Origin of the sequence: Nesterenkonia sandarakina, from assembly GCF_003003175.1 — a bacterium.
Lineage (GTDB): Bacteria > Actinomycetota > Actinomycetes > Actinomycetales > Micrococcaceae > Nesterenkonia > Nesterenkonia sandarakina_A.
Map to the genome: position 1 here is coordinate 1 of NZ_PVTY01000008.1, position 112,191 is coordinate 112,191.

At 67.3% G+C, this 112,191-nt stretch carries 112 protein-coding genes; 32 read left to right on the top strand and 80 right to left on the bottom strand.

Annotation, left to right across the window (positions count from 1 at the left end):
- Window positions 1-51 precede the first annotated feature (51 nt).
- A complete protein-coding gene (locus BCL67_RS07600; RefSeq protein WP_308737982.1) occupies window positions 52-2,079 on the bottom strand; it encodes an ATP-dependent DNA helicase in 2,028 nt (675 codons plus the stop codon).
- A 2-nt stretch (window positions 2,080-2,081) separates the two neighbouring features.
- Window positions 2,082-3,707: a GTPase HflX gene (gene hflX / locus BCL67_RS07605; protein WP_106122857.1), complete on the bottom strand. Its 1,626-nt coding sequence runs from the start codon at window positions 3,705-3,707 to the stop codon at window positions 2,082-2,084.
- A gap of 325 nt (window positions 3,708-4,032) precedes the next feature.
- On the opposite strand from hflX, the gene BCL67_RS07610 reads away from it, so the two are divergent.
- Window positions 4,033-4,650 carry a class I SAM-dependent methyltransferase gene (locus BCL67_RS07610; RefSeq protein WP_106122858.1) on the top strand — a complete coding sequence of 206 codons (618 nt, stop codon included), beginning with the start codon at window positions 4,033-4,035 and terminating at the stop codon, window positions 4,648-4,650.
- 44 nt (window positions 4,651-4,694) lie between these two features.
- On the opposite strand, the gene dapF is transcribed toward BCL67_RS07610, so the two are convergent.
- From dapF to BCL67_RS07695, 17 genes are all read right to left on the bottom strand, one after another.
- Window positions 4,695-5,669 (bottom strand): diaminopimelate epimerase, encoded by a 975-nt coding sequence (gene dapF / locus BCL67_RS07615; RefSeq protein ID WP_258174871.1) that lies wholly within the window; start codon window positions 5,667-5,669, stop codon window positions 4,695-4,697.
- A 109-nt stretch (window positions 5,670-5,778) separates the two neighbouring features.
- Entirely contained in the window at window positions 5,779-6,768 is a 990-nt protein-coding gene (miaA, locus tag BCL67_RS07620) for a tRNA (adenosine(37)-N6)-dimethylallyltransferase MiaA (RefSeq protein ID WP_106122859.1), read from the bottom strand.
- Complete coding sequence (gene miaB, locus BCL67_RS07625; RefSeq protein WP_106122860.1) at window positions 6,768-8,345, bottom strand: tRNA (N6-isopentenyl adenosine(37)-C2)-methylthiotransferase MiaB; 1,578 nt, start codon at window positions 8,343-8,345, stop codon at window positions 6,768-6,770. The genes miaA and miaB overlap by 1 nt, the downstream gene beginning before the upstream one ends.
- A gap of 11 nt (window positions 8,346-8,356) precedes the next feature.
- A complete protein-coding gene (locus BCL67_RS15795; RefSeq protein ID WP_258174873.1) occupies window positions 8,357-9,454 on the bottom strand; it encodes a regulatory protein RecX in 1,098 nt (365 codons plus the stop codon).
- A gap of 12 nt (window positions 9,455-9,466) precedes the next feature.
- On the bottom strand, window positions 9,467-10,510 hold the full coding sequence (gene recA, locus BCL67_RS07635) for a recombinase RecA (protein WP_106122861.1): 1,044 nt from the start codon (window positions 10,508-10,510) through the stop codon (window positions 9,467-9,469).
- A 345-nt stretch (window positions 10,511-10,855) separates the two neighbouring features.
- Window positions 10,856-11,074 (bottom strand): DUF3046 domain-containing protein, encoded by a 219-nt coding sequence (locus BCL67_RS07640; protein ID WP_106122862.1) that lies wholly within the window; start codon window positions 11,072-11,074, stop codon window positions 10,856-10,858.
- Entirely contained in the window at window positions 11,071-11,601 is a 531-nt protein-coding gene (locus BCL67_RS07645) for a MarR family winged helix-turn-helix transcriptional regulator (protein ID WP_106122863.1), read from the bottom strand. Before BCL67_RS07645 ends, BCL67_RS07640 begins: the two co-directional genes overlap by 4 nt.
- 183 nt (window positions 11,602-11,784) lie before the next feature.
- Window positions 11,785-12,231, bottom strand: coding sequence for a helix-turn-helix domain-containing protein (locus BCL67_RS07650; protein WP_036475055.1), 447 nt, complete (start codon window positions 12,229-12,231; stop codon window positions 11,785-11,787).
- 80 nt (window positions 12,232-12,311) lie between these two features.
- Window positions 12,312-12,980: a CinA family protein gene (locus BCL67_RS07655; protein WP_258174875.1), complete on the bottom strand. Its 669-nt coding sequence runs from the start codon at window positions 12,978-12,980 to the stop codon at window positions 12,312-12,314.
- The gene (gene pgsA, locus BCL67_RS07660; protein ID WP_106122864.1) at window positions 12,973-13,662 is read right to left on the bottom strand and encodes a CDP-diacylglycerol--glycerol-3-phosphate 3-phosphatidyltransferase; all 690 of its coding nucleotides are present in this window, start codon (window positions 13,660-13,662) and stop codon (window positions 12,973-12,975) included. The genes BCL67_RS07655 and pgsA overlap by 8 nt, the downstream gene beginning before the upstream one ends.
- A gap of 7 nt (window positions 13,663-13,669) precedes the next feature.
- On the bottom strand, window positions 13,670-17,038 hold the full coding sequence (locus BCL67_RS07665; protein WP_258174877.1) for an FtsK/SpoIIIE family DNA translocase: 3,369 nt from the start codon (window positions 17,036-17,038) through the stop codon (window positions 13,670-13,672).
- Between the two features lie 149 nt (window positions 17,039-17,187).
- On the bottom strand, window positions 17,188-18,870 hold the full coding sequence (locus BCL67_RS07670) for a ribonuclease J (protein ID WP_106122865.1): 1,683 nt from the start codon (window positions 18,868-18,870) through the stop codon (window positions 17,188-17,190).
- A 95-nt stretch (window positions 18,871-18,965) separates the two neighbouring features.
- Complete coding sequence (gene dapA, locus BCL67_RS07675; protein WP_106122866.1) at window positions 18,966-19,928, bottom strand: 4-hydroxy-tetrahydrodipicolinate synthase; 963 nt, start codon at window positions 19,926-19,928, stop codon at window positions 18,966-18,968.
- A gap of 87 nt (window positions 19,929-20,015) precedes the next feature.
- A complete protein-coding gene (locus BCL67_RS07680; protein ID WP_106122867.1) occupies window positions 20,016-20,963 on the bottom strand; it encodes an anti-sigma factor in 948 nt (315 codons plus the stop codon).
- Window positions 20,956-21,603 carry an RNA polymerase sigma factor gene (locus BCL67_RS07685; RefSeq protein ID WP_258174879.1) on the bottom strand — a complete coding sequence of 216 codons (648 nt, stop codon included), beginning with the start codon at window positions 21,601-21,603 and terminating at the stop codon, window positions 20,956-20,958. The genes BCL67_RS07680 and BCL67_RS07685 overlap by 8 nt, the downstream gene beginning before the upstream one ends.
- A complete protein-coding gene (locus BCL67_RS07690; RefSeq protein WP_106122868.1) occupies window positions 21,548-22,267 on the bottom strand; it encodes a sortase domain-containing protein in 720 nt (239 codons plus the stop codon). The genes BCL67_RS07685 and BCL67_RS07690 overlap by 56 nt, the downstream gene beginning before the upstream one ends.
- A 1-nt stretch (window position 22,268) precedes the next feature.
- Window positions 22,269-23,090, bottom strand: a complete 822-nt coding sequence (locus BCL67_RS07695; RefSeq protein WP_106122869.1) for a DUF4397 domain-containing protein — start codon at window positions 23,088-23,090, stop codon at window positions 22,269-22,271.
- Window positions 23,091-23,309: 219 nt separating this feature from the next.
- Here BCL67_RS07695 and BCL67_RS07700 point away from each other — a divergent pair, with 219 nt between their 5' ends.
- Window positions 23,310-24,524: a heparan-alpha-glucosaminide N-acetyltransferase domain-containing protein gene (locus BCL67_RS07700; protein ID WP_106122870.1), complete on the top strand. Its 1,215-nt coding sequence runs from the start codon at window positions 23,310-23,312 to the stop codon at window positions 24,522-24,524.
- Between the two features lie 72 nt (window positions 24,525-24,596).
- On the opposite strand, the gene galK is transcribed toward BCL67_RS07700, so the two are convergent.
- The 4 genes from galK to BCL67_RS07720 are packed head-to-tail and all read right to left on the bottom strand — an operon-like array spanning window position 24,597 to window position 28,811.
- Window positions 24,597-25,778 carry a galactokinase gene (gene galK / locus BCL67_RS07705; protein WP_106122871.1) on the bottom strand — a complete coding sequence of 394 codons (1,182 nt, stop codon included), beginning with the start codon at window positions 25,776-25,778 and terminating at the stop codon, window positions 24,597-24,599.
- Window positions 25,775-26,752: a UDP-glucose 4-epimerase GalE gene (galE, locus tag BCL67_RS07710; RefSeq protein WP_106122872.1), complete on the bottom strand. Its 978-nt coding sequence runs from the start codon at window positions 26,750-26,752 to the stop codon at window positions 25,775-25,777. The genes galK and galE overlap by 4 nt, the downstream gene beginning before the upstream one ends.
- Entirely contained in the window at window positions 26,749-27,981 is a 1,233-nt protein-coding gene (gene galT / locus BCL67_RS07715; RefSeq protein ID WP_106122873.1) for a galactose-1-phosphate uridylyltransferase, read from the bottom strand. Before galT ends, galE begins: the two co-directional genes overlap by 4 nt.
- On the bottom strand, window positions 27,978-28,811 hold the full coding sequence (locus tag BCL67_RS07720; RefSeq protein WP_106122874.1) for a DeoR/GlpR family DNA-binding transcription regulator: 834 nt from the start codon (window positions 28,809-28,811) through the stop codon (window positions 27,978-27,980). The genes galT and BCL67_RS07720 overlap by 4 nt, the downstream gene beginning before the upstream one ends.
- Before the next feature lie 102 nt (window positions 28,812-28,913).
- Between BCL67_RS07720 and dapB the strand changes: the two genes are divergently transcribed.
- Both dapB and BCL67_RS07730 read left to right on the top strand, forming a co-directional pair.
- A complete protein-coding gene (gene dapB, locus BCL67_RS07725) occupies window positions 28,914-29,675 on the top strand; it encodes a 4-hydroxy-tetrahydrodipicolinate reductase (RefSeq protein ID WP_106122875.1) in 762 nt (253 codons plus the stop codon).
- A 5-nt stretch (window positions 29,676-29,680) separates the two neighbouring features.
- On the top strand, window positions 29,681-30,133 hold the full coding sequence (locus BCL67_RS07730) for a hypothetical protein (protein WP_106122876.1): 453 nt from the start codon (window positions 29,681-29,683) through the stop codon (window positions 30,131-30,133).
- Window positions 30,134-30,199: 66 nt separating this feature from the next.
- On the opposite strand, the gene BCL67_RS07735 is transcribed toward BCL67_RS07730, so the two are convergent.
- The 9 genes from BCL67_RS07735 to BCL67_RS15205 form a co-directional block, all read right to left on the bottom strand.
- Entirely contained in the window at window positions 30,200-31,726 is a 1,527-nt protein-coding gene (locus tag BCL67_RS07735) for a tripartite tricarboxylate transporter permease (RefSeq protein WP_219886451.1), read from the bottom strand.
- A 19-nt stretch (window positions 31,727-31,745) separates the two neighbouring features.
- Window positions 31,746-32,078, bottom strand: coding sequence for a tripartite tricarboxylate transporter TctB family protein (locus BCL67_RS07740; RefSeq protein ID WP_181255929.1), 333 nt, complete (start codon window positions 32,076-32,078; stop codon window positions 31,746-31,748).
- Window positions 32,075-32,197, bottom strand: coding sequence for a hypothetical protein (locus BCL67_RS15800; RefSeq protein ID WP_258174880.1), 123 nt, complete (start codon window positions 32,195-32,197; stop codon window positions 32,075-32,077). Before BCL67_RS15800 ends, BCL67_RS07740 begins: the two co-directional genes overlap by 4 nt.
- A gap of 33 nt (window positions 32,198-32,230) precedes the next feature.
- Window positions 32,231-33,106 (bottom strand): Bug family tripartite tricarboxylate transporter substrate binding protein, encoded by an 876-nt coding sequence (locus BCL67_RS07745; RefSeq protein ID WP_106122878.1) that lies wholly within the window; start codon window positions 33,104-33,106, stop codon window positions 32,231-32,233.
- Window positions 33,107-33,328: 222 nt separating this feature from the next.
- Window positions 33,329-34,063: a GntR family transcriptional regulator gene (locus BCL67_RS07750; protein ID WP_106122879.1), complete on the bottom strand. Its 735-nt coding sequence runs from the start codon at window positions 34,061-34,063 to the stop codon at window positions 33,329-33,331.
- 97 nt (window positions 34,064-34,160) lie between these two features.
- Entirely contained in the window at window positions 34,161-34,649 is a 489-nt protein-coding gene (locus BCL67_RS07755; protein ID WP_106122880.1) for a molybdenum cofactor biosynthesis protein MoaE, read from the bottom strand.
- Window positions 34,646-35,272, bottom strand: a complete 627-nt coding sequence (locus BCL67_RS07760) for a MogA/MoaB family molybdenum cofactor biosynthesis protein (RefSeq protein ID WP_258174882.1) — start codon at window positions 35,270-35,272, stop codon at window positions 34,646-34,648. Before BCL67_RS07760 ends, BCL67_RS07755 begins: the two co-directional genes overlap by 4 nt.
- Window positions 35,269-35,805 carry a cyclic pyranopterin monophosphate synthase MoaC gene (gene moaC / locus BCL67_RS07765; RefSeq protein WP_106122881.1) on the bottom strand — a complete coding sequence of 179 codons (537 nt, stop codon included), beginning with the start codon at window positions 35,803-35,805 and terminating at the stop codon, window positions 35,269-35,271. The genes BCL67_RS07760 and moaC overlap by 4 nt, the downstream gene beginning before the upstream one ends.
- Window positions 35,802-37,145 carry a molybdopterin molybdotransferase MoeA gene (locus tag BCL67_RS15205; protein WP_181255930.1) on the bottom strand — a complete coding sequence of 448 codons (1,344 nt, stop codon included), beginning with the start codon at window positions 37,143-37,145 and terminating at the stop codon, window positions 35,802-35,804. Before BCL67_RS15205 ends, moaC begins: the two co-directional genes overlap by 4 nt.
- A gap of 173 nt (window positions 37,146-37,318) precedes the next feature.
- Here BCL67_RS15205 and moaA point away from each other — a divergent pair, with 173 nt between their 5' ends.
- The 3 genes from moaA (at window position 37,319) to BCL67_RS07790 (ending at window position 39,260) form a co-directional block, all read left to right on the top strand.
- On the top strand, window positions 37,319-38,449 hold the full coding sequence (gene moaA / locus BCL67_RS07780) for a GTP 3',8-cyclase MoaA (protein WP_106122998.1): 1,131 nt from the start codon (window positions 37,319-37,321) through the stop codon (window positions 38,447-38,449).
- Between the two features lie 5 nt (window positions 38,450-38,454).
- Window positions 38,455-38,823, top strand: coding sequence for a MoaD/ThiS family protein (locus BCL67_RS07785; protein ID WP_106122882.1), 369 nt, complete (start codon window positions 38,455-38,457; stop codon window positions 38,821-38,823).
- Window positions 38,824-38,885: 62 nt separating this feature from the next.
- Window positions 38,886-39,260 (top strand): hypothetical protein, encoded by a 375-nt coding sequence (locus BCL67_RS07790; RefSeq protein ID WP_106122883.1) that lies wholly within the window; start codon window positions 38,886-38,888, stop codon window positions 39,258-39,260.
- A gap of 28 nt (window positions 39,261-39,288) precedes the next feature.
- Here BCL67_RS07790 and BCL67_RS15445 read toward each other — a convergent pair whose 3' ends face one another.
- The 3 genes from BCL67_RS15445 to BCL67_RS07805 all read right to left on the bottom strand — a co-directional run bounded on the left by BCL67_RS15445 (window position 39,289) and on the right by BCL67_RS07805 (window position 41,836).
- The gene (locus BCL67_RS15445) at window positions 39,289-39,906 is read right to left on the bottom strand and encodes a hypothetical protein (protein WP_181255931.1); all 618 of its coding nucleotides are present in this window, start codon (window positions 39,904-39,906) and stop codon (window positions 39,289-39,291) included.
- Window positions 39,907-39,944: 38 nt separating this feature from the next.
- Window positions 39,945-41,246: a M16 family metallopeptidase gene (locus tag BCL67_RS07800; RefSeq protein WP_106122885.1), complete on the bottom strand. Its 1,302-nt coding sequence runs from the start codon at window positions 41,244-41,246 to the stop codon at window positions 39,945-39,947.
- A 158-nt stretch (window positions 41,247-41,404) separates the two neighbouring features.
- Window positions 41,405-41,836: an Lrp/AsnC family transcriptional regulator gene (locus BCL67_RS07805; protein WP_106122999.1), complete on the bottom strand. Its 432-nt coding sequence runs from the start codon at window positions 41,834-41,836 to the stop codon at window positions 41,405-41,407.
- 149 nt (window positions 41,837-41,985) lie between these two features.
- On the opposite strand from BCL67_RS07805, the gene BCL67_RS07810 reads away from it, so the two are divergent.
- Together BCL67_RS07810 and ctlX are read left to right on the top strand one after the other, a co-directional pair.
- The gene (locus BCL67_RS07810) at window positions 41,986-43,014 is read left to right on the top strand and encodes an ornithine cyclodeaminase (protein WP_106122886.1); all 1,029 of its coding nucleotides are present in this window, start codon (window positions 41,986-41,988) and stop codon (window positions 43,012-43,014) included.
- Between the two features lie 5 nt (window positions 43,015-43,019).
- A complete protein-coding gene (ctlX, locus tag BCL67_RS07815; RefSeq protein WP_106123000.1) occupies window positions 43,020-44,042 on the top strand; it encodes a citrulline utilization hydrolase CtlX in 1,023 nt (340 codons plus the stop codon).
- Window positions 44,043-44,177: 135 nt separating this feature from the next.
- On the opposite strand, the gene BCL67_RS07820 is transcribed toward ctlX, so the two are convergent.
- From BCL67_RS07820 to poxB, 3 genes are all read right to left on the bottom strand, one after another.
- Window positions 44,178-44,897 carry a hypothetical protein gene (locus tag BCL67_RS07820; protein WP_258174884.1) on the bottom strand — a complete coding sequence of 240 codons (720 nt, stop codon included), beginning with the start codon at window positions 44,895-44,897 and terminating at the stop codon, window positions 44,178-44,180.
- Window positions 44,898-45,319: 422 nt separating this feature from the next.
- Complete coding sequence (locus BCL67_RS07825; protein WP_106122887.1) at window positions 45,320-46,021, bottom strand: DUF6318 family protein; 702 nt, start codon at window positions 46,019-46,021, stop codon at window positions 45,320-45,322.
- Between the two features lie 102 nt (window positions 46,022-46,123).
- Window positions 46,124-47,839: a ubiquinone-dependent pyruvate dehydrogenase gene (gene poxB / locus BCL67_RS07830; protein WP_106122888.1), complete on the bottom strand. Its 1,716-nt coding sequence runs from the start codon at window positions 47,837-47,839 to the stop codon at window positions 46,124-46,126.
- A gap of 170 nt (window positions 47,840-48,009) precedes the next feature.
- Here poxB and BCL67_RS07835 point away from each other — a divergent pair, with 170 nt between their 5' ends.
- Window positions 48,010-48,642 (top strand): NUDIX domain-containing protein, encoded by a 633-nt coding sequence (locus BCL67_RS07835; protein ID WP_106122889.1) that lies wholly within the window; start codon window positions 48,010-48,012, stop codon window positions 48,640-48,642.
- 17 nt (window positions 48,643-48,659) lie between these two features.
- On the opposite strand, the gene BCL67_RS07840 is transcribed toward BCL67_RS07835, so the two are convergent.
- On the bottom strand, window positions 48,660-49,601 hold the full coding sequence (locus tag BCL67_RS07840; protein ID WP_106122890.1) for a helix-turn-helix transcriptional regulator: 942 nt from the start codon (window positions 49,599-49,601) through the stop codon (window positions 48,660-48,662).
- A 110-nt stretch (window positions 49,602-49,711) separates the two neighbouring features.
- On the opposite strand from BCL67_RS07840, the gene BCL67_RS07845 reads away from it, so the two are divergent.
- The 4 genes from BCL67_RS07845 to BCL67_RS07860 all read left to right on the top strand — a co-directional run bounded on the left by BCL67_RS07845 (window position 49,712) and on the right by BCL67_RS07860 (window position 54,110).
- Window positions 49,712-50,179, top strand: coding sequence for a VOC family protein (locus BCL67_RS07845; RefSeq protein WP_106122891.1), 468 nt, complete (start codon window positions 49,712-49,714; stop codon window positions 50,177-50,179).
- A 183-nt stretch (window positions 50,180-50,362) separates the two neighbouring features.
- On the top strand, window positions 50,363-50,755 hold the full coding sequence (locus BCL67_RS07850) for an ArsR/SmtB family transcription factor (protein WP_258174886.1): 393 nt from the start codon (window positions 50,363-50,365) through the stop codon (window positions 50,753-50,755).
- Window positions 50,752-51,204, top strand: a complete 453-nt coding sequence (locus BCL67_RS07855) for an SRPBCC family protein (protein WP_106122892.1) — start codon at window positions 50,752-50,754, stop codon at window positions 51,202-51,204. Before BCL67_RS07850 ends, BCL67_RS07855 begins: the two co-directional genes overlap by 4 nt.
- Window positions 51,205-51,743: 539 nt before the next feature.
- A complete protein-coding gene (locus BCL67_RS07860) occupies window positions 51,744-54,110 on the top strand; it encodes a HelD family protein (protein WP_106122893.1) in 2,367 nt (788 codons plus the stop codon).
- Window positions 54,111-54,265: 155 nt separating this feature from the next.
- Here the strand turns inward: BCL67_RS07860 and ku are convergent, their stop codons facing one another.
- The 11 genes from ku to BCL67_RS07915 form a co-directional block, all read right to left on the bottom strand.
- Window positions 54,266-55,180 (bottom strand): non-homologous end joining protein Ku, encoded by a 915-nt coding sequence (gene ku, locus BCL67_RS07865; protein WP_106122894.1) that lies wholly within the window; start codon window positions 55,178-55,180, stop codon window positions 54,266-54,268.
- Between the two features lie 60 nt (window positions 55,181-55,240).
- Window positions 55,241-56,062, bottom strand: a complete 822-nt coding sequence (locus BCL67_RS07870) for an ABC transporter permease (protein ID WP_106122895.1) — start codon at window positions 56,060-56,062, stop codon at window positions 55,241-55,243.
- On the bottom strand, window positions 56,059-56,898 hold the full coding sequence (locus BCL67_RS07875) for an ABC transporter ATP-binding protein (RefSeq protein ID WP_106122896.1): 840 nt from the start codon (window positions 56,896-56,898) through the stop codon (window positions 56,059-56,061). The genes BCL67_RS07870 and BCL67_RS07875 overlap by 4 nt, the downstream gene beginning before the upstream one ends.
- Window positions 56,895-57,296 carry a DUF1048 domain-containing protein gene (locus BCL67_RS07880; RefSeq protein ID WP_106122897.1) on the bottom strand — a complete coding sequence of 134 codons (402 nt, stop codon included), beginning with the start codon at window positions 57,294-57,296 and terminating at the stop codon, window positions 56,895-56,897. Before BCL67_RS07880 ends, BCL67_RS07875 begins: the two co-directional genes overlap by 4 nt.
- A gap of 2 nt (window positions 57,297-57,298) precedes the next feature.
- On the bottom strand, window positions 57,299-57,628 hold the full coding sequence (locus BCL67_RS07885) for a PadR family transcriptional regulator (protein WP_106122898.1): 330 nt from the start codon (window positions 57,626-57,628) through the stop codon (window positions 57,299-57,301).
- A 361-nt stretch (window positions 57,629-57,989) separates the two neighbouring features.
- The gene (locus BCL67_RS07890; RefSeq protein WP_181255932.1) at window positions 57,990-58,697 is read right to left on the bottom strand and encodes a M23 family metallopeptidase; all 708 of its coding nucleotides are present in this window, start codon (window positions 58,695-58,697) and stop codon (window positions 57,990-57,992) included.
- Between the two features lie 158 nt (window positions 58,698-58,855).
- Window positions 58,856-59,371 (bottom strand): ArsR/SmtB family transcription factor, encoded by a 516-nt coding sequence (locus BCL67_RS07895; RefSeq protein WP_106122900.1) that lies wholly within the window; start codon window positions 59,369-59,371, stop codon window positions 58,856-58,858.
- A 165-nt stretch (window positions 59,372-59,536) separates the two neighbouring features.
- A complete protein-coding gene (locus tag BCL67_RS07900) occupies window positions 59,537-59,764 on the bottom strand; it encodes a hypothetical protein (RefSeq protein ID WP_058888562.1) in 228 nt (75 codons plus the stop codon).
- A gap of 640 nt (window positions 59,765-60,404) precedes the next feature.
- Complete coding sequence (locus BCL67_RS07905; protein WP_181255934.1) at window positions 60,405-61,271, bottom strand: serine hydrolase; 867 nt, start codon at window positions 61,269-61,271, stop codon at window positions 60,405-60,407.
- A gap of 28 nt (window positions 61,272-61,299) precedes the next feature.
- Window positions 61,300-62,178: a serine hydrolase gene (locus BCL67_RS07910; protein ID WP_181255935.1), complete on the bottom strand. Its 879-nt coding sequence runs from the start codon at window positions 62,176-62,178 to the stop codon at window positions 61,300-61,302.
- 106 nt (window positions 62,179-62,284) lie between these two features.
- Window positions 62,285-63,109 (bottom strand): variant leucine-rich repeat-containing protein, encoded by an 825-nt coding sequence (locus tag BCL67_RS07915; protein ID WP_106122903.1) that lies wholly within the window; start codon window positions 63,107-63,109, stop codon window positions 62,285-62,287.
- A 482-nt stretch (window positions 63,110-63,591) separates the two neighbouring features.
- Here BCL67_RS07915 and BCL67_RS07920 point away from each other — a divergent pair, with 482 nt between their 5' ends.
- Complete coding sequence (locus BCL67_RS07920; RefSeq protein WP_106122904.1) at window positions 63,592-64,125, top strand: hypothetical protein; 534 nt, start codon at window positions 63,592-63,594, stop codon at window positions 64,123-64,125.
- A gap of 32 nt (window positions 64,126-64,157) precedes the next feature.
- On the opposite strand, the gene BCL67_RS07925 is transcribed toward BCL67_RS07920, so the two are convergent.
- On the bottom strand, window positions 64,158-65,051 hold the full coding sequence (locus BCL67_RS07925) for a dihydrodipicolinate synthase family protein (RefSeq protein ID WP_106122905.1): 894 nt from the start codon (window positions 65,049-65,051) through the stop codon (window positions 64,158-64,160).
- 63 nt (window positions 65,052-65,114) lie between these two features.
- Entirely contained in the window at window positions 65,115-65,432 is a 318-nt protein-coding gene (locus BCL67_RS07930) for a hypothetical protein (RefSeq protein WP_106122906.1), read from the bottom strand.
- Between the two features lie 100 nt (window positions 65,433-65,532).
- Between BCL67_RS07930 and BCL67_RS07935 the strand changes: the two genes are divergently transcribed.
- Together BCL67_RS07935 and BCL67_RS07940 are read left to right on the top strand one after the other, a co-directional pair.
- Window positions 65,533-65,850 carry a cupin domain-containing protein gene (locus BCL67_RS07935; protein ID WP_445641285.1) on the top strand — a complete coding sequence of 106 codons (318 nt, stop codon included), beginning with the start codon at window positions 65,533-65,535 and terminating at the stop codon, window positions 65,848-65,850.
- Between the two features lie 81 nt (window positions 65,851-65,931).
- A complete protein-coding gene (locus tag BCL67_RS07940) occupies window positions 65,932-66,630 on the top strand; it encodes an 8-oxoguanine DNA glycosylase OGG fold protein (protein ID WP_106122908.1) in 699 nt (232 codons plus the stop codon).
- A gap of 66 nt (window positions 66,631-66,696) precedes the next feature.
- On the opposite strand, the gene BCL67_RS07945 is transcribed toward BCL67_RS07940, so the two are convergent.
- Window positions 66,697-67,809, bottom strand: coding sequence for a 5-methylcytosine restriction system specificity protein McrC (locus BCL67_RS07945; protein ID WP_106122909.1), 1,113 nt, complete (start codon window positions 67,807-67,809; stop codon window positions 66,697-66,699).
- A 4-nt stretch (window positions 67,810-67,813) separates the two neighbouring features.
- Window positions 67,814-69,709 (bottom strand): AAA family ATPase, encoded by a 1,896-nt coding sequence (locus tag BCL67_RS07950; protein ID WP_181255936.1) that lies wholly within the window; start codon window positions 69,707-69,709, stop codon window positions 67,814-67,816.
- Window positions 69,710-69,983: 274 nt separating this feature from the next.
- Here BCL67_RS07950 and BCL67_RS15215 point away from each other — a divergent pair, with 274 nt between their 5' ends.
- From BCL67_RS15215 to BCL67_RS07960, 3 genes are all read left to right on the top strand, one after another.
- Window positions 69,984-70,682 carry an 8-oxoguanine DNA glycosylase OGG fold protein gene (locus BCL67_RS15215; protein ID WP_146131110.1) on the top strand — a complete coding sequence of 233 codons (699 nt, stop codon included), beginning with the start codon at window positions 69,984-69,986 and terminating at the stop codon, window positions 70,680-70,682.
- A 126-nt stretch (window positions 70,683-70,808) separates the two neighbouring features.
- Window positions 70,809-73,271 (top strand): ATP-dependent DNA ligase, encoded by a 2,463-nt coding sequence (locus BCL67_RS07955; RefSeq protein WP_106122911.1) that lies wholly within the window; start codon window positions 70,809-70,811, stop codon window positions 73,269-73,271.
- An 87-nt stretch (window positions 73,272-73,358) separates the two neighbouring features.
- Window positions 73,359-73,835, top strand: coding sequence for a pyridoxamine 5'-phosphate oxidase family protein (locus BCL67_RS07960; protein ID WP_106122912.1), 477 nt, complete (start codon window positions 73,359-73,361; stop codon window positions 73,833-73,835).
- Between the two features lie 49 nt (window positions 73,836-73,884).
- On the opposite strand, the gene BCL67_RS07965 is transcribed toward BCL67_RS07960, so the two are convergent.
- Entirely contained in the window at window positions 73,885-75,732 is a 1,848-nt protein-coding gene (locus tag BCL67_RS07965; RefSeq protein ID WP_106122913.1) for a DUF2075 domain-containing protein, read from the bottom strand.
- Complete coding sequence (locus BCL67_RS07970) at window positions 75,719-76,039, bottom strand: nucleotide pyrophosphohydrolase (RefSeq protein WP_106122914.1); 321 nt, start codon at window positions 76,037-76,039, stop codon at window positions 75,719-75,721. Before BCL67_RS07970 ends, BCL67_RS07965 begins: the two co-directional genes overlap by 14 nt.
- 219 nt (window positions 76,040-76,258) lie before the next feature.
- On the opposite strand from BCL67_RS07970, the gene BCL67_RS07975 reads away from it, so the two are divergent.
- The 4 genes from BCL67_RS07975 to BCL67_RS07990 all read left to right on the top strand — a co-directional run bounded on the left by BCL67_RS07975 (window position 76,259) and on the right by BCL67_RS07990 (window position 78,546).
- On the top strand, window positions 76,259-76,738 hold the full coding sequence (locus tag BCL67_RS07975; protein WP_106122915.1) for a DUF2975 domain-containing protein: 480 nt from the start codon (window positions 76,259-76,261) through the stop codon (window positions 76,736-76,738).
- A complete protein-coding gene (locus BCL67_RS07980) occupies window positions 76,738-76,944 on the top strand; it encodes a helix-turn-helix domain-containing protein (protein WP_106122916.1) in 207 nt (68 codons plus the stop codon). The genes BCL67_RS07975 and BCL67_RS07980 overlap by 1 nt, the downstream gene beginning before the upstream one ends.
- 8 nt (window positions 76,945-76,952) lie before the next feature.
- A complete protein-coding gene (locus BCL67_RS07985) occupies window positions 76,953-78,125 on the top strand; it encodes an NAD(P)/FAD-dependent oxidoreductase (RefSeq protein WP_258174888.1) in 1,173 nt (390 codons plus the stop codon).
- A 112-nt stretch (window positions 78,126-78,237) separates the two neighbouring features.
- Entirely contained in the window at window positions 78,238-78,546 is a 309-nt protein-coding gene (locus tag BCL67_RS07990; RefSeq protein ID WP_106122918.1) for a DUF805 domain-containing protein, read from the top strand.
- A 15-nt stretch (window positions 78,547-78,561) separates the two neighbouring features.
- Here the strand turns inward: BCL67_RS07990 and BCL67_RS07995 are convergent, their stop codons facing one another.
- Window positions 78,562-79,638, bottom strand: coding sequence for a helix-turn-helix transcriptional regulator (locus tag BCL67_RS07995; protein ID WP_106122919.1), 1,077 nt, complete (start codon window positions 79,636-79,638; stop codon window positions 78,562-78,564).
- Between the two features lie 89 nt (window positions 79,639-79,727).
- Here BCL67_RS07995 and BCL67_RS08000 point away from each other — a divergent pair, with 89 nt between their 5' ends.
- On the top strand, window positions 79,728-80,183 hold the full coding sequence (locus BCL67_RS08000) for a cupin domain-containing protein (protein WP_181255937.1): 456 nt from the start codon (window positions 79,728-79,730) through the stop codon (window positions 80,181-80,183).
- Window positions 80,180-80,581, top strand: coding sequence for a DUF1304 domain-containing protein (locus BCL67_RS08005; RefSeq protein ID WP_106122920.1), 402 nt, complete (start codon window positions 80,180-80,182; stop codon window positions 80,579-80,581). The genes BCL67_RS08000 and BCL67_RS08005 overlap by 4 nt, the downstream gene beginning before the upstream one ends.
- Before the next feature lie 22 nt (window positions 80,582-80,603).
- On the opposite strand, the gene BCL67_RS08010 is transcribed toward BCL67_RS08005, so the two are convergent.
- The 3 genes from BCL67_RS08010 to BCL67_RS08020 all read right to left on the bottom strand — a co-directional run bounded on the left by BCL67_RS08010 (window position 80,604) and on the right by BCL67_RS08020 (window position 83,694).
- A complete protein-coding gene (locus BCL67_RS08010; protein ID WP_106122921.1) occupies window positions 80,604-81,662 on the bottom strand; it encodes a PPK2 family polyphosphate kinase in 1,059 nt (352 codons plus the stop codon).
- Between the two features lie 53 nt (window positions 81,663-81,715).
- Complete coding sequence (locus BCL67_RS08015) at window positions 81,716-82,606, bottom strand: polysaccharide deacetylase family protein (protein ID WP_106122922.1); 891 nt, start codon at window positions 82,604-82,606, stop codon at window positions 81,716-81,718.
- Window positions 82,607-82,671: 65 nt separating this feature from the next.
- Entirely contained in the window at window positions 82,672-83,694 is a 1,023-nt protein-coding gene (locus BCL67_RS08020; protein WP_106122923.1) for an asparaginase, read from the bottom strand.
- A 240-nt stretch (window positions 83,695-83,934) separates the two neighbouring features.
- Here BCL67_RS08020 and BCL67_RS08025 point away from each other — a divergent pair, with 240 nt between their 5' ends.
- Window positions 83,935-85,419: a benzaldehyde dehydrogenase gene (locus BCL67_RS08025; protein WP_106122924.1), complete on the top strand. Its 1,485-nt coding sequence runs from the start codon at window positions 83,935-83,937 to the stop codon at window positions 85,417-85,419.
- Between the two features lie 129 nt (window positions 85,420-85,548).
- On the opposite strand, the gene BCL67_RS08030 is transcribed toward BCL67_RS08025, so the two are convergent.
- The gene (locus BCL67_RS08030) at window positions 85,549-86,151 is read right to left on the bottom strand and encodes a TIGR03085 family metal-binding protein (RefSeq protein ID WP_181255938.1); all 603 of its coding nucleotides are present in this window, start codon (window positions 86,149-86,151) and stop codon (window positions 85,549-85,551) included.
- Between the two features lie 52 nt (window positions 86,152-86,203).
- On the opposite strand from BCL67_RS08030, the gene BCL67_RS08035 reads away from it, so the two are divergent.
- Entirely contained in the window at window positions 86,204-86,746 is a 543-nt protein-coding gene (locus BCL67_RS08035; protein ID WP_181255939.1) for a TspO/MBR family protein, read from the top strand.
- A 30-nt stretch (window positions 86,747-86,776) separates the two neighbouring features.
- On the opposite strand, the gene BCL67_RS08040 is transcribed toward BCL67_RS08035, so the two are convergent.
- Both BCL67_RS08040 and BCL67_RS08045 read right to left on the bottom strand, forming a co-directional pair.
- Window positions 86,777-87,052 (bottom strand): glutaredoxin domain-containing protein, encoded by a 276-nt coding sequence (locus BCL67_RS08040; RefSeq protein ID WP_106122926.1) that lies wholly within the window; start codon window positions 87,050-87,052, stop codon window positions 86,777-86,779.
- 14 nt (window positions 87,053-87,066) lie between these two features.
- Window positions 87,067-88,593 (bottom strand): TIGR01777 family oxidoreductase, encoded by a 1,527-nt coding sequence (locus BCL67_RS08045; protein ID WP_106122927.1) that lies wholly within the window; start codon window positions 88,591-88,593, stop codon window positions 87,067-87,069.
- 107 nt (window positions 88,594-88,700) lie between these two features.
- On the opposite strand from BCL67_RS08045, the gene BCL67_RS08050 reads away from it, so the two are divergent.
- From BCL67_RS08050 to BCL67_RS15450, 3 genes are all read left to right on the top strand, one after another.
- On the top strand, window positions 88,701-89,093 hold the full coding sequence (locus BCL67_RS08050) for an HNH endonuclease (RefSeq protein ID WP_106122928.1): 393 nt from the start codon (window positions 88,701-88,703) through the stop codon (window positions 89,091-89,093).
- Window positions 89,094-89,165: 72 nt separating this feature from the next.
- Complete coding sequence (locus BCL67_RS08055) at window positions 89,166-91,367, top strand: RecQ family ATP-dependent DNA helicase (protein ID WP_106122929.1); 2,202 nt, start codon at window positions 89,166-89,168, stop codon at window positions 91,365-91,367.
- A 194-nt stretch (window positions 91,368-91,561) separates the two neighbouring features.
- Window positions 91,562-93,307: an FAD-dependent oxidoreductase gene (locus tag BCL67_RS15450; protein ID WP_258174890.1), complete on the top strand. Its 1,746-nt coding sequence runs from the start codon at window positions 91,562-91,564 to the stop codon at window positions 93,305-93,307.
- Here the strand turns inward: BCL67_RS15450 and BCL67_RS08065 are convergent.
- From BCL67_RS08065 to BCL67_RS08085, 5 genes are read right to left on the bottom strand one after another with little or no spacing between them, the layout of a single operon-like run.
- Complete coding sequence (locus BCL67_RS08065; RefSeq protein WP_106122931.1) at window positions 93,285-94,238, bottom strand: ribokinase; 954 nt, start codon at window positions 94,236-94,238, stop codon at window positions 93,285-93,287. The genes BCL67_RS15450 and BCL67_RS08065 overlap by 23 nt on opposite strands.
- Window positions 94,239-94,294: 56 nt before the next feature.
- A complete protein-coding gene (locus tag BCL67_RS08070) occupies window positions 94,295-94,573 on the bottom strand; it encodes a metal-sensitive transcriptional regulator (protein WP_106122932.1) in 279 nt (92 codons plus the stop codon).
- A 33-nt stretch (window positions 94,574-94,606) separates the two neighbouring features.
- A complete protein-coding gene (locus BCL67_RS08075; protein ID WP_106122933.1) occupies window positions 94,607-95,449 on the bottom strand; it encodes a sulfite exporter TauE/SafE family protein in 843 nt (280 codons plus the stop codon).
- A complete protein-coding gene (locus BCL67_RS08080; RefSeq protein ID WP_106122934.1) occupies window positions 95,446-96,174 on the bottom strand; it encodes a rhodanese-like domain-containing protein in 729 nt (242 codons plus the stop codon). The genes BCL67_RS08075 and BCL67_RS08080 overlap by 4 nt, the downstream gene beginning before the upstream one ends.
- 57 nt (window positions 96,175-96,231) lie before the next feature.
- Window positions 96,232-97,623, bottom strand: a complete 1,392-nt coding sequence (locus tag BCL67_RS08085) for an MBL fold metallo-hydrolase (RefSeq protein WP_106122935.1) — start codon at window positions 97,621-97,623, stop codon at window positions 96,232-96,234.
- 337 nt (window positions 97,624-97,960) lie between these two features.
- Between BCL67_RS08085 and BCL67_RS08090 the strand changes: the two genes are divergently transcribed.
- A complete protein-coding gene (locus BCL67_RS08090; RefSeq protein ID WP_106122936.1) occupies window positions 97,961-99,334 on the top strand; it encodes an MFS transporter in 1,374 nt (457 codons plus the stop codon).
- Here BCL67_RS08090 and BCL67_RS08095 read toward each other — a convergent pair.
- The 12 genes from BCL67_RS08095 to infB form a co-directional block, all read right to left on the bottom strand.
- Window positions 99,319-99,687: a hypothetical protein gene (locus BCL67_RS08095; protein ID WP_146131111.1), complete on the bottom strand. Its 369-nt coding sequence runs from the start codon at window positions 99,685-99,687 to the stop codon at window positions 99,319-99,321. The genes BCL67_RS08090 and BCL67_RS08095 overlap by 16 nt on opposite strands.
- Window positions 99,688-100,022: 335 nt before the next feature.
- Window positions 100,023-101,222, bottom strand: coding sequence for a low temperature requirement protein A (locus BCL67_RS08100; protein ID WP_258174892.1), 1,200 nt, complete (start codon window positions 101,220-101,222; stop codon window positions 100,023-100,025).
- Between the two features lie 5 nt (window positions 101,223-101,227).
- Complete coding sequence (locus tag BCL67_RS15455; RefSeq protein WP_181255940.1) at window positions 101,228-101,395, bottom strand: hypothetical protein; 168 nt, start codon at window positions 101,393-101,395, stop codon at window positions 101,228-101,230.
- A 420-nt stretch (window positions 101,396-101,815) separates the two neighbouring features.
- A complete protein-coding gene (locus BCL67_RS08105) occupies window positions 101,816-104,053 on the bottom strand; it encodes a polyribonucleotide nucleotidyltransferase (protein WP_106122938.1) in 2,238 nt (745 codons plus the stop codon).
- Between the two features lie 281 nt (window positions 104,054-104,334).
- Window positions 104,335-104,604 (bottom strand): 30S ribosomal protein S15, encoded by a 270-nt coding sequence (gene rpsO, locus BCL67_RS08110; RefSeq protein WP_106122939.1) that lies wholly within the window; start codon window positions 104,602-104,604, stop codon window positions 104,335-104,337.
- A gap of 115 nt (window positions 104,605-104,719) precedes the next feature.
- Window positions 104,720-105,619, bottom strand: a complete 900-nt coding sequence (locus BCL67_RS08115; protein WP_258174893.1) for a class I SAM-dependent methyltransferase — start codon at window positions 105,617-105,619, stop codon at window positions 104,720-104,722.
- Between the two features lie 14 nt (window positions 105,620-105,633).
- Window positions 105,634-106,644, bottom strand: a complete 1,011-nt coding sequence (locus BCL67_RS08120) for a bifunctional riboflavin kinase/FAD synthetase (protein ID WP_106122940.1) — start codon at window positions 106,642-106,644, stop codon at window positions 105,634-105,636.
- Window positions 106,641-107,111 carry a hypothetical protein gene (locus tag BCL67_RS08125; RefSeq protein WP_308737986.1) on the bottom strand — a complete coding sequence of 157 codons (471 nt, stop codon included), beginning with the start codon at window positions 107,109-107,111 and terminating at the stop codon, window positions 106,641-106,643. The genes BCL67_RS08120 and BCL67_RS08125 overlap by 4 nt, the downstream gene beginning before the upstream one ends.
- A complete protein-coding gene (locus BCL67_RS08130; RefSeq protein ID WP_106122942.1) occupies window positions 107,093-107,458 on the bottom strand; it encodes a hypothetical protein in 366 nt (121 codons plus the stop codon). Before BCL67_RS08130 ends, BCL67_RS08125 begins: the two co-directional genes overlap by 19 nt.
- Complete coding sequence (gene truB, locus BCL67_RS08135; protein WP_219886453.1) at window positions 107,455-108,606, bottom strand: tRNA pseudouridine(55) synthase TruB; 1,152 nt, start codon at window positions 108,604-108,606, stop codon at window positions 107,455-107,457. The genes BCL67_RS08130 and truB overlap by 4 nt, the downstream gene beginning before the upstream one ends.
- A gap of 27 nt (window positions 108,607-108,633) precedes the next feature.
- On the bottom strand, window positions 108,634-109,137 hold the full coding sequence (gene rbfA / locus BCL67_RS08140; protein WP_106122943.1) for a 30S ribosome-binding factor RbfA: 504 nt from the start codon (window positions 109,135-109,137) through the stop codon (window positions 108,634-108,636).
- A gap of 142 nt (window positions 109,138-109,279) precedes the next feature.
- Window positions 109,280-112,153, bottom strand: coding sequence for a translation initiation factor IF-2 (gene infB / locus BCL67_RS08145; RefSeq protein ID WP_106122944.1), 2,874 nt, complete (start codon window positions 112,151-112,153; stop codon window positions 109,280-109,282).
- Between the last annotated feature and the right edge of the window lie 38 nt (window positions 112,154-112,191).

Here is a 112,191-nt window from a genome sequence, read left to right on the forward strand (position 1 = left end):
TCCACGGGGACGGGCGCCTCATCCTGCCTCTTGACAAACTGCAACTACATATCAGCTGTCCTTGTCGGCCAGCCGTGCCAGCGCCCCGCGAGCGAGATCCCCGTTGACGGTCGGCCAGAAGTCCGGCATCGACTGCTTCAGGAACCCGCCGTAGCGCGCCGTGGCCAGGCGTGAGTCCAGGATGGCCAGCACACCCTTGTCCTCCGCGGTCCGGATCAGCCGGCCCGCGCCCTGAGCGAGCCGGGTGGCGGCGTGGGTCGCGGCGACCTGCATGAACCCGTTGCCGCCGTGCTTGGTGACCTCTTGGCTGCGGGCACTCACCAGCGGGTCATCCGGACGGGGGAACGGAATCCGGTCGATCGCGACCAGCCGGCAGGACCGCCCGGGGACGTCCACGCCCTGCCAGAGGCTCATGGTCCCGAACAAGCAGGTCTCCTCATCCTCGGCGAAGGCGCGGACCAGCGAGGACATGGTCGAGTCGCCCTGGCAGAGGATCGGAATGTCCAGGCGCTGCCGCAGATCCTCAGCAGCCTCCTCGGCGGCGCGCCGGGAGGAGAACAGCGCCAGGGTGGCGCCCTTGGACGCCTCGATGAGCCCGGCCAGCTCATCACGCTGGGCCTGGGCGGTCTTCATCGACGGCGGCGGCAGGTGCTTGGCCACGTAGAGCACCCCCTGCTTGGGGTAGTCGAAGGGGCTGCCCACGTCCACGGCGTCCCAGGCCGGGGCCTTCTCCCCCGCCAGGCCCAGGGACCCGGCGACGGGGTCGAAGCTGTCGCCGATGGTCAGCGTCGCGGAGGTCAGCACCACCGTCCGATCGCCGAAGAGCCCCTCGCGCAGCCGTCCGGCCACCGAGGTCGGGGCGACGTAGATGAGCGGAGATTCGTCCAGGTCCGCTTCCTGATAGCCGCGTCCCGGCACGAAGGCACCGGGCCGGTTCAGCCAGACCACGTCGGGAGTGTCCGGGGACTCCAGGATCCGGTTGGCCGTGTCGAGCACAGCCTGCATCCGTGACCTGGCGGTGCTGCGCCCGGCGTCGGCCTCGGCGTCGCCGGTGGGCTTGGAGTCCGAGAGCGCGGTCCGTGCGGCGTTGCGGGCCAGCTCGACGGCCTCGCGCTGCTGCGGGTTCAACCCTCGGGCGAGAAGCCCTGAGTCGACCCGGTGGAAGGCCGCCTCGACGGCGACGGCGGAGCTCTGCAGCGCCTCGACGTTGATAGCGGTGTGCCGCCGGGCCGAGGAGGCCGCGGCCTTGATCATCGGCGCGGAGAGCTGGGCGGTGACTGCAGAGGTCACGCGGTCAGCGAGCTCGTGGGCCTCATCGACGATCACGGCGTCGTGGTCAGGGAGCACGTCGAGGCCTTCGAAGGCGTCGATGGCGAGCATGGCGTGGTTGGTGATCACCAGGTCGGCGTCCTTGGCCTTCTCCCGGGCGCGTTCGGAGAAGCACTCTGCGGCCATCGGGCACTTGCGTGGGCCGATGCAGTCCACTGCGTTGACCGAGACCTGGCGCCAAGCCCGGTCGGTCACCCCGCTGGGAAGGTCGTCGCGGTCACCGGTCTCGGTGACCTGGGCCCATTCCCGCAGCGCCACGATCTCCTTGCCCAGCTGGGAGCCGGGTTCGAAGGCGGTGACCCCGCCGGTGGGCTCATCCGCGAAGGCGAAGAGCGCCTGTTCGTCGTCGTCTTCGGGGAAGCCGCCGTCCATCTTGTGCTTGCAGGCGTAGTTCGCGCGCCCCTTTACCAGGGCGACGTCCACCGGACGTTCGACGTGTTCGGCGATGTTCTCCAGCAGCCGGGGCAGGTCGCGACCCATGATCTGGGCCTGCAGCGCCAGCGTCGCGGTGGAGATCAGCACCGGCTTCTCGGCTTCCAGGGCGTGGACCACGGCGGGCACCAGGTAGGCGAGCGACTTGCCCGTACCGGTGCCCGCCTGGACCAGCAGGTGGCGGCGCTTGCGCAGCGCCATGGCCACATGCTCGGCCATGGTCACCTGCCCCTCGCGCTTGACCCCGCCCATGGCGGTGACGGCGCGCTCGAGCAGGTCGGTGGTCTCCCGGTATCCCGTGGACCGGTTGGTGCTCACGCTCAAGGCGTCGGCTCTGCCTGGACCTGGAACTCGGCGAGGTCTCCGGCGAGGTCCCGGCGGACCAGCACCTTCAACAGCGTGCCCTCCTCCAGGTACTCGGTGGAGAGGATCTCGGCGTCCTCGGCGTGGAGCCTCGAGACGATGTCGCCCTGCGCGTAGGGCACCATCAGGTCCAGCGGCACGCTCGGGCGCGGGATGGAGCTGCTGATCAGTTCACGCAGCTCCTCGATCCCCTCTCCCGAGTGGGCCGAGACCACGATGGTGTGCGGCTCACGACGGCGGATCCGTTCCACCACGTCCCAGTCGGCGACGTCGGCCTTGTTCAGCACGATGATCTCGTCCACCTCATGGGCGTCCACCTCGGCCAGCACGGTGCGGACCGCGCTGATCTGGCCCTCGGGCTCGGGGTGGGAGGCGTCGACCACGTGCAGGATGAGGTCGGCGTCGGCCACCTCTTCCAGGGTGGAGCGGAAGGCCTCGATCAGCTGCGTGGGCAGCTGGCGGACGAAGCCGACGGTGTCGGAGAGCGTGTAGCCGATCCCGTCCGGGGTGACCGCCTTGCGGGTGGTGGGGTCCAGGGTGGCGAACAGCGCGTTCTCCACCAGCACTCCGGCGTCGGTGAGCCGGTTGAGCAGCGAGGACTTGCCGGCGTTGGTATACCCGGCGATCGCCACCGAGGGCACGGCGTTGCGCTTGCGGTTGGCCCGCTTGGCGTCGCGGGCCGGCTTCATCGCCGCGATGTCCCTGCGCAGCTTGGCCATGCGGGCATTGATCCGTCGGCGATCCAGCTCGATCTTGGTCTCACCGGGTCCGCGCGAGCCGATGCCGGCACTCGCGCCGCCCACCTGGCCGCCGGCCTGGCGGGAGAGCGACTCGCCCCAGCCGCGCAGGCGCGGGAGCATGTATTCCATCTGGGCGAGCTCCACCTGGGCCTTGCCCTCGCGGGACTTCGCGTGCTGGGCGAAGATGTCAAGGATCAGGCCGGTGCGGTCGATGACCTTGACCTTCACGATGTCTTCGAGGCCACGGCGCTGGGAGGGCGCGAGTTCGGAGTCGACCACGACGGTGTCGGCGCCGAGCTCAGCCACGGCGATGCGGATCTCTTCGGCCTTGCCGGAGCCGAAGAAGGTGCCGGGGTCCGGCTTGGCGCGGCGCTGCAGGAAGCCGTCGAGCACCGTGGAACCGGCGGTCTCGGCCAGCGCGGAGAGCTCGCGCAGGGAATACTCGGCCTCCGCCACGGTGCCCTCGCCCCAGAGCCCGGCGAGGACGACGCGCTCGAGGCGCAGTTGTCGGTATTCGACCTCGGAGACGTCTTCGAGTTCGGTGGAGAGCCCATCGACGCGGCGCAGCGAACGGCGCTCCAAGCGTTCGAACTGGTCTCCGTCGGACTCGGAGTGCGCCGTCTCACCAGCGATCTCGCGAGCCTGTTCGCCCAGGATGCCGCTGCGTCTGAAGCTGGGTTCGGCCTCGAATCGGGTGGTCCGCGCTGGTGCGCCCTCGCGGGCGCGGTCAGCGGCGAGGATCCGCTCGATGGTCGCATCGACGGAGGACTGCTCTGCGGCTGACGCCGTGGAGTCCTCGGGGGTCTCGCCGGAAGCTTCGGGCGTGTGATTCTGCTTGGTCATGATCTCCTTAGGACCAGTTTTCGGCCTGGCCCTGCCCGCCGTGGATCTCCATCCTACGTTCGACCACGGACACGGTTAAGTGTGCAGGTCCGCTGTGGAGATCAGCCGGGGCTTGTTCGAGGGGTGTGGATGAAGGGTGTTCGACCGTCCCTGCGGATCCGCTGGAGGGTCGCGGCGGCGCGCTCCTCCGGGGAGGACGCCGGTCGCGGGCGAACGACACTGCCGGCTCAGAGGGCCGGCCAGGTGGTGCAGGGGTGACTCAACCGCGCGGGCGGGAGTACGTCAGGTGAATCCACATGGGGAGGAGTCTACTACGATTCACCCTGTGAACTCCCAGCATTATTTCTCCGCCTCCCCCGAGGGGCCCTTCACCCGCCGACGCGTCAGCGTCAGCCTGGACGGCCGCGAGGTCTCTGTGGCCACCGCTGGGGGGATCTTCTCCCCCGACGGCGTGGACAAGGGCACGGCGGTGCTGCTCAAGCACGCTCCGGATCCGGCGAGCCACGGCGATCTGCTCGACATCGGCTGCGGCTGGGGGCCCCTGGCGCTGACCCTGGCGATGCGCTCCCCCGAGGCCACGGTCTGGGCGGTGGACGTCAACGAACGCTCCCGCATCTTGTGTGCCGAGAACGCGGCGGCGCTGGGGCTGAGCAATGTGCGCGTGATGGCTCCGGAGGATGTGCCCGCGGAGATCGAGTTCGACACGATCTGGTCCAATCCTCCGATCCGTGTCGGCAAGGAGGTGCTGCATGGACTCCTGGAGCACTGGCTCCCCCGGCTCAGCCCGGAAGGCACCGCCTGGCTGGTCGTGCAGAAGAACCTCGGGGCCGACTCGCTGCTGGCCTGGATCACCACGATGCTCGCCGGCGCTGCGGGGACGTTCACCAGCGGCCGCGCCGAGACCGCGAAGGGGTTCCGGCTGCTGCGGATCAGCCGCGACTGACCAGAAATCTGCCGCGGGACCGCAGGCCGGCGACGCTCAGCGGCTCAGGCGAGCGTCCCGGTGAGCACCAGCTCTGCAGGACCCGACAGTTCCACGTCTTCGGCGCCGTCCTCGCGGGCGGTGAACCGCACGGTGACCTGTCCGCCGGGGACATCGACCCTCCAGAGGTTGACGCTGTCATCGGCGGCCCAGACGCGCACCGCGGCGGCGGCGGCGCAGGCGCCGGTCCCGCATGACATGGTCTCCCCGACGCCGCGTTCGTGCACGCGCATCCGCACCCGACCCACGGGCCGGCCGTCCTCATCCGATGTGACCAGCGGCTCGGCGGGCACGACGAACTCGACGTTCGTCCCTGCCGGCGGCTCCGGGTCCACCTTCGGTGCCTCGTGGAGGTTCAGGTCATGCAGCGTCGCCTCGTCCCCGAGGGCGACGACGGTATGCGGGTTGCCCATGGAGATGCTCAGCGCGGGACGCGGTTCATCGAGCCCGGCGGCGATGACCAGCGCGTCCGAGGCGTTGGAGGCCGCCTGTTCGGGGTCCAGGAAGGACCACACTCCCATGCCGATCGCGTAGCCCTCGGGGACCTTGCGCACCGTGCGCAGGCCGGCCCGGGTCAGGACGGGAAGCTCCTGCCCGTCGCTGAGCTGCACGAGATCCTCCGCGATCAGGAAGTGGGCGAAGGCGCGCACGCCGTTGCCGCACATCTCTGAGACCGAGCCGTCGGAGTTCCGGTAGTCCATGAACCACAGCGGGGCGTCGTCGGTGCTGCTCAGCTCCGGCGTCTCGGCGAGCAGCCGGGACACCACGGCGTCACCGATCACCAGATGCGCCGGGACCGCGCGGATGACTCCGTCGGCGCCGATCCCCAGGTGCCGGTCGCAGAGCGCGACCACCTGGTGCGCCTCGAGGGACTGCTCCCCCGTGGGGTCTGCAAGCATGACGAAGTCATTGCCGGTGGCGTGGGCCTTGGTGACTGCGGTGCCGGTGAGGGCCTCCAGGCCGGTGAGGTGATGGGCCACGCGGGTCTCCTTCGTTGGTGCTGGGGTTCGTTGCCGGGATTCGTCGGTCTGGATGCGGTGCTGCTGAGATCATCGCTCGTGTGGGCGGGTACATCATTCGTCGTGGTGTTCAACGCCGGACGCGGGTGATCGCTTCCTGCGCCTGCTGGACCAGGTCCTCTGCGGGTGCGGGAAGCCAGGTGACGCGCGGATCGGCGCGGAACCAGGTCTCTTGTCTGCGGGCGAACTTTCGGGTGGCCACCGTGGTGGCCTCGATCGCGTCCTTGCGGGTGAGTTCGCCGTCGAGGACCTGGAGGAACTGCTGGTACCCGATGGCGCGGGAGGCGGTGCGTCCGCGGCGCAGGCCGGCGGAGTCGAGGGTGCGCACCTCGTCGAGCAGGCCCCGGTCCTCCATGCGCGCCACGCGCTGCGCGATGCGCTGGTAGAGCAGGGAGCGGTCCACGTCGAGCCCGATCTGCACCACCGGTTCCAGGCTTGGTTCATGGACTCGCTGAGGCATATAGGAGGAGAACGTCCGGCCCGTGAGCAGCACGACTTCCAGGGCGCGGATCAGGCGTCGGTCATCCTTGATCACGGCTGCGGATTCGGGGTCCAGCTCGCGCAGCTCCTGGCGCAGCGGTGCGGCCCCCTCGTCGTCAAGCCGCAGGGTCAGTCGGCTGCGCAGCTCCGGGTTGGTGGGCGGGAACTCGATCACGTCGATCACGGCGCGGACGTAGAGCCCGGAGCCGCCGACCATGATGGGGGTCTTGCCGCGGTCTCTGATCTCGCCGATGATCCGGCGGGCCTGGTCCTGGAAATCCGCGACCGAGGACTCTTCGGTGACGTCGAGGACGTCGAGAAGGTGGTGCGGGATGCCGCGGGCCTCTGCCGCGCTGACTTTGGCCGTGCCGATGTCCATCCCGCGGTAGAGCTGCATGGAGTCGGCGTTGATGATCTCCCCGTCGAGGCGCTGGGCGAGGTCGATGCCCAGCGACGATTTGCCCGAGGCGGTGGGGCCCACCAGCACGATCAGCGGCGTCGGCGACGATGACGATGACGATGATGACGACGAGCTCAGCTCCGCGGCCGAGACCTGGCCTGCGTCTGGATCGGGGCGCATCAGACGACGGGGCGTCGTGTGGGCATGCCGAGCGAGACTGCGGTCGGGCTGGAGCCGGTCACCTGGGTGGTGCCCACGCCACAGGAGTCTGCCTGCCAGCGGTCCCAGGCGTCCCCTGCCGGAGAGCGGCGAAGCTGGTACTCGGCTGGTTCGCGCGGGTCCGCCAGCAGGTGGAATCCTGCTGCCTGGGTGATGGAGACGGTCACGAAGTCCCCGGGGCGTGGGGTGGGGGCTCCGGGGGGCACGGCGAAGTGCACGAGTCGGTTGTCCCGGGCCCGCCCGCTGAGCCGACCGGTCTCGGAGGATTTGGCGCCGGAGCTCGCGGTGACCAGAAGCTCCTGGGAGGTGCCCACGAGCTTGGCATTCTCCTCGGCGCCGATGCGATCCTGCAGCGCGCACAGGCGTTCGAAGCGTTCCTGGACGATCGCCTTGGGGACCTGTTGCTCCATGGTCGCGGCCGGGGTGCCGGGACGGGGTGAATATTGGAAGGTGAAGGCGGAGGAGAAGCGCGACGCTTCGACGACCCGCATGGTGTCCGCGAAGTCTTCCTCGGTCTCTCCGGGGAACCCCACGATGATGTCGGTCGTGACGGCGGCGTGTGGCATCGCCTCGCGGACCTTCTCCAGGATCCCGAGGAACTTCTTGGAGCGGTAGGACCGGCGCATGTCTTTGAGCACCTTGTCGGATCCGGACTGCAGCGGCATGTGCAGCTGCGGCATGACATTGGGGGTCTCGGCCATTGCGTGGATGACGTCGTCGGTGAAAGACGCCGGGTGGGGGCTGGTGAACCGGACGCGTTCGAGTCCGTCGATCTGTCCGCAGGCGCGCAGCAGCTTGGCGAACGCTCCGCGGTCGCCGAACTCCACGCCGTAGGTGTTCACGTTCTGCCCCAGCAGGGTGACCTCCACGGCGCCGTCGGCGACCAGGGCTCGGACTTCGGCGAGGATCTCTCCCGGGCGGCGGTCGCGTTCCTTGCCGCGCAGCGAGGACACGATGCAGAAGGTGCAGGTGTTGTTGCAGCCCACCGAGATGGAGACCCACCCGGAGTGCATGGACTCGCGTTTGGTCGGCAGCGTCGAGGGGAAGGTCTCCAGGGCTTCGAGAATCTCGATCTCGGCCTCGGCGTTATGGCGGGAGCGCTCGAGCAAGGTGGGCAGGGACCCGATGTTGTGGGTGCCGAAGACGACGTCCACCCAAGGGGCCTTCTTCTGAACCGTCTCCTGGTCCTTCTGCGCCAGACAGCCGCCGACGGCGATCTGCATGCCCTCGTGCTCGGCCTTGGTCTGTCGAAGCATTCCCAGGTGACCGTAGAGCTTGTTGTCGGCGTTCTCCCGGACGGCGCAGGTGTTGAAGACCACGAGATCGGGGGTGGTGCCCGCCTCGGCAGGTCCGTAGCCGGCCTCTTCGAGGAGCCCGGACATCCGCTCGGAGTCGTGGACGTTCATCTGGCAGCCGAAGGTCCGCACCTCGTAGGTGCGCGCACGCGCGCTCGACGGGTCGACGACGGCGTCACCGTCCTCCGCTCGCGGGCGGTCCGGTGCGGTGGTCTCGGCGCGGTCCATCAATGCATCACTCATTGCAGAGGATTCTACGCGTCCGCGTGATCCTCGATCACTTCGCGCACGATCTGAAAAGCCGCGCCCGGGGAGTGACCGCGGCGGGCCAGCATCGAGACCAGCCGACGGGTGGCCTTGTCCCGCTCGGCACGCTCTTCGGGGCTGGGACCGGTGGGCACGGTCTTGCCCTGCAGCTTCCGGCGCACCAGCTCGCGCGCCGCCTCGCTCTCGTCTTCGGCGCTGATCTGCTCCAGCGCATCCGCTGCCACCTGCTCGCTGATGCCCTTCTCGCGGAGCTCCCGGCGCAGAGCGGACTTGCCCAGGTTCTTGAGCTCGTGCCGGCCCCTCACCCAGGTCTCGGCGAACTCGACGTCGTTGATCAGGTGGACCTCCTCCATCCGATCAAGCACCCGGGTGATGACCTCGGGGTTGAAGTCCTTCTCCTTCAACGCCACGGCGAGCTGATGCCGGGACTTCGGGGAGCCGGTGAGTCTGCGCAGCACCACGGCTCGGGCCTTCTCATACTGCTCCTCGGGGCTTACGCCGGCCATCGCACCCGCAGGGACATCGTCCTCCTCGTCATCGTCCTCGATCTCACGACGAGCGGACGCGGCCCGCTGGGAGGTGTCCTGGCCGGGAGTCTCGAGGTCCGCGGTGAGGTCGACAGTGGCGACGGGGTCGACAGTGGCGACGGGGTCGGCGTCGACGGTGTCCGCGCCGACCGGGCTGACGCCGGCGGTGTCGACGTCGGCGGGGTCGGGAACCAGGTTCGGGTCCACCAGGGGGCGCGCCTCGGGAGAGTTGCCGAACCGCAGAGGTCCGTCGTCGAGCTCCTCGGACCCCGGCTCGCCGAATCCGATGTCACCTGGCGCGGACATCTCGACCTCGGAAGCTTCCGGGTCTTCCCCCTCAGCATCCTCCTCTGCGTCGTCCTCCTCCTCGTGACCCGAGGAGGAGGATTTGCTGGCGCCGGCGGCAGCTGCCGGGCCTGTTGCGGTGGTCTCGAGTGGCTTCTCGGGCACCGAGGTATCGACGACCAGGAAGTCAGGAACCGGTGCATCCGGGTCCCGCTCCTGGATGCTCGTCATGGCGGCCCGCAGAGCTTCGATCTTCTGCTGCTGATCACCCATGGCGACCTCCTATCAGCCGTCGACGGCCTTGAGTGCCGGTCCGCCTTCTTCTTCCATCGGTGCGATCAGGCCGAGCTTCTCCCGGATGCGCCGCTCGATCTCATCGGCAAGGTCGGGGTTGTCCTTGAGGAAGGTGCGGGCCTTCTCCTTGCCCTGGCCGAGCTGGTCCCCGTCATAGGTGAACCAGGCGCCGGACTTCTTCACGAGTCCGTTCTCGACTCCAACGTCGATGAGGCCGCCCTCGCGGGAGATGCCTTCGCCGTAGATGATGTCGAACTCGGCCTGCTTGAACGGCGGGGCCATCTTGTTCTTCACGATCTTGGCACGGGTCCGGTTGCCCACCGCGTTGGTGCCCTCCTTGAGGGTCTCGATGCGACGCACGTCGACGCGGACCGAGGCGTAGAACTTCAGCGCCTTGCCGCCGGAGGTGGTCTCCGGGGAGCCGAAGAAGACACCGATCTTCTCGCGCAGCTGGTTGATGAAGATCGCGGTGGTCTTGGTCTGGGAGAGCCGACCGGCGATCTTGCGCAGCGCCTGTGACATCAGGCGTGCCTGGAGTCCGACGTGGGAATCGCCCATCTCGCCTTCGATCTCGGCGCGGGGCACCAGGGCTGCGACGGAGTCGATCACGACGATGTCGATGGAGCCGGAGGAGACCAGCATGTCCATGATCTCCAGCGCCTGCTCACCGGTGTCCGGCTGGGAGACCAGCAGGGCGTCGGTATCGACGCCCAGCTTCTGGGCGTACACGGGATCCAGGGCGTGCTCGGCGTCGATGAAGGCGGCGATGCCGCCCATCTTCTGCGCGTTGGCCACGGCGTGCAGCGCCACGGTGGTCTTGCCGGAGGACTCCGGGCCGTAGATCTCCACGACGCGGCCGCGCGGGAAGCCGCCGATGCCAAGTGCGGCGTCCATGGCGATCGACGACGTGGGGATGGTCTCGATCGGCGCCCGGGTCTCATCACCCAGGCGCATGACCGAACCTTTGCCGTACTGCTTGTCGATCTGTGCAAGCGCTGCTTCAAGCGCCTTCTCACGATCTTTGCTGACTGCCATGATTCACCTCGATGACTCGTTGTATGTATGTGGTGCCAGACTAGGCGGACCCTCTGACATGCCCACGTGCACGGGCAGACGATGTGCATCTGATCGAATCCACTCCGCGGTACGGGCCTTCTGGGGAAAACTCTAGCGCATCGAGTCGAACATATCTTCGACTGCCGCCCTCGGCGTGTCTACCTTCTCCACCCGCCGCGCGGGAGCATCAGCTGCGGGAGGCCGGGGTACGAACCAGGAGCATGAGGCGCAGCCACGAGCGGCTCAGCGAGGGACTGCCTGGGCTGGCGAGCGACCGCCTGGGCCAGCACGCGACGGTCAGGCGGCGACGCCAGCCGAAGCGGCTCAGGCCTTGGGCGCGATGTCTCGGCCGAGCCGACGGTCTGCGGGAACGTCCTGCTGCTCGCAGACGGCATCCCAGACGTCGCGCGGACTCACCCCGGCTTCCAGGGAGGACTTCACGGTGAGCTGGTACTGGCTGAGCACCAGCGAATCGGCCAGCACGTGGGCATAGTTCGGTCCGAACTCGCCCTCCATGAGGAACCAGAAACGGCTTTCTCTCACGAAACCCTCTTGTCTTCTGCGACGTTCACAGCTCCGGGGACGGTGGACCCCTGAGCGAGCGCTGGATCGTGCTCGGCGTCGAATTCGGTATAGGACTGGTTGAGCTTGGCCAGGAGCTGGGACAGCGTCTCGATCTCCTGCTCCTGCCATGGGGTGAGCATCTGCAGGTACCGCTCGGCGCGATCCCCCTGGGCGGATTCCAATCGGGCGCGGCCCTCCTCGGTGAGCGAGACCATCTGCGCGCGGCCGTCGGCCGGATCTGTGGCCTTCTCGATGAATCCGCGGTTCTCCAGGGTGCTGAGCTGACGCGACAGGGTGGGCTTGCCGATCCCGAGGTGTCGAGCGATCGCGGTCATCCGCTGTGGGCCCATCTGCTGCAGCGTGGCGAGCACGGAGTAGGACGCCGGTTCGATCTCCGAGTCGATCTGACGCGCCAGCTGCAGGGCGTTGAATCGACGCCGGACGAAGAGTCGGTTGAATTCCTGCTCCAGCTCGTGGACTTTGGCGCGTCGATCGAAACTTTCCATGGGCAACAGTCTAGAACAGCAAAGGAGGGCCGCCCATAGGGCGCCCTCCCAAGCTGAATCTATGACTTCTCAGGCACAGGTTGTGGTGCTGGTCTCCGGCCGAGATCTCTGCTGTTTCGGCGGACGACCCGGCGGTGCCTCCAGGTCCGACCTTGCGGGTCCAAGCCTGCGGACCCTGCGACTTCAGGACCCGCTGCGGGCCAGCTCTTCGCGGGTCAGCGCGTCGGGCACGCGGTCCGGAACGACCCCGCCGCCGAATTCGCGCTGGAACTCGGTGGGTACGGTGTCGGGGACGTGGAGTCCCTCGGCAGTCGCGATCCGCTCCGCGACCTGGGACAGCATCGTGGAGAGCGGCACTTCCAGGGCCGAGCAGATCGAGGCCAGCAGCTCCGAAGAGGCTTCCTTCTGACCGCGTTCGACCTCGGAGAGGTAGCCCAGGGACACTCGCGCGTCGTGGGAGACGTCTCGGAGGGTGCGGCCCTCCGCCTGGCGGATGCTGCGCAAAACGTCACCGATCTCCTGGCGCAGGACCACTCCCTTGGACTCTCGGGGCTGGGTCGTGGCAACGCCGTCGACGTCCATATCTTTCCATCGGGTCACGCCGTTGACGGTGACTGGTTGTCTCACCATGGACTCACTCCTCTTTCGGTATGTTCCACCTGTGGTCAACGGTCTTCGCAGGTGTTTTCTTCCCGGTGTGGCTGAAGGTCCTAATGTGTCTCTACTCTAGTCGCGATCCCGATGCCGTGAGGCTCGGTGAGCAAGAAGTCTTCGACGAGTTTCAAGGCGCCCTCCACCGAGGCGGCTCGGATCTCGGCGCGGTCCCCGGTCAGGTCCAGCAGCAGCGAGCCGGAGATCCAGGTCTCGGCGGTCTCTGGGCCAAGGCCGGCGGAGGCAGGCTCACAGCCGTCGGGAAGCCGCAGTCCGAGCCGCTCGGCCTCGCTCTTCCTGCAGGCCAGGCCCAGGTAGACGGTGCCGACGTCCTTGCCCTCGTGCGGCTCCGGTCCGGCCACGCCGGTCGTGGCGATGCCGATATCGGCTCCGGTGCAGAACGCCACGCCGCGGGCCATCGCGGCCGCGACGTCGGGATCCACGGCGCCGCGGTCGCTGAGCAGCTCCGCGTCCACGTCGAGAACATTACGTTTCACTGCGCTGGAATAGGCGACGACGCCGCCCAGCAGCGCCACCGAGGTGCCCGGGACCTCCGCGATCCGCGAGGAGAGTCCCCCGGCGGTCAGCGATTCGGCAGTGGCCAGGGTGAGTCCGCGGTGGCCCAGGCTCTGGATCAGGGTGCGCGGCTCGGTGTGAAGCTCGGCGGCGCGGGCGACCTCCCCGGCGTCGCCGGACATCGCGCCCAGCTCCCCGGAGATGTCAGTCATGGTCGGGATCCCTGCCAGGATCGGCTGAGCCCGCGCGCTCCTTCCGGACCCGGCGGCGCATCCTGATCGCGGAGAACAGGTAGTCGAATCCGGTGACCACGGTGACGACGAGCGCGAGGATCATGATCCAGAAGGCGACGTCGGCCAGCCAGCTGGCGAAGACCACCAGCGGCAGCAGCATCAGCAGCAGACCGGCGGACTGCAGCACGGTCTTGAGCTTGCCACCGCGGGAGGCCGGCATGACCCCGTAGCGGATCACCACCATGCGCAGCACGGTGACCCCGAGCTCGCGGGCCAGGATCACGATGGTCACCCACCAGGGCAGCTCGCCGAGCAGCGAGAGCATGACCAGCCCGGCGCCGATCAGCAGCTTGTCGGCGATCGGGTCGGCGATCTTGCCGAAGTCGGTGACCAGGTTGCGGGATCGGGCGAGATCGCCGTCGATCTTGTCGGTGAGCACCGCCAGGGCGAAGACCCCGGCTGCGGCCCAGCGCCACCCGCCGTTGCTGGCCTCGACCGAGCCTGGTCCGAACACCTGGCCCTGGGTGTCGAGCACCAGGAACCAGATGAAGACCGGGACCAGTGCGATGCGCACCATGGTCAGGACGTTGGCGATGTTGAGCAGCGGGGGTTCGGTCCGCTGCCCGGTCTCTGCGGCTCGTTCGCGCGGTGTATCAGTCATGAGCCTCTCAGCGTCCCGTCAGTTCCCACATGTCCTCGCCGGACGTGGAGTCGTGCCCGTCATGATAGTCCTTCGCCTGCGGCAGGGCCGCGGTGCGTTCGGCGAGATCACGGGCGATCAGGTCGGCGCTGGAGAGCGACGCCCGGCTGACCTGGCGCTGCCCGACAGCATGGGTGGGGGCGGTCTGGGTGGGCTCCTCCTCGCCGCGGGCGGCGTAGTCGCTGCCCTCGCGCGGCTGGAGCGGCTGGACCTGGGTGGGCTGGGTGCTCGGGTAGCCAGCGGGATCCGGGGCCGAGGCGGCCGAGACCGCTGAGCCCACCGAATGACCCGAGGGGGCCGAGTGTGCAGACACGGCAGAGGGCACCGAGGCCGCGGAGTGGCCCGAGGCTGCGGAGGCTGCCGAATAGGCAGACCCGGCGTAGCCCGCGGTCGGTGCTGGACGCTGCGCCGGCTCCCCCGCGCCGAGGACGCCGCTGGGGCCGGTCTGGACCGACTGGGCGGGCTCGTACTCGATCCCGGTGTCGTCGTACGCCTCCGGGGCGGCCTCGCTCGGCGCCGCGGCGCGCGGGCCCTCACCACGCATCATCGCCAGCAGTCCGGGAAGCTCCTCCGGGGTGACCAGCACGTCGCGGGCCTTGGAGCCCTCCGAGGCGCTGACCACGCCGCGAGACTCCATCAGGTCCATCAGGCGTCCGGCCTTGGCGAAGCCGACGCGCAGCTTGCGCTGCAGCATGGAGGTGGAGCCGAACTGGGTGGTGACCACCAGCTCGGTGGCCTGCAGGAGCACGTCGAGATCGTCGCCGATGTCCTCGTCGATCTTCTTGGAGACCTTCTCCGGCACCACGTCTTCGCGGTACTGCGCCTTGAGCTGGGACTTCACATGCTCGACCACGGCGTGGACCTCAGAGTCGTTGACCCAGGCGCCCTGCACGCGCATCGGGTTGGGCCGGCCGGCGGGCAGGAACAGGGCGTCGCCCTGACCGAGCAGCTTCTCGGCGCCCACGGAGTCCAGCACCACGCGGGAGTCGGTGGAGGACGAGGTCGCGAAAGCCATCCGGGAGGGGATGTTCGCCTTGATCAGGCCGGTGACGACATTGACCGAGGGGCGCTGGGTGGCCAGCACCAGGTGGATGCCGGCGGCGCGGGCGAGCTGGGTGATGCGCACGATCGAGTCCTCGACGTCGCGCGGGGCGACCATCATCAGGTCCGCGAGCTCATCGACGATGACCAGCAGGTACGGGTACGGGCGCAGGTCACGCTTGGAGTCCGGCGGGAGCTGGATCGCGCCGTTGCGCACGGCCTTGTTGAAGTCGTCCACGTGCTTATAGCCGAAGTGGGCGAGATCGTCGTAGCGGTTGTCCATCTCCTTGACCACCCACTGCAGCGCCTCCGCGGCCTTCTTGGCGTCGGTGATGATCGGGGTGACCAGGTGCGGGACGCCTTCGTAGGCGGTGAGCTCCACCCGTTTGGGGTCCACCATGACCAGGCGCACCTCGTCAGGGGTGGCGCGCATCAGGATCGAGGTGACCATGGAGTTCACGAACGCCGACTTGCCGGCGCCGGTCGCGCCGGCGACGAGCAGGTGCGGCATCTTCGCGAGGTTGGCGACGACGAATCCGCCCTCCACGTCCTTGCCCACGCCCATCACCATCGGGTGATCGGTCTTGCGTGCGGCGTTGGAGCGCAGCACGTCGCCCAGGGCGACGACTTCCTTGTCCTTGTTCGGGATCTCGATGCCGATGGCTGACTTGCCCGGGATCGGCGAGAGGATCCGGACCTCGTTGGAGGCCACGGCCAGGGAGATGTTCTTCTCCAGCCCGGTGACCTTCTCCACCTTGGTGCCGGGGACCAGCTCGACCTCGTAGCGGGTGACGGTGGGGCCCCGGGAGAACCCGGTGACCTGGGCGTCGACCTTGAACTGCTGGAAGGTCTGGTTCAGCGCGTGGACGATCTCGTCATTGGCGGCGGTGTGCTCCTTGGCCGGCGGGCCGGAGGGCAGCAGACCCTGTTCCGGAAGCGTGTAGGTGACGTCTCCGCCGAGGGTGAGCTGCTCGGAGCGCACCGGCATCGCCGCGGCCGGGGCGGGCGCCTCGGGGTTGGGGTTCCGCTTGAGACCGGCAGAGGACGGAACGCCCGACGGCGGCACGGCAGCCGCTGCCGCCGCGGCGGGTGCCGCCTGGGCTGCGGCGGAGTCGGCCTTGTCCCGGGCGCGCTGGATCGCGCGCTCCTGGGCGGTGGGGCGGCGCACTCCGGCAGGCACTGCCGGGGAGCCGAAGGAGTCCTCCTCGGACTCGTCGAAGACCGGATCCTCATAGGCGCCCTCGGTGGCGCGCCTGGCCTCGTGATCCTCGTGGCCGAAGGACTCGCTGTCCGAGGACTCAGCGTCGGAGTCTTCGCCGTCCTGCTTGGAGCCCATGATCTTGGACAGCAGAGACTTCTTCGGGTGGCTCTCATCGGAGGCCTCGGCGTGGCGTGCGGCACGGCGCGGGCGGGCCGGGGCGTCGTCGTCGTAGGACGCCGCTGGGGCTGCGGCGGCGGACTGGCGCTTCGGCTTCTGCGCCGGGGCCTGCCGCTGGGCGGCGCCGCCGGAGGGCAGGTTCGGGTCTTCGAGGGGTTCGCGGCGCTCTCCGACGATGAAGCCCTTGGCGACCGCCACGCGGTCGGGCACTCGGCGCAGCGGGGTGTCGGTGATGACCAGAAGTCCTGAGAGCAGCGCGATGATCAGCAGCGCCCAGACCGGATAGGGGGTCACCAGGGAGGCCAGCGGCACGCTGACCAGGTAGCCGATGACTCCTCCGGAGTTCAGCAGCGCCGTGAAGGTGCCGTCGTCGCCGATGGTGAAGGCCTCGTTGATCGTGGGCAGCCCGTTGGCCAGGTGCACGATGCCGGCGGAGGCGACCAGGATGATGGCGCTGCCCGCGGCGATCCGGGCGTTGCCGGCATGGTCCTGCGGGGCGCGGAAGTAGCGCACGGCGGCGATGAACAGGATCAGCGGCAGGATCACCGAGGCCCAGCCGAAGGTCCCCGCCGTGGAGGTGTGCACCAGGTTCAGCGCCCAGTGGTCCAGCGCGCGGGCTCCCCACCAGTCGACCACCGCGGTGAGCAGCGCGAGCAGGAAGAACACCAGTCCGGCGCCGTCGCGGCGATCGTCGGGGTGGACCTTCACCTGCCGCCCGATTCCGCGCACTGCGGAGGCCACCGGCGTGGCCAGGGCCAGCCAGAAGCCGCGCGCGGCGGAGGCCAGCAGGTTCCCGCGAGGGGCGTCTGCTGGTGGAACGGAGGGATTCTTCGACGTCGTCGCGCGACCGGCAGCACTCTTGGAGGTCTTGCTTCCTTTGGTGCTGGCGGCTCGCGAGGGGGAAGTACGTGTCGCCATACCGGCTAACCTACCCTCGATGCCGGGTCAGGTCACCGATCGGCACACCTTTGGGCTTCGTCACAGCCGTGTGGTCCAGCGGGTGCCGGATACGCCGCTGGGCCCCGCGCGATGCGAGGCCCAGCGGTGTGACGGTGTTCCGGCCGGGATCAGGTCTCGACGACCACCGGGACGATCATCGGCTTGCGGCGCAGCTTGCGCGCCACCCAGGAGCCCATGGTGCGGCGCACGATCTGCTGCAGCTGATGCGTGGTGTGCTCCTTGTTGTCCTGGATCGCCTCGGTCAGCGCGCGGGAGATCTTCGGCTTGATGTCCTTGAAGACCTGATCCTCCTCGGCGACGCCGCGGGCATGGATGTCGGGTCCGGAGATGATCTTGCCGGTCTGCCGGTTGACCACCACGACCACGGAGATGAAGCCCTCTTCGCCCAGCACGCGGCGGTCCTTGAGGTCGTTGTCGGTGATCTCACCGATGGAGGAGCCGTCCACGTAGACGTAGCCGCACTCGACCTGGCCCACGATCTGCGCGACGCCGTTGTGCAGATCGACCACGGTGCCGTCGTCGGCCAGGATGACGCGGTCGCTGGGGACCCCGGTCTCCTCGGCGAGCTTGCCGTTGGCGATCAGGTGGCGGGTCTCGCCGTGGACCGGCATCACGTTCTTGGGCTCGACGATGTTGTAGCAGTAGAGCAGCTCACCGGCGGAGGCGTGTCCGGAGACGTGGACCTTCGCGGTGCCCTTGTGGATCACGTCGGTGCCGAGCTTGAGCAGACCGTTGATCACGCGGAAGACCGCGTTCTCGTTGCCCGGGATCAGCGAGGAGGCCAGGATGACGGTGTCGCCCTCGCCCACCTGGATCGGGTGGTCGCCGTTGGCCATCCGCGAGAGCGCGGCCATCGGCTCGCCCTGGGAACCGGTGGACATCAGGACCACCTCGGAGTCGGGGTAGTTGTCCACCTTCTTCATGTCCACCAGGATGCCCTCGGGAACGTCGAGGAAGCCCAGCTTCGAGGCGATGCCCATGTTGCGCACCATTGAGCGGCCGACGAAGGCCACCTTGCGGTTGTGCGCGTGGGCCGCGTTGAGCACCTGCTGCACGCGGTGCACGTGGGAGGAGAAGGACGCGACGATGATCCGCCGGTTGGAGGTGCCGAAGAGCTGGTCCAGGGTCGGGCCGATCTCCTTCTCCGGGGTGGTGAAGCCGGGGACGTCGGCATTGGTGGAGTCGGTGAGGAACAGGTCCACGCCCTCTTCGCCGAGCTTGGCGAAGTGGCGCAGGTCGGTGATCCGGCCGTCCAGGGGGAGCTGGTCCATCTTGAAGTCGCCGGTGTGCAGCACGGTGCCGGCCTCGGTGCGGATGAACACTGCCAGCGCGTCCGGGATGGAGTGGTTGACCGCGACGAACTCGCACTGGAAGGGACCGAAGTCCTCGACGTCGCCCTCTTGGACCTCCAGGGTGTAGGGCTTGATCCGGTGCTCGGCGAGCTTGGCCTCGATGAAGGCCAGGGTCAGCGTGGAACCGATCAGGGGGATGTCGGGCTTCTTGCGCAACAGGTACGGGACGGCGCCGATGTGGTCCTCGTGACCGTGGGTGAGGACCAGGCCGACGACGTCGTCGAGCCGGTTCTCGATATAGCTGAAGTCAGGAAGGATCAGGTCCACGCCGGGCTGTTCCTCTTCGGGGAAGAGGACGCCGCAGTCGACGATCAGCAGCTTGCCGCCGATCTCGAAGACCGTCATGTTGCGCCCGACCTCCCCCAGGCCGCCCAGGGCGACGGTGCGCAGAGTGCCGCGGCGGAGTTTTGGTGGAGTGATGAGGCGCTGTGCTGCCAAGGTGAGTTTCCTCCTCGAGAGATCCCGGTGGGGACCTCCATTATGTTGTGGTTGCGATGTCTGCCCTGGCGCGGCGTCCGGTGCGGACGCCTCGCTCAGAGCTGCCAGCCTGCCTCGCGCAGGTCGGCGATGATCAGCTGTTTCTCGAGTTCGTTGGCCTGGACCAGGGGCAGGCGGACGCCGGGATGCATGCCGGTGCCGAGCCAGTTGAGCACCTGCTTGCAGGAGACCGCGCCCTGGACGCGGGTCATCATGGCGCGGATGACGGGGCCGAGCTCGCCGTGGGCGATGCGGGCCTCGCGCAGCTCGTAGTTGAGCACCGCGTCGATCATCCGGCGGAAGGTCGGGGATGCCACGTGGGCGGTGACCGAGACGACGCCGGCGGCGCCCATGGCCATCCAGGCGAGCACGTTCTGGTCATCACCGGAGTAGACCTCGAGGTCGGTCTTGGTGAGCACCTCGGTGGTGGCGGTGATGTCGTTCTTCGCATCCTTGAGCGACATGATGTGCGGGTGCTCGGCAAGCTTCAGGATCGTCTCGGTGGCGATCGGGATGCCGGTGCGGCCGGGGATGTCGTAGACCATCAGCGGCAGGTCCGCGGCATTGGCCACCGCGGTGAAGTGCGCGAACACGCCGTCCTGGCTGGGCTTGTTGTAATACGGGGTGACCACCAGCTGACCGTCGGCTCCGGCCCGCTCGGCGCGCTTGGCCATGAGCAGGTCGTGGTCGGTGTGGTTGGTGGCGGTGCCGGCGATGACCTTGGCCCGGTCCCCGACGGCGGACTTGGCGGCGCGGACCAGAGATTCCTTCTCGTGGTCCTCCAGCGTGGAGGTCTCACCGGTGGTGCCCGAGACCACCAGGGAGTCGTTGCCCTCCTCGACGAGACGCACGGCGAGTGCCTCGAAGGCGTCGAAGTCGATCTTGTCATCCGGGGTGAACGGGGTCACCATCGCCGTGATCAGATGCCCGAAGTACGGGTCGGTCTGATCCGGGTGCTGGACCTGCCCCTCCGTGAGGTGCGGATCGAATTCGTGTGTGGGCTCGTTGTCGCTTGCCATGGGCAACAGCCTACCGCCTGGGCCCCTCCGCCGGGCCAGCGACGGGCGGGAACCCGAGCCGGACCTGGCCGGGACCCCGCGGCAGGGTCAGCTCTCGAGGTCCTGCATCGGACCCGCGGCCAGGGTGGTGCCGCTGTGGCTGGGGTCGCCGTCGAAGTGTTCGTGCGAGACGTCGACCACCGGGTACTGGCTCAGGTCGATGCCCGCAGGGACGGTCAAGGTGGTGGACCCGGCGGTGGCGGCGCCGAGCGAGATCAGCTGGGTGCCGTCTTCGTCCCGCAGCCACACCTCGAAGTAGCCGGCCTCCGGATCCGGGGCGGCCGAGATCTCGATGGTCAGCTCCAGATCGCCCGCCTCGGTCTCGATCATCTCGGCGCGGCCGGTGAAGTCCTCGGCCGCCACCGGTTCCAGGGTGGCGTCGCCGAGCACCGTGGGCTCCGCGACCGGAGGCTCGGCCTGGGTTGCGTCCTCCTGGCCCAGCAGGGCCGCAACCGCAGCGCCGCCCAGCACCGCGCCGGCGGCGGCCGCCGCGAGCGGGATCCAGAGCCGACTGCGCGAACGTTGCTGGCCATGGGTGCTCCCCCGTCGCGAGTCGCTGCGGCGGTCCCGGCGGCGGTCCCGGCGGCGGTCCTGAGGGTTCAGCGATGTGACCGTTGCCTCGCCGCGGCGACGCTCGGATGTCTGATCTCGGGTCTGATCGGGGGCCTGGTCGGGGGACGCGGCGATCTCGGCGGCGATCCGGTCCCAGAGCTCCGCGGGTGGCTCGAGGATCTCGGCAGGATCTCGCAGGGCCTGAAGGGCGCGCTCGGTGGCTTCGAAGGCCGCGCGGCAGGGGGCGCAGAGCGCGAGGTGCTCACGCTGGGCGGTTCCCAGTGGATCAGTGGCGATCTCGGGGTGGGCAGGATCGGCGTCGGCAGGATCGGCGTCGGCACCACCCGGCGCGGAGAGTCGAGGGTCCGCGAGGATGGCGAGGTGCTCGTCTGTCAGGTGCCCATTGGCGGCGAAGCCGTCGCGTGGTGAAGGCTGTTCAGTCACTGTGCACCTCCAGACTCTGTCTCATGCGTGCCAAGCCCCGGTGGACATGGGATTTCACGGTGCCGAGCGGCATCTCCAGGCGTTCCGCGATGGTGCGGAGCGGAAGGTCCTCGGTGTAGGCCAGGCGAATTATCTCATCCTGCGGTGGTCCCAGCTGATTCAGGCTCTGTTGGACCACCACCCGGTCGACCACGGCGTCGGTGGGCTGCGGCGAACCGTTGCGCGCGGCAGCGTCGGCGCCGGCTTCGGCGGCCTGGTGGTCTCGTTCGCGTCGGGCGAAGACGTCCGCGATCACCCGGCGGGTGATCCCGGTGAGCCAGGCGCCGGTGGGCTGGGTGACGTCATAGGTGTCCCGCGAGCGCCAGGCACGCGTGAACACCTGCTGGGTGGCGTCTTCGGCATCCTGCCGATGCCGAAGCGCGGCCATGCACAGGGAGAACACGAATGCCGAATGCTGCCGGTAGAGGTCCTGCATCGCTGCGGGCTCCCCGGCCGCGAAGCGCATCGCAAGGTGCTGCTGATCCAGAGCGTCTCCTCGGTCGGGGGGCAGGGTCAGGGTCGGCGAGACCAGGGGCGTCGCCTGCTCAGTCGAGGGGCTCGGCGACCACGATGACGTTGTCCGCATAGCTGCCGCGTTCATCGATCCACTGACCCCCGCAGGTGATCAGCACGAGACGGTGCTGACCGGTCCGCTCGAAATACGGAGCGAAGTCCAGACCGTCCTTGCCGAGCTGTTCCACCTGTGTGACTTCATAGTGGTGGGCAGCACCGGCTTCGTCAAGGACGGTCACCTCCTCGCCGGGGCGGGAGTCTTTCAAGGCGTAAAGGGGACCGACCGGGGTCTCCACAGACCCGGCATGGGCCGAGATGACCGTGGTGCCGACCTCATCGGCCGGCGCCTTGCCGTATTCATACCAGGCAGCCTGCGCGGCGTCGTCGGGGATGTCCATCTGACCATCACTGGCGACGCCGCGCGGCTCGACCGGGATATCCGCATCGATCTCCGGATAGAGCACCTGGACCGGCTCAGGGGTGGGCTCCCGTTGCCCCTGATCGGCGGACTGCACCGGCACGGACCCCGGGCTCAGCGCGGAGGGGGCGGCCTCCGGAGATCCAGGGGCCTCCGGCGAAGGGGATGACGCCGAAGGCTCCTGGGGTTCTCCGGAGGCCGAGACCGTCGCCGCCGGACCCTCGGAGCTCTCCACAGATCCCATGGCGCACCCTGTTGCGGCCAGAGAAGCGGTGAGCACGAGGGCCAGGCCGAGGGAGTGACCCGCCGGCCGGCGACGACGGTGGTTGTTCATCTCAGGCGCGGCTCTTGGCGCGAGCGCCCATGGCCACGGCGCCGACCCCCATCAGGGCCAGCACGCCGATGCCGGCGACCCAGCCGGCGGTGGACTGGCCAGCCGCGACTTCGAAGTTGCCGGTGGGCACACCGTCCGGCGCCGAGTGGTGCGCGTCGACGGTCTGGGTGGCCAGGGCCAGGTTGCCGTCCTCCGCGGAGCCCCAGGCGTAGACGATCGTGTTGACGCCCTCGGCGACGTCGACGTCGGCCGGGCCGAGGACCGGATCAGACTCACCGGTCAGCGACACTGCGGCCTCCAGCGTGCCGGCGGGCAGATCCAAGGATGCCTCATCCGGGTTGGCCAGCGCCTCGACGGCGACCTCGCCGTTGGCCCAGATGTCGACCTCGGGCGCGGCGGCGACGTGGCGCACGGTCAGGCGACCCTCACCGGCTGCCAGCTCCGAGGTGTCGTTCACGAACGGGGTCACGGTCGGGTTTCCGTCAGCGTCCAGGTGAGCGGCTGCGGTGTAGTTGCCGCCAGCCTCGAGGGAGACATCGACCGGACCGAGCACCGGATCTGAATCATCTGCGGCGTCGGCGGCGGTGATGGCCACCGAGTAGTCACCGCCTGGCAGCTCGAGCGGACCGGCCAGGTCACCCGGGTTGAAGTCATCGAGAGTCAGCTCGCCGTTGACGTAGACGTCCACGGGGAGATCCGGCACGGCATGCAGCACGGAGAGGTGGGCCGAGGCATCGTGCTCGTCGGCGTAGGCGGGGGCCGCAGAGGCGGCGATGGCCATACCGACCAGAGCGGTGGTGGCGAGTGGAAGTGACTTGCGCATGGCGATGTCCTTTCAGGGTGCCTGAAGGCAGTGATGGTGATCACTTTTTGTGCTCACAACAGAACTACCGTCGGAGCGTCAAAAAGGTTGCACCGGGTGCGGAACTTTTTTCTCGCGAGCCCGTGTCAGGACTCCTCGACGCCCGCTGCGGGAGTCTGAGGCGCTCCCACGAGGAGTCTTCGCCTCGGCGGGCACCGCGGAGGCAGTAACGTACGTGCTGTGAACACAGCCGGCACCACCTCCGTCCGTACCCGGCGCATCTCCGGAGTCGACGCTGCTCGCGGCCTCGCACTTCTGGGCATGATGACCGTCCACGTGCTGCCCACGATCTCTGAGTCGGGTCAGGACGCCAGCTGGGCCGGACTGCTGTTCACCGGCCGGCCCTCGGCATTGTTCGCGATGCTGGCCGGCGTGGGACTCTCGCTGCTCAGCGGTGGTGCCGGTCGGGGCCATTCCGGCGCGCAGCTCGCTGGTGACCGCAAGGCGATCGCGATGCGCGCGGTGATCGTGGTGCTGATCGGTCTCGTCATCGCCTCCTTAAACTCCGGGGTGGCGATCATCCTGGTGCACTACGGGCTGCTCTTCCTGCTGGCGCTGCCCTTCCTGAGTCTGGGCGCGGTGCCGCTGTTCGCGCTGGCCGGCGCGTGGGTCGCCGCGACGCCCGTGGCGTACTGGTGGCTGCACAATGATCTGCGCAGCTCCTGGGAGGGTTTCCCTGACATGTGGCGGCTGTGGCACTCCCCCGGTGTCGCGGACCTCTTCACCCCATCCTTGCTCGGCATGGATCTCGCGCTGACCGGGTATTACCCGTTGCTGCTCTGGCCGGCGTACCTCTTCACCGGGATGGCCATCGGTCGGCTGCAGCTGCAGCGCACGGCCACGGCATTGAAGCTGGCCGGCGTCGGACTCGGACTGGCAGCGGTGAGCTACGGGGTGCACCTGTGGATGCTCTGGCAGTCCCCGCTGGTGCCTGAGCTGGCCGCCCGCTACGGCTGGTCCAACGCCGAGATGCGTGCCGAGCTGATGGTCGGGACCTTCCAGGTCCCGCTGGTCACCGAGGACCTCTGGTTCCTGCTGGCGACGCCGCATCAGGGCTCGACGATGGATCTGATCCACACGATCGGCACGTCGATGCTGGTGCTGGGACTGTGCCTGCTGATCGCGGAGAAGCTGCGCTGGGTGCTGGCTCCGCTGATCGGGGCGGGCGCGATGCCGCTGACCCTCTACGTGGCCCACCTGGTGGTGCTCCACTTCTGGCGCGGCACCCCGGTGCCGGACTTCCTGACCTTCCTCACCGAGTATTCGCCGATGCAGATGACGCTGATCCTGATCGTCGGCGCGCTCGGTGCGGGGCTGCTGCGCTTCGTGCTGCGCCGCCGCGGACCGTTGGAGGCGTTCACCCACGCCGCCGGCAACGCCGCCGCCGGCCGCTGATCACCTAACCGCTGACCCGCCGGTCGCTGATCCGGTCGCTGACCCCCGCCCGCTGACCCCTCGGCAGCCCGCTCAGGCGAGGCGGCGGGCGCCGGCGGAAGGATGCGCCAGGAACCCGGTGGGCTCGGTGAATCCGTGCCGGCGGGCGTTGTCCTGGACCGCGGCGAGCAGTCCGTCGAAGGAGTCGGCGTGGATCAGCGCGATCACGCAGCCGCCGAACCCGCCGCCGACCTGGCGCGCGCCCAGCGCGGGCTGCACCTCGACCGAGGGCGGAGCCGAGAGCAGGGTCTCCACCAGCGTGTCGGTCTCCGGCACGGTGATCTCGAAGTCGTCGCGCTGCGAGGCGTGGGAGGCGGTGAGGATCTCACCGAGCTGGGCGTAGGCGCCGGTGCGCAGGGCCTCTCGCGCGGCGAGCACCCGCGCGTTCTCGGTGAGCACGTGCCGGACCCGTCGCAGGGTGACCTCGTCGCTGAGCCGCGCGGGCAGGTCCTCGGGCGTGACGCCGTCGTCGTTGAGCTCGCGCAGGCTCGCCACCCGCAGCATCCGGGCACCGGCCTCACACTGGGCGCGGCGGGCGGCGTACTCGCCGTCGACCAGCCGGTGCTCGGCGAGGGAGTCGATGACCAGCAGCGCGAGGCCGTCCTCGACCAGGGTGAAGGGGACCTGTTCGGTGCTCATGCTTCGGGTGTCCAGCAGCAGCGCGTGCTCGGCCTCGGCGGCGACCGAGGCCATCTGGTCCATGATCCCGCAGGGCATCCCCACGAAGTCGTTCTCCGCGTGCTGGGCCAGCCGGGCCAGCTCCGCGGCGGGCAGCACGACGCCGGCCAGCTCGGTGGCGGCGAGCCCCACCGAGCACTCCAGGGCCGCCGAGGAGGAGAGTCCCGCACCGATGGGCACCGTGGAGTCGATGAGCAGATCGAATCCGGGGAGCATGTGCCCGGCCTGCTCCAGGGACCAGAGCATCCCGGCGGCATAGGCCGCCCAGCCCTCGACGACGCCGGGAGCCAGTCCGTCCAGGCTGAACTCCGCGGTCTCGCTGTTGAGCAGCGAGCGCACGTGGACCATCCGGTCCTCACGGGCCGCGGCGGCCACCTGGCTGACCTGGGGCAGGGCGAAGGGCAGCACGAAGCCACCGTTGTAGTCGGTGTGTTCCCCGATCAGGTTGACCCGGCCGGGCGCGGCCCAGATCCCGGTGCAGGGACGGCCGTACCCGGCCTGGAACTTCTCGGCCAGCGCGAGGTGCTCGGCGCTCATGCGGTGACTCCGGAGTTCGGGGTCTTGACCTCGTGGCCCAGCGCGGACCAGGCGTCGGCGACCATCTCGTGCACCTGACGGGTCGGGGCCCAGCCGAGCCGCTCCAGCGCGCGGGCTCCGGAGGCGACCAGCACCGCCGGGTCTCCCGCGCGGCGCGGTTCCTCCACGGCGGGCACTGCGGCTCCGGTGACCGCGCGGACGGCCTCGATGACCTGCCGCACCGAGGTGCCGGTGCCGGTGCCCAGGTTGTAGATCTCGTGGGTCGAGGGCTCGGCGGCGGCGAGGGCGCGCAGGTGCGCCTCGGCCAGGTCGAGCACGTGGATGTAGTCGCGCACCGCCGTGCCGTCCTCGGTGGGGTAGTCCGTGCCGAAGATGCTGGCGGACTCCTTCTCCCCCGCGGCGACCTTGAGCAGGTTCGGGATCAGGTGGGTCTCTGGGTCGTGCCGTTCGCGCAGCGTCCCGGATGCGCCGGCCACGTTGAAGTAGCGCAGGCTGATCGCGGCCAGCCCGTGGGCGTGCGCCTCGGCGGTGAGCATGTGATCGATGGCCAGCTTCGACGCCCCGTAGGGGTTGGTCGGCATGGTCGGGTCCGATTCGGCGATGCTGGACCCGGCGGGTTCGCCGTAGACCGCGGCGGTGGAGGAGAACACCAGCCTGCGGACCCCGGCGGAGCGCATCGCGTCGAGCAGGGCGAGGGTGGCGACGATGTTGCCGTGCCAGTAGCGCTCCGGGTGGCTCACCGACTCCCCCACGAGGGAGCGGGCGGCGAGGTGGATGACGCCGTCGAAGCTGGAGTCGAGGATCTCACCGACCTTCAGCAGCTCGGTCTGGTGCCAGCGCGCGCCCTCCAGGAGCGAGTCGGCATGGCCGGTGCTCAGGTTGTCCAGGACCTCCACGGTGTGACCCTCGGCGAGCAGCCGCTGCACCACCACTGATCCGATATACCCGGCACCGCCGGTGACCAGCAGCTTCATGGTGTCTCCTCTGAGTCGGTGGGTGTTGCTGTAGGTGTTGTGCTCGTCGATTGTGCCGTGTCTGATTCTGCCGCCTGCGGCCCGATCGCCACCAGTCGCCGTGCCGTCTCCTCCGGAGCGATGTCGTTGATGAACACGCCCATCCCGGATTCGGAGCCGGCCAGGTATTTCAGCTTGTTCTCCGCCCGGCGGATCGAGAACAGCTGCAGGTGCAGTCGCATCAGCCCGGGCTCCGCAGAGGCCGGCGCCTGCTGCCAGCCGGAGATGTAAGGCAGCGGCGCGTCGAAGAGCAGGTCGCCGCGGCGCAGCAGGTCCAGGTAGAGCGCGGAGAAGTCATCGCGTTCGGCGTCGGTGAGCTCAGGCAGCCGCTCCACCGCGCGGTGGGGGTAGATGTGCAGCTCCACCGGCCAGCGCGCCCAGGCGGGGATGAAGGCGGTCCAGTGCTCGGTGCGCGCGACGATCCGGCGTCCGTCGGCCACCTCGCTGGCCAGGATGTCGCTGAACACATCGGCGTCGCGGCGGGCGCGGTAGTCCGCGGCGGAGTCCAGCAGGGTGCGGGTGCGCGGGGTGATGAACGGGTAGCCGTAGATCTGCCCGTGCGGGTGGTTCAGGGTCACCCCGATCTCCTCACCGCGGTTCTCGAAGCAGTACACCTGTTCGACGCCGGGCTCGGCGAGCATCGCGGCCGTGCGGTCCGCCCAGGCGTCCACCACGGTGCGCATCCGCCGGAGGCTGACCGCTCCGAGCTGGGAGGTGTGCTGATCGGTGAAGCAGACCACCTCGCACCGGCCGGAGCCGGGCTGGCGCAGCCCGGCGGACTCCTGCGCCGCCGTCGTCGTGCTGAGCAGGTCTCCCGGGATCGGGACGTCGCCGCGGAAGGAGGGGAACCGGTTCTCGAAGACGACGACGTCATACTGGCCCTGCGGAACCTCGGTGGCGCGCTCGGGCGTGGAGGGGCACAGCGGACACTGGTCGGTGGAGGGCAGGTGGGTGCGGTTCTGCCGGGCGGCCGCGATGGCGACCCACTCGCGCAGCAGCGGGTCGTAGCGCATCTCGTTGCCGCCCACCGGTCGGGAGATCTCGCGTCGGTCCTGGACGGTGCGCCGGCGAGGCTCGTCGTCGAAGAAGATGATCTCGCGGCCGTCGGCGAGCTGGGCGCGGGTGCGCTGCGCGGCCGGCAGGCCCGGCTCCGGCGCGGATCGGGGGGAATCGCTGGCGGGCGTGGTCATCGGGGACTCCTGGTCTCGGTGGGTTCGGCGAGGACCAGTGAGTCCAGCCGTTCGCGCAGGGCGGCAGCGGCGGCGGCGTCGATCCCGGTGTCGGTGATCAGTGCGTGGATCTGCGCCAGCTCGGCGAAGGTGCCCAGGGCGGTGGTGTTCCATTTGCTGTGATCGGCCAGCACGACGGCGCGCGGCGCGGTGTCCAGCCAGCTCCGGTTGGTCTCGGCCTCCTGGAGGTTCGGGGTGGTCAACCCGGCGTCCAGGGCGAATCCGTGGGCTCCGAGGAACACCAGGTCCAGATGCAGCGAGCGCAGCGCCTGGTTCGCGATGGGTCCGACCAGCGCGTCGGAGGGCGTGCGCACTCCCCCGGTGAGGATCACGGTCCGTGGCGCGGCGTCGTGCCCGGCCGGCGCCGGCTCGGCGGAGCGATGGAAGATCTCAGCGATCCGCGGGGAGTTGGTGACCACAGTGAGCTCGGGGATCTCCAGCAGCCGGTGGGCCAGCGTCCAGGTGGTGGTGCCGGCGGAGAGCCCGACGGACATCCCCGGCTGCACCAGCGCCGCGGCCTCGGCGGCGATGGCCTGCTTCTCGGCGCGGCGCTGTGCGGACTTGGCCTGGAAGCCCGGCTCCTCGGTGCGTCGAGGGTGGGAGCCGGTCCTGGTCGGGGTGACCGCTCCCCCGTGGACCTTGTCGATGAGCCCCTGGGCGGCGAGGTTGTCGAGGTCCCTGCGGATGGTCATGTCCGAGACCTCGAAGTGTCCGGCGAGCTCGTTGACGCTCACGGCCCCGGCGGTGTCGAGCATCGAGACGATCCCGGCGCGACGCTGTGCTGCCAGCATGGGATCCCCTCTCCGCTCATGGTCGTGTCGATCACATTCAAACATAGTTCAACACTTTCCAACACCTCTCGGGCGGATCCGGGTGGGCGATAGGCTGGGGGGATGAGCACAGCACAGATTCGAGTCGCCGTCCTCGGCGCAGGCGGCCGCATGGGCACCGAGGCAGTGAAAGCCGTCCAGGACGCACCCGACATGGAGCTCGTCGCCGCACAGGGCCGGCACGACCAGCTCAGCGAGATCCTCTCCGCCGGCGCCACCCACGTGGTGGATCTGACCGTTCCGGAGTCCACCGAGGCCAACGTCCGCTTCGCCGTGGAGAACGGCCTCCACGCCGTGGTCGGCACCACCGGCTGGGACACCGCCAGGCTGCACGCGCTTGAGCAGCTGCTCGCCGAGCACAGCTCCGCCGGCGTGCTGATCGCCCCGAACTTCGCCCTGGGCTCGGTGCTTGCCACCGCCTTCGCCGCGAAGGCCGCGCAGTACTTCGAGTCAGCCGAGATCATCGAGCTGCACCACCCGAAGAAGGTCGACGCCCCCTCTGGAACCGCGGTGCGCACCGCAGAGCTGATGGGCCAGGCGCGCGATGCGGCCGGCGTCGACCCCTCCCCCGATGCCACCGAGACTGCTCTGGACGGCGCCCGCGGGGCTGAGGTGGCCGGGATCCACGTGCACTCGGTCCGGCTGCGCGGACTCGTCGCCCACCAGGAGGTCCTGCTGGGCTCCCCCGGGGAGCAGCTGACCATCCGGCATGACTCCTTCGACCGCGCCTCCTTCATGCCCGGCGTGCTGCTGGGCCTGCGCACCGTCGGTTCACGGCCCGGACTGACCCACGGACTCGACGGCTACCTGGACCTGGGACTGTAGCCCGCGTGAAGACTAAATTCTGGACCGGACTGGTCATCGTCCTGCTCGCCATCATGCTCGTCGGCGCCGGGGCCTCCGCCTGGCGCTTCCTGCGCGTGGATGACATCTATGCCCAGCTGATCGGGGTCGGCGCGATGGCCATCGTGATCCTCGGTGCCTGGGTGCTGGGCCGTGAGCTGCTCTTCGGCATCGGCACCGAGAAGCTGGGCCGTCAGCTCGAGACCGAGGGCGGCCTGCCCGAGGACACCGTGGAACGCTCCGCCGGGGGCCGGGCGAACCGCGCCCAGGCCGATGAGCAGTTCAAGATCTACGCCGCGGAGGCCGAGGCCGCACCCGAGGACTGGCGCTCCTGGTTCCGGCTCTCCATCGCGTATGACATCGCCGGGGACCGCACCCGCGCCCGGAAGAACATGCGCAAGGCGATCACCATGGAGAAGGCCGCCCGCTCGAAGAAGTAGTCACGGCAGACTCCCTGGGCCGGCTCCCGTCACGGAACCGGCCCAGGTCTCTGAGGTCGTGGTGGTCTAGACAGCTACCGACTCCCTGGGCGCGCTGGCGGTCTTCCGCGCCCGGTGAGCCTTGTAGAGGCTGAACCCGATCGAGCCGACCGCGAGGATCAGGAAGGTCAGCGAGATCGGTCGGGTGACGAAGGTGCTCAGCGTGTCGCTCAGCTGCAGCGCGCGCAGCAGCTCCTCCTCCAGGGTGGCGCCGAGGATCAGCCCCAGGATCATCGGACCCAGCGGCACACTCAGCTTCACGAGCAGGAACCCGATGATGCCGAAGGCGACGACGACCCAGATGTCGAAGATCCGATTGTTCATCGCGAAGGAGCCGACCGCGGTCAGCACCAGGATGCACGGCACCAGGATCGCCTTCGGGACCAGTGTGACGCGAGCCAGGAACGGCAGCAGCAGGGTCTGGACGACCAGCACGCACAGCGCCGCGACCACGATCGAGAGGTAGATCGAGTTCACCAGCACCGGTTGACGCTCGAAGAGCCCCGGGCCGGGTGCGATCCCGTGCAGGATCAGCGCACCCATCATCACGGCCTGCGCCACGTCTCCGGGGATGCCCAGGGTGATGGTGGGGATGAACGCACCGCCGGCCACGGCGTTGTTCGAAGTCTCGGAGGCGACGATCCCACCCGGGTGGCCCTTGCCGTAGTTCTCCGGGTCACGCTTCTCGGCCTTCTTGGCCCGGTCGTAGCTGATGAAGTCCGCCGATTCGGCGCCGGCGGCCGGGAGGGTGCCGATGAACGTGCCCACCATGGAGGACCGCAGGACGTTGCGCTTCTCGTGCCACATGTCGCGCATCACCTGGCGATAGGGGACGCGGATTTTCGGCGCCCCGGTGCCGCCGCTGGGCCGGGTGTCCAGCCGGGACTCTTCCACGTTGACCAGCAGCTGGGAGACCGCGAAGAGCCCGATCAACACCGGAATCGCGCTGAGTCCCCCAGAGAGCTGGGGATTGTCGAAGTTGAACCGCATCTGACCCGCCGGGGCGACCCCGATCGTGCTGATCAAGAGCCCCAGACAGGCGGCGATCAGTCCCTTCACCAGGTGTTTGCCGCTGAGTCCGGCCACGAGGGTCAGTGCGAAGAGCACCAGCGAGAAGATCTCCCAGGGACCGAAGTTCAGGGTGAAGCGCCCGATGATCGGTCCCACCAAAAACAGCACGGCGGCCCCGATCAGCGTGCCGATCACCGAGGAGGCGATGCCGATCCCCAGCGCCCGGGCGGGCTCCCCGGCCTTGGCCATGGGGTATCCGTCATAGATGGTCACCACCGAGGACGGGGTCCCGGGGATGCCGAGCAGGATTCCAGCGATCAGCCCTCCGGAGAGTCCACCGATATAGATGCCGATCATCAGGGCGAGGCCCTGGACCGGTCCCATGGCGAAGGTGAACGGGAACGCGAGCACCAGCGCCATGGTGAAGGTGAAGCCGGGGATGGCCCCGGCGATGATGCCGACGAAGACGCCGATCAGGATCGTGAGCAGAGTCAGTGGCGCGGCGACCTCGCCGGCGGCCGCGACCAGACCTAGTTCCATCATGTGAGTGAGTCCTGTTCCCCTACGGCAGCACTGTGCGCAGGACGTTCTCGAACACCCAGTTGAGGGTGAAGGGCAGCAGCGTGGCCAGCGCCAGGCTGGCGATGAGGACCGGCTTGGAGTACTCCCTGATCAAGAGGGCGAATCCGCCGAGCAGGAAGATCATGGAGCTGAGCACGAAGCCTGCGAGTCCCAGGAGCGCCACGTAGACGGAGAGCATCGCGACCATCGCGGGCACCCGCCAGTGCACCTTGAGGAAGGTGTCCAGTCCTTTGAAGCTCACCGCCTGGTCCGCGGCGACGAAGCTGCGGACCAGCAGGATCGCGGTGAGTCCGAAGATCAGTCCGAGGATCACCCGTGGGAAGAAGGCCGGACCAGCGCCGCGCCGCCGGTGGGGCCGGGCAGCTCGGTGGTCTGGGACCAGAAGGCGCCGGCGAGGACCACCAGGGCCAGGCAGAAGAGACGGTCAGCCATGAGGGCACCTCCGCAGAGCGGGAGACCTCATGCTCAGAAGTCCTGCATCTGGTCGGCCAGCTGCTCCATCGAGGAGTCCAGCTCGTCGATGTGGCTCTGGTAGTCCTCGGAGTTCATGAAGTTCGGGTAGGACCCGAGCTCCTCGACGCGCTCCTGGAACTCCTCATTCTCGAAGGCCGCCTCGAAGGCGTCCTGCAGGACCTCGATGTGCTCGGCGGGGGTGCCCTCCGGGGCCAGGAAGCCGCGGTCCACGGTGAGCGAGAAGTCGATGCCCTGCTCCGCGACGGTGGGGAGGTCCGGCAGCTGCGGGTCCCGTTCGTCGTTGACGACGCCGAGCGGGACCAGGGATCCGTCTTCGATGTAGCCCTCACCGGAGGCGTAGTCGCCGGTCATGCCGTCGACCTCACCGGAGATCAGCGCGGCGTACTGCGGGCCGGTGCCGTTGTAGTTCACGTAGTTCAGCGAGGTGGGGTCGATGCCGGCGGCGTCGAGGATCGCGGCGATCGTGTAGTGATCCTCGGAGCCGGTGGTGAAGGCCCAGGTCACCTCGCCCGGGTTGGCTTCGACATGATCGAGGAAGCCCGCGAGATCCTCGATCCCGTGCTCTTCGGCGAAGTCGGAGCTCACCGAGGGCAGGTGCGGGGTCGCGGTGCCCAGGGCGATGGGCTCGAAGGCGTCAAAGCCGTAGTCGACGATGTTGGTGTGGAACGCGGCGGCGGTCACCTGGTGGGTGCCCAGGATCGTGTAGCCGTCGGCCTGGGAGTCCTTGACCTGGCGGGAGCCCACGGTGGCCGAGGCGCCCTCGACGTTGACCGGAACGATGTTCTGTCCGAGCTCGTCCTCGGCATATTCGGCCATGAGCCGGAACAGGACGTCGGAACCGCCGCCCGGCGGGTAGGGAATGACCATTTCGACCGGGGCGGTGGGAATCCCTCTTCGGCGGCGCCGGCTTCGGCGGTGTCTCCGCAGGAGCTCAGCGCCAGGGTGCTGATGGCCAGGGTGCCGATGACAAGGTGCGCGTTCTTCTTCACGGTGTTCTCCTCAGGTGAGTGGTGGGGTGCGAGTGAGCAGGATTGGTCGGATGAGTGGAGTCAGGCGGGCGGGCTCAGGTCGGCCGGGTGGGTCGGGTGGTCAGCGGGTGAACGTGTCGGTCGGGACGGTGCCGGTGAATCCGTGGGCGGGCTTCTTGTGCAGGGCCCGGGCCAGCGCGGCGTGGCGGGAGCTGGTGATGTGGTCGGTCATGGCGGCCTCTGCGGCGTCGAAGTCCTGCAGGGCGAGCAGGTCCAGGATCGTCAGGTGCTGCTCGGCGGCGATGGCCAGCCGGTCGGAGGTCATGTAGCCGTACATGCGCAGGGCGCGGATCCGGTCGTTGACGTGGACCAGGACCGAGACCAGCGCGGGTTCTCCGGCGGCCTCCAGGACGCTGCAGTGGAAGGCTTCATCGAGGGCGACCATGTGGGGCGCGGGCTCGGGCATGTCGGCGCGCAGCTGCTCCCACTGCGTGGAGAGCGCGCAGAGCATGGCGGCGTCGTATTCCGCCGGGCCGTGGGCCACGCGTCGGATTCCCTGCAGCTCCAGGGCCAGTCGGGCCTCGTAGAGTCCGCCGAGCACATCCGGGGAGGGCAGCACGAGTCCGAAGCCGTTGGTGTGCTTCTGCAGCAGACCTTCAGCCACCAGGCGTGCGATGCTCTCGCGCACCGGGGTTCGAGACACCCCGAACTCCGAGGCGACGGATTTCTCGGTCAGCCGGTCCCACGGGGAAACGTGTCCGGCTCGGATCGCCGTCCGGAGGGCGGCATAGACCCGGTCGGTGGCCGGCAGCGCAGCGGCCTCCGTATTCGGGTCTGTCGACGCATCTGTATACATGCTGACAACGCTAGAAGGACAGTGTTTCCCTCTGGTTGCCGAGGGTTACAAGGCGATTACTGCGGTGATGCGTTTAGGTGACCGTCTCCGCACAGGGCTAGAGCCCGACCCACTCCTTGCTGCCGTCGGCGAAGAACTGCTCTTTCCAGATCGGCACCTGTTCCTTGGTCTGCTCGACCAGCTCCGCGCAGGCCTGGAACGCCTCCGCGCGGTGCGCGGAGGCGACTGCGGCGACCAGCGCATGGTCACCGATCGCCAGCTCTCCGACTCGGTGCGCCACCCAGACCCGCACGGTGGGGAATCGCGCGGCGACGTCGACGGCGACCTGGGCGATCGCCTCGGCCGCGGAGGGGTGCGCGGTATAGCTGAGCCGGTGCACCGGTTGGCCCTGGTCATGGTTGCGCACGATCCCGGAGAAGCCGACGACGGCGCCGGCCCGCTCCGCCCAGACCTCTGACTCTGCCTGGGCCGGGGCCAGCGGCTGGTCGCTGAGCTGAGCCAGGATCACCCGCTCCTGCGGGAACTCGAAGGGCTCGTCGGCGGCGAAGCCGGCCTGGTTCAGCTCCTGGGGTGCGTCGGAGCTCATTCCCCGTTGCCCCAGGCCTCGTGGTCGCGGATGTCGGCGACCTGGTCACAGAGGTGCGGGAGCAGCTCGATGAGCACCTCCATGCCCTCGCGGACGGCCTTCGGCGAGCCGGGAAGGTTCACGATGACGGTCTTGCCGGTGACCCCGGCGACTCCGCGGCTGAGCGAGGCCAGCGGGTTCTTGGTCCGGCCGTGCGCGCGCACAGCCTCCATGATGCCGGGGATCTCTTTGTCCAGGATCGGTTTGGTGAACTCCGGGGTCATGTCATCGGGGGTCAGTCCGGTGCCGCCGGAGGTGATGATCACGGCGGGTTCGATCTGGACCAGGAGCTCGGAGAGGGCGGCGAGGACTCCCTCGCCGTCGGGGATCAGCACCGGGGGCCGGGCGAAGAAGCCGATCTTCTCCGCGTACTCGGCGATGACCGGGGCCGAGCGGTCCTCGGTGACGCCGGTGGCGGCCCGGGTGGAGACGATCACCGGTGCGATCATCCGCGCGGTCTCGGCGTCGGAGTCGTCGGTCTCGCCCAGGTCCGGCACCTCGGCCTCGCCGGCGGCGCCGTTCTCGGGCGAGGTGTTCTCGGGCGGTGTCTGCTCGGGCGGGGTGGTGTGCGGGGTGTCGGTCATCGGGTCTCCGTCTCGGTCCTGGACCATTCTCCGCTGGCGCCGCCGGTCTTGAACAGGACCATCTGGTCGGTGATCACGGCACCCTTGTCCACGGCTTTGATCATGTCGTACAGAGTCAACGCCGCGACGGTGGCCGCCGTCAATGCCTCGATCTCCACGCCGGTGCGGGAGGTGGTCTTCACCTCGGTGGTGATGAGCACCGAGCCGGGAGCCGGCGCGTCGACCGCCAGGTCCACGGTGACCTTCGCGACGGGAAGCGGGTGGCAGAGCGGGATGAGCTCGGGGGTCTTCTTGGCGGCCATGATGCCGGCGATCCGTGCGGTGGCCAGGGCGTCGCCCTTGGGCAGTCCGTCGCCGGCGAGCAGGGCGGTGACCTCGGTGGTGGTGTTGACCACGGCCTGGGCCCGAGCCACCCGCTGGGTGACCTCCTTGCCGGAGACGTCGACCATGTGGGCGCTGCCGTCGCCGCGGACGTGGGTCAGCTTCGGCCGAGGAGCCGCCTCGGTCTGGTGATCAACAGGCTGTTCGCTCATCGGGTGCCCACCCCGCGACCGGTGATCAGCACGGCCTGCCGCTCGGAGCCGGCCGGGATCTCGACGTCGTCCTCGGGCAGCACCAGCAGCGCGTCGGCTCGGGCAAGGTGGCCCAGCAGATGGGAGCCGGGGCCGCCCTCCAGCGCCACGGTGGGCACGGCTCCGGCCTCGGCCGCGGCGTCGTCGAGGATCCGGACCCGGCGGAACTGCCGGACGCCCTGCGGGGAGCTGATCTCCTCGGCGGTGCGCACGGTGATCTGGCGCGGCGGGGCGCAGTTGGGATCCACCGCCGCCAGGGCGGGACGGACCAGGGTCTCCATGCTCACCGCGGAGGACACCGGATTGCCGGGAAGCGAGATGACGGCGATCGGGGCGCGGGCGTCCTCCTGCTGGGAGCGCCAGTGCAGCAGCCCTCGGCCCTCGAGGTCGCCTTCGAGCAGACCCCAGCCCTGCGGACCGCCGGGCTGCTGGGCGACGACGCCGAAGGAGATGCCGCGGCCTCCGAGGCCCTGGCGAACCACCTCGTAGGCGCCCTTGCTGATGCCGCCGGCGGTGATGATCAGGTGGGGGTGATGCACGGCGACCAGCGCGTCGAGCGCATCGAGGAACCAGGCCGGGTCATCGGTGCCGATGCGCGAGGTCTCCACCTGGTGCCCGAAGGTCTCCAGCACGGCGCCGAGCAGCGGGGTGTCGGCGTCGTAGAGCTGTCCGGGGCGCAGCTCGGAACCGGGGCGGCGGATCTCGTCACCGGTGGAGACCACCAGGGTCCGGATCGGTTCCAGGACGCTGATCTCGGCATACCCGCAGGCGGCGAGCACGGCGAGCTGGGCGGGGCTGATCACATCGCCGGGTTCGGCCAGCAGCGTGCCGGCGCTGATGTCGGAGCCGATCTCCCGGATGTAGCGGCCGCGGGCGACGTCTGCGGGGGTGAGGCCGCTGAAGTGCACCTCCTTGGCGCCGAAGCCCTGCGTGAACTCCACCGGGATGACCAGATCGGCGCCGGCCGGGATCGGGGCGCCGGTCATCACCTCGAAGGCGGCACCCAGCGGCAGCAGGGCCGGCTCCTGGCCAGCAGCGGTGGTGCCGGCCACCGGCAGGGTCGCGTCCCCGGCGGTCACCGTGAGGTCCGCGGCGCGCAGCGCGAAGCCGTCCATCTGGGAGTTGTCGAACCCGGGCAGGGGCACCTCGGAGACCAGCCGTTCCGCGACGATCCGGCCGGCGACCTTCCCGGAGGAGATCTCCACGGTTTCGCTGGCACGGGCGCCGAGAGCGGCGCCGAGCACCTCTTTCAGGCGGCTGATGTGCTCTTCAACGGGTACGCGCACGGAGGTCTCTGACATGGGCTCCAGTCTACGCAGTGGCTCTGACATCTCCTCGAGACAGGCCGCGGGGATACGATGGCCAGATGCAGCAGCTTCCAGCTGACCACGCCACCGCTCCAGGTCATCCGAGCACGGCCCCGGTGAGCCCGAGCGCCACCGGTCCGGTCGCACCCAGCCGGGTCCAGCTGGGCATGCCCACGCTGCCCTCGCAGATCCCTTCCCGATCCAGCGTTGCGGGCGGGCCCGACACCACGGGCCCTGACCCATCCCGCGGGCTGATGGACTCCTTCGGTCGCCGCGCCACCGACCTGCGGATCTCACTGATCGACAAGTGCAATCTGCGCTGCACCTACTGCATGCCCGCGGAGGGGCTCCCCTGGCTGAGCAAGGATCAATTGCTCTCCGCCGCGGAGATCCGCCGTCTGGTGGACATCGGGGTCAACACGCTGGGTGTCCGTGAGCTGCGGCTGACCGGCGGCGAGCCCCTGGTCCGCGCCGATCTGGTGGAGATCATCGCGGCTCTGCGCGCCGATCATCCAGACCTGCCCATCGCGATGACCACCAACGCCATCGGGCTGGAGCGCAAGGCCGCCGCCCTGGCGGAGGCCGGACTGACCCGGGTCAACATCTCGCTGGACTCGGTGCACCGAGAGACCTTCGCCCAGCTGACCCGCCGCGACTCCCTGGACAAGGTGCTGATCGGGGTCGAGGCGGCCGCCGCCGCGGGTCTGACCCCGCTGAAGATCAATGCGGTGCTGATGCGCGGGATCAATGACGCCCACGCCGCTGACCTGCTGGAATGGTCGGTGACTCGGGGCTTCGAGCTGCGCTTCATCGAGCAGATGCCGCTGGACGGGGATCAGCAGTGGAACAAGGAGGGCACGATCTCCGCCGCCGAGACCCGCGAGCTGCTCTCCGAGCGCTTCGTGCTGACCCCGACCCCGGAGAACCGCGACGGCGCCCCGGCCGAACGCTTCGACGTCTACCCGCTAGGCACCAGCGCGGAGGAGATCCGCCACGGACGGCAGGGACCGCCGCTGGGACGGGTCGGGGTGATCGCCTCGGTGACCGAGCCCTTCTGCGCCGACTGTCGGCGCACCCGACTCACCGCCGAGGGCCGGGTGATGAGCTGCCTGTTCTCCAATGAAGAGTTCGATCTGATGCATCTGCTGCGCAACCCAGCGACCACCGACGCGCAGATCGCCCAGGCCTGGGCCGAAGCGATGTGGCTCAAGCCCGCAGCCCATGGCACCGACCGCCCGGGCTTCGACCTGGCCAGCTTCCACCGCCCTGACCGCTCGATGTCCGCCATCGGAGGCTGAAGAAGATGACCGAGCGCTCCGCCGCACCCGAGGCGTCCCCGCGGCCCGAGATCCCGGGTGCGCCGATCACCGTGCGGTTCTTCGCCGCTGCCGCCGAGGCGGCCGGGGCTGAGGAGCTGCGGCTGCCGGTTCCGACTGAGGGCGTCGCCGTCGTCGACTTCCTGACCGAGCTGCCCCGGCTGGTGCGCGAGCGTGGATCCGCGGCAGACGGCTCCGCTGGCGGGCCCGACGACGACGCCGCGTCCGCCCCCAGTCTGGAGCGGGTCTGCGCGCGCAGCTCCTTCCTGGTCAACGGAGTCAGGGCCCGGGCGGAGAGCGCCCGGCTGCACCCCGGAGACCAACTCGACGTGCTGCCGCCGTTCGCCGGCGGATAACAAGATCACAGGTGGCCGCGAGGCGCTGACAGGCAGGCGAAGCTGCGAGTAGATTCCCGAGCATGATCAGGACGCCGATGGAGACGGTGCTGGCGCAGTTCGCAGCCTACCGAGTCGGTGACCGCCGCGCGGCACGGCTGTTGCTCAGCGACGACATGACCTTCACCTCGCCACAAGATGACCATGTGGACAAGGTGACGTTCCTGGACACCTGCTTTCCTACTGCGGAACGGTTCCTCCGGCAGGAGCTGGTCAACGCGGTGGAGATCGAACCCGGTCTGGTCATGCTGCGCTATATCGCGCAGCTGCGGGGTGAGGAGCCGTTCAGCAACGTGGAGATCATGACGGTGGTCAACGGACAGATCACGGAGATCGAGGTCTACTTCGGCGGCGTCGAGTCCAGGGTCAGTGAACGGCGGACGAGCCGGCAGCTGTGACTCGCCCACCGAGCGAGACTCAGCGGAGTCAGTCAGCGAGGTCGACCTCGGTCAGCGGCACGACGTCGCGCTCCCCCAGCGGCGCCTCGAGCTCGACGACCACCGAGACGTAGCGAGCCTCCTGGGTGCAGGCCGAATCCACCGCGTCCGGGAGCGTGCCGGAGATCGTGGCCACCCGGACCTCCGCCTCGTCCTCCTGCACCACCGACCGCACCCCATAGCAGGCCGGGTTCCCGCTGTAGAAGGCGAGCTGCAGCTCCGTCTCCGAGGAGGTGCTGTATTCCTGCCAGCTGGAGAGGTGCTCTGCCACCAGCTTCTGGTTCTCCTGGACCGGCGTGGGGATCATGTCGGGCGCGATGTCATGCCCCGCGCCGTCGACACCCGCGCCGCCGTCGGCGACTCCGCCCCCGCCGCCGCCACCGTCGGGGGTCGCGTCGCCGGGATTCGGGCCCTCCGCCGGGGAGGTCGCGGCCGGGGCGCTGGTGGACTGATCGTCAGGACCCTCTCCACCCATGGGGCCTGAGTCGCCGACACAGGAGGTCAGGATGCCGAGGCCGAGCAACATGAATGCGGCGCTGGCGGCGCGGACGGCATCGGGAGCCCAGCTCGACGTCCGACGTCGGCCGAGATCTTGGCTGCGACGCATGAGACCCCCTCGGTCCACCTGCAGTGTCACTGCCAAGTCTAGGCGGGTCCGACCACCGTGACAGCCCGTGGTGAGCTGGCAAGCCTGGCGGCGACCTTGCGGACATCCTCGACGGTGATGGCGTCGATCTGGTGCAGCGTGTCGGAGATGTCCACGAACTCTCCGCGTACCAGCTCCGCGCGTCCCAGCCGGGACATCCGCGAGGAGGTCTCCTCCATGCCCAGCACGGTGCCGCCGCGCAGCTGACCCTTCGCGCGGGTGAGTTCCTCTCCACTGACGTGCTCGGTGGCGATCCGGTCGAGCTCGGCGGCCATGACCTGGGTGACCTTCCCGACCTTGTTCGGCAGGCATCCGGCGTAGAGGCCGAAGTAGCCGGCGTCGGTCATCGCCGAGGAGAAGGAGTAGGTGGAGTACGCCAGTCCGCGGCGTTCGCGGACCTCCTGGAAGAGCCGGGAGGACATCCCGCCGCCGAGCACCGCGTGCATCACCGAGAGCGCGAACCGGTCGTCGTCGGAGGCGGCCATGCCGCGTCCGCCGAGGATCACCTGGGACTGCTCCACGGGCTTGATGATGGTCTCGGTGCCGGCGCGGACCGGGATCTCGGTCTCGCGACCGACCCGACGCTCGGCCGGTGAGCCGGGCACGGTCATGTCCCAGGAGGACTTGTCCAGCGCCTCGGCGATCAGCGAGACCACGTGGTCGTGGTCGAGCCCGCCGGCGGCGGTGATGACCAGCTCATCGGGTCGGTACCAGCGCTGGTAGTGATTGAAGACGTCCTCGCGGCTGGCCGCGTTGATCTCCTCGGGAGTGCCGCCGATGGGCCGGCCCAGCGGGTGCCCGTCGAGGACCTGGGAGCCGAAGCGCTCGTGGACCACGTCTTCGGGGTCGTCCTCGGCCATGGCGAGCTCTTCGAGGATGACCCCGCGCTCGATCTCCATCTCGGCCGGGTCCAGGAGCGCCGAGGTGACGATGTCGGTGAGCACCTCCACGGCCATCGGCAGGTCGGTGTCGAGCACCCGGGCGTAGTAGCAGGTGTGCTCTTTGCCGGTCAGCGCGTTGGACTCACCGCCCACGCTGTCGAAGGCGGACGCGATCTCCAGGGAGGAGCGGGTCTTGGTGCCCTTGAAGAGCAGGTGCTCCAGGAAGTGGGTGGATCCGTGCTGGTGGGCGGCCTCGTCGCGCGAGCCCACCCCGATCCAGAAGCCCAGGGTGACCGAGCGCTGGCCCCGCATCTCCTCGGTGAGCACCCGCACCCCGGCGGGGAGCACGGAGCGGCGGACGGTGGAGCCGGCGTCGTCGTTCAGGACGCCTTCGGTGTGAGGATCAATGGTGACGCGCATAGGCCCCCAGGTTACCCGGCCAGTTGCAGAATCCGGCACCTACGTATCAACCGGAGAACGCAACCAGCCAGGAGGAACGCCAGGAGCACGACGACGGCGCCGCTCGCCTCCCAGTGGCAGGGCCGGCTCCCTCGCCGCACCCAGCGCTCACCCCCGGCTCAGCGGACCACCGAGCTGAGCAGCAGGCTGGTCTCGCTGTTGACCACGCCCTTGATCCCGCGGACCCGGCGCAGCACCTCGTCGAAGTCGCGCAGGTTCTCGCACGAGATCTCCGCGACCAGGTCCCAGCCGCCGTTGGTGGTGTGCAGCGCCATGATCTCGGGAAAGCCGCGCAGCTCGGCGATCACATGGTCGGTGGTGCGCCCGACGACCTCGATGAAGGAGATCGCGCGGACCTCGCCGGTCTCGTTGTGGTCATGGACGCGCACGCTGAAGCCCACGATGACGCCTTGGGCCTTGAGCTTCTCGATCCGGCTGGTGACCGTTGCCCGGGCGACCCCGAGCTGCTCGGCGAGCGCCGCGACCGGGGCGCGGCCGTCCTTGCGCAGCGCGGAGATGAGGCGGCGATCGAGGTCGGTGAGACGAGGCATGTGCATTATGCTAACTGCACCCTGACAAACTGCCACCTGATTGCCCCGAAATTCAGCAGAACTGCTCTTACATGTACACATCGAGATCCCTAGGCTGATCCTCATCAACCTGGCACGATTCCCGCACCACCATTTGTAAGGAGTTCCTCATGACGCAGTTCGTCGACGTCGGCAATATGGCCCGCTGGATCCAGCGCGAGGGTGTCGAGCACCTGATGACCGAGATGATCGCCTACCTCGAGGACGACTTCCGCCGCTGGGAGAGCTTCGACAAGATCCCACGCATCGCCAGCCACACGCCGTTCGGCGTGATCGAGCTGATGCCGACCTCGGACCTGGAGACCTACGCCTTCAAGTACGTCAACGGGCACCCGCTGAACCCCTCTCGCGGGTTCCAGACCGTCACCGCCTTCGGCATGCTCGCCGATGTGGACAACGGCTACCCCACCTTCCTGGCGGAGATGACCCTGCTCACCGCGCTTCGCACCGCCGCGACCTCGGCGATGACCGCGAAGGCGCTCGCCCGCCCGGACTCGCGGCGGATGGCGCTGATCGGCGCCGGCTCCCAGGCCGAGTTCCAGGCCCTGGCGATCCGCTCCGCCCTGGGCATCGAGGACCTGCAGGTCTTCGATGTGGACCCCGCCGCGATGGAGAAGCTGCGCCGGAACCTGGGGCCGCTCGGCTTCCGGGTGACCCTCGCTTCCTCCACCGATGAGGCCGTGGCCGGAGCCGACATCATCACCACCTGCACCGCGGACAAGGCGCAGAACACGATTCTGAGCTCCGCGCAGACCTCCCCCGGCGTGCACATCAACGCGGTGGGCGGCGACTGCCCGGGCAAGACCGAGCTCGACGCGGAGATCCTGCGCCGCGGCCGGGTCTTCGTGGAGTACCCGGAGCAGACCCGGGTCGAGGGCGAGATCCAGCAGATGGAGCCCGACTTCCCGGTGGTCGAGTTCTGGCAGGTGCTCACCGGCGCTGCGGCCGGACGGCAGTCTGCCGAGCAGATCACGATCTTTGATTCGGTGGGCTTCGCGATCGCCGATCTCTCCGCGCTGCGCTTCGTCCGCGACGCCACCGCCGGCACCGACCTGCAGACCGCGCTGGACCTCGTCGCCGACCCCGAGGACCCGAAGGACCTGTTCTCGCTGGTCAGCTCGCTGAAGCCGGTGGGGTGAACTGGATGACTGAGGTGCTCGATGCCCCGGTCGGGCGGTTCGCCCTGGGACCCGACGGCGAAGCGCGGGTCTCCCCCGCCGGTGGGCTGACCGAGCAAGCTCCGTCCCGGGTGGTGCTGGTGCGACCACACCAGTTCACGCCCAACCCCCAGACCGCCGCGGACAACAGCTTCCAGCAGCGGATCCTGGAGGCGCTGCTGCCCTCGGCGGCCCGGGAGTCGGCCCGCCAGGTCGCGGCAGCCGCCTACGCCGAGGTCACCGAGCTCGGTCGGACCCTGGAGCGGCTCGGGATCGGCGTGGACATCTTCGATGACCCCTCCACGGAGACCCCGGACAGCGTGTTCCCGAACAACTGGTTCAGCACCCACCCCGACGGCACCGTCACGCTCTACCCGATGTATGCCGAGAACCGGCGGGCCGAGCGGCGCGGGGACATCCTGGCGCATCTGCAGGAGACCTGCCGGGTGCGCAGAGTGGTGGACTACTCCTCGGCGGAGCGCTTCGGGGAGTATCTCGAAGGCACCGGCTCGATGGTGTTGGATCACCGCGCTCGGCTCGCCTACGCGTGCCGGTCCCGCCGGTTGTCGGCCGGGCTGTTCACTGAGTTCTGCCGGGACTTCGGCTATGCGCCGGTGCTCTTCAACGCCACCGACGGCGAGGGGGTGCCGGTCTATCACACCAACGTCATGATGTCCGTGGGCACCGATCTGGCGCTGATCAGCAGCGAGGTGATCCGCGACCAGGCCCAGCGCGAGCACGTCCTCGGCGTCCTGCGCGACTCCGGCAGAACGGTGGTGGAGCTCAGCGAATCCCAAGTGGGCAGCTTCGCCGGCAACTGCCTGGAACTCGCCGGGACCCAGGGGCGCCACCTGGTGCTGTCCACGACGGCCGAAGCAAGCCTGACGGCGCAGCAGCGCGAGACCATCTCGGCACACTGCGCGCTGGTCCCGGTGGATGTGTCCACGCTGGAGGCGGCCGGCGGGTCCGTGCGCTGCATGATCGCCGGGAACCACCTCCCCCTCCGCTAACCCCTTCCTGGGCAGTTGCAGTCTCCGGTAGCTACGTATGGACCGGAGAACTCAACTGCCCAGGATGAGCGGCGGGAAGAAGACGACGACGGCGCTCGGTCACCCCCTGCTCGAGAGCTGGGGGGAGGCTGGGGTTCAGTCCCCCAGCCAGTTGCCGTTGGCGTCGTACTGGTCGGCGAAGATCTTCGGCGGGGTGTCACCCGGCTCGAGGGTGACCGGACCGTTGCAGCCCCAGTCCACGGTGTTGCGGCAGGAGCCGGAGACGTTGCGCGCAGCGACTCTCCAGATGTCGGCTTCGCCAGGTGACGCCTGGACGTCCACGGAGCCGGGGATGACGATCCAGGGTCCACCGCCGACCCGGTATTCGCCCACGAACGTGGTGGTCAGACCGACCGGGAAGCGGCCGGTCTCGGAGTAGACGTGGCTGGTGGGCGTCTCCTGGTCGGTTTTGACCACCGCCTCCCCCTGCCAGCTGTCGGGCATCGGTTCGCCTGGGTCGTAGGTGACCCGGCTGGTGCCGTCGCCGTAGTTCCATAGGAAGCTCTGAGGGTTCACCCGGATCTCCACGGGGATGCCGAGAAGGGTCTGGTTCAGGGTCTGGGTCCCGACATCGGCGAACATGTGGGTGTGCCGGTTCCTGTAGCCAAAGCCCAGGAGGTCGGGTTCGAACTCGACGGAGCCACCGGCGATGGGCAGGGTGGTGAATGCTCGTTGAACTTCCCCGGGAAGTAGCTCGAGGATGTCGGCTAAGTCGTCCTGAGCTGCGATCTCCGGATCTTCGATCTCCGCAATCTCTTCGATCTCGGGCTCGTACTGGCACCCGTAGCCCAGTTCTCCGTCTCCTGCATCGATCAAATTCGTAGCTTGGGCGTCGAAATCGCAGTATTGGACGATCTGTTCTCGACAGTCTGCCTCAAAGTTGCCGGCAGCCCCTTGGCAGTATATGAACTGCCCAGTCCTTGGTCGTTCCGGTCGCGGATCGAACGCTACAGAGCCGCCACCTTCCCCTGCATCCCTAGCAGGCGGATCCACGGAACTGCCTCCGCGTTCCCTAGCCGGAGAGTTGGGGGGACCACTCCTCTCCTCACGAAGCCTGGGTATCGTGCACTCCAAGTCAACGGTCGGACCCTGGTCTTGCCAGAAGGAGTCGCGAACATCGCAGGTGCCCGTCCCCGAGGACGCAAAGGCCCGGGCAACGTGCTGAGGGGAAACCGTAAGCCCTACAACGAGATATACGATGACGGTCGTCGCCGCTATGAAACGTTCGGGCCGCATGCCTATTCACCCCGAGCTTCAGGCAGGTACACCTCGGCAACTTCCCAATGAGCATCCCCGAACACCAAAACTGCTTCCATCCCAGGAACTGCAGCCTCCTCGACTTCGGCCGCTATGGTTCCGTCGGAGTTGAAGCGTTGCGTGGCTCCTTCGTTCAGCGTGAACAACACTGACGCTTCTTGTTCTTGAGTGATAGCGCTGACGATCGGATCAACAACATCCACCCCACTGGTCGCAAACCAGCCTTCGTCTTCTTCGTAGACTTGCTCAGCTTGGAGAGCTCTCTGGGCGCACATCACACATTCCGATCCCGACAGTTCCTCGAGAGGCTGGGATTGACCGGTGAGCTGAAGGTAAGTGGAAGCCTCAAACCAATACCTCAGCGCCGCCAGCGCCCCCTCTTCGGTCTCCTCGTAGATCTCATCCGGAACCTCAGGCTCCGGCCAGTTCTGCGCGGGTCCATCCGAAGACGCAGGGACCGGCGTCGGCGATGATTCCGGCTCCTCGGTCTCGCCCCCGTCACCACTCGACTGCTCCGGCTCCGGCTCCGAAACTTCACCGTCCGGTGAGGGCTGCTCCGCACTCGGTGCACCCTCCGCCCCAGCAGGTTCAGCCCCAGCATCGTCACCTCCACAAGAACTCAGCACCAACCCGAGAACCGCCGCAACACTCACCACACCAAGCCGACCCGCCGAAGTGTTCATGAACCTGATCCGTTCAATCCGTCACCGCCACTGGAGCAACAGACTAAACAGAACCGCCCCGGCGCAACAGGGGCCGGGGCGGTTCTGTGGAAGAGCGCAGAATCAGAACAGCTGGCGGAAGTTCGTCTTCGCGAGGTCGATCAGCTCATCGCCACGGCCGCTGAGCACAGTGCGCACAGCGTAGAGCGTGAACCCTTTTGCCTGCTCAGCGGTGATGTTCGGCGGCATGGAGAGCTCCTGGCGCTCGGTGACCACATCGAGCAGCGCCGGCCCGTCGTGGGCGAGGAACTCCTCGACGGCCGCCGGAAGATCTTCAGATTTCTCTACCCGGATCCCCTTGATATCCATCGCTTCGGCCACTTTGGCGAAGTTGGGATTCTTCAGGTCAGTCGCGTAATTGACGAAGCCGGCGGCCTTCATCTCCACCTCGACGAAGTTCAGCGAGGAGTTGTTGTAGACCACGGTCTTCACCGGCAGCTCGTTCTGCGTGATGGTCAGCAGCTCCCCCATCAGCATCGCCAGACCGCCGTCACCCGCGAGCGCGATCACCTGCTTCTCCGGCTCGGCCATCTGCACACCGATCCCCTGCGAGATCGCGTTCGCCATGGACCCGTGGCTGAACGACCCGATCAGCCGGCGTCGTCCGTTCATCGTCAGATACCGGCAGGCCCAGACCACCGGTGAGCCGACGTCGGGCAGGAAGATCGCGTCGTCGTCGGCTGCGTCGTTGATCAGCTTGGTCAGGTACTGCGGGTGGATCGTCCGCTTGGACGGTGTGGCCAGCGCATCGAGATCCTTGCGGGTCTTGGCGTAGTGCTTCGTCGCCCCGTCCAGGTGCCGCGAGTCCGTGTGCACATCGAGCTTCGGCAGCAGCGCCTCCACGGTGTCCTTGACCGAACCGACCAGCCCCACATCCACCGGGGTGCGCCGTCCGATCTGGGACCCGCGGATATCGACCTGCACCACCTTCGCGTCCTCGGGATAGAACTGCTGATACGGCAGGTCCGAGCCGAGCACCAGCAGCGTCTCGCAGGCCGCCATCGCCCGGTATCCGGAGGAGAAGCCGAGCAGCCCGGTCATGCCGACGTCGTAGGGGTTGTCCCACTCCACGTGCTCCTTGCCCCGCAGCGCGTGCACGATCGGCGCCTGCAGCCGCTCGGCGATCGCCAGCAGCTCCGGGTGAGCCCCGGCAGTGCCGGCACCGGCGAGGATCGTCACGCGCTCACAGGTGTTGAGCAGCTCCGCGGCCCGGTCCAGGTCGGTATCACCGGGAATGACCCGGGACTGCATCGGGCGGATGGTCTCCGCCTCGGCCTGAACGTCGGCGAGCGCCACATCCCCGGGGATCACCAGCACCGCGACGCCGCGCTTCTCGATGGCTTCGCGCATGGCGACCCGCAGCAGCCGCGGCATCTGGTCCGCGTGGGAGACATGCTCCACGTAGACGCTGCACTCACGGAAGAGCTCCTGGGGGTGGGTCTCCTGGAAGTAGGTGGACCCGATCTCCTCGCTGGGGATGTGCGCGGCGATCGCGAGCACCGGGGTGCGCGAGCGCTGCGCGTCGAACAGCCCGTTGATCAGGTGCAGGTTGCCCGGTCCGCAGCTTCCCGCGCAGACCGCGATCTCCCCGGTGATCTGGGACTCCGCGCTGGCGGCGAAGGCGGCGGCCTCCTCATGCCGGGTCGGGACCCACTCGATGGTCCCCGCGGCGCGCAGCGCATCGGTCAGGCCGTTGAGCGAATCTCCGGAGATTCCGTAGATCCGCTGGACTCCGCTGGCGTGCAAGGTATCAACAATGTTCCGTGCGACTGTCGGCATAGCAGTCCTTCCCTTCAGGGTCGCCGCCGCCTGCGCACAGGCCACGGCGCGTATGACGGCAGTCTAGGACTCTGCGAGGCGCTCGCCTATGGGACGGGTCACGCCGAGGACGACGGCGGCGCCGCTTCCAGCTCCGCAGCCAGCGCCCGGACCCCACGTAGGCTGACCCCATGCCGATCCATGACTCCCCTGCTGAGCACCCCATCCTCGAGGCCAGGTCCCTGCAGTCGACGCCGATCTATGACCTGGTCGAAGAGACCTTCAGCTTCGGCAACGACGGCCAGACGCTGACCCGCGCGTTCCTGAAGCACCTCAGCGCTGTGGCCGTCCTCGCGATCGACGAGCACGACCAGGTGCTGCTGATCCGGCAGTACCGGCACCCGCTGCGGCAGAACATGTGGGAGATCCCGGCCGGACTGCTCGACGCCGAGGGTGAGCCGATGCTCGACGCCGCCGCGCGGGAGCTCCACGAGGAAGCCGACATCAGCGCCGAGACCTGGCACACCCTGGCGGACTTCCACACCAGCCCCGGCGCCTCCAATGAGGCCATCCGGATCTACCTCGCCTCCGGCATCACCGAGACCCCGGAGCATGATCAGCATGCTCGACAGGGTGAGGAGGCCGAGATCCAGAAGGCCTGGGTGCCGCTGACTGACGCGGTACAGGCGGTGCTCACCGGTCAGATCCACAACCCCAGCGCGGTGACCGGCATCCTCGCGCTGCACGCGATCCGGACCGGTGCCGGGCAGCTGCGTGAAGCGCGTGCACCCTGGGCTGATCACCCGCGGGGCATCGCCCCCTAGAACGTCGACGCAGCGCCTCACCCTCGCGGGATGCCACCTGCGAGTTGACTCGCGAAGGTCGTTGCCCCTTCGGAGAGCTCCTCCGGGCCGAGGATCGTGAAGGGCGCATCAAAACGGGCGATCAGCGCGACCACTCCCGGCCAGGACCAGGAACCGAGGGTGAGACGACATGAGGTCGCCGTAAGCTCCTCAATCTGCCCATCGCCGACCCAGTGCGCCAGCTCGCTGACAGGTCGTTCGACGACGACCTCGCCGATACACGGCCACCGGTCCTCACCGCTGGATCCCTTGAATCGGGCCGAGAGGAAGGCGGATGCGTCTTCAGCAGGCAGCGACCGCGGGGTGAACAGCGGGCCCGCCGGGACGCGAGGGGTCATCCGGTCCACCCGATAGATCCGCCAGTCGTCCCGGACGAGGTCCCACCCGATGAGGTACCAGAGGCCGTGTCGAGCCACCAGGGCATGTGGCTCCGTCTGGCGCGGCACGCTCTCCCGGTAGTCGAAGCGCAGCACTCGGTGTTCCCTCACCGCCGCGCTGACTGACTCCAGCACGGTGGGGTCCAATGGACTCGCCGCGCGGGGCACTGAGAAGCGGATGCCGTCGACTCGATGGCGCAGTCGCGAAGGCATCACCTGCCTCACCGTCGCCAGTGCCCGATCGGCTGCCTCCTCGATGTCCACCCCCGAACCCGCGGCGCTCTGCAGGGCCACCGCGATCGCCACGGCCTGATCGTCGTCGAATCGCAGCGGCGGCAGTTCAGACCCCGGTACCAGTCGGTACCCTCCGTCGGGCCCCTTGTACGCCTTGATCTCGTAGCCGAGTTCACGCAGCCGCTCGACGTCGCGGCGCACCGTTCGCGACGAGACCTCCAGACGCTCGGCGAGCAGCTGACCTGACCAGTCGCGCCGGGCCTGCAGCAGCGAGAGCAACGTCAGCCTCCGGGAAGTACTGCCTGTCATGCGATCGATTATCCACCGAGTAGAGGACACAAACTGACCTTTACTGGTGTGATTCTGGGCCTCAGACGGACGACCTGTTCGTCCAAGAGCATGAAGGAAGGGACCATTCCATGAGCATCCAGACCACGCCCCACCTGAACTTCCGCGGCACCGCACGCACGGCCTTGGAGTTCTATCAGAGCATCTTCGGCGGCCACCTCACCGTGGTCACCTACGGCAGCCTCGGCATGCCGCAGGACGCCCCGGGAGCAGACAAAGTCGTCTTCGGTCAGCTCGAGAGTGCACCTGGTTTCCGCGTGATGGCCTATGACATCCCCGGCGAAGATTCCCCCGAGATCGACCACACCGCGGGATCAACCCGTCGCGAGAACGGGATCACGATCACCGACCGATCCTTCTTCCTCAGCGTTCGGGGCGAGACCTTGGAGGAAGTCACCTCGTGCTGGGAGCGGCTCGCTGCCGACGCGGTCATCGTCGAGCCGCTCGCCGCCTCCGCGTGGACACTGGGGTTCGGAATGCTGACCGATCGATTTGGTGTGACCTGGGTGATCGACGTCGCGACACCGACCGCTGGGTGAACCGTCGCTGCAAGCCCGGATGGGGCACGGTCTTGGTGCCGGGGCCCCATCCGGGCACGTGGATGAGCGGCTCGGACGCGGGCTCGAACGGTGGGCAGAGAACCCTTGACCGCTTCTCGCCAGAGTCCTAGCGTGTAAGCAACTCCTTACGCATTGGAGGTGCTCTTGCCACCCAAGGACCCGTTGAGCGTCACCTTCAGCGCCCTGGCCGATCCCACCCGCCGGGACATCCTGAACAGGCTCCGACGTCAGCCGCTCACCGTGAGCGATCTCGCCCAGCACTACCCGATGAGCCGCGCCGCGGTCTCCCAGCACCTCTCGGTCCTGGAACGCGCCGAGCTGGTGCGCCGCAACCGACGCGGGCAGTGGATCGACTGCTCCATCACCCCGGCATCGCTGGATGAGGCCGCCCAGTGGATCGAACAGCAGCGCGCCGCATGGAACGAGCGGCTGGATCGCCTCCAGGACTACCTCAGCGCCGCGCACCCACCCGCGAATGCACCTTCAGAACCAGCCGAAGACCCACCCACCAACCCACCCCCAGAAACATCGTCACAGGAAGGCGAAGAACAATGAGCGACACCACCACCACAGGATTCACCCTGGTCAGGACGTTCCCGGCGACTCCGGAGCAGATCTGGTCCGCGTGGACGAACCCCGATGAAATCGCGCAGTGGTTCCACCCAGAGGGTCTCTCGACCCCGCGCGATTCAGTCCACATGGACCTCCGTGTGGGCGGTCGCTACACCTACACGATGGTCAATGAGGCTGACGGCGACGAATACCCCACCGGCGGCGTCTACCGCGAGGTCTCACCCTTCGAACGCCTGGTCTTCACCTGGGACGACCCGGGCAGCGATCCCCAAGGATCTCCACTGATCACGGTGACGCTGACCCCCACCGCGGACGGCACGGAACTGACCTTCGAACTGCGCGGAGCTGAAGGCGCACGGGGGGACGACGGCATCTACGACGGCTGGGACAGCGCGCTCAACGTGCTGGAGGGGCACCTCAGCAAGGGCTGAACGACGACCGGTGCTATCTAGAATCGGGCTCGGCCCACGCAGAACTAGCAGAACCTCTCGAACGGCATTCGCGCTGTGCGGAAGCGCCTACCAGCAACTCATGATGGCAGGCTCACCGTTGCGATACTCAGAGATGAATTTATCGACCGACGCGAGCCAATCGATGTGCGAGCCAGCCTGGACAGCACTTTCGATGGTTGCCCTCTTGGGGTAAGCCGTCCAGACGCCAGGCTCAAGAGCCACATGGGTCGCGCCGACGCCAGGGTCTGAAGACACCACAACGGACTTGTCTTGCCCTGGATCGGATCAACGACCCCTCGAACAACTATCCGACGAGTCTGATGCATAGTCTCTTGACCGAAGGCGATCTTCCCAATACCTGCTGAGACTCCGACTAACCAAGTGCACAATTTAACGCGACAATCGACTTCGTTATGATCCGATCCCTGGACATTCCACGAATGCAACTCACCATGTCAGTGTCACCTCTTAGAATGAGCCCGGTCACACCGATAGACACCGATTAGAGGGATCGCAATATGGCTGTTGGAAAAAATGTCGAGGATATCCAGTTAGAACAGGACTACTTCGACAATGCGATGGACGTCCACCGAGCCAAAATCGAGCATCGAGATGGAAGCTACGGTTCTGTCGCCACTGCCGCCGATCGGAGGGCACTCAAGACCGGGTACGACAAGCTCACCCCACTCGGAGAGGATTCGGCTGTCGCGTTCGCGCGAATGACCCTCGAGGACGGACGCACGCACTACATCGGCAACACCCTGATCAGTGACAACCAAGAGATCCTTGTGATCAATTGGCGCACAAGAGTTGCGAGCAGATACTACGAGTCATCTCCCGAAGATCCCATGAGCGTCAGCTGGAAGCGCGCGTTCGATACTCGGGGAAACAGAATCGAGTCACTTCAAGACACGCTTCTCGCTGAACTCAGGGAGAAGATCGAGAAGCTTCCTGGCAAGGTGCACGTCGACGACGCGTTGTTGAACAGCCTGTCCTCCTCCCGCGACGGGACCATGCGCGACATTGTCAGGACAATTCAAGCAGCACAGAACAAAATCCTCCGCACCGATAAGGACACGCTTCTCGTCGTTCAGGGCGGCCCCGGTACAGGCAAGACCGCCGTCGCACTCCATCGAGCCTCTTGGCTGCTCTACCAGTACCAGGACTCACTCCGTCCAGAAGAACTCATGGTCGTTGGTCCCAACCCGGCCTTTACGAAGTACATCAAGGACGTGCTTCCGGGCCTCGGCGATCAGCACGTCGTGCAAACATCGATTCAGCAGATGCTTCAGCGGGACTTGAAAGTTCGCGGCATAGAGACGGACTACGTCGCCCGCCTCAAAGGCTCCGCAGAAATGGCAGACGTGATCGCCGAAGGACTTAATGACCGCATCAAACGGCCCACCGGACCACTCCGCATTCGACGGCGCAATTCGGCATCCACCATCAACCTTCTCCCCGAGACTGTGACGGAGGATATTGAGTCCCTGCGCGGTGAGTACTACGGCATCGGTCGCGAGAAGCTCAAGGAACGAATCATTGAACACTGTGCAGCCGAGCTGGCAGGTGTCAGAGGCGACGCCGCTCTCATTGTCGATCCCCGCTCTGTGGACTCTGAGGTCAACAAGCTCTGGCCGCAGCTTTCAGCCACTCAGTACGTTCGAGAACTGTTTGGATCCAAGATTCGGCTGACGAGTGCTGGAGGAAAACACCTTGACGCATCCTCCATTGAAGCGCTTTACCGACCTGTGGCGGAAAGAATATCGGACGAACCATGGACCGTGGCAGACCTCGGTCTGATCGATGAAGCCGCCTCGAACATCAACCCCCGCCAAGACGAATGGGAGCACATCGTCGTGGATGAGGCGCAGGACCTTTCTCCCATGCAGATCTTTGCCCTTCGACGGCGCTCGAAGAATGGGTCAATGACACTGGTCGGTGACATCGCGCAGTCAACTGGGCCCTTCGCACGGAACAGCTGGAGCGACATCATCGATGGCATCCGCATGAATGCCCCCGTTCACGAGGCCACCCTCGAACACGGGTACAGAGTCCCACGGGAGGTCTATGCGATCGCACAGGAGCTACTCCCTCAGGCGGCCCCCGACATCAAGGCACCAACGATCGTTCGTGAAGCACAGGCGGAACCGGAACTCTTCGTCGTGGCCCACACGCAAGTTGCCAACGAGGTCGCACAAGTGGCCAGTCACCACAGTGCCAAGGGCAGGTTCGTGGGTGTCATTGCTCCTGCCGAGCAGTGGGACGCCATCACTGCGGCATTCGACGGACTGGAGCTCCAATGGACCGATTCATCGACCGGCGGATTGGGGAGATCTATAAACCTCGTCACGCCAGAGTCGTCCAAGGGGCTGGAGTTCGATGCGGTTGTCGTCGTGGCACCACAAACGATTTTGGAGCAAGACAATGGGGCCCGTCTGCTGTACATCGCCCTGACTCGCACGACCAGTCGACTGGATGTGATCGCTCCTTCCGGCGAGATTCCCGCAATCATCGGGGACGCCTTCAAGCACGTCACTGTCATCGATGAGCCGGAGCTGGAAGAGTACGAAGACGTTGAGGAAACGGAACCCGATCCCGGGTTTGGAGGCCTTGATGACGAATTGACCATCACTGCCTCATCCCGTGCTTCAACCCCCTCACCGACCCCTGCGGATATTCAAGCGCAAATGAACTTCGGTAAGCCATTCCCACGGTCGAGATCTCAGGCCACCAACGAAAGCCTGGAAACCGAGAGCATCGAACTGAACAAATGGGAAGAAGATCTGGTAGAGCGCAATGCGGGCTATCTGCTTGAGACGCTCCAGGGCTTCTATCAGCTCAGACTGCAACGCAGAATTGTGGAGGAAGTTCTAAAACGGCTATAACCACCGGCACGCAAATATGCCCCACCTGCGCTAGCAACAGGTGGGGCATAATGCACCTCTAGGGAGAGATGATTACAACGTACCATACGTAATTAATGCTACGTCGCCGCGCCAAGTAGCGCCAAGCGATCATTCTGGTTCGATAGAGATATCACCTAACTGGCCTTCTTCTTCTCACCTGAACCTTTATCGCTGGAATCACCCTTCGAGGCACCCGACTGCTTCTTCGATCCTCCACCCTTCGATGACCCCTTCGACCCGGACTCCCCCGCGCCCTTGCCCGAACTCTTCCGCCGCGAATCTACCGACTGCTTCAGCGCCTCCATGAGGTCGATGACGTTGCCGTCGCCGTCGTCCTCGTCTTCGAGATTCCCGAAGGTCGCGTCGGTGTCGATGTCCTCGCCGTGGGCGAGCTTCTCCTCCACCAGGGTGTGCAGCTGGTCCTGGTATTCGTCCTTGAACCGCTCCGGGTCGAAGTCCTCGGCGTAGGAGTCCACCAGCGAGGTGGCCATCTCCTGTTCCTTCTTGGTCAGCCGCGACTTCGGTACCTCGAACTCGGGTTCGCGCAGCTCATCGGCCCAGCGCAGCCCCTGCAGCACGATCACGTCGTTGCGGACTCGCAGCACGCCGAGCCGGGTCTTGCTGCGCAGCGTGAACGTCACGATCGCGACCCGGGAGGACTCCTCCAGGGTCTTGCGCAGCAGCACGTAGGCCTTCGCGGACTTGCCCGAGGGCTCCAGGTAGTAGGACTTGTCCAGCACCATGGAGTCGATCTGCTCCTCGGGCACGAACTGCTCCACCGCGATCTCCTTGGAGTCATCTGCGGGCAGCTCGCCGAGCTCCTGCTTGGTCAGGATCACCGAGGACTCCCCAGAGTCATAGGCCTTGTCGATGTCCTTGTAGTCGACCTTCTCGCCGCAGACCTCGCAGTGGCGCTCGTAGCGGATCCGGCCGCCGTCGTCCTCATGGACCTGATGCAGAGACAGATCATGGCTCTGCGTGGCCGAATACAGCTTGATCGGCACCGTCACCAACCCGAAAGACACTTCGCCAGACCAGATCGCCCGCATGGGTCACTCCTGTAGTTGATCGTGAACACCCGTAGCCCCATGACATCACAGCCACCTGGGTCACGGCGGACAAGACAGCCGACGACGACGGCGCGGGCTCGGCTGGGAGACGCGGCGGCGGTAGCTGAGCTGGGCCAGCAGGTAGGCCGCGATGAGCAGGCCGGTGCACCAGGCGAGGGCGATCCAGATCTCGGAGCCGACAGGCTGCTGGGCGAGCAGGTCGCGGATCGTGTTCACGATCGGAGTCACCGGCTGGTGCTCGGCGAAGGCCCGCACCGGGCCCGGCATGGTCTCGGTCGGGACGAAGGCAGAACTGATCAGCGGCAGGAAGATCAGCGGATAGGCGAAGGCCCCGTCCACGGTCTTCGCCGAGAGACCGGCGATCACCGCGATCCAGGTCAGCGCCAGGGTGAAGAGGATCAGGATCCCGGCCACGGCGAGCCAGGCCAGCAGCCCGGCTCCGGAGCGGAACCCCATGATCAGTGGCACCGCGACCACGATCACCAATGAGATCAGGTTCGCGATCACCGAGGTCAGCACGTGGCCCCAGAGCACCGAGGATCGGGCGATCGGCATCGACTGGAAGCGCTCGAAGATGCCGCCCTGCATGTCCATGAACAGCCGATAGGAGGTGTAGGCGACGCCCGAGGCGATGGTGATCAGCAGGATCCCGGGGAGCAGGTAGTTCACGTATGGTCCGGTGGCGGCGTCGGTGCCGGTCGCGATCCCGGTCTCGATGGCGCCGCCGAAGACGTAGACGAAGAGCAGCATGAACGCGATCGGCATCACCGCGGTGGTGATGATCGTGTCGGGGCTGCGCAGGATATGGCGCAGGGATCGTCCGGTGAGCGTGACGGTGTCGCCGGTCAGCTGGGCGGTCATGGCAGGTCCTTGGGGTGCGTGCCGTCGGGGTGGGCGCCTTCTGCGTCGGCGCCGTCGATCGTAGGGTCTCCGTTCTTACCGACCAGGGCCAGGAAGACGTCCTCCAGCGCGGGCTGCTTCTCCACGTACTGAACCTCGGTCGGTGGGAGCAGCCGCTTGAGTTCGGCGAGGGTGCCTTCGACGAGGATCCGCCCGCCGTGCAGGATCGCGATCCGGTCGGCGAGCTGTTCGGCCTCTTCAAGCTGCTGCGTGGTCAGCAGCACCGTGGTGCCGGCGGCGGCGAGCGTCCGCACGGTCTGCCAGACCTCCAGCCGGGCCTCGGGATCCAGGCCGGTGGTGGGCTCGTCGAGGAAGATCACCGGCGGATCCCCGATCAGGCTCATCGCGATGTCCAGCCGGCGGCGCATGCCGCCGGAGTAGGTGGCCACCCGGCGTCCCCCGGCTTCGGTGAGGTCGAAGCGTTCCAGGAGTTCATCCGCAATGGCTTTCGGGTGCTTGAGATGCCGGAGCTTGGCGACGAGCACCAGGTTCTCTCGGCCGGTGAGGACCTCATCGACGGCGGCGAACTGACCGGTCAGGCTGATCGATTCGCGCACCTGTGCGGACTGGGTCGCGGTGTCGAAACCGTTGACCGTGGCGGTGCCGGCATCGGGTGCCAGCAGGGTCGAGAGCGCCTTGATCACAGTGGTCTTGCCGGCGCCATTGGAGCCCAGCATCGCGAAGATGCTGCCACGGGTGACCTCGAAGTCCACTCCGCGCAGCACGTGCAGGTCCTTGAAGGACTTCTCGAGCCCCTGGACGCGGATGGTCGGCGTGGAGGCCGTCTCGATGCTCATGATCCGTTCGCCCGACCCTCCTGCGAGGCTTCGGCGGCGGCTTCCGTCTCGGCGCGCTCGATGGCGGCCACCAGGCGTGCCCGCTCCTTGTTGATCCATTGACCGTCGGAGTAGTTCGCCAGGAAGGTCTCGGCGAACTCCACCGGATCCTCCCCCACCACCGCGCTGACGGGCGTGCCGTCGGCGGCGCTCTGCTCGAAGAGGTCTACGAGGTCCTCCAGCATCTGGACCAGGACCTCGCCGGTGGCGATCGCCCCGGCATACATCAGGTACCGCTCCACCGCTTCGATGGCGGTGCGGTAGCTGCCCGGGAGCTGTTCGCGGCGGGCCTTGTACTGCCGGTAACGTTTCTTGTCCTCCAGCGATCCGGTGACCTTCTCGATCCAACGTGCTGCCATGTCTACTTCTCCCCTTTGCGGAGCTGTTCAAGACGTTCTGCCAGGAAGCTCCAGGTCCTCCAGAACTCGTCGAGGTATTCGCGGCCCTGCGCGTTGATGGAGTACACCTTGCGCGGCGGACCCTTCGCGGAGGGGACCTTCTCCACGTCCACGAGGCGGCGTTGTTCGATCCTCACGAGCAGCGCGTACACGGTGCCCTCGGCGATGTCGGTGAAACCCTGGTCGCGCAGCCAGGCGGTGATCTCGTAGCCGTAGGCCGCGCGGTCGGCCAGGAGCGCGAGGACGATGCCCTCGAGAGTGCCTTTGAGCATCTCCGTCGCCTGCTTTCCCATGACACCCCTTCGCGCTACTCAGTGATGTTGACTACCAGTACAAAGTAACTCTGAGTAGTGGGGTCCGCAACGGTTGACGCGTTCGGGAATCACGATCGACGGGCGGGTCGATCGGGGCGGCGGGCGCGGTGGGGTGGCCATCGATGTTGGCGGACGCCGTGGGCACACCCGCGGGGGCATCCATGGGGCATCCCTGCAGATCAGCCTCGTCGAAGGCATCAGCTAGCGACTTCAACCTCTGGCAGACGCATCCGCTTGCCGGAGTGGACACCGCCGCTCGTCCGCGCGACTCACCCCGCGTGAATCACCGGGACGGACGGCGGTGTTTCCACCTGTGCTGGTCCTGGCTCGAGGTTCGGCGTCAGGCGTGGAAGATATCCCCATTGCGCGGCATCGTGCGGATCGCGTTCGGCGCAGGGTCCTTCACGACCTCCGCCAGGGAGGGTTCGATCCCCCCGGACTCGGCGATGTTGTCCCAGGTCATCGTCAATCCAGCCGCTGCGTGGGGGTTGACCCGATCCATGAGGTGCACGTGCAGGTGCGGCTCCGAGGAGTTTCCACTGTTGCCGATCTCGCCGAGCTGCTTACCCGCGCTCACGCGCTGCCCGACCTCCACGAGCAGACTCCCCTTCCGCAGGTGGGCATACGCAGCGACCGCGCCATCGTCATGCTCCACGAGCACGTGGTTCCCGAAGAGCGAGCCGGGTGCACCGAGCGATCGAATGATGCCCTCGAGGGTCATGAGATAAGCCAGGCCCTGCCAGGTGTTCCGGGCCCGGTGGTCGGCAGCCCGCGACTTCGTGCGGACGACGACGCCGTCGGCCATTGCATACACGGGCTCACCGAAACTTAGGTACTCCTGTGGCTTGGAGTTCCGCCATGCACGCCGGACCTTCGCGGGGGTCTCAGGTGTCGAGGGCAGCAGGATATCGACCGCCGAGTATTGCCCGAGGAATCGCGTCCCATGGCTCGGCAGCTGCTGACCCGGTGTGTTCAGCGCAGCCCAGCGGCCCCGCACCGGGGCCGACATCACGTGAGTTTCATGCTCAGGGGTCTTCGGATTGATCATGTACAGGACTCCGCTCAAGAAGAGCGCAGCGGAGAGCACCAGGGGCGGCACCGCGTCCAGAAGAGGATGTGCGAGCCGTGAGTGCAGGCTGATGAGGGCGATGCTGACGAACGCGGTGACGAGCCAGAGTGGACGAAGGCCCGAGATCCGGCGCCGCATCAGCGGTCAACTCCCAGCAGGATCACCAGCAGCGGCACGATTTTCGCTGGCGGCACCTCGTAGCGGCCCGAGCCCAGCGTGGTGACCCATCCGGCAGCGACGAGCTGCCGAAGGTGGTGGTAGACCTGCCCGGTGGTGCCGAAGTCGCCGGCGTCGCGGATCTCCTCGACGGTAGAGGCGTCCGTGAGCAGACGCTGGATCAGCTGCAGACGGACCGGGTGCGCCAGGGCGGAGAGCGACTCCGCTCGCGAGGCGAAGTCGGTCGCGAACATCTCCTGCACCGAGCCCTGCATCTGCCAGTGCGCGTGATGCCCCTTCGGCACCGTGACGGCACCGGTCATCAGCACGGCTCCGGACGAATCGGCAGTGCGCTGCTTGAGCCCTTCCAATGCCCAGAAGATCTCGTCCTGATCAGCGGCCGACGTCGGCGGCTGCGGTGACTCCAGGGCGGCAAGTCTGGCTTCCACCTGGTCGAAGCGGGTCGTCAGGTCTCGGAGGGCAGCGTCGTCAGTCATGACCACAACGTATCGGGATATCGTAATTACGTAAAGACTAGAATAGAACGTGAATCCGTGACGGGGTTAGGGCGTCGCCGCGACATACCTCGAGGAGCGGAAAGTCCATCCACACAGAGGGGTGCTGCCGACGATCGACAGCACCCCGCTCAGGAAACCTCAGATTCAGCGCTTCTTGCCCTTGTTCTCGTACTGCGAGAGCGCCAGGCCCAGACCGAAGAAGGTGGGGGCCCAGTGGCCCACGAAGATGCCCCAGCGGTCGGCCTGTGGCTTGGAATCGTCCTTCTTGAAGCGGGAGACGGTCCAGCTCCCGAAGGACAGTCCCACCGAGACCAGTGCAGCGTTGTAGGCGTGCTCGGAACGGAGGCCGAGGTTATGCAGTGTCGTCAGCATGTGACTCCTTACAAAGATTCGCTGTCAGTACCCTTAAGAACTTGGCACGTGACCCCAACCTATGAGCGTTGCCTGGTGACTTCATGGTGATTGCCCTGGCAGACGCTCCGTACTCCCCGCCGGTCCGGGACCCCGGGGTCGACAATTTGTGGAAACTGCTGGCGCGCCGATCGCTGTCGAAGCCGATCGGCCTCGTCGATCTCGATCACCGAATCCAGATACAACCGGGTCAGAAATCCGCTGGCGCGGTTCACGATGATCAGCACCACGGGAGGTATCGGGCGTCTCGACCCGCTGTGCCACGCTGGTGATATCGAAGGCGTTCGTCGGTTCATCGAGTGTCAGCAGCTGCGATGGCGGGGCCGTCAGCAGCAGCCGCTGCGGAGGGCTTGGTCCGGGACGTTCGGGACACTCACGGATCAGAGTGTGAGATCGGCGCCGGGGATCGGAGTCGGGCCTGAGGGTCGAAGGCCAGCGATCGCAGAAGGCTGGAATGAGAAGCTGCCGACGCGGAGACGCGCTCTGGCCGGCGGCCACCGAACGTCAGGTGGCTGGGCGTTGTCGATGGCGATATCCATGATCCGGAGATGGTAGTCAGCTCACCGCGAGTGCCTCAGCTGGTCGCGGATCTTGGCAGGAGTCAGTCTCGGGTCCAGTGGTACGCCGTTAAGCCCAGCGTGCCCAGGACGGCAGAGACGTCCCGTGGAGAGAGCACACCAGCCGACGACGGCGGCAGGTGGGCCGCCACGTGGACCCACTCCCCTCCCTGGTTCGGCAGGGACAGCGCGGAGCTGTAGCCGCGCTGCGCGCCTGCCGCGGTGAGCTCCCAGCCGGACAGGGTCTGATGCGGGACTCGTTTCGGTCCAAAGCCCGGGAGGGCCGAGGCCAGGCCGGCGGGTTCGAAGACCTTGCCCATCCAGGCATGGACCCGGTGGCGGGTCTCGGAAGAGACGACTGGGGGCTCGGCCGGGCGACCCTCGGGGTGGTCGGCGGTGCCGAGGGCGCGCAACAGATGAAGGGTCGCGGCGGGGGTGGTGGTGCCGATGAGCCCCTCGCCCCACGACTCATCACGTTCCAACCCGGAGAGCTGCACCGCATGCAGTCCCAGCGAGGCGATAAGGCTCTGTGCTTCGGCGAGCAGGTCGACTCCCTCAGCGGCGGCGAAGTCCAACAGCGCAAGGACGCAGGCGCCGTCACCGGTGGAGAGGACCAGGTTCACCGCGTCATCCACGCTGAGCGTCAGCTCCCCGGTCATCAGGCGCAGCGTGCCCGTGCGGGCTCCGGCGCGATGCTCCGCGGTGACGGTGATCGGACGCTCCAGAAGGCCCTCGTCGCCCTCACCCAGGTGGGCCAGGGTCAGGCCGAGCAGCAGCTTGCCCGTCCCGGCGAGGTCATGCGGCTCATCAGCATGGGATGCGGTAACCACCCCGGTAGAGCCCGCAGACCCGGTTTCCCCAGCCGATCCGGCGGCGCCCACGGCGAAACGCAGCTCAGGATAGGCAGACACGCATTCCTCAAGACGCAACATCTTCAGCTCAGCGACCACGGGCCCACTCCTCGACTGCCAGTCCCAGCTCGGCGAACAGATCAAAGACCGCGACTCGCCCGGGAACCCCGGAGGGCAGCGCGGTGGGGATGTTCTCGGCATAGGCGGCGACCGCGGCCAGCGGTGCACCCGAGGTCGCGAGTGCGAGTCCGACCTGGGAGAGGCTGCGCAGTCCGCGCCCGTTCTTCTCCGCGAACCGGATCTGGGTGCAGGCGACGCCCAGTGCGGGGGTGAAGAGTCCGAGCATCGCGTCCCGCGCGAACTCGCACAGCTCCTTCGAGAGCAACAGCTGCGCGGCGGCGCCTTCGTCGATGCACCCGCGGCCCAGCTGCTCCAGCAGGTGGGACTGATCCCGCGCCGTCGTCGTGGTGAGGGTGTCCAGGGAGTGGCTCCAGGTGAGATCGCCGGTGCGGGGGAAGATCTCGCGGTGCAGGGTGGCGTGGAGACCCATCCAGGCGCAGTAGTCGTTGACCCATTGCAGCGGGTCGGGACGGACCGAGCCGATCGCGGCGAAGACCAGCTGGGTGCAGATGTTGTCCGAGGTGCTCATCATCTGCAGCAGCGAGTCGCGCAGGCTCAGCGAGATCCCGGCGGAGAGACTGCGCATGATTCCGGCCTGGACGCCGTCCTTCATCTCCTCGGTGATGATCGAGCGGTCCTCCAGGCTGAGCTCCCCGGTCTCGACCAGCGCCAGGCAGGCTAGGAGCACGCTGACCTTGCGGGTGCTGAAGGAGGCGACGGCACGGGTGGAGTCCTGACCGATGACTTCACCGGTGCCGATCGCGCGGATCTCCCAGGACAGCGCGAAGGGCTGGTCCGCGGCGAGACGCGTGACCGCGGCTTCGAGGTGCTGCCATGACTGCTCCACAAGACTCCTCATCCGGGTGTGCTCAACGCCCCCAGCATAATGGCGGCCCTTGACCCAAGGACTCAGAGAGTCTCGGCTCAGGGGTCGCTAGCCTGCGATGTGTGGCTCAGTACTGCGCGACCGCCGGTGGGGTGACGTTCTTCCTCGCGGGCAGCAACGTGACCACGGCTGCCGCAATCAGCGCAACTCCCAGGAGGGCAAGGAGGACGATGCCAGCACCGAGCGACACCATCGGTTCGTTGCCCAGTGCAGCCATCGTGCCAAAGCCATTGATCGCGCTGAGCAGGCCAACCAGGATGGCCAGCACTGCGGCCGTGATACGGACCCAGGTCACACGGAGCAGGACCGCTGCCACTCCAGCCAGGATCACCAGGATGAAGCCAGTGAGCATGATGGCTCCCTCGCCGCTGGGGGCCTCGCCATGGAAGTAGTTGAAGCTCTCATTAAAGCCGAATACTGACACTGAGGCGATGGGCAGAAACAGGGCGATGGTCCCAAAGAATGCCAGCACCACCAGCGCGATCTGGACCCAGAGTCGCCACACCGGCTGTGGCGCGGCGCCTGGCTTGGCGCTGTGGTCGCCGATTCTCTGGTTCGTCGTCTGGGCAGCCTTCCTGGTCGCGGGAAGCACCGTCTCACTGAAGTACCCTCTTGCGCCAGCAGCGAATGCCTTCGCCCCTGTTGACATCTGTTGGGCGTGCGGATTGGGCTCGCGCTGTGGCTGCGCTTCGATGTGAGTCGGAATTGTCTGGGGCTGCTCGCCACGTCGCTGGCTGATGTAATTCGCCAATTCCGGGTAACAATTCGGATGGTAAAGCACCGCGTCCCAGAGGTCTGGGCGAGAGTAAGCGATGTGGCGGAGAACGTCTGTGTGGAGGGACGGGTCCCTGAGTTCTTCGGCGTGGTAGCTCGCTGGGTCGCGCTGCGTCATATCTCGTTCTTTCTGTTGCCTCTTAGTGATGCACTCTGCCGGGACATATCGCCATGAGAAGCCGTGGCAAACATTGATTCTTAATATATATCAGGCTCGCTACATTTCTATGTCAGGAAAATGGGAGAACCACTGCTCAGCAGGACCTGACGCGTCGCCCTCGGGCGGCGTTGAACGTCATCGGCGGGACACCGCCGGGCCCGTGACGTCAAGAAGACTGGCCAGGCTTACGGGTCCGAGCGCTTGTTCAGCTGGGCGCACCTTCATGTTGGTCTGCCGTCTCTTCTAACCCCTCAAGCCACCGTGTCAATGCTACTCAGATGGCCTGGCAATCCATCGTGGTAGCGTCAAGATCAGTCATTGAGCGGGTATTCTGATCACCCATTTCGTCTCGTGGCATCCTCGAGATGTCGCGTCGTCGCCGGTGCGCGCCCGCTCCCTCCTGAACCCCTTAGAGCTTGCCCTACGAGAATGAGTCAACCGTGAAACCGTACGTTCTGGCCGTCGCCGCCATCACCCTAAGCCTCTCCGCCTGCTCCACTGATCCGGGTGAGAACGAGACCGAAACTGAGACTCCGGAGGTCAGCACGGAATCTCAGTCGCCTGGGTCGGCCGAATCCACGGAAGCACCCGAACCCACGGAGCCAATTGAATCTACCGAGGCTCCTGAACCCACGGAACAGGAACCTTCGGAGAACGAGCAATACGTCGAGCTCTTCCTCGAGGCGCTGGATGCCCTAGATATCGAATACAGCGAACCCGAACGGGTCGAAGCCGGGGGGCTGTCCTCGGCCTCCTATGACATGACGGTCAATGGATCAAGTTCTGGGATTCAGGTTTTTGCCACCGAAGAGACCCAGGCAGCATGGGTAGAGGCCAGCAACTCACTTGGTGGCATCTGCGTCGTCATTGATGGTGCAGCCTTGTCGCTCAACTCCTCAGAGGGGATTGCGGATTCGGCCGACATCGCACCCCAAATTGCAGAGGAAGTCGGGGGCACGGCCCACGGAAACTGACCAGTCGATGCGGGCATGAAGACAGGAGCCCCTCACCCTGTGAGCTCCAGCTCCTCAAGGACCTGCACGAGGCGTGCCCGTGCGGACCTGACGAGGCCTTGGACCGGTCGGGGCAGGCAGTCGGTAGCGGCCAGGCCCAGGTGTTCGATGATCGCCGCGCTGACCCGGTAGCTGCCGTGCTCGGCGAACAGCGCCCAGAGCGGCTCCAATCGCGCGGATTCGGCGAGCGCCCCCGCGTGGTCACCGGACAGCGCAGCCCGGGTGATCTTCAGCGCGGGCCCCGGCAGCGTGCCGCCGATGACGGAGTACCAGGCGTCGCAGCCGGCAACGAGGCCGCGGGCTGCGGCGTCGTCGCCGGAAACGCCGACGGTCACGGTGTCGGGGATGTGGGTGCGGATGGTTTTCACGCGCTCGGCGGCGATGTCGGGCTCGGCCGGGACGCCGGGGATCTTGATCGACGCCACGCGGGGCAGGGCCGAGATCTGGGCGTAGAGCTCATCGGTGAATTGCACGTGGGTGGTGCGGGGATTGTCATAGACCACCAGGGGCACCGACAGCTCGGCGGTGACGTCCTCGAAGAGCCCGAAGACCTCGTCCTGGGTGAGCCCCTGGTAGGTGACCGGGGCCAGAAGCACGGCGCTGGCACCGGCGTTCTGCGCGTCCTCGGCGAGCCGGTGCACCTGGGCGGTGCGCAGCGCCCCGATGCCGACCATCACCGGGACAGCGCCAGCATGCTGCACCGTGGTCTTCGCGGCGCGGCGGCGTTCCTCGCGGTCGAGGTACATATAGGACCCGGTGGATCCCAGCGCCGTGATCGAGTCGACTCCCGCTGCTGCCAGGCGCTCGATGAGACCGGCATACGCCGCCTCGTCGAAGGCGTCGTCACGCAACGGGGTGTGCGGGAACGCGCTGAGGCCGGTGAACATCGCGGCTCCGATCCTTGAGGCTGGAGATCATGAGGGTTCACGACCCTCCGGGTCCAGCATGCCTCAGATGTCGTCCTCGTAGGCGCGACCGCCCTCGTCCTCCCAGCGGGTCAGCTGGCGGGTCCTGGAGGCGTTGTATTTGCGCCGGACGCCGTAGCCGCCCTGATCGTCCTCGTCGAAGAACACGACGCCGAACTCTTCCAGCGCCCGGCGCAGTCGCTTGTTCGCGTCGGGAGACAGGGCGAACCCGCGATGCTCGAAGTTCCGCACCAGCTGCGGCTCAAGCGAGGCGGCCTCCGCGATCTCTTCGACCGACACCTGGGTGAGGGCGCGTGCTGCCCGGGCCAGGTCCGGGGTCAGCGAGGCTTCAAAGCGCTTCATAGATACAGTGTGGCAAACCACACACCGCAGGGGAACGGCCGCGAGATCAGGATCGCGGTGACCTCGAAGAGATCGGACGATCACCATGGAGAAGACGTCATTGATCGCACTGGCACGGCATGAACTGGAGCAGGACCGCGAGGCCTCCAGCGGCAGGAGCGCGAAGACGGTCTTCGGCGGCCATGAGCACCAGCTTCGGCAGACACTCATCGCGCTGCGCGCCGGTGAGGAGCTCTCCGAGCACGAGAACCCCGGAGAGGCCACGCTGCAGGTGCTGGAGGGACGGGTGACGCTGAAGTCCGGGGAGGCGTCGTGGAACGGGTCACCCGGAGATCTGTTGACCATTCCGGACGGACTGCATTCGCTGGACGCGGTGGAAGACGCCGTCGTCCTGCTGACGGTGGTAAAACAGCGCTGAAACCCACCCGAGAATCCTCTGAACCGGCTCAGCGTCCGGCAGGTGGGGCCCACAACAGGCTGAGCGCATTAGGGTTGGACCATGATCAATGAAGACGCACGACTGCCCCAGGACATCCTGCACTCACTGCCCGGCTCCAACGCGGTGATGAAGCACGGTGTCGCTGTCGACGCCGCCCGCTGGCGCGCCGAACTCGCCAAGCGCAACCTCCCCGAGCTCACCGGCATGCTCCGCAGCCTCGACAAGGTCTCGCTGACCCGCCGCGACGTGTTCGAGATCGGTGACCGCGAGCGCACCGCCGACAACGCCTTCCAGCTGTTCTACTACTCGCTGTCCTGGGGCCTCGGACCCAAGGTCCCGCGTCTGCACCACCGCCTGGACAACTTCGCCTCCCACCGCGACGAGGCCTCGGAGCTGCTCCTCTCTGCATGGAACGCAGCCCGCAGCGAAGAATTCGCGAAGGACGCCTTCAGCATCCTGACCACCGAGGACGGCGCCGGCCGGATCCCGTGGTTCGGACCTGCCTTCTCCACGAAGTTCCTCTACTTCGCCCAGGGCGCGGCCGCCGCGCCGAAGCTGATCAGCCTGGACCGCGACATCGCCGTGAACCTCGCCCGCGATGCCTGGCCCGACGCCACTACCGACGTCTGGGTCCCCGAGGTCTACGACAAGTACTGCACCCTGATGACCGAATGGGCCGATGAGGCCTCCCAGGACTCCTCGGTGGACCGCACGGTCCGCGCCGATGAGATCGAACTGGCAGTCACCCGCCGGGCATAAGGCACTCCCCTTTCGGGACATCACTGTGGCGGGCGCTTCTCGACGGAAGCGCCCGCCACAGTCATGTCACGCCCCGGCCACGACGCTCAGCAGCTCATCTCGAATCGTAGCGCTGGTCCCGGTGAGATCGATCGTCTTGACCCGCAGGGTGTGCGCCCCCACCTTGGCGGTCATGTCCACAGCATCTTCCACCTGCGGGTAAAGCAAGACACCAGTCAGTCTCTCCCCCGGTACCCGCGCCATGGTGGTGAGGTAGGTCTGGAGCTGGAACAGATGATCGCGTTTGAAGGTCTGGCCACCGAACTGCGAATGGACCGAGATCGGTGACGTGAACTTAGTCTCGATGACAATGCGCTCGCCCGGGCGCCGCAGCACCACATCGGTCTCCATGGTGGGCATGAACCTAGCCATACCGGCACTTGGGTCTTGAAGCGGCCATCGATGTTGTTCCTGAGCCAGGCGCACTCGCCATGGTTCTTGCAAGACCGCGTGGAAGAAGCCACGGACCGCGGCCTCGTAGATCAAGCGCCATCGGTCAATGTCCAGGCGTGGTGTCACCGCTCGGTCCGTCCCGATATCCTCGGTGAGAAGTCCCATCTGGAGTAACAGCCGTGCGGCGCTCGCGCACCGTCGCTCCGCCTCGTCATTGCGCCCCAGGGTTAGAGACTCCGCCTTTGCCGCAGACACGAACTGGCGGGAGACACCCGACCAGTGAAATGTCCTGCGGGCTGTCGCGGCTCGTTCCCGCAGCCCTGCGTTCCGGCTCGCACGCTCAGCGATGATCAGTCCGGATGTAATCACTTGATTGAGCAGATGGTCTACTGACAGCTCGTCGAACGAACACGCGACCCTGCCGCGAGTCTGCAGGTTCCGCTCGTAGGTCTGGAGGTGATCGATGCGCCCGCGGACACGGGAAAGGTCCTCTTGCTGTGCCACATAACGCCGGGAAAGCGGCCGGTGAAGCCGGCGCTCAGCTGCGGTCACCAACACCTCAGAGATCAGATCAATGAGATCGTCCGGTGACTCTTCCATCCCAGCCTCGCGGACACTGGCATCCTCGGCGAAGAGTTCTGAGGCGTAGAACATCAGTAGCCATAGGTTTCGGACCGGTATGTGCGTCTTGCCGCTGAAAAGCAGTCGCCCCGGATCAAGTCCGGCCTCTGTCTGGATAACGTTCACGATGTCAGTCCGATACCGGCAACGCGTCCATGAGGCCCGCGATGTAGTTCTCGACGCGCTCTGGCTGATCGAACCAATACTCGTGGAGCAATGGTCTGATCTCTTGACCGATGACGGTCGTCGCCCAATTGACGAAATGGACGTTGCGCGCCGTCTTCGCCGGCGTGAAGAAGCTGTGCCCGATTCGATACTGCTCACCGAGCCCAGGGGCCTTGGTGATGATCTTGTTCAGCTCCTCCACGGCTGTCCCGACTCGCTCCACGTCCTTTTGGCTGGCGCCAGTCACTCGCTCGGTGACCCAGGTCGCCCACGACAGGTTGAACTCAGGTTGAAGGTCGGCAAACCCGAAGCGCCGCCGTAGGGCAAAATCGACCATCGCTAGTGACCGGTCAGCGAGGTTCATCGTGCCGATGAGGTACAGATTGTCGGGAAGGTGAAACGGAGCTTCGTGAGGCCGCCGGTAAGTCAGATGCATCGCTTGGTCGGCTGTTCGCTTGTCCGCTTCCAACAAAGTCAGCATCTCGCCAAAGATCTGGGCTAGGTTCCCACGGTTGATCTCCTCTACGACCAGGACGTGATCCTGATCGGGCGTCGCCGCGGCTCGCTCAGCGATCTGTAGCAGGGTCCCGTCCACGAGCTCCAGCCGTCCGTCTCCAGAGGGACGCCATCCTCGGACGAAGTCCTCGTAGGAAACGGTCGGGTGGAACTGCACTGCGGTGACCAGGGATGCATGGTCGCGCTGGACGAGGGCGCGGGCTAGTCGCTTCGCCAACCAAGTCTTTCCGGTTCCAGGCGGTCCTTGGAGAATCAGGTTCTTCTTCTGAGCGAGAGTGCGCAAGAGATTTTCCAGAGTGTCCTCTCGCAGGAAGCACCCGTCCTCAATGATCGATTCAACCGTGTAAACGGGTTCCGCCGAATCGCCGCTGCTCTCATCAGTGGATTCATCGTCGCCGAGGTGTTCGAGATCTGGATTCCCAGACGTCGGAGCGGCATCGTCTCCGAAGCGGTCCCGCCAGAAGGGCAGATTACGCAGAGTATCGAGGTCTTGATCGGCGCCTTCAAACGCGAATTCCACTAGGTTTCGAGCGCGGTCGGTGTCCGGGACGACCCGCCAGATTGTGCCTTGGTATGTGTAGAGGAACCACTCGCGAGGTTCGGCGGTCAGGTCCTGATCCCACGTCACGTCGACGACTAACCCAGTGCCGGGGTTGTTCATGATCGTCCCCGCAGCTTTGATAGCCATTACCGATACCGGGTGGCCATTAGTCCTGAACGGAACGCCGGCCTGTCGGCTGCGGACGTAGACCGACTTGATCGCGATGCGATCCCCAGCCCGCATTTCCATGACCTGCGCCTTCAACTTCGCCGACGAGTCTGGGTGTATCTCCCATCTGCCCTGCGCGATGAAATCCATAGAGTGGTCGCGCTGGGTGGCTGACCCTGGATCGTCGAATCGAGCTCCGACGAACCATGCGGTCATCTCCCGGGCAGACTGGACTCCGATTTCATCATCGGCGCCCGCCTCTGCCGGCGTCTCACGCTGGGGCACGTATTCGCGATACGCCTGAATTTCCTCAAGGTCAGCGCGGGTCAACGAATCAGGATGGTCCGCGAGTAGCTGACGCCCCAACTCAGTGATCTGAGCGACGCCGTAACCACCTTCAATCGCCGTGGCCCGGCGGAGGTGATGTATAGCAAAGTTGGCTCGAACATCCACCCGACGCTGGCCCGATTTCGCGTGAGTGTATGCACGCTGCTCATCCGTGAGGCCCATCGAATCGTATGTAGCCTCACGCAACTCCTGGCTTGTTCGGCTACGCCCGTCGGATAACACCCGAAGTGCCGGCAACATGTAGTCCCAGAACCGTGGCTCGTTGTCTTCAACGCTCTCCTCAGCCATCTCAGTCTCCAACCTGGGGCTCGGCCCCGATCGCCCAGGCATTGAATCTCTATGCCATGACCCACTAGTGGTGCTTCCGAAGCGGTGACGCGCGACTTATCCTGCATCGAGAAGTTTCTGGGTCCTCCCGTCAGGCTAATGCTCGACCGCAAGGGGACCGACCAGCCCGACAGGCGTGGCGAACCCCAATTTCTGAGAGGTCCCACCGCACACAAGTGCACGCGAATTTCGAGGGGTGCCGACCATTTCGCTATCTCAACGCTAGAGTCAAGAAATGCTCAATGAAAATGCGCCCCTCCCCCAAGACATCCTGGCCCCGCTGTCCGGTTCGGAGCGCGTAATGAATCATTCTGTCTCCGTCGACGGTTCAAGGTGGAGGCGCGAAATCGACGCCAGGGGTCTTCCTCCTATTGCGGGCAAACTTTCAAGCGAGGACCGCACGACTCTCAGTCGCCGCGAAGTGTTCGAATTCGGGACTCGAGAGATTTCAACAGACAATGCATTCCAGCTCCTCTACTACTCACTGGCGTGGGGACTGGGGCTGACTGGCTCCTGGATGACTGGACGCTTAGATGATCTCGCCACCCAACGGGAAAGCGCGCCGGGTCTCCTCACAGCGGCCTGGGGCTCCGTCAGAGAAGGTCAATCCCCAGTTTCGTCATACAGAGTGCTCATGACTGAGGGAGGTGCAGGGAAGATCAAGGGCCTTGGTCCGGCGTTCGCCACCAAGTTTCTCTACTTCGCTGAGGGAAGCACAAATGAACCGCGTCACGTCATTATCGACAAGGTGGTTTCCACCAATCTTCGGCGGGACGCCTGGCCCGAAAGTCCCACCGCAGCCTGGTGGCCCGAGACCTATGAACGGTATTGCAACCTACTCGCCCGCTGGGCAAGCGAAGCTTCGGAGCGCCCTGAGGTCAATCGGACCGTAAGAACCGACGAGATCGAACTGGCACTTTTCAAACGCAAGTAATCACTTCACCGCCATGAGAGTCCGTGGTGGGCGCTTCGCGGGTGGGGGCACGCCACCGTGACGTATGGCAAGGCACGAACCCTCATCACCCAGCCAACGCCCAGCCTCCACCACCAGGGTTGACCCATGGCAAGCAACCGGCAGCAGACCGTCACCGTGGGCGGTCACAAGCTCCGGCTCTCCAACCTGGACAAGGTCCTCTTCCCCGCCTCGGGCACCACCAAGGGTGAGGTGGTCCACTACTTCCAGACCGTCGCGGACGCGATGCTCCCGCACACCAGGAACCGCCCCGCCACCCGGAAGCGCTGGCCCGACGGCGTCGGCACCGAAGCCAAGCCGAACGAGCCGTTCTTCCGCAAGAACCTCGAGGACTCCGCGCCGGCCTGGGTGCCGCGCCAGGAGCTGGAGCATTCTGATCACAGCAACACCTACCCGCTGGCGAATGAACCAGCCGTGCTGGCCTGGTTCGGCCAGGTCGGCGCCCTGGAGGTCCACGTCCCGCAGTGGCGGTTCAGCAAAGACGGTGAACCGCGGAACCCGGACCGGTTGGTCCTGGACCTGGACCCCGGTCCCGGCGCAGAGCTTGCCGACTGCGCACAGGTGGCCCGCTGGTGCCGCGAGATCCTCGATGAGATGAACCTGCCCTCGGTCCCGGTCACCTCCGGGTCCAAGGGCATCCACCTCTATGCCGCGCTCAACGGCAGCTACACCTCCGAGCAGGTCTCCCAGGTGGCCCATGAGCTGGCCAAGGCTCTGGAGGCCGATCACCCGGATGAGGTGGTCAGCGATATGAAGAAGTCGCTGCGCCAGGGCAAGGTGCTGATCGACTGGTCGCAGAACAACCGCAACAAGACCACCATCGCGCCCTACTCGCTGCGTGGCCGCCCCGGATCCGCCGAGGGCCCATATGTCGCGGCCCCGCGGACCTGGGAGGAGCTCGAGGATCCCAAGCTGGAGCAGCTGGACATGCATCAGGTGATGGCACGCATCGCCGAGGGCACAGATCCTTTGGCTGACTTCACCCCCGACGACGCCGCCGGGGACGCCCTGCCGGACATGAAGGACGCGCTCTCCACCTACCGGTCGATGCGCGACGCCGCAAAGACCCCCGAGCCGGTTCCCTCCGGCTCCCCTGCCTCCCGGACCGAGGACCCGATCTTCGTGGTCCAAGAGCACCACGCCTCCGCGCTGCACTATGACACCCGGCTGGAGCGCGACGGGGTGCTGGTCTCCTGGGCCGTGCCCAAGGGGCCCCCGTTGGAGACTGGTCAGCAGCGGCTGGCGGTCATGACCGAGGACCACCCGATCGAATACGCCGAGTTCGAGGGCACGATTCCGAAGGACGAATACGGCGGCGGTGAGGTGACCATCTGGGATACCGGCACCGTAGAGATCGAGAAGTGGGAGCAGGCTGAGGGTTCCGGCAAGGTGGTCTTCGTCCTGCACGGGGCACCGGACGGCGGACTGGGCGGGGTGCCGCGGCGCTACGCACTGGTGCAGACCGATGAGGCAGGTAAGAACTGGCTGATCCGGATGACCAAGGACCAGCCGAAGGCCCAGAAGTCATCGAAGACCACATCGACGCCGGCGAAGTCCACGAAACGCTCTGACAAGAGCGGTGCATCATCCAAGACGTCTGAGTTCCCTGACCCGCTGCCCTCCCCCATGCTCGCCTCCCCCGGCAAGCCCACCGACATCCGCGGCAAAGGGTGGGTGTTGGAGGGCAAATGGGACGGCTTTCGCGCCATCGCGGGGGTCCACGCCGATAGTCGGGTGGAGATCCGCAGCCGCAACGGCAAGGACTTCACTCAGACCTTCCCGGAACTCGCGGAGATCGCCGACCTGGTCCCGCCGGGCACCGTGGTGGACGGGGAGATCGTCGCCTTGAACTCCGGCAGCCGCCCAGACTTCGGTCTGCTGCAGGGACGAGGCAAACTGACCAAGACCCGGGAGATCGAGCAGACCGCGAAGAAGATCCCGGTGCACTTGATGCTCTTCGACGTCCTGCACACCCCTGAACACGGCGACCTCACTCGCGAGCCATATGCACGCCGCCGGGAAATCCTGGAGGAGCTGGCCGGCAGCGGCAAGCACGTGCAGGTCCCAGGTGACCTGGGTGACTCCGTCGAGGAAGCCATGGAGGTCAGCTTGGAACTCAAGATCGAGGGGCTCGTTGCCAAGCGGGCCGACAGTCCCTACCGCGCCGGGCGGCGCTCCGAGGACTGGGTGAAGCTCAAGCACGAGAGCCACGCGGATGTCGTGATCATCGGCTGGCGCCAGGGTAACGGCGGGCGCGCCAAGACCTTCGGCTCGCTGCTGCTGGGCATGACCGACGACGCCGGCGAGCTCCACTACGCCGGACGGGTCGGCACCGGCTTCAGCGATGTGGAACTGACCGATCTTCGCGCCCAGCTGGAGAAGCTGGTCCGCAAGACCGCCCCAGTTGATGACGTCCCAGCGGAGGACTCCCCGGACGCCACCTGGGTCACCCCCAAGCTGTCCGCGGAGGTTCGCCATTCCGGGGTGACCAGGGACAACCGGCTGCGTCACCCCACCTGGCGGGGCGTGCGGGTAAAGAACGGACCCTGAAATCGGCCCAGCGCGGACGCGCTGTACTCAGCACCTCTGCTCCGTAGACTGCGAACAAGACGCTCATACCCAACACAGGAGAACAATATGACTGACATGACTGCGAACGAACTCGTCAAGAAGCTGAACAGCATCGGCACCTGCATGTTCACCACCGTGGACCAGGACCACCGGATCGTCTCCCGCCCGATGGGTGTCACCGAGATCGACGACCAGCACAAGTTCTGGTTCTTCACCCCACTGAACTCGGACAAGATCGAGGACATCATCGGTGAAGGCGAGGTCAACCTCGGCTTTGTGGACTCTCACACCTGGGTCTCCATCGCAGGCTCCGCCCAGGTGATCGCTGACCTCGAACGCAAGAAGGAGCTGTGGGATCTCGGTCCCAAGGCCTACTTCGAGGGTGGTCCTGAGGATCCCAACGCCGTATTGATCGAGGTCACCCCAGAGACCGCCCAGTACTGGGAGGGACCCGGCAAGGCCGCCGCACTCGTGAAGATGGCGAAGGCTTCGCTGTCCTCCGAGACCCCGAACATGGGTGACCAGGGCCGCGTGGAGCTGTAAACAGCCACGTGTCGATGAGGGGCGGGGAACTTCGGTTCCCCACCCCTTCTCATTCCCGGGCTGCTCGCCGAGGCTGAGCTTCTAGGCCTGAAGCCAGGGGCGTGGATGAGTCAATGGCTCTGCGTGGGGCTTCGTCAAGATCTGACCTCGAGTATTCTCGCCCACTCTGAGTGAAGTACGGGGCAAGGTGTTTGCGAAGGTCGGGGTCACAGACGTACACATACGTCCCCTTGATTCCTCGGGTGAGCAAGACACCGTAGATGTTGACGACGTACTCAAGTAGATCCTCGTCTTTGAACTCGAGCCCAAGGCGGGGGTTGTTCTCTTTTCCCTTCTTGTCGAAATAGTGCGCGCGACTGAAGACGATCCGCTGTTGCTCGGGATCGAAGCTCAGGTCTGGGCCGATGATGACTCCCGCATAGTTCAGGTCGTACCCCTGAACCGTGTGGATCGATCCCACTTCATCGAGTGATGTCCTTGAGTTGATCCAGTCCTTGGTAGTCCGATTCCACTGCAGTCCGTGGCCATCGAGCACGATGTCAGGAAGACTCTTGTCCTTCTTGCTCTTCCACTCCCACGCGTACCCGGCGACCAGACGAGCGAGTCCGTGCTCGGCGTCCCGTTCACGAATCCGATCGTGCATCGATTTGAAGTCCTCAAACAGGAGGATCTCGTAGTCAGCGAACGCTTGGCGGGCCGGAGCCTCAGAGCGCAGCACGGCGCGAACGTAGTCGATATAGCCGCGCCCAGCCTGGACTCGCATCTGTGAGTGCAGTTCATGGTGCCTGTCGACGGTTCTCGCCGTCTCCAACACCGACTCCCAAGTAGAACGGGGGATATCTGCCGGCCTCACGCTCTGTGCGCCGTCCAGGAACAGGATCTGATGCTCACTCTTCTGCTTGATCCAGTCCAGCTGCGTGTAGTGGCTCTCGTCGTCGCCGAACAGCTTTCGGTTGATCTCGGTGAAGCGCGAGTTCTGGCTGGCTGATGGCTGATTGGCGCGCTGGTTCAGCCGGTGCGCTTCGTCAACGACCAGAACATCAAAGTGCTGCTCAGACTCGCCTACCGCGAATGGATCGAGCACCATGGATCGCTCGAGGTACGGCGTGCGCTTGAAGACCTCGGCGACGGAGGCACGCAGGGACTGTTGTGGAACGACGAAGCCGATCGCGAGTGGACTGAGACGGTCTCTGTTGGCGGCCGTGAAGAACTCGGTGAAGCGCGCATCGGTGTCGTCAAGCGAGGTGTCGAGTTCCGTGTCTTCGGCGGTCGCGATGTCTGCGAGCAGCTTCATCAGGTAGATGGCGACAACAGTCTTGCCGGTGCCTGGGTCCCCTTGGACGACTATGGGAACCTCGTTGCCGCTGTCAGGGGAACGGTGCAACAAGTCGCGGAGAATGTCCTCGACAGCCATCGCCTGCTCGGGAGTGAGTGCCTTGAACGGGGACAGCTTGAAGAGATCAGCGTTCTCGATCTCCGGGAGCGAGCGTGTAAAGAGACCCCGGTCATACAGGGATCCGAAGATCCTCTCGAACGTCTTTCTGTACTCGTTTCTGTCGAAGTAGTCGCTGTCGACGATGCCCTTGTTTCGGTTGAGCACCGAGTAGCGGCCGTCACCACCAAGACGCTCGATCAGGTACGCCTCCAGATCCAACGCGGCGGACTTGTTGAACGTCCGGTCGAGGATGATCTGTACGTGCTGTAAGTCGTTCTTCGTTCCCGACGCGAGGTGCTGGCGGATTCGGGAGGCGACGTTACGAGACTCTCCGACGTAGATGGACTGGTCATTGCGCAGCGTGTAGACGGCGGGCCAATTGGAATAACGCTCGTCGGTCCGCGCCTGAGTTGAGACAGCGTCTTTGTCGAAGATGAACCCTTCGATGTCATAGCTGGTCATACTTGGCGCTCGTGCCTTTCGCTTTGTCCACCGGATACTTCGCTTCGGTCACTCGCAACTTCTCGAGGATGAGTTCCTCCGGATCCCAACCCATCCGAGCAGCCAAGAGATACGAATACGTGAGCACATCCGCGAGCTCGGCGCGGATCCTCGCCGGATCCGCCTCTTCATTCCACTGGACGCACTCGAGCAATTCGCCGGACTCAATGGAGATGCTCTTGATCAGATTCTCAGGACTGTGGAACTGACCCCATTCGCGCTGGCTCATGAAGTCCCGCAGCGCGGCTTGAGTGTTTTTCGAGGACATACGCTCACGCTACCCGCCGGACCCCTTACCAGATCGAATGAGGCCTTTGAAATGATTATTGCTTCGACAGAAAGCTTGAGAGATGCGCTATAGACGTCGAACGAAACGTCGGCAGCCACTCCTCCTCCGCGACGACCACCGACGAGGCGGGAGATGGGAAACGCCAACCAGTCGCGCGAATCAATTGACTATCGATAGATAATCGCCGATGATCAACACATGACAGGTCAACGTTGGGTTGTTGCCGCCCTCAAGGCATCGCTGGTCCTGCTCTTCGGGCTCCTGCTGCTCTTCCAGACGATGTCTCTCCCAGGGCAGTTCGCCTATATGGCGCAGGAATCTCCCGACGTGGCGTTCCTGCGCTGGCCCGCAACGATCATCACCATCTTCTGGGTGCTGTGCGTCCAGGTGGTCATCATCTGCATCTGGCAGCTGCTCACCCTGGTCCAAAAGGACCGCATCTTCAGCTCCACCTCGATGCGCTGGGTCAACCTCGTACTGGGTGCGATCGGCGCCGCCTGGCTCGTCCTGGTCGGAGTCTTCCTCTACATCGGGATCAACGCCACCGATCCTGGGATCCCGCTCGTGCTCGCGTTGATGGTGGCGGTGGGCGCCGTCGTCGGCCTGGTGGTCGTGGTGATGCGGGCACTGCTGAAGCAGGCGACCACGCTGCGCACCGACATGGAAGCCGTGATCTGATGCCGATCATCGTGCGGATCGATGTGGAGCTGGCCAAGCGGAAGATGAGCGTCGGGGAGTTCGCCGAGCGGGTCGGGATCACCCCGGCGAATGTGGCCGTGTTGAAGAACGGACGCGCCAAGGCGATCCGGTTCAGCACGCTGGAGGCCATGTGCGAGGTCCTGCAGTGCCAGCCCGGCGACCTCATCGAGTGGGTGGAGGAATGAGCGGCCGGGTGTTGCAGACGGATGTGCTCGTCGTCGGAGCCGGACTCGCGGGGCTGCGCGTCGCGACCCTGCTGGCGGAGCGCGGGCACTCGGTGGTGGTCATCGACCGGCGCCGGGACCTGACCACCTCCATCAGGACCACCGGCATCTTCGTCCGGCGCACCCTGGACGACTACAACCTGCCCGAGCACCTCCTGGGTCCAGCGATCCGCCGGGTGGTGCTGTACCCGCCGAGCCTGCGGGATCCGGTGGAGCTGGTCAGCGAGCGCGATGAGTACCGCGTCGGCGAGATGGGTCCGCTCTACGCCGCAGGGGCCCGGGCCGCAGTCCGCGCCGGGGCTGAACTGATGCTGGGCACCCGCTACCTGGGTGGCTCGGATGGCCGATACGACGTGACCGGACCTGACGGACCCACCGCGGTGCATGCCTGCTTCGTGGTCGGGGCAGACGGAGCGCGGTCGCGGGTCGCCCGGGATCTGAGACTGGACCGCAACACCCACCTGCTGGTCGGCGCGGAGAGTGTCTTCACCGTCTCCGCGCCGGTGGACTCCCCCGCCTTCCACTGCGTGCTGGATCCCCGGCTGGCGCCCGGATACATCGGGTGGGTGATCAACGACGGAACCCACGCCCATGTGGGGACCGCCGGGTACTCCCGGCGCTTCACCGGCGGAGTGCGCAGCACCCTGGACGAGTTCGCGACGCGCGCTCCAGGATTGACCGAGGCCGACCGCTCCCCCGCCGAGGTGGAGCGCCGCGGCGGCCCCATCCCGGTGGGCGGACTGCTGCGCCGGATCAGCTCACCCGACGGTCTGCTCGTCGGTGACGCCGCCGGTGCGGTGTCACCGCTGACCGCCGGTGGCCTGGATCCCTGTCTGCGGCTCTCCGACTATGCGGCCGCCGCGCTGGACGAAGCGCTGCGAACCGGCAAGAGAGAAGCACTGCGCGACTACGACGGCGGCGCGCTGCGCCGGAAGTTCACCGGACGGCTGATGATGCGCCACGCCCTGGCCCAGGTGAAGCATCCGCTGTTGGCCAGCGCCGGTTTTGAGGTGCTGCGGACGCCCTTCGGGAGGGCCGCGGCCCGGAAGGTGCTGTTCGGGGATCGTTCTTTCCCGGACCCTCCCGACTCCTCTTCGAGGACCTCGAATCCTGGCGGCGGGCTCGAGAGAGTGGAGACGTGATCACGGCGCTGCGGCTCCCATGATGGAGGCTTCTGGAGTCTTCAGGATCCCGACCTCGAGTCGTACCGTGGAAGGTATCCCGGTAACTGCGTTGACAGTGAGGTGAGCAGCGGTGAGCACCTACGACAGCGGTCTCTCACAGACCAGAACAGCCTCGGATCCTCGGCTGAACGAGCCGCTCTACGGCGCCTCGCTTGGTCAGGCGATCAGGCGCTTCTTCGGCAAGTACGCGCACTTCAAGGGGTACGCCTCGCGCAGCGAGTACTGGTGGATCCAGCTCTTCATGGCCGTGATCGGCGGGCTGATCTCGATCCCCTATCTGCAGACCTACGATCCGGTTCAGGGCACCTTCGACCTGACCCAGGGCACCGGAAACGTCGAGGGACCCGCCCAGGCGGGGACAGGTCCACCCTCGGCCTGAGCGTCCGCAGGATCGTCAGAGTCGAGCGAACCGCCCGACCTCGTCCATGTGGGCGTCGGAGTTCTCCGGTCGCAGCCGAGCGACGAGTTCGCCGCGGCTGCGCACGCCCACCTTGGCGAAGACCGATTTGAGATGATCCTGCACCGTGTGGGCCGAGATGAACAGGTGATGGGAGATCTCCGCTGTGGAGTGGCCGCCGATCACCTCACGGCAGATCTCGCGTTCCCGGGCGCTGAGGTCATAGGCGAGCAGCAGCAGCCCGATCAGCTGGTCGCCGGTGACCGGTTCGATGGACACCGCCACCTGATCCTCCTCACCGCCGATCAGCGTGCTGGCCTGCAGCACTGCCCACCGGCCGTCGGCGTCCCGCAGTCGGGCCCTGAAGTATCCGGTCTCCGCCGAGTGTGAGCCCGAAGCCATGATCTGCATCATCACCTGGAAGCGACCCGGGGCGATCGCGTCCAGCCGTTCCTGCCATTCCCGCGCGTCGGGGGTTACTCCCACCAGCTGGCCGTCCGCGCCGATGAGCACCAGGGCTGGCCGACCCGGTCCGGTCCCGCCCTGCGCCTCCGAACGCATCGCGAGCCGGGTGGCGGACCCGATGGCTGGCTCGATGGCCGCCAGAAACTCCAGCTCCCGCGCCGTGAAGTCAACGCCTGATCGGACCATCCCGGCTCCGCCCCAGCACACGCCGCCGGCTCGGAACATGACCCGCAGCTCCTCGTCGATCCCGAGGGGCTCCCAGATGTCATGAAGCCTGGTGCTGCGCCACCGATCCTCGCCAGGGAGATCGGAGAGTCTGGCGAGGGTGTCGCCCCGGCGGGCGAGGGCGGCGAAGGTATGCGGTTCCTCCAGGGAGTACTCGGCCTCTGCCAGTCGCGGCTCGTACTCGGCAGGGATCCGATTCGCGCCGCTGACCATCGAACTGATCACCTGGGTCTCCGGGTCGATGCTCGCCCAGCAGGTCATCTCGGTGCTGATGGTTCGTTCCACCAGCTTGATCGCCGCGGAGTGGAGTTCGCTGACACCGAGTCCAGCGGCAGCCAGTTGGGTGATCTCCCGGCGCAGTCGGGATGCGCGTTCCTCCCACACACAAAAAGTATGGCACCTGCCACACCGCGCGCACATCCCCACAATTCTGGGATCGACGGTGGGATTCAGCCACTTCTACCGTTGGAGGTATGGAGACCACAGTCCAGTACACACCGGCCGGAGACGGCGTAGAGATCGCCGCCCCGGACGCGGTGCTGACCGTCAAGGTCAGCGCCGAGACCACTCATGATCAGTACGAGGTCTTCGAGGTGACCGCACCTCGGGGCCCCGCGACTCCGCTGCACCGCACCGGCTGGGACAAGACCTACTATGCGCTGCAAGGCCGGATGATCGTCCAGGTCGGCGATGCGGGCTACGACATGGGTCCGGGGAGTTCCCTCGCGATCCCCGCCGACGCTCCACACACCTTCACGGTGCTCACCCCGTCGGTCACGGTGCTGGTCATCAGTCTGACCGGGGCGATGGGCCGGTTCCACACCGATCTCGCGGCCACACTCCCTCCGGGCCGAGCACTGGAGGACGCAGCCGCTGAACTGCAGGCAGTCCTGGGTCGGCACCCGGTAAGCATGGAGGGCCAGCCATGACCGGCATCGTCTGGACCTTCGCCCTGATCGCCGCGCTGATCCACATCACCGTGTTCGTCTGCGAGGCGCTGCTCTTTGAGCGGAAGGCCGTGCATCAGGGGATCTTTCTCACCGCCACCGCGAACGTCCCGGCGGTCAGGCTGTGGGCCTTCGGCGTCGGCTTCTACAACCTGTTCCTCGCCGTGGGCACGATCCTGGGCGTCGCCCTATGGGCCGCTTGGGATGAGTCCGTCGGCCGCGCGCTGGTGATCTACACCTGCTGGTTCATGGTCCTCTGCGGGGTCGTGCTGTTCATCGCCGATCGGAGGGCGATGGGCAGACCGAAGGGCGCCGGAATCAGCGGCGCCCTCGGACAAGCAGCGCCTCCGCTGATCGCGGTCATCGCGGACGCGCTCTGACCGGAGTGGCGGACGGCGCAGGTCAGGACTTCAGCAGCCGCTTGCGTTCCTTCTCCACGTCATAGTCCGCGGCAGGCCAGCGCAGCTTCAGATCCGAGAACGCCGCAATCAGCAGCTCCTGGACCGCGAGCCGGGAGTACCACTTCCGGTCTGCGCCGATGACATGCCAGGGCGCGTGGTCGGCGTCGGTGGCTTCCAGAAGGTGAGCATAGATCTCCTGGAACCGGGAGAACTCGGCCCGGGCGTCGGCGTCGGAGGGGTCGTACTTCCAGTGCTTCTCCTCGCGGTCCAACCGGGAGACCAGCCGGTCCAGCTGCTCCTCCTGGGACACATGGAGCATGACCTTGATGACGACGAAGCCCAGCCGGACCAGTTCGCGCTCGAAGAGCACGATCGCCTCGGTCCGGCGCTCCAGCTCCTCGGCGCTCTCACTGCCGGTGATGGTGGGCACCAGGACGTCCTCGTAGTGGGAGCGGTCGAAGACCCCCACATGGCCGGGCCGCGGGAGCTTGCGGATGACCCGCTCCAGATAGTGCTCCCGGTTCTCCTCGGCGGTGGGCTTGCCGAATCCGACCACCTCCACACCCATCGGGTCCATGGAGGTCACCACCTGCTTGACCACTCCGCCCTTGCCGGCGGCGTCCATGCCTTGGAGCACCAGCAGCACCCGCGGACCGCGGGCCAGCTTGCCCAGGGCCTCCTCCACCGCAGGTGAGAACAGCTCCTCGCGGCGGGCCTTCTCCTGCGGAGTCCGGCGCGGCACCCGCGCAGCGATGGCCTTGGCCACCTCACGCTGGTCGACCTCGGAGGCGGAGACCACGTGGGCCCACATCAGCTCCTGCAGGTCCGCGAGCATCTCGGCGCGTTCGGCGAGCGCGTCCTCGCCGTCGTCCTTCTTGCCCTTGAACGCCACCTTCTTCCGGGTGGGGGCGTCCTCGAGGGTGAACGGGGACGGGTACTGGTTCACCCGCCAGAGCGACCGGGGGTCGCCGTCGAACGGGGTCTTCTTCGCACCCTTGTGTCCGCGGACACCGGCCAGCGTGACATCGAGCCGGTCGGGGGTCTGATCCTTCTTGGACACGGTGTCTCCTTGTGGCAGGTGCAGCGGTGGCAGGACGTGTGAGGGCCAGTATGTCAGGCGCCCTTGCGCGGCGAACGACGGAGGAAGTCATCGGCGATGTCGTTGAACTGCGCCCACTTCACCCCCTCGTGGGAGTTGATGTGTTCGATCAGCCGCTCCAGCATCAGCAGCACCTGCGGGCGTCCGGAGACGTCGGGGTGGATGGTGATGGTGAAGACCGCGTAGTCGCTCTCCCGGTAGACCCAGTCGAACTGGTCGCGCCACATCTCTTCGAGCTGGCGCGGGTTCACGAAGCCGTGGCTGTTGGGGCTGGACTTGATGAACATCATCGGCGGCAGATCGTCGAGGTACCAGGAAGCTGGGATCTCGACCAGGTCGGTCTCCTCGCCGCGGACCAGCGGCTTCATCCAAGAGCTCGCCGGCTTGTCGTAGTCGATCTTCGACTGCTCCCAGCTGTCCCCGACGCGCACGTAGTAGGGCTCGAAGTCCAGGTGCATCAGCGAGTGGTCGTACTTGATGCCCTGTTCCAGCAGCAGCTCGTTGGTGACCGTGGAGAACTCCCACCAGGGTGCGACGTAGCCGGTGGGGCGGCGGCCGGCGCGCTTCTCGATCAGGTCGATGCAGTAGGTCAGGATCTCGCTCTCCTGCTCCCGAGTCATCGCGATCGGGTTCTCGTGGCTGTAGCCGTGCACCCCGATCTCATGCCCGGCGGCGACCACCTGGTCGAACTGCTCCGGGAAGGTCTCGATGGAGTGACCAGGCCAGAACCAGGTCGATGGCAGGTCATACTTGGCCAGCAGGTTGTTCAACCGGGGCACTCCGACCTCGCCGGCAAACATGCCGCGGGAGATGTCACCCGGGGAGTCCTCGCCGCCGTAGGAGCCGAGCCAGCCGCCGACCGCGTCGACGTCGATGCCCAGTGCTACGTAGATCTCTTTGGCCATGGTCTGTACCTCTTCCGTGTCGTGCGGTTCGGGGTTCGGTGCGGTGGTGCGATGCGCGTCCGGCGCTAGGTCTGCTGGCGCATTCGCACCTGCAGCTGGTCTCTGGCGTGACTGGGGGTATGGGTGCTCAGCAGCAGCGCCATCAGGATCCGGGCCTGGGTGGCGGGCAGGTCTCCCAGCGGGACCGCCCCGGCGGCGACGGCGTCCACCGCTCCCCCGCCGCCGTAGATCACCGCGACCGGTCCAGCACCGGTGCGCGTGCCCAGCCCGACTAAGACGCCCTGGGCGGTGGCCTGGGCGATGGCGTCAGTCAGCGCGACACCCGGGTTGCCGGCGCCCGCACCCAGCACGACGACGCCGGAGGCCCCAGCCTCGAGTGCGGCGTGCATCAGGGCCGCGTCGGCCCCGGGGTAGCCCAGGACCATGTCTACGCGCTGCTGCTCGAACTCGGCGTTGGGCGGCGGGAGCGGGTCAGGGGTCAGCGCCTGGGCGAAGTAGCGGGGTCCGGAGCCAAGGACGGCGCCCAGCGCGCCGGCGCTGCGGTGGCCGAAGGGCTGAGCCGCGAGGGTGTGGCGCTTGCGCAGACCCAGCGCGCTATGGATCTCACCCCCGAAGACCAGCAGCACCCCCTGGTCCCGGGAGGCCGGGGCCGCGGCGGTGCGGAGCGCGTCATGCAGGTTGCGCGGCCCGTCGCTGTCGGCATGATCGGGGCTGCGCTGGGCACCGGTGAGCACCACCGGACGCGGATCGTCGTGGGTGAAGCCGAGCAGCGCGAGGGTCTCCTCCATCGTGTCGGTGCCATGGGTGACGACGACGCCGTCCACGTTTTCCCGGCTCAGGATCCGCGCGACCGCGTGCGTGATCCGGGAGAGATCCTCGAAGCTGAAGTTGAAGGAGTTCTGCACCGCAATGTCCTCGGACTCCAACTCGATGCCTTCTGGCGAGTCACTCGTGCTGAAGTCGTCTAGTCCGTGGTCGCGCAGGGCGCTGATCAGGTCCGCGGCGGTGTCTTTGGCGCGTGACCCGCCTTGCCCGCTCGTCCGGGAGGAGATGGTTCCTCCGGTGGCCAGCACGACGATGCGGGTCATATCAGCTTCCATTCATGTGGTGGGCCCTGTCTGACTCGAGTCCATCACAGACCAGCGGCGAGGACAACGATGTGGCGCACCGGCGGACCGACCTGCGGCAACCGCATGAAGGCCCGGGCACATGCACGTCGTCGGAGCTGACATATTCAGACCTGGCACTTGAATAGATCTGTGTCGCGTATCACTATGGAGATAGTCAAGACTGACGTGCAGTCTTCCCCTCCTGAGAGGTCACCCTTCATGTCCACCACCTCCACCCTGAACAAGACCAGCCTCCTTGACGACGCCCGCTGGGACAGCAACATCTTCACCGGCCAGTGGCAGGCCGGCGGCGGCGAGCCCATCGCGATCACCGAGCCCGCCACCGGAGACAGCCTCGGCACCGCCGGCGGCGCCTCCGTCGAGGACGTGCACCGCTCCGCCACCGCCGCGGCCGCCGCACAGAAGCAGTGGGCCGCAATGAAGCCCTCGGAGCGTGCCGCGGTGCTGCGCCGCGCCGGCACCCTCTTCGAGGAGCACGCCAAGGAGATCGAGACCTGGATCGTCTGCGAGACCGGAGGCGTCCCGACGAAGGCAGCCCTGGAGACCCATGTCGCCGCCGCCGAATGCTTCGAGGCCGCCGCACTCTCCACCGCCCCCGCCGGTGAGGTGCTCACCACCGATCAGCCGCGCTGGTCCTTCTCGCGGCGCCGCCCGGCCGGCGTCGTGTCGGTGATCTCCCCGTTCAACTTCCCGCTGATCCTCTCCATCCGCTCGGTGGCCCCGGCCCTCGCCCTGGGCAACACGGTGCTGCTCAAGCCGGATCCGCGCACCACCGTCTCCGGCGGCGTGACCATCGCCCGGATCTTCGAAGAGGCCGGCCTGCCCGCGGGCATGCTGCACCTGCTGCCCGGCGGCGGCGAGGTCGGCAAGGCACTCACCGAGGCCCCCGAGGTGCGCATCATCTCCTTCACCGGCTCCACCGCGGCCGGACGCCTGGTCGGTGAGACCGCCGGCAAGCTGCTCAAGCGGGCCCACCTGGAGCTCGGCGGCAACAACGCCCTGGTGGTCCTGCCCGGCGCGGACCTCGACAAGGCCGCCTCGGCTGGCGCCTTCGGCTCCTTCCTGCACCAGGGTCAGGTCTGCATGACCACCGGCCGCCACCTGGTGCACGAGTCGCTGAAGGACGAATACATCGCAAAGCTCAGCCAGAAGGCGAAGAACCTGCCGGTGGGCAACCCGGCGGAGGACGGCATCGCCATCGGTCCGATCATCGACGCCAAGCAGCGCGACCGGATCCACTCGATCGTGGAAGACTCGACCGCCAAGGGCGGCACCGTGGAGGCCGGCGGCGAGTTCACCGACCTCTTCTACTCCCCCACCGTGATCTCCGGGATCACCACCGAGAACCCGGCCTGGACCGAGGAGATCTTCGGACCCGTCGCCCCGGTGATCTCGTTCTCCACCATCGAAGAAGCCGTGGCGATCATCAACAGCAGCGAATACGGACTCTCCGTGGGCGTGCTCGGCGACGTCGGGCTGGCCATGCAGATCGCGGACCAGGTCGACTCCGGCAAGGTCCACATCAACGAGCAGACCGTGGGCGACGAGGCGAACGCGCCCTTCGGCGGGGTCGGCGACTCCGGCACCGGCTCACGGGTCGGCGGACCGACGGCGAACATCGAGTCCTTCACCGAGACCCAGTGGCTCACCGTGCGGTCCGAGATCGCGCCCTACCCGTTCTAGCCGGAGCGCCGCCTCACGCGGCCCCTGCGCAGTGCGGCTCCTGCGCAGTGCGGCCCTCAGCAGCGATGACTCAGGCCTGGACCCGATACCGGGGGCCAGGCCTGAGTCATGTGTCGTGACTGCTGCAGGTCAGGCGTCGCTGATGCTGACCTGGGCCTTCTCCTCGCGGCCGAAGGCCCAGAGCAGCAGCTCCTCGGGGGCGCCCTGGATCTCCCGCAGCGGGGCGGAGGACGGGCCGGAAGTCGTCGCGCCGTAGCCGGGGCTGATGAAGGTGATCCGTCGCTTCGCCTTGCGTGCGGCCATCGGGAACATCATCGCGCCCTGTCGCCAGAGGCGCCGGCGCAGCTTCTCGGAAATGGTGCGCGGGTGCTTGGGGTCGAAGTCCGGCTGCGCGCGCAGCACGTCCTCGGTGTGGATATAGAACTCGGCGGTGTTCATCGCGTCGTTCAGCGGAGGGAAATTCTGCGGGAAGTACACCGGCGGCCCGGCCTCTGCCCGGTTCACCAGCGACTCGTACCCGGTGTCGCGCAGCTTATCCAGGGTCTTGCGCGCATGGTCCCCCACCAGCGGCAACGACGGGCCGACCATCAGGTCAGGGCGGGAGTCGCGGATCACGATGTGCAGCGCGAGATCCTTCGCCGCCCAGCCTTCACAGAGCGTCGGGGCGTCGGCGGAGACACTGCGCAGGGCAGTGACCAGGGCTTGGCGTTGCTCAGAGGCTGTGGAGGTCATGGACCCAAGTGTAGGGTCGGGTGCACCACTTGGGTACGGAAGGACCATTGAGATGACACAGCGCACGCACACCACCATGCAGGAACCTCATGGCACTCCGGACTCCACGCTCAAGCAGCTCATCGCGCTGATCCTCTTCGTCGGGATCCCGCAGGCGGTGGGATTCCTGGGCAGCATGCTCACCGCTGATCAGACCGACGGCTGGTATGCCGACGCGGACAAGGCTGCCTGGACCCCACCGGATGCGGTCTTCGGCCCGGTCTGGACCGTGCTCTATCTGCTCATGGGCATCGGCGCGTGGCTGGTGTGGCGCCGTCGGCACAGCGTCAACGCCACCCCCGCCCTGGCACTCTTCGTGGGTCAGCTGGTGCTCAACAGCATCTGGTCCCCGCTGTTCTTCGGCGGCTACCCGCTCTTCGGCACCGCGGCGCTATGGGCGGCGATGGTGCTGATCGTGGTGCTCATCGTCGCGATCACCCTGACCGTCTGGCGGTTCTGGCCGATCTCCCGGCTGGGCGCGGCGCTGCTGCTCCCCTACCTGGCGTGGACCCTGTACGCGTCCACGCTGAACTTCTACATCGCGCTGATGAACTAGAGGTCCAGTCCAGGGGTCGACGACGCCGCGTCAGTCCACGAGCTCAAGCTCCCGGAGCTTGGCGGCGACATCGGCGTTGGAGGGCTCCACCTGATGTGAGCCGTCCGGGTAGACGAGAACCGGGATCCGCTGGCGCCCGGAGATCTCCTCGGCGACCTTCGCGGCGGCGACGTCCTGCTCCAGGTCGATGTAGTCGTAGTCCAGCTCCATCGCGTCGAGCTGGGCCTTGGTGCGCCGGCAGTCTCCGCACCATTGGGCGCCGAACATCCGGATCCTGGTCTGCTCCGTCGTGGTGTCTTCTGTCATCGAATGGGTCTCCTTCAGCTGCCGAGCACGTGTTCGAGGGCTTCCTGCAGGGTGTGGTGGCGGAACGCGTAGCCCAGGGACTGGGCCTTCACCGAGGTGACCTGCTGATCCGCGCCGACGATCTCCTTGGCCCCCTGCTCTCCGAGCACCAGCTTCGGGCCGAAGGCCGGCACCGGGATCGCCGAGGGCCGACGCATGACCGCAGCCAGGGTCTTCGAGTACTGCTTGGCGGTGACGGGCTCGGGTCCCACACCGTTGACCGGGCCTTCGGCGTGCGGGTTCAGCGCCAGGTGCACGAAGAGCGAGGCGATGTCGTCGATGCTGATCCAGCTCTGCCACTCCTTGTCTCCGAGAGGTCCGCCGGCGCCGACGGTGTAGAGCGGGAGCAGCTGGGACAACGCGCCGCCTGCGGGGGTCTGCACGATTCCGGTGCGGACGATCCCGACCCGGACGCCGGCCTGCTTCGCCGGCTTGGTGCTCTCCTCCCACTGCTTGCAGACCTCGGCGAGGTAGTCGGTGCCTGCCGGTGAGTCCTCGGTGAGGATCGCGCTGCGCAGCGACCGGTCCTCCGGCGTCGCGCCGTAGTAGCCGATGGCGGAGCTGCTGATCAGCACCCGACCGCGCTTGTCGGACTCCTCCAGGTGGGCCAGCGTAGTGGCGATCAGCGAGGTGCCCTCCACTCGGGAGTCCAGCACCTTCTTCTTGTGCTCCTCGGTGAACCGGGCGGCCAGCGGGTGTCCGGCCAGGTGGATCACCGCGTCGACGTCGCGCAGTGATTCGGCGTCCAGCGTTCCGGCCTCTGGGTCCCAGGTGATGTCTCCGGCTTTTGCGCTGGCGGAGTCCCCGCTGCCGCGGACCATCCGGCGGACCTCGATCCCGGCGCCGCCGAGCAGCGCGCAGACCTGGCGTCCGATCAGCCCGGTGGCGCCGCTGACCGCGACGACCTTGATCGGAGCGGCCTCGGGCACGTGGTGGGGGTCCTGGTTCAGCTGGGAGGCCAGCCGGCCGTGGGACTGGTGGAAGGCGAGGTCGTCGCTGCTCTGCCGGCCGCGGAAGGCGAAGATCCGGTTCAGCTCGGCCTCGAACTGCTTGGCGATCAGCTTCTGCGCGGCGGCGGGGAGCTTGTCCACCAGGGGCAGCTCGTAGGTGACCTTTTCGCGCAGGACCATCCCGGCGCCGTCGTCCTCGAAGCTGCGGTCATGCCGCCAGGACTTCGCGGGTCCGGAGATCATCTCGTCGGAGAAGCCGTGGCCCGGCTGGAAGTTCGTGTGCCGCGAGCGCCACTTGGTGTAGCCGCGCACCGGCAGCGAGCTGGCCGATCCGGCCATGTCGGCGAGCGAGGACAGCGTTGTGCCGAAGAAGCTGGGCATGTTGATCCCGAGCACCGATTCCGACCCGTCCTGCAGACCGTTGCTGGGCTCCTCGATCACCCGGCCGGCGAAGGGCGGGTGCAGCCGCACCAGCGCCCCGGGGCGGGCGTACCAGTCGAAGACGTCTTCACGGGAAAAGGGCAGGTGGGTCTCGTACTCGAAGATCGGCATAGTGCCTCCTGATAGACCTGACGCGGCAGCTTAGCCGGAACGCTACCAGGCCTCACTGCCCGGTGTCTGGGAGTTTCTCCCGGCGTCCGCGGTGCTAATCTCGGGCCATGCCGGTGAAGAACACTCGTCGCGCCCGCGCGGCCCGACGGCGGACCAGACGCGTCGCCGCCTCGGGAAGCGACCTGACGAACGACCAGTGGTTCCGCATCCTCGAGGCCTGGGCCTGCTGCGCGTATTGCGGTGCCGAGGGGGCTCCGCTGCAGAAGGACTGCGTCTCCCCGATCTCGCGCGGCGGCCGCTACACGATCGAGAACGTCGTCCCGGCCTGCGCCTCCTGCAATGCGAGCAAATCCAATGACGAGGTCACCTCCTGGATGCGACGACGGCGGATGGACGAGCCTGCGTTCCTGCGCCGGTGGGTCGAGATCACCCGGGCGCTGCGCGCGGAGGATGCCGCCGCGGACGACGTGGCCGCGGGCGACGACCCGGCGTTGGGCTGATCACCTCTCGTGCTCGGAGCCCTGTCATGGGGCGCTGGCACTCGTGTCCCAGCCCTGTGACAGAGTGGTCACGTGAGCATCCCCAGCACGAACATCGCCAGCCCTGACTCCTCCGCCGCCGAGCGCGATCCGGCCTTCTACACCGAGGCCCGCGAGCGCCTGGCCGCGCTGGCCGGAGCCGAGGTGGACTTCCGCGAGGGCCAGTTCGAGGCGATCTCCGCGCTGGTGCAGGATCGACGCCGGGTGCTGGTGGTGCAGAAGACCGGCTGGGGCAAGTCTGCGGTCTACTTCCTCGCCGCCCACCTGCTGCGCAGCCGCGGACGCGGGGTCAGCCTGATCGTGTCCCCGCTGATCGCGCTGATGCGTGACCAGATCGCCGCCGCCACCCGGGCCGGGGTGCGCGCGCAGGCGGTGAGCTCCGCGAACGCCCACGAATGGGACTCCATCATGGAGTCCCTGCGCAACGATGAGCTCGACGTGCTGCTGATCTCCCCCGAACGCCTGGCCAACCCGCGCTTCCGCGACGAGGTGCTCCCCGGCCTGCTGCAGCGCATGGGCATGCTGGTGGTCGATGAGGCCCACTGCATCTCCGACTGGGGCCATGACTTCCGGCCCGACTACCGCCGCATCGGCGAGATCGTGCGCAACCTCCCCGCCGAGGTCCCGGTGCTCGCCACCACCGCGACCGCGAACTCCCGGGTGGTCGACGACATCGCCGCCCAGCTGACCCCCGCGGGGGAATCCGCCGGACGATCCCCCGAGGGGTCCGCCGAAGCCCAGCAGCCGGAGAAGGAAGTCATGGTGCTGCGCGGCACGCTCAGCCGCGAATCCCTGCGCCTGGGCGTCCTCTCGCTGCCCGACTCTGAGCAGCGCATCGCCTGGCTGACCCAGCATCTGCAGGACCTCACCGGCAGCGGGATCGTCTACGCGCTGACCATCTCCCAGGCCACCGATCTTGCCGCGCACCTGAACGCCCACGGCTATAAGGTCGCCGCCTACACCGGTCAGACCGACCCGGACGAGCGCCAGCAGCTCGAGCAGGCGCTCAAGGACAACACCGTGAAGGCGCTGATCGCGACCAGCGCGCTGGGCATGGGCTTCGACAAGCCCGACCTCGGATTCGTGGTGCACCTCGGCGCGCCTTCCTCCCCGGTCTCCTACTACCAGCAGATCGGCCGTGCCGGCCGTGCCGTGGACAGCGCCGACGTCCTGCTGATGCCCGGCAAGGAGGACGTCCGGATCTGGGAGTACTTCGCCCAGGCCTCCATGCCCACCCAGGAACGCGCCGACGCCGTGCTCGGCGCCCTCTCCCCCGAGACCACGCTCTCGGTGGCCAAGCTCGAGGCCATGGTGGAGATCCGCCGCTCCCCGCTGGAGCTGCTGCTCAAGGTCCTGGAGGTCGACGGCAGCGTCCGCCGGGTCTCCGGAGGATGGCTCTCCACCGGACGCCCCTGGACCTACGACGCCGAGCGCTACGACACCATCCTGGCGATGCGCCGGGCCGAGCAGCAGCTCATGATCGACTACGAGCGGCTCCCCGCCGGGGTCTGCCGGATGGTCTTCCTGGCCCACGCCCTCGACGACGACGAAGCCCAGCCCTGCGGCCGCTGTGACACCTGCGCAGAGACCTGGTTCCCGCACGACGTCTCTCAGTCGGCGCTGGCCGAGGCCAAGGACAGCCTCGACCGGGTCGGTCTGGAGATCGCCCCGCGCAAGCAGTGGCCCACCGGGCTCAACGCTCTGGGCATCGATCTCAAGGGCAAGCTTCCGGCCGAGGCGCAGTCCCAGCCCGGCCGCGCCCTCGCTCGGCTGAGCGATCTGGGCTGGGGCACCCCGGTCCGCGAGGCGCTCCAGGGGCAGGACGCCGAGGTCACCGAGCAGCTGGTGCGCGGAGCGATCCGGGTGCTCAGCGGATGGGGATGGGCTCGGCGACCCGACGTCGTCGTCTCGATGCCCTCACGGAAGCACCCGGTGCTGGTGGACTCCATCGCCCGGGCGCTGGCCGAGGTCGGACGGCTGCCCTACGCCGGGTCCCTGGAATGGGTCGACGGCGGCCCCACCAGCACCCCTGACACCAACAGCGCCTTCCGGCTGGCCGGGCTGCTGGGGAAGTTCGCGGTGCCCCGCGAGCTTGCCGAGCAGATCAACGGCGCCTCGGTGCTGCTGGTCGATGACGAGGTGGTCTCACGCTGGACGCTCACCGTGGCGGCACGCGAGCTGCGCTCCGCGGGGGCGGCGGAGGTGCTGCCCTTCGCGCTGGGCATGCGCGGCTGAGTCAGCGCTGAGCTTGGCGCTGAGACTGGCTCTGGATCAGGCGCTGCGCCTGAGGATGACTCTGCCGGCAGGGGTGCCGCGGAGGGTGTGCACGGGCGTGAATGCTGGATACTCCCAGCTCCACCGACCAGGATGAGAACCATTGCCGGGACGGCGCTCCCGGCCACCGGCAGCACCCCTTGGAAGGACCACCTGTGAACTCGCAGAGCCCGCACACTGCCCATGAGCCCTCCAAGACCCACCGCTCGGTCTGGCTGGACACCTACTCCCCGGAGTCCATCCCCACCGATTCCTTCACCGAGGGCGCGCACTATGACACGGTCGTCGCCGGAGCCGGACTGACCGGGCTGACCACCGCGGTGCTGCTCGCCCGGGCGGGGCACAAGGTCGCGGTGCTGGAGGCCCGCGCGGTCGGCGTCGTCGCCACCGGCAACACCACCGCGAAGCTCTCGCTGCTCCAAGGCACCACCCTCTCCAGCGTCCGCAAGCACCACTCCGAAGAGGTGCTGCAGGCCTACGTGGACGGCAACCACGAGGGCGCCTCCTGGCTTCTCCGCTATATGGACGAACACAAGGTGCCGTATCAGCAGCGCACCGCTTACACCTACGCCACCACAGAGTCCGGGCTCTCCTCCGTGCAGCAGGAGTTCGAGGCCTGCCAGACAGCGGGTCTGCCGGTGACCTGGACCGACCAGACCGATCTGCCGTTCGAGGTTCTCGGAGCCGTGTCCCTGGCCAAGCAGACCCAGTTCCACCCGATGGAGGTCCTGGCCGCGCTGGCCGCCGAGCTGCGCCACCGCGGCGGGGAACTCATCGAGGGAGTACGGGTCACCGGAGCGACCACTCACGGCTCCCCCGGACCCGACGATGCCGCCGCTGCTGACCCAGGCGCCGCTGCTTCTGGCGGCGCCACCGCCGCTGGCGCCACGGCAGCCGGCTCCGCCGGCTCCGCCGGTTCCGCCGGTTCCGCCCCGGCATCCGCGTCCTCGACGTCGCCTCGGGCTTCTGCGGAGGACGACACCGAGGGCTCCCCGCTGGACCCCGCGGTGGATGAGGCTCCGCTGACCATCGCCACCTCCCAGGGCCCTGTGACCGCGGCGCGGCTGATGCTCGCCACCGGGGTCCCGGTGCTCGACCGCGGCGGCTACTTCGCCAAGCTCAAGCCCAACCGCTCCTACGCGATGACCTACCGGGTGCGCGGTGCTCCGGGCAGCATCCCGCACGGCATGTACCTCAGCGCCGACACCCCCGGCCGGACCCTGCGCACCGTCCCGGTCAACGGCGAGGAGCTGCTGCTGATCGGCGGCAATGACCACGTCGTCGGTCGGTCCCCCTCGGAGCGCGCCGCCGTGGAGGACCTCGAAGCCTGGGCGCAGGAGCATTTCCCGGGCGCCAGGCGCACCCACGTGTGGTCTGCCCAGGACTACCGGACCGCCCAGTACCTCCCGTTCTTCGGCACGCTGCCCCGCGGCGGCGGGCGGATCTACCTGGCCACCGGGTACAACAAATGGGGCATGAGCAACGCGGTGGCCTCCGCGCTGGCAGTCGCCGCGCAGATCCTCGGCGGGCACATGGCCTGGGCCGAGACGCTGAGCAAGCGGATGGTCACCCCGGCGGACGTGGTCACCGGGATCAAGGACAACCTCGAGGTGGGCGGCACTATGCTGGCCGGCTGGGTCGGCGCCGAGCTGCGCGCGCTGCCCGAGGAGACTCCTGCCGAGGGTGAGGGCGCTGTGGGCCGCGATCACGGCAGGCCCGTAGGGGTCTCCACCGTGGAGGGTCAGACCTGCAAGGTCTCCGCGATCTGCCCTCACCTGGGCGGGGTGCTGAAGTGGAACGATGCGGCGCTGTCCTGGGACTGCCCGCTGCACGGCTCACGCTTCGCCGCCGATGGGGAGCTGCTGGAAGGGCCGGCGGTCACGAACCTGTCGCGACTGTGACCCCCGCCGGACCGCCGAGCCGGAAGTCCCGCGGGTAGGAGGCCTGGGCGCCCACCCTGGTGGTCGCCGAGGCGGCGAACCGGGAGGCGATCGCTGCCGCGGTCTCCAGGCTGTCCCCGCGGGTCAGGCGTCCGAGCAGCGCACCCGCGAAGGCATCGCCGGCGCCGCTGGTGTCCACCGCGTCCACCTCTACGCTGGGGACGCGGGCCGGGTCCCGGCCTGCTTCATGGATACTTGCCCCCTGCGCTCCGAGCGTGACGATCAGGGTCTCGAGGCCCAGCGCCGCGGCGAAGTCTCCGGGCGGCGGCTTCCCCGGTCGTGAGCCCTGGGCGGCACTGTCGGAGTCCACGCCGGCGTGGGTGGCGTGGCTGAGCAGCTGGGCGGCCTCACCTTCGTTGGCGATCACCAGGTCCACGTCGCGCAGGTCCAGCGGCTGCCCGGTCAGCGGTGAGGCGTTCAGCGCGACCTTGACCCCTGCTGCGCGCGCCCGCGCCGAACTCTCCAGGACCGTGTCCAGCGGGACCTCGAGGCTGAACAGGATCCAGTCCGCCCGCTCGAGCAGCTCCTGCGGGCAGTCATGGGCTGTCAGCTCCGCGTTGGCGCCAGGGACCACCACGATGGTGTTCTCCCCGTCGGCGCGCACGGTGATGAACGCCATCCCCTGCGCGCCGCGGCCCGGGGTGACCGCGTCGATGTGGACCCCGGCGTCACGTAACGAGGAGACGGCGTCAGCTCCCGCGGCGTCGGGTCCGCAGCGGGCGATCAGGTGCGCCTCGGCACCGACCAGCGCGGCGGCCACGGCCTGGTTCGCACTCTTGCCGCCGGTGGCGGTCTCCGACGCGGTGGCCAGCAGCGTCTCCCCGGGCTGCGGGAACTCAGGCAGCTGCGCGGTGATGTCGCGGTTCACCGATCCCATGATCAGCAGCGTCATGCCTGTCCTCTCATGTCTGCGGCGTCAGGTGCGCGCTGTCAGGTACGCGGCCCGGTTCAGGAGAGCGAAAGGAAGAGCTTCTCGAGCTCTTCCACGGTCAGCCCGTCCTCGGTCTCGGCGGCTGCTTCGGGGTCGGTGATGCAGAACTGCATCGCCGAGGAGACCACGCTGAATCCGGCGCGGTCCAGGGCGGTGGACACGGCCGCGAGCTGGGTGACCACATCGCGGCAGCTTCCGCCGTTCTCCACGGCGTTGATCACCGAGTCCAGCTGCCCGCGAGCCCGCTTGAGGCGGTTCACGATCTTGCGCTGTGTCTCCGGATCGGCTTCTCTCATCAATCTCTCCCTGCTGCTCGCACTGATTCGTCTCTATGATGCCAGCTGCTCACGGCGCCGGCGGTACATCAGGGTGCCGAGCAGCGCGAGGATCACCACGGCGGCTCCGACACCGTAGGCCAGGGGCAGCTCCTGGAGGAACACCACGACGCCCATGGCCAGCACCAGATACCCGAAGGCCTTCTTCAGCGCCTTCTCGGGCACATGCTTGCCGAACGCGGTGCCGAGCAGCGCGCCGATCACCGTGATCGCGGTGATGATCAGCACCGGACCCCAGTCGATGCTCACTTCCGTCAGGTACCCGGCGAGCCCGGTGAAGGACTTCATCGAGATAATCAGCAGCGAGGTGCCCACCGCGGCGGGCATCGAGAGCCCGCCCAGCAGCACCAGCGCCGGGACCACCAGGAATCCGCCGCCGGCGCCGACCATGCCGGTGACCAGTCCCACCACCAGTCCTTCGATGAGGATCTTGGCCAGCGGGAGCTTCTTCCGAGGCGCGCCGGAGGCTTTCACCCGGCGGTCCAGGATCATGGCCAGTGCAGTGGCGACCATCATGATGCCGAAGGCCACCATCAGCACCACGCTGGGCAGTCGACTCCCCAACAGCCCGCCGCCGAAGGCTCCGACCATCGCGGCGGCGCCGAAGATGAACCCGGTGCGCCACTGCACGTTGCCGCGCCCGGCGTGGGCGACCACGCTGACCGCGGAGGTCACCCCGATGATGAACATCGAGGCAGCGATCGCCTCCTTCGGCGGCATCCCGGCCACGTAGGTCAGCAGCGGGACCGCCAGGATCGTGCCCCCGCCACCGAGCAGCCCCAGCGAGATGCCGATCCCGACGGCGAGGATCATCGCCAGGATCAGGCCGCCGCTCACCCCCGCGACGCCGGGGTCTGGGAGGCCTGAGCCTGGGCTGACTGAGCCTGGGCTGCCTGAGTCTGGGCTGCTTGGATCGCGGTGGAGCGCGGGATCTCGGCCAGCAGCTTCTCCACGGTCGGGTCAGCCTCGACCTTGTTCCACGGCATCTTGTTCAGCGCCGCGGCCATCGCGCAGGAATCGGTCAGCGCCGAGAAGGTCAGCCCGGCACCGATCGCACCGGCCAGGTAGCCGACCTTCGGGGAGATGAGCTTGCCGCCGAGGAACCCGGTGAGCACCAGGGAGCCGGCGACCATCCTGACCTGACGGTCCATGGCCCAGCGCTGCTGACCCCGCTGGGTGTGCTGGCTGTGCTGGGCCTCCAGGGCGACGACGCCGCCGTCGAGCACCCGCGCGGTGTCCACTCCTGCAGCGCGCAGGTGCTGCAGGGCCTGGTTGGCGCGGTTGCCGGTCTGGCAGATCAGCACGATCTCACCGGTGAGCTGATCGGCCAGGGTCTCGGTGTTCTTCTGCAGCAGATCCAGTGGGACGTTGTGGGACCCGGGGACCCGCAGCGACTCGTGCTCCGCGGGGGTGCGCACGTCGAGCAGCAGCGGTGCGCTCGCCGAGCTGAGCTTCTCGGCGAGTTCGGTGGGGCTCATCGGAGACGCGGCCGCCGTCGTCGGGGTGCTGATGTTCGGGCTGCTGTACTGACGGGTGCTGGTGCTGGTGGTGGGGTGTGCCATAGGGCTGGTGGTGCCTCTCGAGAAGTAGGTGGTTCGTGTCTGACCAGAACAATCGGATCAGTCGGATGTGTTCCAGTCGGACCATCCGGCGTAGCTGCCGATGAGCTCCCGGACGTCGTGACCGGCCCGGCGCAGCGCGCTGGCGGCGACGGAGTTCCGGACCCCGGACTGGCAGTAGGTGACGATCGGACCGGAGGTGGGCAGCTCGTCCTGGTGCCAGAGCACGCGTCCGGCGCTGAGCTGCTTGGAGCCCGGGACGTGGCCTTCTGTGTGCTCGGACTTGTTACGCACATCCAGCAGCAGCGCGGGCTCGAAGTCTGCCAGCTCGGCGGGGGTGATGGTGGCCGGCTGGGTCGGCGGGAGGTCTGCGAGGCTGATCGTGTAGCCCTTGACCGCGTCGATGCCGACCCGCATCAGGTGATCTCGCATCACGTGGGCCTGGTCCTGACCGTCGGCGAGCAGGATCAGCGGCTTCGTCTCGGTCTCCGGGTCATAGGCCCAGGCGCCGAAGCTGGCGAACTTGCCGCCGGCCGGGATGTTGAGCGCACCCAGGACGGTGCCCTGCTTGACCTGGTCGTTGGCGCGGGTGTCGACGAAGATCGCGCGGTCCTCCTCCAGGGCGCTGCGCACCTGGTCCGAGGTGAGCGCCTCGAGCGGGCTCAGCGGTCCGAGCACGGCCGGGCCGTCGCGGTTTTCGCGCTTCATCCGGCCGAAGTAGGCGTGGGCGTCAGGCTGGCCGTCGAGGAGCTCACCGATGAACCCCTGTTCGTCGTCGTCGGCCAGGTGCTTGGACCACCAGGCGTTGCTCCGCTCGTAGCCGACGGTGGTGGCGGGCAGTGCGCCCAGAGCCTTGCCGCAGGCGCTGCCGGAGCCGTGCCCCGGGTAGACCAGCACGTGGTCGGGCAGCGTGAGGAACTGCTCCTTGAGGCTGGTGAAGAGCTGCTGGGCGCCGGCGAATCGGGTGTCGACTCCCCCGGCGGCCTCGTCGAGCAGGTCAGGGCGGCCCAGGTCGCCGGCGAAGACGAAGTCGCCGGAGATCAGGTAGCCGGGCTCGGTGCTGAAGGCCCCGTCGGTAACCAGGAACACCAGGTGCTCCGGGGTGTGGCCGGGGGTGTGGCGGGCCTCGAGGGTGATGTTGCCCAGGGTGATGGTGTCGCCGTGGGTCAGTCGGGTGGCGTCGAAGCCGTACTGCCAGTCCTCGCCGCCCTCGCCGGAGACGTAGGCCTCCGCGTTCGCGGCCGCCGCCAGCTCCCGGGTGCCGGAGAGGTAGTCGGCGTGGATGTGGGTCTCGGCCACGGCGGTGATGCGCATGCCGTGGCGGGCGGCGAGCTCGAGGTACTCGCTGATGTCGCGGCGGGCGTCGATGACGATGGCCTCGCCCTTGGCCTGGCAGCCGATGAAGTAGCTGGCCTGGGCCAGGTCCTCGTCGTAGATCCGTTCCAGAAGCATCAGATCGCTCCCCTTCCTTGAAAGTCAGTGGATACCCCAGGGGGTATAGCAATACTCTCGCATATACCCCAGGGGGTATACAAATCTGAGACCTAGAGGCCGGTTCTCGGGGCTCCTTGACCGGGATGGGTGTGAGTTGAGAGACGAAGTTAACCCGGGAGAAACATCAGCCGGTACGCTGGAGTCCTGCCCTCCCCCGGGCCCGCTTCTGGCGGCCTGCGTGCGGACGCGAGCAGCACTTGTGTGTATCTACCTGATTCCGGCCGCGTCCCGAGGCGCTGATGCGGGGTCAAGGCGGCACTGAGCACGCCAGAGCCGACACCGGAGGACCCGCAGCATGCCCGCGAAGAAGTACGACGACGCCCAGCCGCCCGCCACAGAGCCGGATGCTGCGCCTGAATCCCACCCGGGAACCGATCCTGGAACCCAGCCAGACGCCGCGTCGAGCGCCGCACCGAGGACTGAATCCGCTGCGCGCTTTCCGGGCGCCGAGTCGCAGGTGACCCTGCGCGGCGCCGTCGGACCCGACTACTTCCCGGTGGCCCTGCTCGCCCGCTTCCCCTACGCGATGATGGTGGTCGGGGTGCTCACCCTGGTGGTGGCCGCCCGCGACTCGATCAGCCTCGGCGGGGTGACCTCGGCCATGGTCGGGCTGGGCACCGCGATCTTCGGCCCGCTCATCGGCGCCGCCGCGGACCGCTGGGGCCAGCGCCGGGTGCTGCTGATCGCCGGTGCCGCCAGCAGCCTCTCGCTGCTGGCGATGGCCTGGGTGGTCTACAGCCCGTTCGGCACCTGGGCCGTGCTGACCTCGGCCTTCTTCGTCGGGGCCACCGCCCCGCAGGTGCCACCGATGTCGCGCAGCCGGCTGGTGGGCGTGATCTTCCGTGAGCTGCCCCCCGCGCGGCAGCAGAAGACCATGAACTCCACGATGGCGTATGAGTCCGCCGCCGATGAGATCACCTTCGTGTTCGGCCCGGTCATCGTGGGCCTGCTCGCCGCCACCCTCGGCGGGGCGGCGCCGATGATCGGCGCGGCGATCCTGACCCTGTGCTTCCTGATCACCTTCGCGCTGCACCGCACCGCGGACGCGGTGCCCAAGAACGCCGCCACGGACCAGGAGCCCGCCCCGGTGCGGTCACTGTTCGCGCCGCGGCTGCTGGTGCTGATGGCTGGCGCGCTGGGCATCGGACTGATCTTCGGATCCACTCTGACCACGCTGACCTCCTTCATGGCCGATCTCGGCTACGCCGAACGCGCCGGACTGGTCTATGGCGCGATGGGCATCGGCTCCGCGGTCTTCGCCCTGGCTGCGGCCCTGTTCCCAGCGAGCTTCAGCCTGGAGGCCCGTTGGCTGAGCTTCGGCGGGGTGCTGCTGCTGGGCACCGTCGGACTACAGTTCGCCTCGGCGCTGCCGATCCTGCTGCTGGTGCTGCTGGTGATGGGCGTGGGCATCGGCCCGACCCTGGTCACCCAGTTCAGCCTGGTGGCCGAGCGCAGTCCGCGCGGGCGGTCCACCACGGTCATGTCGCTGCTGACCACGGCGATCGTGATCGGACAGTCCTCATCCTCAGCGATCACCGGCTACCTCGCCGAAGGCTTCGGGACGCAGATCGCCGCTCTGGTGCCGCTGGTCGCCGCGTTGCTGATCATCCTCGCCGCCGTGGCGAACGCGCTGGGCGTCAGCAACGCCCGGGACTACTCCGGGGACTGATCCTCGGGTCGATCCTGAGGTCGATCGCGGGGCTGGCCCGGCTGGGACTTCTCCGGCTGGCGGGTCTCCCCGGACTCACTAAGCTCCTCGGGCTCCCCCGGCCAGGGCTCCACGAGCGACGTCCCGACATGATGTCCCGCTCCCCCATGCGCGTGCTCGAGGTGCTCGGTGGTGCGGGTGTCCAGGGTGGGCAAGACGCCGGCCGTGCCCGCGGCGAGCACCGGGCGCAGCACCGAATCCCGCAGCGAGGAGCCGCGGCGTCGTCGTCGGAGGGCCAGCACCAGGCGGACCACGATCGCCACGCCGAGCACCACCCAGAAGCCGAGGAACAGCCATCCCACTACATGGTCCATAGAATCCACCCTGCCACGCGAGATCGTGCCCACAAACCCTTCTGAGCCATCGAGTGTGCAGTCTGTGCAGGAATTTCGGGGACAACCGGCCGAATCGGCGGTCGAATCGCACACTGATGGGCGACAGGGACGAACGACTGCCGGCCGAGCCGGACGGAGGGATGCCCGCCCGCCGGCCCGTCATCCAGTGGGCGAATTGGGCGCCTCTTCGGCACGTTCGGGGCACGAAAATCCCTCATATCGCCCACTCGATGGAGCGGACGCCCGCGCAGGGTGAAGCGAGGAAGCCAGGCGGCGGGAGTCAGGCCTCCTGAGACAGGGCCTCGGCTCCTGTCTCAAGAGGTGGAAGTTTCAGCGCTGGCTGGCCCGGCTCCGGCAGCCGCACCGGGCGGGGTGCCCAGCTCCAGGGCGACGACGAGCCCGATCACCGCTCCCGTTGTCAGCAGCAGGCTCTGCGGGGCGAACGCGCTGAGCGCGATCCCGACCGCCAGGACCGGCATCAGCAGGTTCTGGGCCGGGGTGAGCGAGTCGCGCAGCGTGAGGAACCAGACGCCGAGGATGAACACACCCACCGGGACCGTGAGCGTGGCGGCGGCTTCAGCTGCCGCGAGCCCCGTCGCGGAGATGTCGTAGTCGATGGCAACCTCGATGCCCGCGGAGAACGCACCGGCGGCGGCGAAGATCGCATAGTGGCCATACCCGAAGACCAGCGTGTTGCGGAGCCGCTGGAAGTGGCTGTGGTGGCCCCGCGCGAAGTAGATCCACCACATGCCGGCCGCGATCATCAGGCCACACACGGCGATCATGATCAGCGACCCCATCCGTTCAGTGTCCTGAGCCGCATCGATGACGGCGTTGGTGGACGCGAGAATGGATTCGCCCAGCAGGATCAGGGTGAAGAGTCCGTAGCGTTCCGAGATGTGATGCGGGTGCCAGGGTGTGGAGCGGGACCGTTCAGCAAGAATCGGCACAGAGAGCTCAGCGAGCACCAGGACCAGGAACACTGGGGTACCCCAGTGCTCGGGCAGGGCGAGGCGGACGAGCCAGAGCAGCTGCACCACGGTAATCCCCGTCGCGTAGGTCAGCGCGGTTCGCCGCAGCTCCGGCTCCCCCCGAGAGGCTCGAAGCCATTGGGCGACCAGCGGCAGTCGCATGATCACGTAGCCCCAGGTGACCAGGACATAGTCACCCTCGGTCATCGCTGTCTCCGCACCCGCCGCCAGCAGGAGCGCCCCGCTCATCTGGAAGATGGTCAGCACCCGGTAGAGCCAGTCGTCGGTGTCGAACGCCGTGGCGAACCAGGTGAAGTTCATCCACGCCCACCAGATCGCGAAGAACACCATCAGATACGCACCCACACCGTCGGCGATGCGCTGCTCAGACTCGGCGTGGTGCAGCGCACCCGAGGCCTGCGCCACTGCGACCACGAAGACCAGGTCGAAGAACAGCTCCAGCGGGGACGCTCCGCGGTGCTGCTCGGAGGGATCCCTCGGCCGCATCGGCGCGAGCCCGAGGCGCATCTGCGCCCCGGCCATCGCGTTCAACCCTCGCGGATGGTCATCGGTGTCAGCTTCTCCCCCACGGCGCGAGACGTGAAGCGTGACGGATGAGCCTCGGTCCAGGCCTCCAGGAAAGCCGGCCGGTCGTGGCGGGTCACCACATCGATGAATGAGGCGACAGGTTCGGGCGCCTTCACGGACTCAGTCATGGTGGGCTCCTGAATGCTGTCCAGCAGTGCTCTCCGCAGCAGCTGTCGACTGCCGATGAAAGGGCCAGAGTAGTCACGGCAGGAAGGCATAGACAACGGATCAGGAACAGCCATGCCGCTGCCTGGTGCCTGGTGCATGGCTCAGGTGCATGGCCCCTGGTGCATGGACCTCATCCTGCCGCGCATGAAACGCGACCCTGCACCCTCGATCCACCATCCGTTGGGCACTTTGCGGCGCTCAGCGGCGCTTCCAGGCGCGTCATAACGCCACAAACTGCCCTTTCGGTGCGGATCATCCACCTCATAGCTCCCGCAGCTCCCGGACGCACAAGAACGGCCGGCGAGATCCCCCACAGGGAACCTCACCGGCCGTCCTCGCGGCTCAGCCTCTCAGCTGGAGCCGTTCACGCTAGAAGCGGATCACGCGTCGGCGTTGTCCGACTCCGAAGAGCCGTCACCTTCGACGACGGGTGCCAGGCTGAGCTTTCCGCGGTCATCGACCTTGGAGATCTCGACCTGGATGCGCTGGCCGACGCTGACGACGTCTTCGACGTCGTCCACGCGCTTGCCCTCGTTGAGCTTGCGCAGCTCGGAGATGTGCAGCAGGCCATCCTTGCCCGGGGTCAGCGAGATGAACGCGCCGAATGTGGTCAGCTTGACCACGGTGCCCAGGTACCGCTCGCCGATCTCAGGGACCTGCGGGTTGGCGATCGCGTTGACCGCGGCGCGGGCTGCCTCAGCAGCTTCGCCGTTGGTCGCGCCGATCAGCACGGTGCCGTCATCTTCGATCGAGATGTCGGTGCCGGTGTCCTCCTGGATCTGGTTGATCATCTTGCCCTTCGGGCCGATGACCTCGCCGATCTTGTCCACGGGGACCATCACCGAGATGATGCGCGGTGCGAACTCGGACATCTCATCCGGGGCGTCGATGGCAGCTGCCATGACGCTCAGGATGTGCAGGCGAGCCTCGCGGGCCTGCTTCAGCGCTGCGGAGAGCACCGAAGCCGGGATGCCGTCGAGCTTGGTGTCCAGCTGGATGGCTGTGACGAACTCGGAGGTGCCGGCGACCTTGAAGTCCATGTCGCCGAAAGCATCTTCGGCGCCGAGGATGTCGGTCAGTGCGGCGTAGCGGGTCTCACCGTCGACCTGGTCGGAGACCAGGCCCATGGCGATGCCTGCGACCGGAGCCTTCAGCGGCACACCGGCGTTGAGCATGGACAGCGTCGAGGCGCAGACCGAACCCATCGAGGTGGAGCCGTTGGAGCCCAGGGCCTCAGAGACCTGGCGGATCGCGTAGGGGAACTCCTCGCGGGAGGGCAGCACCGGGGTGATGGCGCGCTCAGCAAGAGCACCATGTCCGATCTCGCGGCGCTTGGGCGAACCCACGCGGCCGGTCTCACCGACCGAATACGGCGGGAAGTTGTAGTTGTGCATGTAGCGCTTGGTCTTCACCGGCGACAGCGAGTCGATGTTCTGCTCCAGCTTGAGCATGTTCAGCGTGGTGACACCCATGATCTGGGTCTCGCCGCGCTCGAAGATGGCCGAGCCGTGCACGCGGGGAAGGACCTCGACCTCGGCGGTGAGCTGGCGGATGTCCGTCAGACCGCGGCCGTCGATGCGGACCTGATCGCGCAGGATCCGCTGGCGGATGACCTGCTTGGTCACTGCGCCGAAGGCCTTGGCGACCTCGCCGCCGCGACCCTCGAACGGCTTGCCCTCGCCGGCGAGCTCCTCGCGGACCTCGGCCTTGAGCTCGGCGTCAGCAGCGTCGCGCTCCTGCTTGTCGGCGATCTGGTAGACCGCGCTCAGACGCTCGGCGGCGGAGGACTCCACCGCTGCCAGCACGTCATCCTCGTAGTCCACGAAGGTCGGGATGTCGATGGCGGGCTTGGCGGCGCGAGCTGCCAGGTCTGCCTGTGCGTCGCAGAGGACCTTGATGAACGGCTTGGCAGCCTCGAGGCCCTCGGACACGATGTCCTCGGTCGGGGCGGTGCGGCCCTGCTCCTTGATGAGCTTCCAGGAGTCATCGGTGGCTTCGGCCTCGACCATCAGCACGGCGATGTCATCGCCTACGACGCGCCCGGCGACGACCATGTTGAACACGGCGTCCTTGAGCTGCGAGTGCTTCGGGAAGGCGACCCACTGGGCGCCGGAGCCGTTGTCGATGAGCGCCACGCGGACTGCACCGATCGGGCCGGAGAACGGCAGACCGGAGAGCTGGGTGGACATCGAGGCGCCGTTGATGGCGACCACGTCGTAGAGGTCATCCGGGTTGATCGAGAGGACGGTCTCGACGACCTGAACCTCGTTGCGGATGCCCTTCTTGAACGCGGGGCGCAGCGGGCGGTCGATCAGGCGGCAGGCCAGGATCGCGTCGGTGGAGGGGCGACCCTCGCGACGGAAGAAGCTGCCGGGGATGCGACCTGCGGCGTACATGCGCTCTTCGACGTCGACCGTCAGCGGGAAGAAGTCGAAGCCTTCACGGGGGGACTTGCCCACCGTGGTGGCCGAGAGCAGCGTGGTGTCGTCGTCCATGGTGACCAGGACGGAACCGGCGGCCTGCTTGGCGAGGCGGCCGGTCTCGAAGGAAATCGTGCGTGTACCGAATGATCCGTTGTCGATCACGGCTTCGGTGTAGTGAATCTCGGGACCCTGCATTACAGGTGTCTCCTCTCAGTTGCGTGCATTACTGGCGAGCCAGTGAGAGGAAAGGATCTGCGTACATATGGTCGGTCATCGATCGAAGCCCACGGGCCTGGCACGTGTCGTGCCTCCCGGAGGCTACTACCGAGGACCGGAACATATGAGTTCGATCCCTCTCACTGGCGGGTGCGCCACCCACTAGTCTCGCATACAAAGCAGGCGGCTCCTACGGTCTTGAAGACCGTGTAAGGAGCCGCCTGGTTCGTTGCTTGGTGATCAGCGTTTGACGCTGAAGCTCATCGGCGGATACCGAGACGCTTGATCAGCGAACGGTAGCGCTCGATGTCCGTAGCAGCAAGGTACTTCAGCAGACGACGACGGCGACCCACCAGGATCATCAGACCGCGACGGGTGTGGTGATCGTGCTTGTGCACCTTCAGGTGCTCGGTGAGGTCGGAGATCCGACGTGTCAGAACCGCAACCTGAACCTCGGGTGAACCAGTGTCACCCTCGGAAGTTGCGTACTCCTTGATGATCTCCTGTTTGATAACGGGATCTAAAGCCATGGAAGAGCTCCTTCATTGTTGTACCGCGAACAGGACCGGGCTTTGCCCGTGAGGGCCAGGGACCAGTGTCAGCCACCGCGGACTGCAGCATGACGATGTCGCCGAAGCGACCTTCCTACGATACAGGAGCCCCTGGCACACGGGAAACGCTGGTGTGCAGCACGGTGAGGTACGGCAGCGTGACCGGCTCCCCCGGCGGCAGGCCGAGGTGCTCATCGAGGTACCAGTCGAGGTTCGCCCGACGGCGGGCCCGTGCGGGCTCCTCGGCCGAGAGCCAGGAGCTCAGCGTGGTGGAGAGCTGCCGGATCTGCTCCGGGGTGACCTGCCGCTCCCAGTGGTGTGGGGTGGTCTCCCAGGCGGTGAAGTGGACCGGGTTCACCGGTGGGGTCCAGCCAGGTCGGTAGACGTCTCCGGCGCGCATGATCCGGGTCAGCCGGTGCACCCAGGGCATCGAGGTGTCCAGATAGTTCGCCACCACGGCGAGCACTCCCCCGGCGCGCAGGATCCGGCGCACCTCCCCTTGGACCAGCGCGTCATCGAACCAGTGCCAGGCCTGGGCGGCGACGACGACGTCGCAGCTCGCCTCGGCCAGCCCGGTCGCCTCCGCCGTGGTGCGGTGCACCTGCAGCCGGGCGTGCTCATCGTCCTGCCGAGTCTCCGGCCGGGCGGGCTGCCCGCTTTCATCGACGGCGGCCTGCTCAGTGCAGCGTGCGCGCAGCACCTCGGTCATCGCCATAGACGGCTCGACCGCGTGGACGTGCGCGCCGCGGGCCAGCAGCGCCCGGGTGAGGATCCCGGTGCCGGCGCCGAGGTCGGCGATGACGGGGTGATCTGTCGCCGCCGCGTCCAGCAGCCGATCCACCACCGGGCGCGGATAGCGGGGCCGGAGGGCGTCATAGCGCCAGGCCTCGTCCAGCGAGGTGTCATCGGCGAAGGAGGCGGCCAGGCGGCGTCGTCGTTCCGGGTCGCTGATCAGCGCCTGCTGCGCGGGCCGGTGTTTGGGACGGGAGGGCACTGCCGGACCCGGGTCTACTCGGCGGGCAGCCGGGCGAGGACCTGGCGGGTCTGCTCCACGTCCTGGTACATCTGCTCGACCAGCTTCTCCACGCCTTCATAGGCGACCATGCCGCGCAGCCGCTCGATGAACTCCACCCGCACATGCTGGCCGTAGAGGTCGAAGTCCTCCACCGCCTCGGTGGGCCGGTCGATCACGTGGGACTCCACCACGCGCTCGACGCCGTGGAACGTGGGATTCGAACCCACGGAGATCGCCGCGGGCCAGCGGGCGCCGGCGGCGTCGACCAGCCAGCCGGCGTAGACGCCGTCGGCGGGGATCATGCCCTCGGAGTCGCTGCCCAGGTTCGCGGTCGGGAAGCCGAGGTCGCGGCCGCGGGCTGCCCCGTGGACCACCTCGCCGAGCACGGCGTGGGGCCGGCCGAGCACCTCGGCGGCGGCGGCGACATCTCCGGCGTCCAGAGCTTCGCGCACCCAGGTCGAGGAGCAGCGGCGTTCGGTCTCGGCCACCGAGTGCCCGCTCAGGGCGAAGTCGTCCACGCCGAGCACGGTGAAGCCGTAGCGGTGCCCCAGCTCGACCATGGTCTCGAAGTTCCCGGAGTTGCCGCGGCCGAAGCGCACGTCGTGGCCGATGACCACCACAGAGGCGTTCAGCGTGTCCACGAAATAGGTCTTGACGAACTCCTCCGCGGTGAGGCCGGCGAGGTCGAGGTTGTAGTGCAGCACCAGCAGCGCGTCGATGCCGGTCTCGGCGAGGCGCTGGATCTTCTCCGCGGTGCCGGTGAGCATCACCGGGGACTCATCCGGGCGGTGGACCTGCAGCGGGTGCGGGTCGAAGGTGATCGCCACGGCCTGCGCGTCGGCGTCGGCCTGATCGTGGGCGGCGGCGACCAGGCGGGTCAGGACCTCCTGGTGACCCAGGTGGACGCCGTCGAAGTTGCCGATGGTCACTGCGGTGGGTCCGAGCCCGCGAGGGACCTCTTCAAGACCGTTCCAGAACTGCACGTCGCTCAGCCTATCGCTCATCCCTGGGGACCTCGTGCGGCCTCGGTGCCGGGCCGGTGCCGCAGCAGCCAGAAGAGGCCGACGAAGGGCAGCAGCAGCGGGATGAACCCGTAGCCCTCACCGAAGTGGGACCAGACGGTGGCCTCGTTGAACAGCTCGGGGTCCAGGTAGGTCCACAGTCCGACGCCGAGCACTCCGGTCAGCTCGACCAGCACGGCGATCAGCGCGACGAGCCAGGCGCGGGTGCCGATGCGGGCCAGGGCCAGGGTCGCGACGATGTAGACCCCGGCGGCGAAGGCGCTGAGCGAGTAGGACACCGGGGAGGCGTCGAAGTCGGTGAGGATCTGATAGAGCGCTCGGGCGAAGGAGGAGACCGCGAAGATGCCGTAGGCGGTGATGATCAGCATCCCGACCCCGCGGTTGCGCGGGGTCGGCGAGGCGTTTCTCGGGGCACCCTGCGGCGACTGGGTCATAATGCGCTTCCCCACCAGATCTCCTCCAAGCGGTAGACCATCACGAACACGACGAGCCCGACGAAGCTCATCACCAGGTTGGACCAGCGGGTCTTGTCGATCATGGCCCAGATGAACACGCCCACCGGAAGCAGGAGTGCAGTGAGAATATAACCCCAGAACTCCCAGGCCTCGCCGGCCACCGAGGCTCCGCCGATCTGCCGGATCCCGGCGTAGATGCCGTAGGCGAGGAGGTAGAGCTCGATGGCGGCCAGCGAGATGATCGAGGAATCCGCGGGGTGATCCCGGGCTGCGGTCATCACCCAGCAGACCAGCACGGAGAGCCCACAGACGATGGTGCCTATGAGGAACATCACCGTCATCCGGCAGCTCCGGGGGGCTGTGTGACGCCGGTTCCGGGATCAGGCGCTCCGGCCTCTGCCGTCCCTGCACCTGAGGCTCCGGCACGTGAGGTTCCTGCACCTGAGGTTCCGGCATCTGATGTTCCGTCACTCGGGCCCTGCGTCCCGGAGGGCGCCGACCCGGTGGGCGTGGTGATCGCGAAGACCAGCTCGGGCTTGGCCTGGTAGTCGGTGGATTCGGAGTCCGCGGCGTGGGCGGCGTCCGGTGAGGCGGAGGCGCCCTTCTTGGCGGGCACGTCGATCAGCAGCGCGACCAGCTCGCCGTCGGGAGCGAAGGCGGCGGTGAGCTGAGGATCCGCTCCGGTGCCGGAGGCGGTGATCCGACGGCCGTAGCCGAGGTTCTCGGTCTCCTCGGCGGTGAGCTGACGCTTCGGGAAGAGGTGCTCGGCGGCTTCGGCGAGGCCGATGTAGCCGAAGTCCTCACCCAGCTGGTCCAGGGTCAGGGTCTGGTCGATGCTGTAGGAGCCCACGGCGGTGCGGCGCAGCGCGGTGAGGTGACCGCCGACGTCGAGCGCCTCGCCCAGATCCCGGGCCAGGGCCCGCACATAGGTGCCCGAAGAGACCCGGACCTCGATGTCGACGTCGATGAGCTTGCCGCCGTCGATCCGGCGGATGTCGAAGACCTCGAAGTGGTGCACGGTGACGCTGCGGGACTTCAGCGCGACCTCTTCGCCGGCGCGCGCCCGGGCATGGGCGCGCTGGCCGTCCACCTTGATCGCTGAGACGGTGGCGGGGACCTGTTGGATCGCGCCGGTGAGCTTTGCGATCTCGGCGGTGATGTCTTGCGGAGTCACCGCGCTGGCGAAGCGGGTCTGCAGGATCTCGCCCTCGGCGTCGTCGGTGGAGGTGGACTGGCCCAGCCGCACGGTGGCGGTGTAGGTCTTGTCCACCCCGACGATATGGGTCAGCAGCCTGGTGGCGCGGTTGATCCCGACCACCAGGACGCCTGTGGCCATCGGATCCAGCGTGCCGGCATGACCCACCTTGCGGGTCCCGGCGAGCTTGCGGATCTTCCCGACCACGTCATGGCTGGTCAGGCCGGCCGGCTTGTCCACCAGGACAAGTCCGGAGCCGACCTCCAGCTCTTCAGGCTTCTGCTTCTTCCCCATAGGTATTCAGCCGTGGCCTATCTGCGTTCAGCGATCTGCGGCGCTGGAGCGGCCGGCGTCGTCGGAGGCCTCGTCGGACGAGTCCTCGTCGGAAGAGTCAGACTCTTCCTCGACCTGCCAGCGGTAGGGCTTCTCCTCAGAGGCGGGCTGGGCGTCCTTGCGCAGGGCGGCGACCTGTTCGTCCTGCTCGCGGGCCTTGCGGAGCAGGTCCTCCATGTGCGCGGCGGACTCGGGGATCTCGTCGGCGACGAACTCCAGGGTCGGGGTCAGCCGGATGTTGAGCTGCCGGCCGAGCTCGTGGCGCAGGGTTCCCTGGTTCGCGGCCAGGACGGCCTCGGCACCTGCGCGGGACTCCTCGTCCGGAGCCATGACGGTGTAGTACACCGTGGAGTGCTGGAGATCGTTGGTCACGCGGGCGTCGGTGACGGTGATCAGCTCTGCGCGCTCATCCTTGACCCGGCGACGCAGCGCCTCGGCCACGATCACCTTGATGCGCTGCGCCAGTCGTGCGGCGCGTGCTGGATCTGCCATGATGCGCTCCTCTCAAAAAATTCTGGTCCCGGCCTGGCCCCGCGTCGAGCGGGTCAGGTGGGTATGGTCTGCGGACAGGTCCGGGGACCCCGCCTGTGGCAGGGTCCCCGGAGCTGTCACCGGTCGAAACCGGCGAGCTGGATCAGGAGCGCGGGATCTCGCGCATCTCCCAGGTCTCGATGCTGTCACCTTCGCGGATGTCGTTGAACGATCCGAGGCCGATGCCGCACTCGAAGCCCTCGCGGACCTCGGTGGCGTCGTCCTTGAACCGCTTGAGCGACTCGATGGTGAGGTTGTCGGCCACCACGTTGCCATCGCGCACCAGGCGCGCCTTGGCGTTGCGGCGCATGATGCCGGAGCGGACGATCGAACCGGCGATGCTGCCGAACTTCGAGGAGCGGAAGACCTCGCGGACCTCCGCGGTGCCCAGTGAAGCCTCTTCGTACTCGGGCTTCAGCATGCCCTTCAGGGCGGCCTCGATGTCGTCGATCGCGGCGTATATGACCGAGTAGAAGCGCATGTCCACGCCTTCACGCTCGGCAAGGTCGTTGACGCGCTCCGCAGGACGGACGTTGAAGCCGATGATCACTGCATTGTCCACAGTGGCCAGGTTCACGTCGTTCTGCGTGATCGCACCGACGCCGCGGTGGATGACGCGCAGCTGCACATCGGCACCCACATCGATCTTGAGCAGTGCATCTTCCAGGGCCTCCACGGCACCGGAGACGTCGCCCTTGAGGATGAGGTTGAGCGTGTCGATCTTGCCGTCGGCCACAGCCTGGTCGAAGTCTTCCAGGCTGATGCGCTTGCGGCGCTTGGCCAGCTGAGCGTTGCGCTCCACGGCTTCACGCTTCTCAGCGATCTGACGTGCAGTGCGGTCATCGGAGGTGGACAGGAAGGTGTCACCGGCGCGAGGCACCGAGGACAGGCCCAGGACCTGCACCGGACGGGAGGGCAGGGCCTCCTTGACGGTCTCGCCGTGCTCGTCGAACATGGCGCGGACACGGCCGTGGGCGGTGCCGGCGACCATGTTGTCGCCCACCCGCAGGGTGCCCGACTGGACCAGCACAGTGGCCACGGCGCCGCGACCCTTGTCCAGGTTCGCTTCGATGGCCACACCGCGCGCTGCCTTGTTCGGGTTCGCGGTGAGCTCCAGGGCTGCGTCTGCGGTGAGCAGCACAGCCTCGAGGAGCTCGTCGATGTGCAGGTGCTTCAGCGCGGAGACGTTGACGAACATGGTGTCGCCGCCGTACTCCTCGGGCACCAGACCGTATTCGGCCAGCTGACCGCGGACCTTGTCCGGGGAGGCGCCTTCCTTGTCCATCTTGTTGACCGCGACCACGACCGGCACATTGGCGGCCTTCGCGTGGTTCAGCGCTTCGATGGTCTGGGGCATGACGCCGTCATCGGCGGCCACGACCAGCACCGCGATGTCGGTGACCTTCGCACCACGAGCACGCATGGCGGTGAACGCCTCGTGACCGGGAGTATCGATGAAGGTCAGGCCGCGCTCGACGCCCTCGTGCTCGACGTGGACCTGGTAGGCACCGATGTGCTGGGTGATGCCGCCGGCTTCGCCTTCGGTCACCTTCGCGCTTCGGATGGAGTCCAGCAGGCGGGTCTTGCCGTGGTCGACGTGACCCATGACGGTCACGACGGCGGCACGTGCGGAGAGCTCGTCAGAGCCCTCGGCTGCCAGCTCATCTTCGATGTTGATGTCGAAGGTGTTCAGCAGCTCGCGATCCTCGTCCTCCGGGGAGACGATCTGGACCGGGTAGCCCAGCTCTTCGCCCAGCAGGTGGAAGGTCTCTTCGTCGAGGGACTGGTTGGCGGTGGCCATCTCGCCGAGCTTCATCAGCACGGTGACCATCGCCGCCGGCTCGGCATTGATCTTCTCGGCGAAGTCGCCCAGCGAGGAGCCGCGGCGCAGCCGCACGGTGGTGGTGCCGTCGCCCTTGGGAACGCGCACGCCGCCGATCTCGCGGGACTGACGCTGCTCCATCTCCTGGCGCTTGGCGCGCTTCGACTTGCGAGCCTTGGCCTTGGAGCCGCCGCGACCGAAGGCACCGGCCGCGCCACCGCGGCGAGGACCGCCGCCGCGACCACCGCGTGGCGGACCACCGGCGGGAGCGCCCGGACGACCACCGGCAGGTGCCGGGGTCTGGCTGGGCATCATCGATGGCTTGGGACCACCCGGACGTGCCGCTGCGGGGCGGGCTGCGCCGCCTGCTGCGGGAGCGCCGGGGCGTGAACCGGCAGCGCCTGCCGGGCGGGGTGCGCCCGGACGCGGTGCTCCGCCGGGTGCGCCCTGACCGCCGCGGGGACGAGGTCCGCCGCTGCGCTCATTGCGCATGCCCTGCTGGGGTGCGAACGGGTTGTTGCCCGGACGTGGTCCTGCTGGCTTGGGACCGGGGCGGGGGCCGCCGGTTCCGCCGGGACGCGGGGCCTGGCGCTCGGCGCCCATGCCCTGACTCGGTGCGTAGGGGTTGTTGCCCGGGCGGGGACCGCCGGGCTTGGCGCCTGATCCTGCGGGCCGGGAGGCGGGCTTCTCAGCCGGGGCCTCGGTGCTCGCGGCAGGCTTCGCTTTGGCCTTGGGGGCCTCAGCCTTGGGCGCGTCGGCCTTCGGAGCCGGCGCCTCGGGGGCAGCGGCCGCGGGGGCTTCGGGCTCGGGCGTGGCGGCGGGCTTCGGACCGGGCCGGGGGCCGGGCTTGAAGCCGCCGGGGCGGGGCGCGGAGGTGCCTGCGGAGGCGGGCTGTGCCGAGGTCGAGCTGTCAGCGGCGGGCGCGGAGGCGCCGTCGGACTTCTTCGGACCGGGGCGGGCAGCACCGTTGGACGCAGGAGCGTCGGCGGCGGGCTTGGCGTCAGGGAATGCCTGGCGCAGCTTCTTCGCCACCGGGGGTTCCACGGTGGAGGAGGGCGACTTCACAAATTCGCCCATGCCCTGCAGTGTCGCGAGGGCTTCTTTCGAGGTGATGCCGAGCTCTTTGGCGAGCTCGTGTACGCGGGCCTTGGCCACATTTCTCCTTAATCTGGCCCACGCTTCCCCGCTGGCAC

Coding starts and splice junctions, on each gene's coding strand:
- hflX (WP_106122857.1), bottom strand. CDS start 3,707: ATGACCAAGCAGAATCACACGCCCGAAGCTTCCGGCGAGACCCCCGAG.
- miaA (WP_106122859.1), bottom strand. CDS start 6,768: ATGCGCCCCGATCCAGACGCAGGCCAGGTCTCGGCCGCGGAGCTGAGC.
- miaB (WP_106122860.1), bottom strand. CDS start 8,345: ATGAGTGATGCATTGATGGACCGCGCCGAGACCACCGCACCGGACCGC.
- BCL67_RS15795 (WP_258174873.1), bottom strand. CDS start 9,454: ATGGGTGATCAGCAGCAGAAGATCGAAGCTCTGCGGGCCGCCATGACG.
- recA (WP_106122861.1), bottom strand. CDS start 10,510: ATGGCAGTCAGCAAAGATCGTGAGAAGGCGCTTGAAGCAGCGCTTGCA.
- BCL67_RS07645 (WP_106122863.1), bottom strand. CDS start 11,601: ATGGAAAGTTTCGATCGACGCGCCAAAGTCCACGAGCTGGAGCAGGAA.
- BCL67_RS07650 (WP_036475055.1), bottom strand. CDS start 12,231: ATGGTGAGACAACCAGTCACCGTCAACGGCGTGACCCGATGGAAAGAT.
- BCL67_RS07655 (WP_258174875.1), bottom strand. CDS start 12,980: ATGACTGACATCTCCGGGGAGCTGGGCGCGATGTCCGGCGACGCCGGG.
- pgsA (WP_106122864.1), bottom strand. CDS start 13,662: ATGACTGATACACCGCGCGAACGAGCCGCAGAGACCGGGCAGCGGACC.
- BCL67_RS07665 (WP_258174877.1), bottom strand. CDS start 17,038: ATGGCGACACGTACTTCCCCCTCGCGAGCCGCCAGCACCAAAGGAAGC.
- dapA (WP_106122866.1), bottom strand. CDS start 19,928: ATGGCAAGCGACAACGAGCCCACACACGAATTCGATCCGCACCTCACG.
- BCL67_RS07685 (WP_258174879.1), bottom strand. CDS start 21,603: ATGAACGCGGCAGCTATGCGGACAACGTCATCGTGGTCGCCGAGCCCC.
- BCL67_RS07690 (WP_106122868.1), bottom strand. CDS start 22,267: ATGAACAACCACCGTCGTCGCCGGCCGGCGGGTCACTCCCTCGGCCTG.
- BCL67_RS07695 (WP_106122869.1), bottom strand. CDS start 23,090: ATGCGCAAGTCACTTCCACTCGCCACCACCGCTCTGGTCGGTATGGCC.
- galK (WP_106122871.1), bottom strand. CDS start 25,778: ATGAGCGCCGAGCACCTCGCGCTGGCCGAGAAGTTCCAGGCCGGGTAC.
- galE (WP_106122872.1), bottom strand. CDS start 26,752: ATGAAGCTGCTGGTCACCGGCGGTGCCGGGTATATCGGATCAGTGGTG.
- galT (WP_106122873.1), bottom strand. CDS start 27,981: ATGACCACGCCCGCCAGCGATTCCCCCCGATCCGCGCCGGAGCCGGGC.
- BCL67_RS07720 (WP_106122874.1), bottom strand. CDS start 28,811: ATGCTGGCAGCACAGCGTCGCGCCGGGATCGTCTCGATGCTCGACACC.
- dapB (WP_106122875.1), top strand. CDS start 28,914: ATGAGCACAGCACAGATTCGAGTCGCCGTCCTCGGCGCAGGCGGCCGC.
- BCL67_RS07735 (WP_219886451.1), bottom strand. CDS start 31,726: ATGATGGAACTAGGTCTGGTCGCGGCCGCCGGCGAGGTCGCCGCGCCA.
- BCL67_RS15800 (WP_258174880.1), bottom strand. CDS start 32,197: ATGGCTGACCGTCTCTTCTGCCTGGCCCTGGTGGTCCTCGCCGGCGCC.
- BCL67_RS07745 (WP_106122878.1), bottom strand. CDS start 33,106: ATGGTCATTCCCTACCCGCCGGGCGGCGGTTCCGACGTCCTGTTCCGG.
- BCL67_RS07750 (WP_106122879.1), bottom strand. CDS start 34,063: ATGTATACAGATGCGTCGACAGACCCGAATACGGAGGCCGCTGCGCTG.
- BCL67_RS07755 (WP_106122880.1), bottom strand. CDS start 34,649: ATGAGCTCCGACGCACCCCAGGAGCTGAACCAGGCCGGCTTCGCCGCC.
- BCL67_RS07760 (WP_258174882.1), bottom strand. CDS start 35,272: ATGACCGACACCCCGCACACCACCCCGCCCGAGCAGACACCGCCCGAG.
- moaC (WP_106122881.1), bottom strand. CDS start 35,805: ATGAGCGAACAGCCTGTTGATCACCAGACCGAGGCGGCTCCTCGGCCG.
- BCL67_RS15205 (WP_181255930.1), bottom strand. CDS start 37,145: ATGTCAGAGACCTCCGTGCGCGTACCCGTTGAAGAGCACATCAGCCGC.
- moaA (WP_106122998.1), top strand. CDS start 37,319: ATGCCCACGCTGCCCTCGCAGATCCCTTCCCGATCCAGCGTTGCGGGC.
- BCL67_RS07785 (WP_106122882.1), top strand. CDS start 38,455: ATGACCGAGCGCTCCGCCGCACCCGAGGCGTCCCCGCGGCCCGAGATC.
- BCL67_RS07790 (WP_106122883.1), top strand. CDS start 38,886: ATGATCAGGACGCCGATGGAGACGGTGCTGGCGCAGTTCGCAGCCTAC.
- BCL67_RS15445 (WP_181255931.1), bottom strand. CDS start 39,906: ATGCGTCGCAGCCAAGATCTCGGCCGACGTCGGACGTCGAGCTGGGCT.
- BCL67_RS07800 (WP_106122885.1), bottom strand. CDS start 41,246: ATGCGCGTCACCATTGATCCTCACACCGAAGGCGTCCTGAACGACGAC.
- BCL67_RS07805 (WP_106122999.1), bottom strand. CDS start 41,836: ATGCCTCGTCTCACCGACCTCGATCGCCGCCTCATCTCCGCGCTGCGC.
- BCL67_RS07810 (WP_106122886.1), top strand. CDS start 41,986: ATGACGCAGTTCGTCGACGTCGGCAATATGGCCCGCTGGATCCAGCGC.
- ctlX (WP_106123000.1), top strand. CDS start 43,020: ATGACTGAGGTGCTCGATGCCCCGGTCGGGCGGTTCGCCCTGGGACCC.
- BCL67_RS07825 (WP_106122887.1), bottom strand. CDS start 46,021: ATGAACACTTCGGCGGGTCGGCTTGGTGTGGTGAGTGTTGCGGCGGTT.
- poxB (WP_106122888.1), bottom strand. CDS start 47,839: ATGCCGACAGTCGCACGGAACATTGTTGATACCTTGCACGCCAGCGGA.
- BCL67_RS07835 (WP_106122889.1), top strand. CDS start 48,010: ATGCCGATCCATGACTCCCCTGCTGAGCACCCCATCCTCGAGGCCAGG.
- BCL67_RS07840 (WP_106122890.1), bottom strand. CDS start 49,601: ATGACAGGCAGTACTTCCCGGAGGCTGACGTTGCTCTCGCTGCTGCAG.
- BCL67_RS07845 (WP_106122891.1), top strand. CDS start 49,712: ATGAGCATCCAGACCACGCCCCACCTGAACTTCCGCGGCACCGCACGC.
- BCL67_RS07855 (WP_106122892.1), top strand. CDS start 50,752: ATGAGCGACACCACCACCACAGGATTCACCCTGGTCAGGACGTTCCCG.
- BCL67_RS07860 (WP_106122893.1), top strand. CDS start 51,744: ATGGCTGTTGGAAAAAATGTCGAGGATATCCAGTTAGAACAGGACTAC.
- ku (WP_106122894.1), bottom strand. CDS start 55,180: ATGCGGGCGATCTGGTCTGGCGAAGTGTCTTTCGGGTTGGTGACGGTG.
- BCL67_RS07870 (WP_106122895.1), bottom strand. CDS start 56,062: ATGACCGCCCAGCTGACCGGCGACACCGTCACGCTCACCGGACGATCC.
- BCL67_RS07875 (WP_106122896.1), bottom strand. CDS start 56,898: ATGAGCATCGAGACGGCCTCCACGCCGACCATCCGCGTCCAGGGGCTC.
- BCL67_RS07880 (WP_106122897.1), bottom strand. CDS start 57,296: ATGGCAGCACGTTGGATCGAGAAGGTCACCGGATCGCTGGAGGACAAG.
- BCL67_RS07885 (WP_106122898.1), bottom strand. CDS start 57,628: ATGGGAAAGCAGGCGACGGAGATGCTCAAAGGCACTCTCGAGGGCATC.
- BCL67_RS07890 (WP_181255932.1), bottom strand. CDS start 58,697: ATGATCAATCCGAAGACCCCTGAGCATGAAACTCACGTGATGTCGGCC.
- BCL67_RS07895 (WP_106122900.1), bottom strand. CDS start 59,371: ATGACTGACGACGCTGCCCTCCGAGACCTGACGACCCGCTTCGACCAG.
- BCL67_RS07900 (WP_058888562.1), bottom strand. CDS start 59,764: ATGCTGACGACACTGCATAACCTCGGCCTCCGTTCCGAGCACGCCTAC.
- BCL67_RS07915 (WP_106122903.1), bottom strand. CDS start 63,109: ATGACGCAGCGCGACCCAGCGAGCTACCACGCCGAAGAACTCAGGGAC.
- BCL67_RS07925 (WP_106122905.1), bottom strand. CDS start 65,051: ATGTTCACCGGCCTCAGCGCGTTCCCGCACACCCCGTTGCGTGACGAC.
- BCL67_RS07930 (WP_106122906.1), bottom strand. CDS start 65,432: ATGAAGCGCTTTGAAGCCTCGCTGACCCCGGACCTGGCCCGGGCAGCA.
- BCL67_RS07940 (WP_106122908.1), top strand. CDS start 65,932: ATGATCAATGAAGACGCACGACTGCCCCAGGACATCCTGCACTCACTG.
- BCL67_RS07950 (WP_181255936.1), bottom strand. CDS start 69,709: ATGGCTGAGGAGAGCGTTGAAGACAACGAGCCACGGTTCTGGGACTAC.
- BCL67_RS15215 (WP_146131110.1), top strand. CDS start 69,984: ATGCTCAATGAAAATGCGCCCCTCCCCCAAGACATCCTGGCCCCGCTG.
- BCL67_RS07955 (WP_106122911.1), top strand. CDS start 70,809: ATGGCAAGCAACCGGCAGCAGACCGTCACCGTGGGCGGTCACAAGCTC.
- BCL67_RS07960 (WP_106122912.1), top strand. CDS start 73,359: ATGACTGACATGACTGCGAACGAACTCGTCAAGAAGCTGAACAGCATC.
- BCL67_RS07965 (WP_106122913.1), bottom strand. CDS start 75,732: ATGACCAGCTATGACATCGAAGGGTTCATCTTCGACAAAGACGCTGTC.
- BCL67_RS07970 (WP_106122914.1), bottom strand. CDS start 76,039: ATGTCCTCGAAAAACACTCAAGCCGCGCTGCGGGACTTCATGAGCCAG.
- BCL67_RS07975 (WP_106122915.1), top strand. CDS start 76,259: ATGACAGGTCAACGTTGGGTTGTTGCCGCCCTCAAGGCATCGCTGGTC.
- BCL67_RS07980 (WP_106122916.1), top strand. CDS start 76,738: ATGCCGATCATCGTGCGGATCGATGTGGAGCTGGCCAAGCGGAAGATG.
- BCL67_RS08000 (WP_181255937.1), top strand. CDS start 79,728: ATGGAGACCACAGTCCAGTACACACCGGCCGGAGACGGCGTAGAGATC.
- BCL67_RS08005 (WP_106122920.1), top strand. CDS start 80,180: ATGACCGGCATCGTCTGGACCTTCGCCCTGATCGCCGCGCTGATCCAC.
- BCL67_RS08015 (WP_106122922.1), bottom strand. CDS start 82,606: ATGGCCAAAGAGATCTACGTAGCACTGGGCATCGACGTCGACGCGGTC.
- BCL67_RS08020 (WP_106122923.1), bottom strand. CDS start 83,694: ATGACCCGCATCGTCGTGCTGGCCACCGGAGGAACCATCTCCTCCCGG.
- BCL67_RS08025 (WP_106122924.1), top strand. CDS start 83,935: ATGTCCACCACCTCCACCCTGAACAAGACCAGCCTCCTTGACGACGCC.
- BCL67_RS08030 (WP_181255938.1), bottom strand. CDS start 86,151: ATGACCTCCACAGCCTCTGAGCAACGCCAAGCCCTGGTCACTGCCCTG.
- BCL67_RS08035 (WP_181255939.1), top strand. CDS start 86,204: ATGACACAGCGCACGCACACCACCATGCAGGAACCTCATGGCACTCCG.
- BCL67_RS08040 (WP_106122926.1), bottom strand. CDS start 87,052: ATGACAGAAGACACCACGACGGAGCAGACCAGGATCCGGATGTTCGGC.
- BCL67_RS08045 (WP_106122927.1), bottom strand. CDS start 88,593: ATGCCGATCTTCGAGTACGAGACCCACCTGCCCTTTTCCCGTGAAGAC.
- BCL67_RS08050 (WP_106122928.1), top strand. CDS start 88,701: ATGCCGGTGAAGAACACTCGTCGCGCCCGCGCGGCCCGACGGCGGACC.
- BCL67_RS08065 (WP_106122931.1), bottom strand. CDS start 94,238: ATGACGCTGCTGATCATGGGATCGGTGAACCGCGACATCACCGCGCAG.
- BCL67_RS08070 (WP_106122932.1), bottom strand. CDS start 94,573: ATGAGAGAAGCCGATCCGGAGACACAGCGCAAGATCGTGAACCGCCTC.
- BCL67_RS08080 (WP_106122934.1), bottom strand. CDS start 96,174: ATGGCACACCCCACCACCAGCACCAGCACCCGTCAGTACAGCAGCCCG.
- BCL67_RS08085 (WP_106122935.1), bottom strand. CDS start 97,623: ATGCTTCTGGAACGGATCTACGACGAGGACCTGGCCCAGGCCAGCTAC.
- BCL67_RS08090 (WP_106122936.1), top strand. CDS start 97,961: ATGCCCGCGAAGAAGTACGACGACGCCCAGCCGCCCGCCACAGAGCCG.
- BCL67_RS08095 (WP_146131111.1), bottom strand. CDS start 99,687: ATGGACCATGTAGTGGGATGGCTGTTCCTCGGCTTCTGGGTGGTGCTC.
- BCL67_RS08100 (WP_258174892.1), bottom strand. CDS start 101,222: ATGGCCGGGGCGCAGATGCGCCTCGGGCTCGCGCCGATGCGGCCGAGG.
- BCL67_RS15455 (WP_181255940.1), bottom strand. CDS start 101,395: ATGACTGAGTCCGTGAAGGCGCCCGAACCTGTCGCCTCATTCATCGAT.
- BCL67_RS08105 (WP_106122938.1), bottom strand. CDS start 104,053: ATGCAGGGTCCCGAGATTCACTACACCGAAGCCGTGATCGACAACGGA.
- rpsO (WP_106122939.1), bottom strand. CDS start 104,604: ATGGCTTTAGATCCCGTTATCAAACAGGAGATCATCAAGGAGTACGCA.
- BCL67_RS08120 (WP_106122940.1), bottom strand. CDS start 106,644: ATGAGCGATAGGCTGAGCGACGTGCAGTTCTGGAACGGTCTTGAAGAG.
- BCL67_RS08130 (WP_106122942.1), bottom strand. CDS start 107,458: ATGACGGTGATGTTCCTCATAGGCACCATCGTCTGTGGGCTCTCCGTG.
- truB (WP_219886453.1), bottom strand. CDS start 108,606: ATGGGGAAGAAGCAGAAGCCTGAAGAGCTGGAGGTCGGCTCCGGACTT.
- rbfA (WP_106122943.1), bottom strand. CDS start 109,137: ATGGCAGATCCAGCACGCGCCGCACGACTGGCGCAGCGCATCAAGGTG.